99 protein-coding genes (1 of these 99 cut by a window edge) are annotated in these 115,343 nt (G+C 71.5%); 37 read left to right on the forward strand and 62 right to left on the reverse strand.

Annotated features, from left to right (window positions below; all coding sequences use genetic code 11):
• From RWH44_RS16080 to RWH44_RS01435, 19 genes are all read right to left on the reverse strand, one after another.
• A partial coding sequence (locus RWH44_RS16080; RefSeq protein WP_367575643.1) for a flagellar FlbD family protein occupies window positions 1-69 on the reverse strand: 69 nt, incomplete at its 3' end.
• 105 nt (window positions 70-174) lie between these two features.
• Window positions 175-1,338, reverse strand: coding sequence for a flagellar hook protein FlgE (locus RWH44_RS01350; RefSeq protein WP_316003184.1), 1,164 nt, complete (start codon window positions 1,336-1,338; stop codon window positions 175-177).
• Window positions 1,339-1,375: 37 nt separating this feature from the next.
• On the reverse strand, window positions 1,376-1,819 hold the full coding sequence (locus RWH44_RS01355; RefSeq protein ID WP_316003185.1) for a flagellar hook assembly protein FlgD: 444 nt from the start codon (window positions 1,817-1,819) through the stop codon (window positions 1,376-1,378).
• 10 nt (window positions 1,820-1,829) lie between these two features.
• On the reverse strand, window positions 1,830-3,755 hold the full coding sequence (locus RWH44_RS01360; RefSeq protein WP_316003186.1) for a hypothetical protein: 1,926 nt from the start codon (window positions 3,753-3,755) through the stop codon (window positions 1,830-1,832).
• Entirely contained in the window at window positions 3,752-4,138 is a 387-nt protein-coding gene (locus RWH44_RS01365) for a hypothetical protein (protein WP_298874683.1), read from the reverse strand. Before RWH44_RS01365 ends, RWH44_RS01360 begins: the two co-directional genes overlap by 4 nt.
• On the reverse strand, window positions 4,135-4,560 hold the full coding sequence (locus tag RWH44_RS01370) for a flagellar FliJ family protein (RefSeq protein ID WP_316003187.1): 426 nt from the start codon (window positions 4,558-4,560) through the stop codon (window positions 4,135-4,137). The genes RWH44_RS01365 and RWH44_RS01370 overlap by 4 nt, the downstream gene beginning before the upstream one ends.
• Window positions 4,557-5,882 carry a FliI/YscN family ATPase gene (locus RWH44_RS01375; protein WP_316003188.1) on the reverse strand — a complete coding sequence of 442 codons (1,326 nt, stop codon included), beginning with the start codon at window positions 5,880-5,882 and terminating at the stop codon, window positions 4,557-4,559. Before RWH44_RS01375 ends, RWH44_RS01370 begins: the two co-directional genes overlap by 4 nt.
• Window positions 5,879-6,511 (reverse strand): FliH/SctL family protein, encoded by a 633-nt coding sequence (locus RWH44_RS01380; protein ID WP_316003189.1) that lies wholly within the window; start codon window positions 6,509-6,511, stop codon window positions 5,879-5,881. The genes RWH44_RS01375 and RWH44_RS01380 overlap by 4 nt, the downstream gene beginning before the upstream one ends.
• Before the next feature lie 133 nt (window positions 6,512-6,644).
• Window positions 6,645-7,739 (reverse strand): flagellar motor switch protein FliG, encoded by a 1,095-nt coding sequence (gene fliG, locus RWH44_RS01385; protein ID WP_316003190.1) that lies wholly within the window; start codon window positions 7,737-7,739, stop codon window positions 6,645-6,647.
• Window positions 7,736-9,373 carry a flagellar basal-body MS-ring/collar protein FliF gene (gene fliF, locus RWH44_RS01390; protein WP_316003191.1) on the reverse strand — a complete coding sequence of 546 codons (1,638 nt, stop codon included), beginning with the start codon at window positions 9,371-9,373 and terminating at the stop codon, window positions 7,736-7,738. Before fliF ends, fliG begins: the two co-directional genes overlap by 4 nt.
• Window position 9,374: 1 nt before the next feature.
• A complete protein-coding gene (fliE, locus tag RWH44_RS01395) occupies window positions 9,375-9,701 on the reverse strand; it encodes a flagellar hook-basal body complex protein FliE (protein WP_298874667.1) in 327 nt (108 codons plus the stop codon).
• Window positions 9,701-10,093, reverse strand: coding sequence for a flagellar basal body rod protein FlgC (gene flgC, locus RWH44_RS01400; RefSeq protein ID WP_315993266.1), 393 nt, complete (start codon window positions 10,091-10,093; stop codon window positions 9,701-9,703). The genes fliE and flgC overlap by 1 nt, the downstream gene beginning before the upstream one ends.
• Window positions 10,090-10,437, reverse strand: a complete 348-nt coding sequence (locus RWH44_RS01405; protein WP_298874663.1) for a flagellar basal body rod protein FlgB — start codon at window positions 10,435-10,437, stop codon at window positions 10,090-10,092. Before RWH44_RS01405 ends, flgC begins: the two co-directional genes overlap by 4 nt.
• Window positions 10,438-10,541: 104 nt before the next feature.
• Window positions 10,542-10,817: a hypothetical protein gene (locus RWH44_RS01410; RefSeq protein ID WP_316003192.1), complete on the reverse strand. Its 276-nt coding sequence runs from the start codon at window positions 10,815-10,817 to the stop codon at window positions 10,542-10,544.
• A 7-nt stretch (window positions 10,818-10,824) separates the two neighbouring features.
• Window positions 10,825-11,208 carry a flagellar export chaperone FliS gene (gene fliS, locus RWH44_RS01415; RefSeq protein WP_298874657.1) on the reverse strand — a complete coding sequence of 128 codons (384 nt, stop codon included), beginning with the start codon at window positions 11,206-11,208 and terminating at the stop codon, window positions 10,825-10,827.
• 34 nt (window positions 11,209-11,242) lie between these two features.
• On the reverse strand, window positions 11,243-12,604 hold the full coding sequence (gene fliD / locus RWH44_RS01420; protein WP_316003193.1) for a flagellar filament capping protein FliD: 1,362 nt from the start codon (window positions 12,602-12,604) through the stop codon (window positions 11,243-11,245).
• A 102-nt stretch (window positions 12,605-12,706) separates the two neighbouring features.
• Window positions 12,707-13,531: a flagellin N-terminal helical domain-containing protein gene (locus RWH44_RS01425; protein WP_298874651.1), complete on the reverse strand. Its 825-nt coding sequence runs from the start codon at window positions 13,529-13,531 to the stop codon at window positions 12,707-12,709.
• A 151-nt stretch (window positions 13,532-13,682) separates the two neighbouring features.
• On the reverse strand, window positions 13,683-14,507 hold the full coding sequence (locus tag RWH44_RS01430) for a sigma-70 family RNA polymerase sigma factor (RefSeq protein ID WP_316003194.1): 825 nt from the start codon (window positions 14,505-14,507) through the stop codon (window positions 13,683-13,685).
• A gap of 138 nt (window positions 14,508-14,645) precedes the next feature.
• Window positions 14,646-15,386 (reverse strand): hypothetical protein, encoded by a 741-nt coding sequence (locus tag RWH44_RS01435; protein WP_316003195.1) that lies wholly within the window; start codon window positions 15,384-15,386, stop codon window positions 14,646-14,648.
• Window positions 15,387-15,492: 106 nt separating this feature from the next.
• Between RWH44_RS01435 and RWH44_RS01440 the strand changes: the two genes are divergently transcribed.
• Window positions 15,493-16,986: an MFS transporter gene (locus tag RWH44_RS01440; RefSeq protein WP_316003196.1), complete on the forward strand. Its 1,494-nt coding sequence runs from the start codon at window positions 15,493-15,495 to the stop codon at window positions 16,984-16,986.
• Between the two features lie 48 nt (window positions 16,987-17,034).
• Here RWH44_RS01440 and RWH44_RS01445 read toward each other — a convergent pair whose 3' ends face one another.
• The gene (locus RWH44_RS01445; RefSeq protein ID WP_316003197.1) at window positions 17,035-17,805 is read right to left on the reverse strand and encodes an SDR family oxidoreductase; all 771 of its coding nucleotides are present in this window, start codon (window positions 17,803-17,805) and stop codon (window positions 17,035-17,037) included.
• A 157-nt stretch (window positions 17,806-17,962) separates the two neighbouring features.
• On the opposite strand from RWH44_RS01445, the gene RWH44_RS01450 reads away from it, so the two are divergent.
• On the forward strand, window positions 17,963-19,285 hold the full coding sequence (locus RWH44_RS01450) for a bifunctional o-acetylhomoserine/o-acetylserine sulfhydrylase (RefSeq protein WP_298874635.1): 1,323 nt from the start codon (window positions 17,963-17,965) through the stop codon (window positions 19,283-19,285).
• Window positions 19,286-19,422: 137 nt separating this feature from the next.
• Here RWH44_RS01450 and RWH44_RS01455 read toward each other — a convergent pair whose 3' ends face one another.
• Window positions 19,423-20,121 (reverse strand): SDR family NAD(P)-dependent oxidoreductase, encoded by a 699-nt coding sequence (locus RWH44_RS01455; RefSeq protein ID WP_298874632.1) that lies wholly within the window; start codon window positions 20,119-20,121, stop codon window positions 19,423-19,425.
• A gap of 116 nt (window positions 20,122-20,237) precedes the next feature.
• Here RWH44_RS01455 and metX point away from each other — a divergent pair, with 116 nt between their 5' ends.
• A complete protein-coding gene (gene metX, locus RWH44_RS01460; protein ID WP_316003198.1) occupies window positions 20,238-21,443 on the forward strand; it encodes a homoserine O-acetyltransferase MetX in 1,206 nt (401 codons plus the stop codon).
• A 160-nt stretch (window positions 21,444-21,603) separates the two neighbouring features.
• On the opposite strand, the gene RWH44_RS01465 is transcribed toward metX, so the two are convergent.
• Entirely contained in the window at window positions 21,604-22,851 is a 1,248-nt protein-coding gene (locus tag RWH44_RS01465; protein ID WP_298875750.1) for an MFS transporter, read from the reverse strand.
• A 240-nt stretch (window positions 22,852-23,091) separates the two neighbouring features.
• Here RWH44_RS01465 and RWH44_RS01470 point away from each other — a divergent pair, with 240 nt between their 5' ends.
• Complete coding sequence (locus RWH44_RS01470; RefSeq protein WP_316003199.1) at window positions 23,092-23,484, forward strand: hypothetical protein; 393 nt, start codon at window positions 23,092-23,094, stop codon at window positions 23,482-23,484.
• Between the two features lie 7 nt (window positions 23,485-23,491).
• Here the strand turns inward: RWH44_RS01470 and RWH44_RS01475 are convergent, their stop codons facing one another.
• The 3 genes from RWH44_RS01475 to RWH44_RS01485 all read right to left on the reverse strand — a co-directional run bounded on the left by RWH44_RS01475 (window position 23,492) and on the right by RWH44_RS01485 (window position 26,133).
• The gene (locus RWH44_RS01475) at window positions 23,492-23,827 is read right to left on the reverse strand and encodes a thiamine-binding protein (protein ID WP_316003200.1); all 336 of its coding nucleotides are present in this window, start codon (window positions 23,825-23,827) and stop codon (window positions 23,492-23,494) included.
• 74 nt (window positions 23,828-23,901) lie between these two features.
• Complete coding sequence (locus RWH44_RS01480; RefSeq protein WP_316003201.1) at window positions 23,902-25,209, reverse strand: glycosyltransferase family 87 protein; 1,308 nt, start codon at window positions 25,207-25,209, stop codon at window positions 23,902-23,904.
• Window positions 25,210-25,284: 75 nt separating this feature from the next.
• Window positions 25,285-26,133 carry an ADP-dependent NAD(P)H-hydrate dehydratase gene (locus RWH44_RS01485; protein ID WP_316003202.1) on the reverse strand — a complete coding sequence of 283 codons (849 nt, stop codon included), beginning with the start codon at window positions 26,131-26,133 and terminating at the stop codon, window positions 25,285-25,287.
• A gap of 29 nt (window positions 26,134-26,162) precedes the next feature.
• On the opposite strand from RWH44_RS01485, the gene RWH44_RS01490 reads away from it, so the two are divergent.
• A complete protein-coding gene (locus RWH44_RS01490) occupies window positions 26,163-27,221 on the forward strand; it encodes an NADH:flavin oxidoreductase/NADH oxidase (protein ID WP_316003203.1) in 1,059 nt (352 codons plus the stop codon).
• 189 nt (window positions 27,222-27,410) lie between these two features.
• Here the strand turns inward: RWH44_RS01490 and RWH44_RS01495 are convergent, their stop codons facing one another.
• Together RWH44_RS01495 and RWH44_RS01500 are read right to left on the reverse strand one after the other, a co-directional pair.
• On the reverse strand, window positions 27,411-28,466 hold the full coding sequence (locus RWH44_RS01495; RefSeq protein WP_298874613.1) for a hemolysin family protein: 1,056 nt from the start codon (window positions 28,464-28,466) through the stop codon (window positions 27,411-27,413).
• Window positions 28,466-29,806 carry a hemolysin family protein gene (locus RWH44_RS01500; RefSeq protein ID WP_298874611.1) on the reverse strand — a complete coding sequence of 447 codons (1,341 nt, stop codon included), beginning with the start codon at window positions 29,804-29,806 and terminating at the stop codon, window positions 28,466-28,468. Before RWH44_RS01500 ends, RWH44_RS01495 begins: the two co-directional genes overlap by 1 nt.
• A 155-nt stretch (window positions 29,807-29,961) precedes the next feature.
• Between RWH44_RS01500 and RWH44_RS01505 the strand changes: the two genes are divergently transcribed.
• On the forward strand, window positions 29,962-30,996 hold the full coding sequence (locus tag RWH44_RS01505; RefSeq protein ID WP_316003204.1) for a glycoside hydrolase family 76 protein: 1,035 nt from the start codon (window positions 29,962-29,964) through the stop codon (window positions 30,994-30,996).
• Here the strand turns inward: RWH44_RS01505 and guaB1 are convergent.
• The gene (guaB1, locus tag RWH44_RS01510) at window positions 30,986-32,446 is read right to left on the reverse strand and encodes a GMP reductase (protein ID WP_316003205.1); all 1,461 of its coding nucleotides are present in this window, start codon (window positions 32,444-32,446) and stop codon (window positions 30,986-30,988) included. The two genes, RWH44_RS01505 and guaB1, sit on opposite strands and share 11 nt — an antisense overlap.
• 163 nt (window positions 32,447-32,609) lie before the next feature.
• On the opposite strand from guaB1, the gene RWH44_RS01515 reads away from it, so the two are divergent.
• Window positions 32,610-36,299 (forward strand): multifunctional oxoglutarate decarboxylase/oxoglutarate dehydrogenase thiamine pyrophosphate-binding subunit/dihydrolipoyllysine-residue succinyltransferase subunit, encoded by a 3,690-nt coding sequence (locus tag RWH44_RS01515; RefSeq protein ID WP_298874603.1) that lies wholly within the window; start codon window positions 32,610-32,612, stop codon window positions 36,297-36,299.
• Between the two features lie 99 nt (window positions 36,300-36,398).
• Here RWH44_RS01515 and RWH44_RS01520 read toward each other — a convergent pair whose 3' ends face one another.
• From RWH44_RS01520 to RWH44_RS01540, 5 genes are read right to left on the reverse strand one after another with little or no spacing between them, the layout of a single operon-like run.
• On the reverse strand, window positions 36,399-37,700 hold the full coding sequence (locus RWH44_RS01520) for an alpha/beta hydrolase (RefSeq protein ID WP_316003206.1): 1,302 nt from the start codon (window positions 37,698-37,700) through the stop codon (window positions 36,399-36,401).
• A complete protein-coding gene (locus tag RWH44_RS01525) occupies window positions 37,697-40,207 on the reverse strand; it encodes a bifunctional lysylphosphatidylglycerol flippase/synthetase MprF (protein WP_316003207.1) in 2,511 nt (836 codons plus the stop codon). Before RWH44_RS01525 ends, RWH44_RS01520 begins: the two co-directional genes overlap by 4 nt.
• 36 nt (window positions 40,208-40,243) lie before the next feature.
• Window positions 40,244-41,548, reverse strand: coding sequence for a GNAT family N-acetyltransferase (locus RWH44_RS01530; RefSeq protein WP_316003208.1), 1,305 nt, complete (start codon window positions 41,546-41,548; stop codon window positions 40,244-40,246).
• 53 nt (window positions 41,549-41,601) lie between these two features.
• Entirely contained in the window at window positions 41,602-41,844 is a 243-nt protein-coding gene (locus tag RWH44_RS01535; protein ID WP_136586975.1) for a zf-HC2 domain-containing protein, read from the reverse strand.
• Window positions 41,841-42,446, reverse strand: a complete 606-nt coding sequence (locus RWH44_RS01540) for a sigma-70 family RNA polymerase sigma factor (RefSeq protein WP_298875749.1) — start codon at window positions 42,444-42,446, stop codon at window positions 41,841-41,843. Before RWH44_RS01540 ends, RWH44_RS01535 begins: the two co-directional genes overlap by 4 nt.
• A gap of 112 nt (window positions 42,447-42,558) precedes the next feature.
• Here RWH44_RS01540 and aroA point away from each other — a divergent pair, with 112 nt between their 5' ends.
• From aroA to bcp, 3 genes are read left to right on the forward strand one after another with little or no spacing between them, the layout of a single operon-like run.
• A complete protein-coding gene (aroA, locus tag RWH44_RS01545; protein WP_316003209.1) occupies window positions 42,559-43,905 on the forward strand; it encodes a 3-phosphoshikimate 1-carboxyvinyltransferase in 1,347 nt (448 codons plus the stop codon).
• 3 nt (window positions 43,906-43,908) lie between these two features.
• Window positions 43,909-44,970, forward strand: coding sequence for a ribosome small subunit-dependent GTPase A (rsgA, locus tag RWH44_RS01550; RefSeq protein WP_316003210.1), 1,062 nt, complete (start codon window positions 43,909-43,911; stop codon window positions 44,968-44,970).
• Window positions 44,967-45,440 (forward strand): thioredoxin-dependent thiol peroxidase, encoded by a 474-nt coding sequence (gene bcp, locus RWH44_RS01555; RefSeq protein ID WP_298874584.1) that lies wholly within the window; start codon window positions 44,967-44,969, stop codon window positions 45,438-45,440. The genes rsgA and bcp overlap by 4 nt, the downstream gene beginning before the upstream one ends.
• Window positions 45,441-45,493: 53 nt before the next feature.
• On the opposite strand, the gene RWH44_RS01560 is transcribed toward bcp, so the two are convergent.
• Window positions 45,494-45,874 carry a histidine kinase gene (locus RWH44_RS01560; protein WP_316003211.1) on the reverse strand — a complete coding sequence of 127 codons (381 nt, stop codon included), beginning with the start codon at window positions 45,872-45,874 and terminating at the stop codon, window positions 45,494-45,496.
• Window positions 45,875-46,084: 210 nt separating this feature from the next.
• Between RWH44_RS01560 and RWH44_RS01565 the strand changes: the two genes are divergently transcribed.
• A complete protein-coding gene (locus RWH44_RS01565) occupies window positions 46,085-46,333 on the forward strand; it encodes a WhiB family transcriptional regulator (RefSeq protein ID WP_013583608.1) in 249 nt (82 codons plus the stop codon).
• A gap of 186 nt (window positions 46,334-46,519) precedes the next feature.
• Here the strand turns inward: RWH44_RS01565 and RWH44_RS01570 are convergent, their stop codons facing one another.
• Window positions 46,520-48,016: a sensor histidine kinase gene (locus RWH44_RS01570; protein ID WP_316003212.1), complete on the reverse strand. Its 1,497-nt coding sequence runs from the start codon at window positions 48,014-48,016 to the stop codon at window positions 46,520-46,522.
• 225 nt (window positions 48,017-48,241) lie between these two features.
• Between RWH44_RS01570 and RWH44_RS01575 the strand changes: the two genes are divergently transcribed.
• Together RWH44_RS01575 and RWH44_RS01580 are read left to right on the forward strand one after the other, a co-directional pair.
• On the forward strand, window positions 48,242-48,523 hold the full coding sequence (locus RWH44_RS01575) for a DNA-binding protein (RefSeq protein ID WP_298874577.1): 282 nt from the start codon (window positions 48,242-48,244) through the stop codon (window positions 48,521-48,523).
• 137 nt (window positions 48,524-48,660) lie between these two features.
• Window positions 48,661-49,095 carry an Rv3235 family protein gene (locus RWH44_RS01580; protein ID WP_316003213.1) on the forward strand — a complete coding sequence of 145 codons (435 nt, stop codon included), beginning with the start codon at window positions 48,661-48,663 and terminating at the stop codon, window positions 49,093-49,095.
• 101 nt (window positions 49,096-49,196) lie between these two features.
• Here RWH44_RS01580 and RWH44_RS01585 read toward each other — a convergent pair whose 3' ends face one another.
• Together RWH44_RS01585 and secA are read right to left on the reverse strand one after the other, a co-directional pair.
• Window positions 49,197-50,423, reverse strand: coding sequence for a pyridoxal phosphate-dependent aminotransferase (locus tag RWH44_RS01585; RefSeq protein ID WP_316003214.1), 1,227 nt, complete (start codon window positions 50,421-50,423; stop codon window positions 49,197-49,199).
• 234 nt (window positions 50,424-50,657) lie between these two features.
• On the reverse strand, window positions 50,658-53,456 hold the full coding sequence (secA, locus tag RWH44_RS01590; RefSeq protein WP_298874569.1) for a preprotein translocase subunit SecA: 2,799 nt from the start codon (window positions 53,454-53,456) through the stop codon (window positions 50,658-50,660).
• 184 nt (window positions 53,457-53,640) lie between these two features.
• On the opposite strand from secA, the gene RWH44_RS01595 reads away from it, so the two are divergent.
• A complete protein-coding gene (locus RWH44_RS01595) occupies window positions 53,641-54,954 on the forward strand; it encodes a coiled-coil domain-containing protein (protein WP_316003215.1) in 1,314 nt (437 codons plus the stop codon).
• A gap of 62 nt (window positions 54,955-55,016) precedes the next feature.
• On the opposite strand, the gene hpf is transcribed toward RWH44_RS01595, so the two are convergent.
• From hpf to mtrA, 5 genes are all read right to left on the reverse strand, one after another.
• Window positions 55,017-55,676 (reverse strand): ribosome hibernation-promoting factor, HPF/YfiA family, encoded by a 660-nt coding sequence (hpf, locus tag RWH44_RS01600; protein WP_298874564.1) that lies wholly within the window; start codon window positions 55,674-55,676, stop codon window positions 55,017-55,019.
• Between the two features lie 93 nt (window positions 55,677-55,769).
• The gene (locus RWH44_RS01605) at window positions 55,770-56,435 is read right to left on the reverse strand and encodes a ComF family protein (protein WP_316003216.1); all 666 of its coding nucleotides are present in this window, start codon (window positions 56,433-56,435) and stop codon (window positions 55,770-55,772) included.
• A gap of 87 nt (window positions 56,436-56,522) precedes the next feature.
• Window positions 56,523-58,181: an LpqB family beta-propeller domain-containing protein gene (locus tag RWH44_RS01610; RefSeq protein WP_298874560.1), complete on the reverse strand. Its 1,659-nt coding sequence runs from the start codon at window positions 58,179-58,181 to the stop codon at window positions 56,523-56,525.
• Window positions 58,178-59,863, reverse strand: coding sequence for an MtrAB system histidine kinase MtrB (mtrB, locus tag RWH44_RS01615; protein WP_316003217.1), 1,686 nt, complete (start codon window positions 59,861-59,863; stop codon window positions 58,178-58,180). Before mtrB ends, RWH44_RS01610 begins: the two co-directional genes overlap by 4 nt.
• A 7-nt stretch (window positions 59,864-59,870) precedes the next feature.
• Window positions 59,871-60,551 carry an MtrAB system response regulator MtrA gene (gene mtrA / locus RWH44_RS01620; protein WP_298874556.1) on the reverse strand — a complete coding sequence of 227 codons (681 nt, stop codon included), beginning with the start codon at window positions 60,549-60,551 and terminating at the stop codon, window positions 59,871-59,873.
• A 163-nt stretch (window positions 60,552-60,714) separates the two neighbouring features.
• On the opposite strand from mtrA, the gene RWH44_RS01625 reads away from it, so the two are divergent.
• The 8 genes from RWH44_RS01625 to RWH44_RS01660 all read left to right on the forward strand — a co-directional run bounded on the left by RWH44_RS01625 (window position 60,715) and on the right by RWH44_RS01660 (window position 71,098).
• Window positions 60,715-62,070, forward strand: coding sequence for a glycerophosphoryl diester phosphodiesterase membrane domain-containing protein (locus RWH44_RS01625; RefSeq protein ID WP_316003218.1), 1,356 nt, complete (start codon window positions 60,715-60,717; stop codon window positions 62,068-62,070).
• Window positions 62,067-62,723, forward strand: a complete 657-nt coding sequence (locus tag RWH44_RS01630; RefSeq protein WP_316003219.1) for a DUF4129 domain-containing protein — start codon at window positions 62,067-62,069, stop codon at window positions 62,721-62,723. Before RWH44_RS01625 ends, RWH44_RS01630 begins: the two co-directional genes overlap by 4 nt.
• Entirely contained in the window at window positions 62,720-63,886 is a 1,167-nt protein-coding gene (locus RWH44_RS01635; RefSeq protein WP_316003220.1) for a DUF4350 domain-containing protein, read from the forward strand. Before RWH44_RS01630 ends, RWH44_RS01635 begins: the two co-directional genes overlap by 4 nt.
• 158 nt (window positions 63,887-64,044) lie before the next feature.
• On the forward strand, window positions 64,045-64,974 hold the full coding sequence (locus RWH44_RS01640; protein WP_316003617.1) for an AAA family ATPase: 930 nt from the start codon (window positions 64,045-64,047) through the stop codon (window positions 64,972-64,974).
• On the forward strand, window positions 64,974-66,275 hold the full coding sequence (locus RWH44_RS01645; RefSeq protein ID WP_316003221.1) for a DUF58 domain-containing protein: 1,302 nt from the start codon (window positions 64,974-64,976) through the stop codon (window positions 66,273-66,275). The genes RWH44_RS01640 and RWH44_RS01645 overlap by 1 nt, the downstream gene beginning before the upstream one ends.
• 124 nt (window positions 66,276-66,399) lie before the next feature.
• Window positions 66,400-67,422, forward strand: coding sequence for a 3-oxoacyl-ACP synthase III (locus RWH44_RS01650; RefSeq protein WP_298874550.1), 1,023 nt, complete (start codon window positions 66,400-66,402; stop codon window positions 67,420-67,422).
• A gap of 11 nt (window positions 67,423-67,433) precedes the next feature.
• Window positions 67,434-70,142: an alpha/beta fold hydrolase gene (locus RWH44_RS01655; RefSeq protein WP_316003222.1), complete on the forward strand. Its 2,709-nt coding sequence runs from the start codon at window positions 67,434-67,436 to the stop codon at window positions 70,140-70,142.
• Window positions 70,139-71,098, forward strand: a complete 960-nt coding sequence (locus RWH44_RS01660; RefSeq protein WP_316003223.1) for an NAD-dependent epimerase/dehydratase family protein — start codon at window positions 70,139-70,141, stop codon at window positions 71,096-71,098. The genes RWH44_RS01655 and RWH44_RS01660 overlap by 4 nt, the downstream gene beginning before the upstream one ends.
• A gap of 593 nt (window positions 71,099-71,691) precedes the next feature.
• Here the strand turns inward: RWH44_RS01660 and katG are convergent.
• From katG to RWH44_RS01675, 3 genes are all read right to left on the reverse strand, one after another.
• Window positions 71,692-73,944 carry a catalase/peroxidase HPI gene (katG, locus tag RWH44_RS01665; protein ID WP_316003224.1) on the reverse strand — a complete coding sequence of 751 codons (2,253 nt, stop codon included), beginning with the start codon at window positions 73,942-73,944 and terminating at the stop codon, window positions 71,692-71,694.
• Window positions 73,941-74,402 carry a Fur family transcriptional regulator gene (locus RWH44_RS01670; protein WP_316003225.1) on the reverse strand — a complete coding sequence of 154 codons (462 nt, stop codon included), beginning with the start codon at window positions 74,400-74,402 and terminating at the stop codon, window positions 73,941-73,943. Before RWH44_RS01670 ends, katG begins: the two co-directional genes overlap by 4 nt.
• Window positions 74,403-74,523: 121 nt before the next feature.
• Window positions 74,524-75,519, reverse strand: a complete 996-nt coding sequence (locus RWH44_RS01675) for a stage II sporulation protein M (RefSeq protein WP_316003226.1) — start codon at window positions 75,517-75,519, stop codon at window positions 74,524-74,526.
• A gap of 16 nt (window positions 75,520-75,535) precedes the next feature.
• Here RWH44_RS01675 and RWH44_RS01680 point away from each other — a divergent pair, with 16 nt between their 5' ends.
• Window positions 75,536-76,366 carry an RDD family protein gene (locus tag RWH44_RS01680; RefSeq protein WP_316003227.1) on the forward strand — a complete coding sequence of 277 codons (831 nt, stop codon included), beginning with the start codon at window positions 75,536-75,538 and terminating at the stop codon, window positions 76,364-76,366.
• Between the two features lie 339 nt (window positions 76,367-76,705).
• Here RWH44_RS01680 and RWH44_RS01685 read toward each other — a convergent pair whose 3' ends face one another.
• Window positions 76,706-76,912 carry a DUF3499 family protein gene (locus RWH44_RS01685; RefSeq protein WP_136587001.1) on the reverse strand — a complete coding sequence of 69 codons (207 nt, stop codon included), beginning with the start codon at window positions 76,910-76,912 and terminating at the stop codon, window positions 76,706-76,708.
• A 160-nt stretch (window positions 76,913-77,072) separates the two neighbouring features.
• Between RWH44_RS01685 and RWH44_RS01690 the strand changes: the two genes are divergently transcribed.
• Entirely contained in the window at window positions 77,073-77,504 is a 432-nt protein-coding gene (locus RWH44_RS01690) for a hypothetical protein (RefSeq protein WP_437127264.1), read from the forward strand.
• A gap of 31 nt (window positions 77,505-77,535) precedes the next feature.
• On the opposite strand, the gene RWH44_RS01695 is transcribed toward RWH44_RS01690, so the two are convergent.
• The 4 genes from RWH44_RS01695 to manA form a co-directional block, all read right to left on the reverse strand.
• The gene (locus tag RWH44_RS01695) at window positions 77,536-78,927 is read right to left on the reverse strand and encodes a DUF5719 family protein (RefSeq protein WP_316003228.1); all 1,392 of its coding nucleotides are present in this window, start codon (window positions 78,925-78,927) and stop codon (window positions 77,536-77,538) included.
• Window positions 78,924-81,767: a glycosyltransferase gene (locus RWH44_RS01700; RefSeq protein WP_316003229.1), complete on the reverse strand. Its 2,844-nt coding sequence runs from the start codon at window positions 81,765-81,767 to the stop codon at window positions 78,924-78,926. Before RWH44_RS01700 ends, RWH44_RS01695 begins: the two co-directional genes overlap by 4 nt.
• Before the next feature lie 103 nt (window positions 81,768-81,870).
• Window positions 81,871-82,194, reverse strand: coding sequence for a WhiB family transcriptional regulator (locus tag RWH44_RS01705; RefSeq protein ID WP_055958404.1), 324 nt, complete (start codon window positions 82,192-82,194; stop codon window positions 81,871-81,873).
• Window positions 82,195-82,337: 143 nt separating this feature from the next.
• Window positions 82,338-83,501 (reverse strand): mannose-6-phosphate isomerase, class I, encoded by a 1,164-nt coding sequence (gene manA / locus RWH44_RS01710; protein WP_316003230.1) that lies wholly within the window; start codon window positions 83,499-83,501, stop codon window positions 82,338-82,340.
• Between the two features lie 61 nt (window positions 83,502-83,562).
• Here manA and RWH44_RS01715 point away from each other — a divergent pair, with 61 nt between their 5' ends.
• The 4 genes from RWH44_RS01715 to RWH44_RS01730 are packed head-to-tail and all read left to right on the forward strand — an operon-like array spanning window position 83,563 to window position 89,266.
• The gene (locus RWH44_RS01715; RefSeq protein WP_316003231.1) at window positions 83,563-84,963 is read left to right on the forward strand and encodes an O-antigen ligase family protein; all 1,401 of its coding nucleotides are present in this window, start codon (window positions 83,563-83,565) and stop codon (window positions 84,961-84,963) included.
• Complete coding sequence (locus tag RWH44_RS01720) at window positions 84,960-86,333, forward strand: O-antigen ligase family protein (protein ID WP_316003232.1); 1,374 nt, start codon at window positions 84,960-84,962, stop codon at window positions 86,331-86,333. Before RWH44_RS01715 ends, RWH44_RS01720 begins: the two co-directional genes overlap by 4 nt.
• Before the next feature lie 51 nt (window positions 86,334-86,384).
• Entirely contained in the window at window positions 86,385-88,298 is a 1,914-nt protein-coding gene (locus RWH44_RS01725; protein WP_316003233.1) for a glycosyltransferase, read from the forward strand.
• Complete coding sequence (locus RWH44_RS01730) at window positions 88,295-89,266, forward strand: glycosyltransferase family 2 protein (RefSeq protein WP_316003618.1); 972 nt, start codon at window positions 88,295-88,297, stop codon at window positions 89,264-89,266. The genes RWH44_RS01725 and RWH44_RS01730 overlap by 4 nt, the downstream gene beginning before the upstream one ends.
• A 9-nt stretch (window positions 89,267-89,275) precedes the next feature.
• Here RWH44_RS01730 and RWH44_RS01735 read toward each other — a convergent pair whose 3' ends face one another.
• The 4 genes from RWH44_RS01735 to glf are packed head-to-tail and all read right to left on the reverse strand — an operon-like array spanning window position 89,276 to window position 94,016.
• Window positions 89,276-90,016 carry an ABC transporter ATP-binding protein gene (locus RWH44_RS01735; protein ID WP_316003234.1) on the reverse strand — a complete coding sequence of 247 codons (741 nt, stop codon included), beginning with the start codon at window positions 90,014-90,016 and terminating at the stop codon, window positions 89,276-89,278.
• Window positions 90,016-90,807, reverse strand: a complete 792-nt coding sequence (locus RWH44_RS01740) for an ABC transporter permease (RefSeq protein ID WP_298874514.1) — start codon at window positions 90,805-90,807, stop codon at window positions 90,016-90,018. The genes RWH44_RS01735 and RWH44_RS01740 overlap by 1 nt, the downstream gene beginning before the upstream one ends.
• Before the next feature lie 22 nt (window positions 90,808-90,829).
• Entirely contained in the window at window positions 90,830-92,872 is a 2,043-nt protein-coding gene (locus RWH44_RS01745) for an acyltransferase family protein (RefSeq protein ID WP_316003235.1), read from the reverse strand.
• Between the two features lie 7 nt (window positions 92,873-92,879).
• On the reverse strand, window positions 92,880-94,016 hold the full coding sequence (glf, locus tag RWH44_RS01750) for a UDP-galactopyranose mutase (protein WP_316003619.1): 1,137 nt from the start codon (window positions 94,014-94,016) through the stop codon (window positions 92,880-92,882).
• 148 nt (window positions 94,017-94,164) lie between these two features.
• On the opposite strand from glf, the gene RWH44_RS01755 reads away from it, so the two are divergent.
• The 9 genes from RWH44_RS01755 to RWH44_RS01795 all read left to right on the forward strand — a co-directional run bounded on the left by RWH44_RS01755 (window position 94,165) and on the right by RWH44_RS01795 (window position 105,621).
• Window positions 94,165-96,090: a DUF6541 family protein gene (locus tag RWH44_RS01755; protein WP_316003236.1), complete on the forward strand. Its 1,926-nt coding sequence runs from the start codon at window positions 94,165-94,167 to the stop codon at window positions 96,088-96,090.
• Window position 96,091: 1 nt separating this feature from the next.
• On the forward strand, window positions 96,092-97,288 hold the full coding sequence (locus tag RWH44_RS01760; protein WP_316003237.1) for a glycosyltransferase family 4 protein: 1,197 nt from the start codon (window positions 96,092-96,094) through the stop codon (window positions 97,286-97,288).
• Window positions 97,285-98,481, forward strand: coding sequence for a glycosyltransferase family 2 protein (locus RWH44_RS01765; RefSeq protein WP_316003238.1), 1,197 nt, complete (start codon window positions 97,285-97,287; stop codon window positions 98,479-98,481). Before RWH44_RS01760 ends, RWH44_RS01765 begins: the two co-directional genes overlap by 4 nt.
• Before the next feature lie 5 nt (window positions 98,482-98,486).
• On the forward strand, window positions 98,487-99,620 hold the full coding sequence (locus RWH44_RS01770) for a glycosyltransferase family 4 protein (protein WP_316003239.1): 1,134 nt from the start codon (window positions 98,487-98,489) through the stop codon (window positions 99,618-99,620).
• Complete coding sequence (locus RWH44_RS01775) at window positions 99,613-100,851, forward strand: polysaccharide biosynthesis protein (RefSeq protein ID WP_316003240.1); 1,239 nt, start codon at window positions 99,613-99,615, stop codon at window positions 100,849-100,851. Before RWH44_RS01770 ends, RWH44_RS01775 begins: the two co-directional genes overlap by 8 nt.
• Before the next feature lie 31 nt (window positions 100,852-100,882).
• Entirely contained in the window at window positions 100,883-101,857 is a 975-nt protein-coding gene (locus RWH44_RS01780) for a glycosyltransferase family 2 protein (protein WP_316003241.1), read from the forward strand.
• A gap of 52 nt (window positions 101,858-101,909) precedes the next feature.
• Window positions 101,910-104,114, forward strand: coding sequence for a glycosyltransferase family protein (locus RWH44_RS01785; protein ID WP_316003242.1), 2,205 nt, complete (start codon window positions 101,910-101,912; stop codon window positions 104,112-104,114).
• A gap of 111 nt (window positions 104,115-104,225) precedes the next feature.
• Window positions 104,226-104,666 (forward strand): GtrA family protein, encoded by a 441-nt coding sequence (locus RWH44_RS01790; RefSeq protein ID WP_316003243.1) that lies wholly within the window; start codon window positions 104,226-104,228, stop codon window positions 104,664-104,666.
• The gene (locus RWH44_RS01795; RefSeq protein WP_316003244.1) at window positions 104,659-105,621 is read left to right on the forward strand and encodes a glycosyltransferase family 2 protein; all 963 of its coding nucleotides are present in this window, start codon (window positions 104,659-104,661) and stop codon (window positions 105,619-105,621) included. Before RWH44_RS01790 ends, RWH44_RS01795 begins: the two co-directional genes overlap by 8 nt.
• 62 nt (window positions 105,622-105,683) lie before the next feature.
• Here the strand turns inward: RWH44_RS01795 and RWH44_RS01800 are convergent, their stop codons facing one another.
• The 8 genes from RWH44_RS01800 to rfbA form a co-directional block, all read right to left on the reverse strand.
• On the reverse strand, window positions 105,684-106,703 hold the full coding sequence (locus RWH44_RS01800) for a Gfo/Idh/MocA family oxidoreductase (RefSeq protein WP_437127265.1): 1,020 nt from the start codon (window positions 106,701-106,703) through the stop codon (window positions 105,684-105,686).
• A complete protein-coding gene (locus tag RWH44_RS01805) occupies window positions 106,697-107,794 on the reverse strand; it encodes a DegT/DnrJ/EryC1/StrS family aminotransferase (protein WP_316003246.1) in 1,098 nt (365 codons plus the stop codon). The genes RWH44_RS01800 and RWH44_RS01805 overlap by 7 nt, the downstream gene beginning before the upstream one ends.
• Window positions 107,787-108,410, reverse strand: a complete 624-nt coding sequence (locus tag RWH44_RS01810) for an acyltransferase (RefSeq protein ID WP_316003247.1) — start codon at window positions 108,408-108,410, stop codon at window positions 107,787-107,789. Before RWH44_RS01810 ends, RWH44_RS01805 begins: the two co-directional genes overlap by 8 nt.
• A gap of 57 nt (window positions 108,411-108,467) precedes the next feature.
• Window positions 108,468-109,676 carry an ABC transporter ATP-binding protein gene (locus tag RWH44_RS01815; RefSeq protein ID WP_316003248.1) on the reverse strand — a complete coding sequence of 403 codons (1,209 nt, stop codon included), beginning with the start codon at window positions 109,674-109,676 and terminating at the stop codon, window positions 108,468-108,470.
• The gene (locus RWH44_RS01820; protein WP_316003249.1) at window positions 109,676-110,593 is read right to left on the reverse strand and encodes an ABC transporter permease; all 918 of its coding nucleotides are present in this window, start codon (window positions 110,591-110,593) and stop codon (window positions 109,676-109,678) included. Before RWH44_RS01820 ends, RWH44_RS01815 begins: the two co-directional genes overlap by 1 nt.
• Window positions 110,594-110,615: 22 nt before the next feature.
• Window positions 110,616-112,544, reverse strand: coding sequence for a rhamnan synthesis F family protein (locus tag RWH44_RS01825; protein WP_316003250.1), 1,929 nt, complete (start codon window positions 112,542-112,544; stop codon window positions 110,616-110,618).
• Complete coding sequence (locus tag RWH44_RS01830; protein ID WP_316003251.1) at window positions 112,541-114,463, reverse strand: rhamnan synthesis F family protein; 1,923 nt, start codon at window positions 114,461-114,463, stop codon at window positions 112,541-112,543. The genes RWH44_RS01825 and RWH44_RS01830 overlap by 4 nt, the downstream gene beginning before the upstream one ends.
• 88 nt (window positions 114,464-114,551) lie before the next feature.
• Window positions 114,552-115,343, reverse strand: the 3' portion of a protein-coding gene (gene rfbA, locus RWH44_RS01835) for a glucose-1-phosphate thymidylyltransferase RfbA (RefSeq protein ID WP_316003252.1). It continues 93 nt past the right edge of the window; 792 of the gene's 885 nt are visible here — the last part of the coding sequence; the start codon falls outside the window, past its right edge; its stop codon occupies window positions 114,552-114,554.

Raw genomic sequence — 115,343 nt, forward strand, 5'->3', positions numbered from 1 at the left:
GTGCACGCGCTCGATGAGATCGGGGTTCACCGCGAACCGTGTGTGGTCGAGGCGGGTGAGCGTGATCATCGGGGACGGTCTCGGCTTTCGCTGCGGAAGGGGACGGGGCGGACTATCGCGACGCGGCCCGCCCGGGGTAACTCGGGCGGGCCGCGTCGGTCGCGATCGCGACGGTCATCGCTTGAGGTTGGTCAGCTCCTGCAGCACTTCGTCGCTCGTGGTGATGACGCGTGCGCTCGCCTGGAAACCGCGCTGCGCGACGATGAGGTTGGTGAACTCCTGCGACAGGTCGACGTTGCTCATCTCGAGGGCGCCCGACAGCAGGGAGCCGACTCCGGCCTGCCCGGCCTCGCCGATCTGCGCCTGGCCGCTGTTGACGCTCGCGCGGTAGGTCGTGCCGCCGGCCTTCTCGAGCCCCTCGGCGTTGGCGAAGGTCGCCATGGCGATCTTCGCGAGGGTCTCGGTGCGCCCGTTGCTGAAGGTGCCCACGATCGAGCCGTCGGCCGTGATGGCGTACGACTTCAGGGTGCCGGCGGCGGCGCCGTTCTGACCGGTGAGGGCGACGGTGCTCATGTCGGCGAAGCCCGTCACCGCGCTGAGGTCCACGGCGATCCCGCCGGCGGTGAGCGTGAGGCCGGCGGTCTGGCGTCCGTCGGTGAAGGCGAGGGCACCGGTGGCCCCGCTGACGGGCTCGGCGACGTCCCAGCCGGCCGCCGTGCGCGTGAACGTCAGGCTCAGCGAGGTCTTCGTGCCCTGGGCGTCGTAGACCGCGATGTCGCGCACGAGCTGGGTGCCGACCGCGGCGGTGGAGGGGAGGTTGCCCGTCGCGGTCGAGGTCGTGGTCGCGCGGGCGGCCGAGACCAGGTCCTGCGGGATCGAGATGGTGCCGGGCGCCTGGCCGGTGTCGACCGCGCCGTTCTGCGCCGACCAGCCCTGCACGAGCGCACCGTCGGCGGTGACCATCTTGCCCTGACCGTCGAACGAGAAGCCGCCCGCGCGAGTGTAGAGCGTCTCGCCGCCCGCGCGCACCGCGAAGAACCCGTCGCCCTGGATCATGAGGTCGCCGCCGCGGCCGGTCGTCTGCGCCGCGCCCTGGGCGAAGTTGGTGCGGATGCCGCCGACCTGCACGCCGAGGCCCACCTGCGCGGGGTTCTGCCCCCCGGTCGCGGCGTCCGGGATGCCGGCTTCGCCGACGACCTGCGAGAGCGAGTCCTCGAAGAGGACCGAGGAGCCCTTGAAGCCCGCGGTGTTGACGTTGGCGATGTTGTTGCCGGTGGTGTCGAGCATCGTCTGGTGCGAGCGGAGTCCGGAGATCCCGGAGAAGAGCGAACGGAGCATGAGGGTCTCTTTCGTGTGGGTGGTCGAGCGGTGGAGGTCAGGCGGAGGCAGGGGTGACGGAGGTGATGGCGTCGAGGGCGACCGTGACGTCGCCGATCGTCACCCGCGGGATGGATCCCTCGAACGACACCTTCGAGACGATCCCCGAGGCGGGGGCGCCGGCGGCGTCGAGATAACCGGCCCGCTGACCGATGAGGGCGGTGGCCGCCTGACGCATGTTCAGGGCGAACGCCTCGGAGCTGTTGCGGCTCATCGCGGTGAGCTGCTCCATCATGGCCAGCTGCGTCGTCTGCGAGATCATCTGGTTGGTGTCCATCGGGGTGGACGGATCCTGGTTCGTCAGCTGCGTGACCAGCAGCTTCATGAACACCTCGCTGTCGAGCTCCTTCTTGGGGGCGGCGGCGGTGGTCGAAGCGGCGGTCGCGGAGGTGGTCGCGGTCGCAAACGGGGTCGCTGTCGCGGCGACGGCGTCGATGGTCATGGGGGTCCTCTCAGGCGAAGATGTCGAGCCCGCCGCCGAGGTCGGCGCGGGGGACGTCGAGCGACGCGGCCGCGCCGATCAGGGGGATTCGGAGGGCGGAGTCGGGGCTCGCGTACGAAGCGGCGCGGTCGCGCCGATCGGGGTGGGCATCGGCGGACGCACCGCCCGACCCGCCGGACGCACCGCGGTCGGAGGCCCCGCCGTCGCTCGCCCCCACCGCGAGGTGCGCGTGCGGCGCGATCGCGGCGAGGTCGCGGCGCAGGTCGGAGACCATCGTGCGCAGGATCTCGCGCGCCGCCTCGGTCGCTCCCGAGAGCTCGACGCGCACGTCTCCACCCGCGCCGATGCGCGCGCGGACCGTGACCGGGCCGAGGGCATCGGGCCGGACGGTGAGGACGAGCTCGTGCACCCCCGCGGGACGCTGGGCGAGATGCACGATCGCGGGCGCGATCTGCGCGGCGACCACGCGCGGGGTCGCAGCCTCGGCCGGTGCCGGTGGGGTGGTGGCGGGGGGTGCGGCGGCAGGGGCGACCGTCGATACGGCCGTGGCGCCCGCGGCCTCGACGACACCGACGGCCGGCGGGCGCGGTGCCGGGGCGGCGGAGCGCGGAGGGGTCGGTGCGGTCTCGAGGGAGACGGTCGGTGCGGGAACGGGGGTGGCCGTCTCCGCGAGGACTCCCGCGGCAGCGGGTACCGACGGGGCCGGAGGTGCGGCCAACGGAGCACCGCCGACGGAAGCGCCGTCGACGCGCGCGCCGGCGCCTGCGGAGGGGCTCCGTGGGGCCGCGGCATCCACCCCGGCATCGGGGCTTCCGGTGAGCGTCGCCTCGGCCGGCATGATGCGCAGGACGGGGCGGGGTCGCTCCCCTTCCGTCGACGCATCGTCGCGCAGCGCGCCCTCGATGCGGCCCGGCATCGTCGAGAGGACCGGCGGCACCGAGGCGTCCGCGGCCGACGCGGGACGGGCCGGCGTCGTTCCGCCCCGCGCGGGGACGGACCCGCCCGGGGCCACCCCGCCGGGTGTCGTCGCGGGGGGAGTTCCCCCGCCCGCCGTCGCCTCGACGGGGGCGGTCGCGGCCGGTTCCGTTTCGGACGGTGAGGTCTCGGCGCGCGGGGTCCCGGCGGGCACGGCGTCCGCGGACACCAGCGCGGACGATTCCGTCTCGGCGGGTGAGGTTTCGGCGGGTGAGGTTCGGGGTGACGTCTCGGCGCGCGGAGTCGCCGCGGGCACGGCCTCCCCGGGCACCAGCGCGGAAGGCTCAGTCTCGGCGGGTGAGGCCTCGGCGGGTGAGGCCTCGGCGAGTGAGGTCGCGGCGGGTGAGGTCCCGACGGGCGAGGTCTCGGCGCGCGCGATCCCGGCGGGCACGGCCTCCCCGGGCATCATCGCGGAGGGGAGCGCCCCGGCGGACACCGCTTCCGCAACCGGCATGACCCAGACCGCCGGCATGGTCCGCAGCACCGGACGCCCGTTCGCGCGTCCTGCCGCGCCCGCGTCGCCCGACGCCCGCCCGCCGTCGGCAGCCGGAGCCCCCGCGGAGGCGGATGCCGGACCCGGGACGGATGCCGCCACTCCCCCCTCGGATGCCGGTTCCCCCGACGCCACCGTCGTCCGGACGCCGCCGGGCGTCTCCCCCGACGCCGGTGCTCCGGCATCCGTCGAGGGCGACCGCACCACCCCGGACGAGCCCGTCCACGCGGGTGCTCCGCCATCCGTCGAGGGCACCCGCGCCACCGCGAACACGCCCTCGGACGCCGTCGTTCCGGCATCCATCGATGACCCCGGCGCGAGCCCGTCGGCGAGCACGCCGACCGCACGGCTGAGCGCCTCGTCGAAAGCAGCCCCGCCCGCGGTTCCGCAGCCCGCGTCGATCGACGCCGCCGCTCCCCCGGTCGGGGCGGGCGCCGACGCGGAAGTCGCCGCGACGAAGAGCGTCACGTGCTGCGTCCGGTCAGTGCCGAGAGGGCGCCGAGACCGCCGGTTCCGGCCGTGCCCGCGGTGAACAGCGTCTGCAGCGCCGACGCGAGCTCCCCCTGACCCGCGGCGCGAGGAGCGGCGGTACTCGTCGCGGCCGGCGTCGTCGGCGTCGCCAGCTCCCGCGCGGCCGTCGCGGCCTCCTCGAGGAGGTCGGCGAACCGCGTCGCCGCGCTCGACGATGTCGTGGACGTCGCCGTGACCGCCCCGGCGTTGCCGACAGCGGACGTCGTCGCGGCGGAGGTGCTCTGCGCCGGGGTGGTCTTCGCGGCGGCCGCCGAGGGATGCAGCGACGAGATCTGCCCCGTGATCGCCTCGATGCGGCCCAGGACGGCGTCGACGCTCACGCGGCACTCCCCTCGCCGCGGCCGGCGCGCGTGGTCGCGATCTCGTCGAGAGCGTCCTGCTCGGTACGCGCCTCGGTCTCGAGCTCCCGAGCCCGGTGCGTGCCCTCGAGCCGCTCGAGTCCCTTGAGCTCGCGGCGGGCCTCGACGTGCGCGGCCTCCGCGGTCGCCGCTTCGTCCCGCCGCAGGCGCGCGAGCGTCTGCAGGTCGGCCAGTGACGCCTGCCCGGCCGCGCGCGCAGCGGCCATGGCCCGCAATGTCGCGGGGTCGTCGATCTGCGTCGAAACGGCGCTCAGGCTCGACACCGCGTGCTGGGCGGCGGCTTCGGCCGCCCGCGCTTCGGTCCGCGCGCGGGCCGCGTCCTCCGCCGCGACGCGCTCCTGGACGCCGCGCACGCGCAGCAGGCCGGCCAAGGGAAACGTCATGCGTTCAAGCCTCCGAAGGTCTCGGTGAGGGCGGTCAGCTGCCGCCAGGATTCATCGGTCGTCGAGTGCTCGTCGATCGACTGCGTCAGGAACGCGTCGATCGCGCGCTGGTGCACCAGAGCGGCATCCACCAGGGGATTCGCCCCCCGCGTGTACGCCCCGATGTCGATCAGGTCGTTCGCCTGCCGTCGCGCCGCGAGGACGCTGCGCAGGGTCACCGCCCGCTGCCGCTGGTCGGGCGTGGTCACCTTGCCCACCACGCGCGAGACCGAACCGAGCACGTCGACCGCGGGGAAGTGCCCGCGCACCGCGAGGCCGCGATCCAGCACCACGTGACCGTCCAGGATGCCGCGGGCGGCGTCCGCGATCGGTTCGTTGTGGTCGTCTCCGTCGACGAGCACCGTGTACAGCCCCGTGATGGATCCGGCGGGGCCCGTCCCGGCGCGCTCGAGCAGGGCCGCGAGCACCGAGAACGTCGAGGGCGGATAGCCCCGCGTCGCCGGAGGCTCCCCCGCCGACAGACCGATCTCGCGCTGGGCCATCGCCACGCGCGTGAGCGAGTCCATCATCAGCACCACCTCGCGACCGTCGTCGCGGAACGCCTCGGCGATGCGCGTGGCCAGGAACGCCGACCGCAGGCGGGCCATCGCCGGCTGATCCGAGGTGGCCACGACCACGACCGAGCGGGCGAGGCCCTCGGGTCCGAGGTCGTCCTCGAGGAACTCGCGCACCTCGCGACCGCGCTCTCCCACGAGCGCGATGACGGTGACGTCGGCGGTCGATCCGCGCGCGATCATCGACAGCAGCGAGGACTTCCCCACGCCCGAGCCCGCGAACAGGCCGAGACGCTGTCCCACCCCGACCGGTGTCATGGTGTCGAGCACGCGCACGCCGAGGCCGAGCTGGGAGTCGATGCGCCGACGTCCGAGCACGCTGGGGGCGTCGTTGCCGAGCGCGACCCGCTGCGCCGCGACGAGCGGGCCCCGATCGTCGATGGGTCGTCCGAGACCGTCGAGCACCCGCCCGAGCAGCGCCGATCCGGTGGGCACGAGTGCGGCCGCGCCGACGTGGTGCACCGCCGATCCCGCCGTGATGCCGGTGAGCGGCGCCAGGGGCATGCAGTGCGAGGTCGCCCCCTCCACGGCGACGACCTCCGCTTCCACGCGTCGACCGCTCGCCGTGGCGATGCGCACGCGATCGCCGACGGCGGCCCGGATGCCGAGCACCTCGACCCCGAGCCCCACCACCGCCGTGACCGTGCCGGCGCGCTCCGGTCGCGCGGCGGTCAGCACGCGGCGCCACGACGCGGTGGCCGTGCTCATGCGGACGCACCCCCGTCATCGATGCGCAGCGCCTCGCGGGCGCGGGCGAACGCCGACGAGAGGCGGGTGTCGACGCGGGCGTCCGCGAGCTCCACGACGGCGCCGCCCGCATCGACGTCCGTCGAGACGACGATCTCCGCCTCCGTCATGACCGACGCCCCGCCGTCGCGCAGAGTCTGCGCGTCGCGCTCGGCGAGGTGCACGCGCACCCACGTCGAGACGGGGGCCTCCGCCACGGCGCGTCGCACGGCGTGAGCGGCCGAGCGCGCGGCATCCGAGAGCTCCACGTCGAGGATCGCCTCGGCGAGATCGATCGCCAACTCCTCCACCCGCTCCGCGTCGGCGGCCACGAGGCCCGCGACACGCGCGTGCAGGTCGGAACGCACCGCGTCCACCGCGGCGAGCGCCGTGCGCAGCGCCTCGCGCGCGTCGGCGTCGTGCTGCGCGGTGCGCGCGGCGAGTTCGGCGCGGGCGTGCGCGAGCTCCTGCTCGGCGCGTCGGCGCCCCTCGGAGAACCCGTCGGCGTACCCGCGCACGCGCGCCTTCTCGGTGATGGCGCGGGCATCCGGCGCCGGCGCACTCCCGCCGAGGCGCGGCGGCACCAGCGGTGTGAAGGCTGCATCGGTCACGGCGGTCACCCTGCGGGTTGTGGCGGAGCCGATCCGTGGCCACGTCGTCGAGCGATCCCTGCTCGCCCGCGACTATCGCGACGCACACGGGCCTCGGTAACCGGCGTCGGCGCGCCGACGATCGTCGACGGTGTCACTCGATCAGCTCGTCGTCGTCTTCGCGCGAGATCGTGATCTCCTCGGCGGCCTCGAGCTCGCGGATGATGCGCACCACCTCGGCGCGCGCCTCGTCGACCTGCCGCATGCGCACCGGTCCGAGAGCCGACGCCTCCTCGGCGAGATTCTCGCGATTGCGTTCGGTCATGTTGCGCCGGATGACCTCGCCGACCTGCTCGTCGGCGCCCTTCAACGCCAGGGCGAGCACGCGCAGGTCGATGCCGCGGAGCACGCGCTGGGCGTCGCGGTCCTCGAGCCGGGCGATGTCGGCGAAGGTCACCATGCGACTGCGCACCTCCTCGGCGAGGTCGTGGTCGCGGTCCTCGAGGCTGGCCAGCAGGGCCTTCTCGAGCACGGTGTCGGAGCGGTTGATGATGTCGACGAGGGGTTGGACGCCCCCGGTCGCCTCGTGGGCCTCGCGCATGCCGAAGATGCCGGTGCGTGCGCGCAGCGACTCGGCGACGACCGCGATCGCCTCCTGCGATGCCGCCCCCAGGGTCGCGATCGCCTGGGCGACGTCGGTGCGCAGCGGGTCCTGCAGCGCCGCCAGCACCGCGGCGGCGCGGTCGGCGCGCAGGTTCGCCAGCACGACGGCGACCGTGGTGGGCATCTCCCCGTCGAGGATCGTCGCGAGCTGGGTCGGGTCGGCGCTGTTCAGGAACTCGAACGACACGACGCCCTGCGACATGACCCGCCCGACCATGCCGACGGCCTTCTCCCGGCCGAACGCGGTCTCGAGCAGCCCGGTGGCGAACTCCTGGCCTCCGCGGCTGACGGCGGACCCGCCGGAAGCGATGCGACGGAAGTCGGCGAGGGCGGCGGCGATGGCGGCGGTGTCGATGCCGCCCACCTGCGCCAGCTCGGCAGCGAGGAGTTCCGCGCGGGCCTCGCCGAGGTGCCGCAGCACCTCGGCACTGACCTCGCGGTCCATGTTGAGCATGACGATCGCGGCCTTGCGCACCCCCGACATCGCCGGGACGACGGGAGCCGTCGGCATGACCTCGGTCGCCGCCGTGGGACTGACCGCGGGCCCGTCGGCGTCCGCGGACGAACGCGTCTGCAGCAGGCTCATGCCATCGCCTCGTCCATCATGCTCGCCAGCGCCTTGGCGGCGTTCTGCGGGTCGCTCTTGGCGAGCTGCTCGACGTCCCGCCGTCGCTGCTCCACGAGCACCTGCGTGGCCTCGGGCTCCTCCTCGATGTCGAGCAGGGTCGGGAGCACCTTCGTGGGCGGGGTGGCCGCGGGCAGGGCGATCGGTTCGGCGAGACCCTTCAGGCTCTTGAGCTTCTGCTCCTCGGTCTCGGTGATCGTCGAGAAGTACTCGATGGGTCCTTCGTCGGTGTAGAGCGTGCGCCGCTTCATCTTGCGCCGCACCAGCAGGGCGACGACGAGGATGATCGCCGCGAGCACGATCGAGCCGCCGATGATCGCCGCGCGCAGCAGGTCGGCCTGCATCTGCGCGGCCTTCTCCGCCTCGGCCGCGTCGAGGGCCGCCTGCGCCGCCGCCGCACCGGTCTGGCTGAACTCCACCATCTCGACCGTGACGGTGTCTCCGCGCTGGGCGTCGATCCCCGCCGCGGTGGACACCAGCGCCTGCACCTGCTCCGCGGTCACGCCGTTCACCGCGCCCCGGTCCAGGGCGACGCTGATGGTCTGGCGGGTGACCTCGCCGGCGGGCGTCGTGGTCTTCTCGGTGCTCTTGTTGACGGCGTTGCTGCGCGTGGACTCCTCGGCCTGGTAGTTGCCGCCGCCCGCCGCGTTCGGGACCGCGATGTTGTCGGGACCGAGGACGCCTGTCCCCGTCCCCTGGCCGCCCGTGTAGGTCTCGGTCTTGGTCTGCTCGTTCGACATCACGCCGCCCTCCGGGGCGGTGTAGGTCTCGTCCATCCGCTCCGAGGTCGAGTTCGCGACGTCCGCGGCGACGCTGACGGTGGCGTTGCCGGGACCGACGATGGTCTCGAGCATCCTCGTCACCGTCGAGGCGACCTTGGCCTCGTACTCGGTCGCCTGCGTGTTCGCCGAGCCGGTGAGTCCGGTCCCCACGGCGGCGAGCACTTTGCCCGACTGGTCGGTGACCGCGACGTCCTCGGGCGTCATCCCCGGGATCGAGGCGCTCGTGAGGTGCACGATCGCCGCCACCTGATCCTCGGTCAGCGATCCCCCGCCCTGCGTCTTGACGAACACCGAGGCCGTGGGATGCCGTTCCTCGGCGACGAACACGCTCTGCTCGGGGATCGCGAGCTGCACGGATGCCGCCGTGACCCCCGACATCGCACCGATCGTGCGGGCGAGTTCCCCCTCGATGGCGCGCTTGTAGGTGACGGACTGCTGGAACTCGCTCGCCGTCACCCCCATCTTGTCGAGCAGGGTGTAGCCGCCGCTGGTGTCGCTGGGCAGCCCGGCGGCCGCCGCGGTGAGCCGCTGCGGGTAGACCTGCGCGTCGGGGACGAGGATCGTGGCCCCGCCCTCGGTGAGCTCGTAGGGCACGCCCGCCGACTTGAGCTGCTCGACCACGGCCGAGGCGTCGGTGGCGCTCAATCCCGTGAACAGCGGACTCATCTGCGGCTTCGACAGCCAGCTGCCCAGCGCGATGACGCCCATCACCAGCAGGGCCGCGCCGATGACGGCGATGGTGCGCTGCGCGACCGTGAAGCCGCCCGCGATCTGCTTCGCGCGGCCGATGGTCGTCGCAAGGAACGGGGGCATGTCAGGCCTGCATCCTCATGATGTCGTTGAAGGCGGCGACGCCGCGGTCGCGTACCGCCACCATCAGGTCGAGGGTCACTCCCGCGCGCGACGAGGCCAGCGTGGCCTTGTGGATGTCGTCGAGGTCGCCCGTGACCGCCTGGACGGCGAGTTCGTTCGAGGTGGACTGCAGCTGCTGGAGGTTCTCGACCGCCGCCGTCAGCGAGGCCGCGAACGGCTGCGCCCCCGCGGTGGCGTCCACCCCCGACGGCGCCGGGGTCGTCTCGAAGCTGAGGGGTGCGAGCGGACTCACGCCCCACGCGGCGACGGGCTCGATCGGGGTGCTCATCACGACCGACCGATCTGCAGCGCGGACTCGTACGTCGTCTTCGCGCGGTCGACCACGGCGGCGTTGGCCTGGTATCCACGCTGCGCGAGAATCAGCATGCTCATCTGGTCGCCGAGGTCGACGTTGGGGTACTGCACGTAGCCGTCCTCGTTCGCGTACGGGTGGTCGGGCTCGTAGACCAGGCGCCCCTCGGCCGTCGACTCCTGCACGCCCGTGACGTAGACGCCCGGGCTCCGGGTGCCCTCGGCGACGGTGACGTACTTCTCGCGGAACATGTCCTGCCCCGCCGGGGTGGCGGTGTTGACGTTGGCGATGTTGTCGCTGAGCGCGTCCATCCACTTGCGGTGCGCGGTCAGTCCGGTACCGGCGATGCCGATGGTGTCGAAGGTCATGCCGACGCCTGCCCGATCGCCTTGGTGAGGGAGGCCGCCTGACCGCTCAGCGCCTGGGCCGCGAACTGGTACCGCAGAACGGTGTCGATGTTCGACAGCGTCTCGGTGTCGAGGTTGACGTTGTTGCCGTTGCGCCGGGTGGGCTCGAGCGAGCGCTCGACCGTCGGGGAGACCGCACCCGCTCCGCTCTCGACGGCGCTGCGCAGGCGGTCTTCGAAGAGCACGCGCTTGGCCTGGTAGTCGGGGGTGTTGACGTTGGCGATGTTCTCCGCGATCGTGCGCTGGCGCAGAGCGAGGCCGTCCAGCGCGCTGGACAGGGCGGTAGAGGTGACGGAATCGAGCACGCGGCACTCCGGTCGAAGGAACGAGCCGATCCGTGGCTGTCTGGTCGAGCGATCCGTGCTCTGCCGCGACTATCGCGACGCGGCGGCGTCGGCGTAACCGGCGGTCACCCTTCGACGTCGAGATAGACCGGCGCGTCGGGGTGGACCGAGGGGATCCGCCGAATCGCGGCGAGTTCGCGGGCGACGTTCTCTCGCGCGGCCATCAGGCCGCTGATGCTCGCGCGCTGGCGCTCCAGCACGAGACGGGCGCGGTCGACGACCTCGGGCGGCGGCGGCCCGGGCGGCTCCTCGACAGGACCGTCAGCGGGGTCGTCGGGAGCGTCGAGCGATCGTTCGAAGGCGTCGAGAAGCCGGTTCCACGCCGCGAGATTCGTCGTCACGGGGGCGTCAGACGGGCGAGACGGCGTCGGCCGCCGCGTGCCACGCGTCGCGGAGCGGTGCGATGAGATCGCGGCACTCGCGCGTGGCATCCGCGTCGTGCGCGACGTTGGCGACGATGAGGCGGCCGGTGATGTACGTGTAGAGCGCCCGCAGCCCGTCCGAGCCGTCCCACGTGTCGTCGAGCGATCCGCTCAGCTCGGCGATGATGGCCTGCGCGTGCGTGAGATAGGTGCCGGCGGATGCCGTGTCTCCCCCGGCCTGCGCCGCGGCGGCCCGCTCGACGTCGACCAGCAGCCGGTCGTAGAGCATGGTCACCAGTCGCTCCGGGGTCGCGGCGTTCACCTGCTGCTCCAGGTACTCCTGCTTGGCGCGTTCGAGGGCGGTGGGCATGAGGCGTTCTCCTTCTCGGGGGCGGATGCGAGGACTACTTCGACGACGGCGTCAACGCCGACAGCTGCGAGGTGAGCCAGTCCGACCGCGACTGCAGGCCCGACAGGCGCACCTCCATGGCGGCGTAGGTGCGCTCGAGGGTCGCCCGCCGCATGTCCAGGCGCAGGTCCATCCGCTCGACCTGCTTCTCCAGGGTCTTGACCTCGCCCTGCTGGCCCGTGATGCGCTGCGTCACGAGGCCGTTGTACTTGTCGGAGTACTGCGTCGTCGTGGCCTGCACGCGGGCCGAGACCGCGGCGAAGACCGACTGCACCGCCTCCGGATCGTCGGCCATGGCCGCCGCGAACCGGTCGGCGTCGAACGAGAGCACGCCGGCCTTGTCGACGGTGATGCCGATGGTCGAGGGCGAGACCCCGTCGACCGGGCTCTGCACGGCCGAGGCGAGCGCCGCGCGCAGCGAGCGCACCGTGCTGTCGCCGGTGAACACCCCGAGCGTCGTCGTCTTGCCGGGCGCGGCGACCGTCGCCTTCGAGCCGTTGTCGATGCGGGTCAGCAGCGTCGCGATCTCCTTCACGAAGGCCGAGGCGGCATCCGACTGCGCCTTCGCATCCGGGGTCACGGTCACGGTGACGGGATCGGCCGAGACCGCCCCCACCGTGATGTCGATGCCCTCGCCGACGTCGGTGAAGGTGTTCGACGCACTCGTCACCACCTGCTCGGCGGCGGTCCCGGCGAACAGTCGGATGACGGCATCCGTCCCCTGCGCGAGCACGGCGGCGCCCGGCGCGGTGGCGACGTCGACCGACGTGGATGCCGCGACCTCGGCCGCGGTGCCACGGTGCAGCGAGAACGCCCCCTCCGCGCCGGTCCGGGTCGAGGTGATCTGGATGCGCGAGAGCGCCGCCCCTTGCGCGTCGCGCCCGCCGGGCACGACCGTCGCGGTCACCCCGGCCTTCGCGGCGTTGATCGCCGCGGCGAGCTCGGCGGCCGATCCGCTTCCCGTGACCTCGGTGACGCTGCCGTCCGCGGCGACCAGCGAGAAGGTGCCGCCGAACGCCGTCGCATCTCCGGCGGCGGTGACCACCGCGTGCGCCCGCGCGAGGGTGTCGACGACGATGTCGGTCGAGAACGCCCGCGCCGTCTCGCCCGCGACGACGGTGACCGCCTCCGACGAGCTCGACGCGGTGTAGCGGGCGAGGGAGGTGGAGGATGCCGCGGCCTTCGCCTTGTCGGTCAGGGCCTGCAGCGCGGTGTTCAGGGACTGGAGGTTGGAGATGACGCTGTTGCGATCGGTGATCCGATTCGTCACGAGGGTCTTGGGGATCGCCGCGACGTTGATGAGGGCGTCGATGACGTCCTTGGTCTTGATGCCCGAGGCGAGGCCGTCGATCTGCATGGTCCTGCGTCTCCCTTCTCTCCGAATCGTGGGGGGTCATGCGAAGACGCCCGGGCGGGAGACCTCCCCCGCCCGGGCGCCCGAGGGCAGCAGTGCTGCGACTCAGCGCAGGAGCTGGAGAACGCCCTGGCCCGACTGGTTCGCCTGCGCGAGCATGGCGGTACCGGCCTGCTGCAGGATGTTCGAGGCGGTGTACTTGACCATCTCGGACGCCATGTCGGTGTCGACGATGCGGCTCTTGGCGGCGGAGAGGTTCTCGGCCGAGACCTGCAGCGAGTTGATGGTCGACTCGAAGCGGTTCTGCACGGCACCGTAGCCCGAGCGAGCGGTCGAGACGTTCACGATCTCGGTGTCGATGGCGGCGATCGAGGTCAGCGCGTTGGCCGCGGTGTCGACGTCGAGGGCCTTGATCGATGCACCGAGGCCCGAGAAGTCGGTCAGGGCGACCGCGATCTGGTCCTCGGCGGCCGTGGAGCCGGCGCCGACCTGGAACGTCAGGGTGTCGCCGCCCGAGAGCAGCTTGATGCCGTTGAAGTTCGTGCTGGCCGCGACACGGGTGAGCTCGTCGCCCAGCGTGTCGATCTCCGTCTTGATCGAGGTGCGCGAGTCGGCGTTGTTCGAGTCGTTGCCCGCCTGCACCGCGAGGTCGCGGACGCGCTGCAGGATCGAATGCACCTCGGTCAGGGCGCCTTCCGCGGTCTGGATGACCGAGATGCCGTCCTGGGCGTTGCGCGCGGCGACGTTGAGGCCGTTGACCTGCGCGCGCAGGCCCTCGGAGATGGCGAGACCGGCGGCGTCGTCCGCGGCCCGGTTGATGCGCAGACCGCTCGAGAGCTTCTCGAGCGACTTCGAGACGTCGGCCTGGTTGGCCGACAGGTTGCGGTACGCGTTGAGGGCACCGACGTTGGTTGCGATCTGAAGACCCATGTTGTTCCTCCGTGGATGGGATTACCGTGCGGGGGCCGTCCGTGGCCCTCCATCCCCCACCTTCGCGACGGGTCGGTCCCGCCGTAACCGGCGCCGCGGTTTTTTCCGCGCGCGAGGCGAGCCCGTCCGGATCCGCGCGGTCGCTTCCGCTTCAGGCGGGGACGGCGAGGGAGGTGGCGGCGACGGGACCGAACACACCGTCGAAGAACGCGGCCTTGACCTTGGTCGAACGGTCGGGTTCGGTGCCGTTCTCCCAGGCGTCGAGCGCCTCGCGCATGAGGGTCAGCCCGATGCGGCGCAGCTTCGAGACGTAGGCATGGCTGACGTCGAGGTCGTGGGCGACGTCTTTGACCATGCGCTCCTCGAGGTACACGCCGCGGATCACCTGGCGCATCTGATCGGGAAGGGCCGCCACGATGCGCTCCAGCATGTCCCGGGTCTCCGCCTGCTCGACCGCGTGCTCGGGCAGGATCACGCTGTCGGTGAGGTCGACCGCCTGCCGTCCGTCGTCGCCGTCGAACCGCGCCTCGAAGCTCGTCGCCGTGCGCACCATCTCGTCGAGCAGCTGCATGCGGGTGACGGTCTCGGCATCCAGTCCCGATTCGGCGGCCACCTCCGCGAGGGTGGCGGGTCGTCCCGTGCGCACGCGCACGAGTTCGGTCGCCACGCGGACCCGCCCGATCTTGTCGCGGCTGCGCTCCCCCGCGGGGTCGGCGGCGCGCATCTCGCTGAGGATGGCCCACGTGATCTTCGTCCGCGCGTAGGCCCCGAAGGGCACTCCCCGCGCGGGGTCGTATTCGAGGGATGCCACGGCCAGGCCGAGGTAGGCCGCGGACAGCAGGTCGTCGAGGTCGACGTGCAGCGCGGTCCGGGCCTTCTCGACGGCCAGGTACTTCGCGAGGGGGAGGTTCTCCCGTGCGAGTCGTTCGGCCGAGGCGGGCACGTCGGAAACGGCGGGAAGGACGGTGCTCGACATCACGACTCCTGCTGTTTTTGCTTGTTTATGAGCAGAAACTAACACAGAAAGATGCCCCGGACGCATCGCGGTCTCGAAAGCCCCGACGTCGCATCCCGAGGCCCCGCGAGCACCCCGTCCCCGGCGCGGCGGGATCCGTCAGGGCCGACCCACCACGCGCAGCTCGACCGCGGCCGTCGTCGCCCCCACGAGGGGCATCGACGTCGCGGTGGGGTTCCAGATCACGATCGGCGTACCCGGCGTGACGGCGACCTGGTCTTCTTCGAGCCCGAACCGCGCGCGCAGACCGTGCCGATGCAGCAGCACCGCGAACCGCTCCCACTCGATCCAGCGCCACGGCCGCGCCGCGCTCACGTGCACACCCGCCTGCTGCCACGGCCGCGCGGGATGCGAGAAACCGCGCAGACCATCCCGTCGCGCGCTCGATGCACTGCCCGACAGCAGATCGAGACCGAGCGCCGCGCAGCCGCGTCGCAGGTCCTCGTCGAGCCGCACGAGCTCGGTGCGGGTGCGCAGGCGTGCGATCGAGGCCAGGGTCAGGACGATCGGATGATGGCCCAGCGTCCGCACGCGCGCCCACGCCACGCCGCGATGGGCGATGAACCCCCGAGCCGCCAGCCACCGGTCGAAGAACGGATCGGCGAGCGCGGCGTCGAAGGCGCGACCGGGCGCGCCGCTCTCGGCCGCGAGACGGTCGGCCACGAGGCGAGCGCGCAGATAGGGGGAGGGCGAGGTCGCGTCGGCGATATGCTGCATCGCGTCGCGCGGATCGAGGGCGTTGAGCCGCGCGAATCGCTCGAGCATCTCGGCGGTGCTCATTCCGGCCCGCAGGCCCGCCTCACCGTTGCGGATCGAGGGTCGTCGCGCGTCGAACGTCACGAAGCCTCCCTCGAATCTGCACGTTTACGAGTGAAAATAGCACGCCGATGAGGGCAGTGCGCACCGCCGACCAATGCGCTCGCGGGCCCGGTGCTACTCTCGCGCCATGTCGCGCGTCTCCGGCGCGGTCGCGAGGGTGCGTTCGTCCGCCCTCGGCGTGACCGCGGGCCTCATCGGGTGGTTCGTACTGGTCGAGCTGGCCAGCGGCATCCTGCAGGGGTTCTACGTGCCCCTGCTCCCCGACATCGTCGTGCACCTGGGCATCCGCGACGCCGACGTCAACTGGTTCGAGGCCGCGCAATTGCTGCTCTCGGCGCTCGTGCTGCCCGTGCTCGCCAAGCTCGGCGACATGTTCGGGCACAAGCGCATCCTGCTGTTCTCCGCGCTCGCGACGGCCGCCGCGAGCTGGTGGCTCGTGTTCGCCGACTCCTTCGGCACGTTCCTGGCCGCGTGGGCGCTGCAGGGCTTCTACGTCGTGTGGCTGCCGCTCGAGATCGCCCTCATCTTCGATCGCGGCCGACGCGGCGCCCACGGCGTGTCACGGACGCGGCGCGCGGCCGGCCTCCTCGTGGTGGGGCTCCAGGTCGGCGCGATCCTCGGCGCTCTCGCGGCCGGGCGCCTGTTCGCCGCCACCGGGGGCGACCTGCGCCTCTCGCTCGCGATCCCCGCGATCGTGGTCACCCTGATCTGCGTCGTCATCTGGCTCGGCGTGCCCGAGTCCGAGCGAACCGGCGGACAGCGCCGGCTCGACGTGGGTGGTTTCGCGATCCTCGCCGGAGCGCTCCTGTGCGTCACGGGCGCCCTGTCGTTCGTGCGACTGCCGGAAGGGCCGGGACCCGTCGTCATCGTGGGGCTCCTGGTGGCCGGAGCGGTGCTGGGCACGGTGTTCGTGCGCTTCGAGCTGCGCCGGAGCGACCCCGCGATCGACATCCGCGTGCTGCGCCGCCCCGAGATGTGGCCGGTGCAGGCCACCGCGTTCCTCGTCGGCATCAGCCTGCTGGGCGCGCAGGGTCCGCTGGCCACCTATGCCGGAACCGATCCGTCGCTCGGGTACGGGCTCGGGCTGGATGCCACCGACCGCTCCAACGTGATCGGGGTGTACCTCGTCTCGCTCATCGTGGGTGCGATCCTCTTCGCCGCCACCTCTCGCCGCGCGAGCCCGCGGGTGGTGCTGATCGGGGCGGCGGCCCTCGTCGGCATCGGGTACGCCCTCTTCCTCCCACTTCACACCACGCTGTGGCAGGTGCTGCTGTGCCTCGGGATCGCGGGCCTCGGCTCGGGCGCCCTGGTCGCGGCCATGCCCGCCGCCGCGGCCGCCGCCGCCCCGCGCGGCCAGACGGGCGTGGCATCCGCCCTCACCAACACCACGAAGACGGTGGGCGGAACGATGTCGTCGGCCGTCTTCGGCGTGGTGCTCGCGGGCGGGGCGGGAGCGGCGATCGGCACGGCCGCCCCGTTCGCCGGTTATGTCACGGTCTGGGTCATCTGCAGCGCGGGCGGTTTCCTCGCCGCGATCCTGCTGTTCTTCGTGCCGAAGGTGGCGTTCGCCGACGGCGACGCCGAGGCGCGGGCGACCGCCGCGCGCGGCGACGTCGTCTGACGGAGCGCCCGCCCGCACCGACTCGGCCGGCACCGCCGGGACTCGACCTCAGCGGGTCGTGAGCGGACCGCGCGCGAGCAGGTGCTGCGCCGACTGCGCGACCGGGCGCACCGTCACCAGATCGAGGTTGACGTGCCCCGGGGCGTCGAGGGCGTAGGCGATCACGTCGGCCACGTCGTCGGCGACCAGCGGCGCCTCGACGCCCTCGTACAGCTTGTCGGCGGCATCCTGATCTCCGCCCAGACGGTTCAGCGTGAACTCCTCGGTGCGCACCATGCCCGGGGCGATCTCGATCACGCGCAGCGGTTCGCCGTTCAGCTCCTGCCGCAGGGCGTGCACCAGCATCGCCTCGCCGGCCTTGGCCGCGTTGTACCCGCCGCCGCCGGGATACGCCGTCTGCGCGGCGGTGGACGTGACGAACAGCAGGTCGGCGTGCCCCTCCGCATCGGCCGCGCGCCGCAGGGCGGGAAGGAGGGATGCCACCAGCCGCTGTCCCGACAGGACGTTGGCCTCGAACATCCAGCGCCAGTCCCCGGCGTCGCCGTCTTCGACGCGGTCGCTGCCCCGCGCCCCTCCGGCCACGTGCACGAGCGCATCGACGCCGCCGGTCTCGTCGAGCCACGCGGCGAGCGCCGCGACCGCGTCGGGGTCGGTCACATCGGCGGCGTGCGCGACCACGCCCGTCTCGGCCTCGAGGGCCGCGAGGCGCTCGGCCCGGCGGGCGACGCCGACGACGTCCCACCCCCGCGCGCGGAGCAGTCGCGCCGTCGCCTCCCCGATCCCCGAACTGGCCCCGGTCACCACTGCACGTCGCGTCATGGCATCCACGCTACTGCTCCCCTCCGACACCGGCCGCGTCGGAGGGAGTCCCTGTGTGACGGCGAGTTTCCTCCGTGGTTGTCGGGGATTTCACCCGTGTCTACGCTCGCAGCAGGCCAGGGCGACCGCTCGGCCTCTCAGAATTTGAGGAGCAGCCATGTCGGCACCCGAGAACTGGCGTTTCGAGACCAAGCAGATCCACACGGGCGCTCAACCCGATCCGGTCACCAAGGCGCGCGCCACGCCGATCTACCAGACGACCTCGTACGTGTTCGACAACGCCGACCACGCCGCGAACCTGTTCGCGCTCGCCGAGTTCGGCAACATCTACACGCGCATCCAGAACCCCACGCAAGACGTCGTCGAGCAGCGCGTCGCCGGCCTCGAGGGCGGCACCGGCGCCCTCCTCGTCGCCAGCGGCCAGGCGGCCGAGACCTTCGCCGTGCTCAACATCGCCCAGGCCGGCGACCACATCGTGTCGTCGAGCTCGATCTACGGCGGCACGTACAACCTCTTCAAGTACACCCTCGCCAAGCTCGGCATCGAGACGACCTTCGTCGAGAACCAGGACGACCCCGAGGCGTGGCGCGCGGCGGTGCGCCCGAACACCAAGCTGTTCTTCGCCGAGACCATCGGCAACCCCAAGATCAACGTCCTCGACATCCGCTCCGTCGCCGACGTCGCTCACGAGGCGGGCGTGCCGCTCATCGTCGACAACACGATCGCCACCCCGTACCTGATCCGCCCCTTCGAGCACGGCGCCGACATCATCGTCCACTCGGCGACCAAGTTCCTCGGCGGTCACGGCACGACGATCGGCGGGGTCATCGTCGACGGCGGGACGTTCGCGTGGTCCGAGCACTCCGACCGCTTCCCGGGCCTGACCACCCCCGACCCCTCGTACCACGGCGCCGTGTACACGCAGGCGGTGGGCGACGGTCTCGCGTACATCATCAAGGCCCGCGTGCAGCTGCTGCGCGACCTCGGCGCCTCGATCGCCCCGCAGAGCGCCTGGCAGCTCATCCAGGGCATCGAGACCCTGTCGCTGCGCATCGAGCGCCACGTCCAGAACGCGCAGGAGATCGCGGAGTGGCTCGAGTCGCACCCCGACGTCGCGACCGTGAACTACTCGGGCCTTCCCACCTCGCCCTGGTACGCCGCCGCCAACAACTACGCCCCCAAGGGCGTCGGCGCGGTGCTGTCGTTCGAGCTCAAGGGCGGCGTCGAGGCGGGCCGCGAGTTCGTCAACGCGCTGTCGCTGTTCAGCCACCTCGCCAACATCGGCGACGTGCGCTCCCTCGTCATCCACCCGGCATCCACCACCCACTCGCAGCTCACGCCCGAGCAGCAGCTGACCGCCGGGGTCACCCCCGGGCTGGTGCGCCTGTCGGTGGGTCTGGAGAACATCGACGACCTCAAGGCCGACCTCGACCAGGCCCTCGCCGCGGCGCGTCGCCTGTCGGAGGCCGCGCGCGCCTGACCCGTGCCCGCACGGAAGCGCCCCGCCCCGGTTCCCTCGGGGCGGGGCGCTTCCTCGTCCCTCCCGCGTGAGTCGCCAGTTTTCGTCGCTTTCGGCTACCGGAAAGCGAAAAAACTCGGCGACTCGCGCCGCGGCGGTCAGATCTTCTGCCGCGGACGCAGACTGCCGAGGCCGCCGTCGACGCCGAGGACCTGCCCCGTCATCCACGCGTTCTCCGGGGCGAGCAGGAACTCCACCGCGCGCGCCACGTCGTCGGGCTCGCCGAGCCGGCCGAGAGGGTGCATCGCCTCCGACACCTTGCGCGACATGTCGCTCGAGGTGAGCTTCTCGGTCAGCCGCGTCTGCACGAGCCCCGGGGCGACCGCGTTCACGCGCAGCCCGTGTGCGGCGTAGCTCGCGGCGGCCGACAGGGTCAGCCCGATCACGCCGGCCTTGGCCGCCGCGATCCCGTCGTGGTTCGGCAGGCCCGCCAGCGCCGCCGCCGACGACACCAGCACCACCGCTCCCCCGTCGCGCATGTGAGCGCCGGCCGCCCGCACCGCGGCGAACGCGGTCGTGAGCGAGGCCGCGATGAGCTCGTCGTACTGCGCGCGCGAGGTCAGGTGCGCGGGCTTGAGCAGCATCGACCCCGCGAAGACCGCGATGCCGTCGAGCTCCCCCGCCTCCGCGACGACCTTGTCGACCGCGTCGAAGTCGGTGGCGTCGAGAGTGAAATCGGGGTCGATGCGCGAGGAGTCCCGCGCGGTGGTCACGACGTGGTGTCCCGCGTCGCTCAGTCGTGTCGCCGTCGCCTGGCCGATGTCGCTCGAGGCCGCGATGAGAAGGAAGTTCGCCATGCCGGGATCATGACCATCCCACCCGGGCGCAGACGGGGGCTGGACAATCGGCATCCGAGTCCTCCGGCGTCGTAACAGACCGCGTCCGCCCGCGGACACCGGAGAGAATGGATGCCATGGACTGGCAGATCTCCGAAGACACCGTGCCCTCGGCACCGGTGACGGAGGCCGACGCGCGGTCTCTGCTCGGTCGCCCCCCGGCGACCGGCGCGTGGCGCGACGGAGATCCGGTCGGCGATCGACGATTCGTCTCGTTCGGCCCCTTCACGACCGAGAACGGCGAATCGCTCCCGCACGTGCGTCTCGCCTACGAGACGTGGGGCGAGCTGTCACCCGAGCGCGACAACGCCGTCCTGATCCTGCACGCCCTCACCGGCGACAGCCACGTCCGCGGCGCCGCGGGCCCCGGCCACGCCACGGCGGGCTGGTGGAGCGATCTCGTGGGCCCGGGAGCCGCGATCGACACCGACCGGTGGTTCGTCGTCGCCCCCAACATGCTGGGCGGATGCCAGGGCTCGACGGGTCCGGCCAGCATCGCGCCCGACGGGTACGAGTGGGCCTCGCGCTTCCCGTACCTCACCATCCGCGACCAGGTCGCCGCTCAGGCGGCCCTCGCCGATGCGCTCGGCATCGACCGTTGGTTCGCCGTCGTGGGCGGGTCGATGGGCGGCATGCACGCCCTGGAATGGGCGGTGGGGCACCCCGACCGCGTCGCGCGCGCGGCGATCCTGTCGGCCCCGCCGATCACGACGGCCGACCAGATCGCCCTGAACTCCGTGCAGCTGGACGCCGTCCGCGTCGACCCCCGCTTCGCCGGTGGCGAGTACTACGACGCCGGCGACGGCGACGGCCCCCATCGCGGCCTCGCCCTCGCGCGGCGGATGGCGCTGCTGAACTACCGCAGCCCCACCGAGCTCAACCAGCGCTTCCAGCGATCGTGGCAGTCGGGGGTCAGCCCGCTCGGGCGCGGCGGACGCTTCGCGGTGGAGTCGTACCTCGACTTCCACGGCAACAAGTTCACCCGCCGCTTCGACGCGAACAGCTACCTGACCCTCGTCGAGGCCATGAACTCGCACGACGTCGGACGCGATCGCGACGGGGTCGAAGACGCCCTCGGTCGCGTCACCGCCACGACCCTCGTCCTGGGCATCGACAGCGACCGCCTGTTCCCCATCGACGGGCAGCACCGCATCGCGCGGGGCGTGGCGAACACCCTCGACGGCGACCGGTCGATCGTGCTCGCCAGCGACTTCGGGCACGACGGCTTCCTCATCGAGACCGCCGCCGTCGCCACGCACCTGCGCCGCCTCCTCGCGACCTGACGATCCCGGATGCCGGTCGGCCCGGCATCCGTTTCCGCCGGCACCCGCCCCTGCACGTGACCGTCCCGGACACGGCGTTCCCGGCCGGGCCGTCGGCGGCGTGTCCGGGACGCTCGATCGCCGATCGGGCAGACGCGCACGCCGGCCCCGCCGTGGGCGCTCAGCGCTGCGTCGGGATCGATCCCGTGATCGCGGTCTGCGCGGCCTCGGCCGCCGGCATCCGGTGCGCGGGATGGCGGCCGGAGCGGTCTTCGACCCGGTACGACACGAACGCCACCGCGAGCCCGCCCAGGGCCAGTACCGCACCGACCCACGCCGGGGCGACCAACCCGAGTCCCGCGGCGATCGCGAGCCCGCCGAGGAATGCGCCGAGGCTGTTGCCGATGTTCAGCGCGGAGTGGTTGAGGGCTGCGGCGATGGACTGGTTGTCTTCGGCGACGTCCATGAGGCGGGTCTGGATCGACGGACTCAGGGCCGATCCGCAGAAGGCGACGAGGAAGGCGAAGAAGACGAGGCTCACGATCCACGTCGCCGTCAGCGCCAGACCGACGGATGCCGCGCCCAGGGCGATCAGCCCCACGTACAGCCAGAAGCGCAGGTCTTTGTCGGCCAGCGCGCCGCCGACGATGTTGCCGACCGTCATCCCCACGCCCACGAGGACCAGCACGAGCGAGACCGCCCACTCGGGCTGACCCGCGACGTCGGTGATCATGGGCGCGATGTAGCTGTACATCGCGAAGAAGCCGCCGAAGCCGACCGCCCCGATACCGAGCGCGAACCAGACCTGACCGATCCGGAACACGCGCAGCTCGTCGCGCAGGCGCCTCCCCGGGGAGCCCGGATGCGACGGCACGAACAGGGCGATGCAGACCGCCGCCAGGGCGAAGATCGCGGTCACCACGGCGAACGCCGCGCGCCAGCCGACCTGCTGCCCGAGCAGCGTGCCCAGCGGCACGCCCACGACGTTGGCGATCGTCAGGCCGGTCAGCACGAACGCGACGCCCTTGGCGCGATTGCCCGGTCCGAGCGCGTCGGCGGCCACGAGGGCGCCGATCCCGAAGTAGGCGCCGTGGGGCAGTCCCGCGAGGAACCGGGATGCCGCGACGAGCTCGAACGTCGGGGCGATCACGGTCAGCAGCGTGAAGAACGCCAGCGCCACCGCCAGCACGATCATCACGCGGTGGCGCGGGAAGCGCGCGACCGACCCCGCGATGGTGGGCGCGCCCACGACGACCCCGAGGGCGTAGAGCGAGATGAGCCACCCGGCCTGAGCGATCGCGTCGTCGGGAGACGCCGCCCAGGCGCCGGGCAGGAGTTCGCGCGCGATGTTGGGCAGCAGGCCCATCACGACGAACTCGGTCATGCCGATGCCGAAACTGCCGATGGCGAGGGAAAGGAGCGCCCGCATCGCCGCACCTCTCGAGGGAGTCGAAGAGGTCACCCGTCGATGTTAGCCGCGTTCAGACGTCCGGTCGAATCGTTTCGAGGCGACGACGGCACGGGCCTTCGCGCGTTTCGCTCCCGGGCTCACCTCCTCCCCAGATGGCCGATCGGCCGATCTCTCCCCCTTCCCGATGACCGCCGGATTTCACCCGCTCACCCCGTGGCACTCTCGAACCCTCCCCCGCACAATGAAGGGATGCCGGAGATGACCGAACCCCAGGTCTGGGTCCTGATCGGGACCTTCGCCGCCGCCGTCTTGGGCGGCATGACCTTCAGCACGAACCTCATCATGGGCTCGCTCACGAAGGTGATCACCGCGAACACCGACCGCCTCGAGGCGCGCATCGATTCCCTGCGCGCCGAGTCGATGGCCGAGAGTCGCGTCACCCGCATGGAGCTGCACAGCGTCGAAGCCGGACTCAACGCCAAGATCGACAGCGTCGAAGCCGGACTCAACGCCAAGATCGACAGCGTCGAGGCGGGGCTGAAGGCGACCATCGACAGCGTCGAGAGCCGCCTGCGCGGCGACCTCGCGCGCATCGACGCCGACGTCGCCGCCATCACCAAGCGCGTCTGGACCGACCCACCCGCGACCTGACGCGATCTCAGTCCGCGCGGCCCTCGCGACGCTCCAGCGCCTCCTCGAGCCGCTCGACTTTGCCGTCGATCTCGCCCGTGTGCCCGGGGCGGATGTCGGCTTTCAGCATCAGGGAGACGCGCGATCCGTAGGGCATCACGGCATCCGTCGCCGCCTTGACGACGGCGAAGACCTCGTCCCACTCCCCCTCGACCTCGGTGAACATCGAGGTCGTGCGGTGCGGCAGACCGGACGCGCGCACGACGGCGACCGCGGCCGCCACGGCGTCGTGCACCGAGGCGTCGGGGTTCTCGGCGGCGGCGGTGCCGACGCCGGAGGGGGCGACGGAGAAAGCGATGAGCATGCGTCGAGACTACGGGGCGGCCCAGTGTGGCGGAACCGGCGGAGCACGGCCCGCGCTCCCCCGTCACCCGCCGGTCAGCGGCCCGAGGGCACCCGCGGGGGAAGGGGGCGGCGTCCCGTCACGATCTCCCGCAGGCCCGCGGGCGGTCGCACGCGCCCCACCGGGACCCGGACGACGCGCACGATCGCCCACACCAGCAGGACCAGCGCGAGGAGGTTGCGCACCTCGAGCACCACCACGGGGAAGGGATTCGGATGGGTCGCCATGAGGCCGTCGTAGAGCAGCGGATACATCCACTGCGTCAGACCCGAGATCACGAGGGTGAGGGCCGCGAAGCCGAACCAACGGCGACGGTCGAGCAGGAGCCCCAGCACCACCGGCGCGAACAGCCAGACGTAGTACTGCGGCGAGCCGACCTTGTTCAGGGCGATGAAGGCCGTGACCAATGCCAACGACAGCGGCGGGAAGAGCGAGAGGAAGGTCGCCCCGTGGCGCAGCTTCCACACGCCGACGGCCGCGACCGCCACCATGGTCAGGAGCATGATCGGGGTCATCGCGGCGATAACCGCGTCGGCCCCCGGTCCGGTCACCTGGAAGGTGAGCACGTCGCCGTCGTAGTACACCTCGCTCCCGGGAACGTAGAACGCCGCGAGGAACATGTAGAGCCCGCCGACGGGCGCCTCCATCTGGATGCCCCGCGAGGTCTGATCCCCTACGAACCCGAAGACGAAGGGCGCTCCGCCGAGCGCGACCACCGGGATGATGGTCGCCAGCGACACGGCGACGGCACCCCAGACGAGGGCCAGACGACGGCGCACCACCACGAGCCCCGCAGCGAGGATGGCCGCCGGCCACACCTTCATCCACACCGACACCGACAGCAGGACGGATGCCAGGAACGGGCGACGCAGCATCCAGATCCCGCCGAGGATGGCGAAGGGCACGGTGATGCCGTCGATGCGGTAGATACCGACCGGGCCGATGAGCAGGATCGCCGCCAGCCAGAACCAGGCGGCCAGCACGCGACCGCGCGAGCGGCCCGCGCCGACGAGGACCACGAAGGCGATGAGGTTGAAGAGGGCGACGGTGATCGCCCAGGCCGGGGTGTAGCCGACCGCCCAGGCGAAGAGCCACGCGAAGGTCATCGGCAGGAAAGCGAGCTGCGGGTAGATCCACTTCTCGGTGATCCCGGGCCACTGCCACGTGTCGCTGCGCGTGCACGAGGTCACGTCGATGCCGCCGAACAGCGCGCAGCGCGACCACGGCTCGTACACCAGGTACACGTCGCCCATGGGTTCGTTGGGCTGCTGGTAGCCCAGGACCCCCACCACGACGTGCACGGCGACGAACGCGATCAACAGGGGAACGACACGCCTCAGCACCCCCCGATCCTAAGCGGGTCACCCCGCGCGCCTCGGACGCGCTCCCCCGACCCCGCGTCGCCGGCGGGACAACCGTTATGCGATCGAGTCCCGCATCAGCTCCGCCACGACCCGCGGCAGAGCCTCGGCGACGTCGAGTGCGGTGATCGGACCGCCCTCGCCACCGGCCGCGAGGGACGCGACGACGCCGGCGCGCCCGTGCACCCACGCGGCGGTCGCCGCGCACGCGGCGAGGTCGTCGACGCCGGTGCGTCCGGCCGCCACGGCGGACGCGGTGAGGGCGCCCAGGACACCGCCCAGCACGTCGCCGGTGCCCGCGGTCGCGAGCCAGGGCGTCCCCGCCGCTACGCGGCGGACCCATCCGCCCGCCGCCGCCACCACGGTGACGGCGCCCTTCGACAGCACCACCCCGCCGAACGCGTCCGCGGTCTCCCGGGCGACGCGCTCGCGGTCGTCGGTCGAGGCCTGCGGCAGCCCCAGCGCCTGGCGCAGCCGGTCGAGTTCGCGCGCGTGCGGTGTCACGATGACCGGGGCGGACGCCCCCGGAACGAGATCGAGGGCGCCCGCGTCGACGACGACCGGGAGCTCTCCCCGCAGGATGCTGCGCAGCGCCGCGGTCTCGGCGGCGTCGCGCTCCGCGGCATCCGTCCCCGATCCGATCACCCACGCCTGCACGCGACCGTCGGCGGTCACGGTCTCGGCGCGACGCTGGAGCACGAGGTCCTGCGCGCGCTGCGGGCCGAGGTAGCGCACCATCCCGGTGCCCGTGCGCCAGGCGGCCTCGACACCCAGCACCGCTGCGCCGGGGTAGCGCGCCGACCCCGTGCGCACGCCCACGACCCCGCGGGAATACTTGTCGTCGTCCGCCGTTGGCCTCCGCAGTACGCGGGCGGCATCGCGTCCGCCCCAGTCCTTCGCCGTCATGGCGTCACCCTAGAACGCAAAGGTCCCCCATGAGCGCCCTCTTCACTCCCCTGTCCATTCGCGGTATCGAGCTGCGCAACCGCCTCTGGGTGTCGCCGATGTGCCAATACAGCGCGGTCGAGGGCGTCCCCAACGACTGGCACCACGTGCACCTCGCGCAGTTCGCCGCGGGAGGGGCGGGCCTGGTGATCGCCGAGGCCACCGCCGTCTCACCCGAGGGCCGGATCTCTCCCCAGGATGCCGGCCTCTGGACCGATGCGCAGGCCGAGGCGTGGCGGCCCGTCGTCGCGGCCATCCGTGCCCGCGGAGCCGTCGCCGGCGTGCAGCTCGGTCACGCCGGCCGCAAGGCGTCGACCTCGGCGCCGCTCTCCGGCGCGCGCGGCTCCGTCGCCGTCGCCGACGGCGGATGGCGCACCGTCGCTCCCTCGGCCATCGCCTACGCCGACTTCGCCGAGCCCGCCGCGCTCGACGCCGACGGGATCGAGAAGGTCGTCACCGACTTCGCGGATGCCGCCCGCCGGGCCGTCGACGCCGGATTCCAGGTGCTCGAGCTGCACGCGGCCCACGGCTACCTGCTGCACCAGTTCCTCTCCCCCCTGACCAACCACCGCGACGACGCCTACGGGGGTTCGTTCGAGAACCGCACGCGCCTGCTCGTACGCGTGACCGAGGCCGTGCGCGCCGCCGCGCCCGAGGCCGCCGTGTTCGTGCGCTTCTCCGCGACCGACGCCGCCGAGGGCGGATGGAGCGTCGACGACACGGTCGCCGCGTCCCGACTCGTCGCCGAAGCCGGTGCCGACCTCATCGATGTGTCCAGCGGCGGGCTCGTCCCCCAGCAGCGCATCGTGCCCGGACCCGGCTACCAGGTCGAGTACGCCGCGACCGTTCGCCGCGAGACGGGGCTGCTCGTCAGCGCCGTCGGCATGATCGACGACCCGGCGCTCGCCGAGAACGTGATCGCCGACGGGCGCGCCGACGCCGTGATGTCGGCTCGGGAGTGGCTGCGCGACCCGCACTACGCCCTGCGCGCCGCCGCCGCCCTCGGCGCGGACTCCCCCGCCCCCGCGCAGTACCTGCGCGCGTACTGAGGCCCGCTCCCGCCGTTGCCCGCATCGACGCCGAGATCGCACGATCCTGCCGCGATCACGGGAGAGGCGCGGCGCGGCGCGTGACCTCGAGCGGTTCGTGCGGCCTCGAGCGCCGTCGCCCGCGGAACGCAGAACAGCGGATGCCACGCGGCCGAGGGCCCGTGGCATCCGCTGTCCCGGAAGGAAGCGTCAGACGAAGCGACGACGCTCGGTGGCGTCCTGCACCTCGCCGACGAGTTCTTCGATGACGTCCTCGAGGAAGAGGATCGCCCGTACGTCGCCGGCCTCGTCGCGCACCTGCGCGAGATGGCGCCCGGAGCGGCGCATGAGCGCCAGGGCGTCCTCGAGGTCGGTGGTCTCCAGCACCGACACCATGTGGTGGATGCGCTTGCCCGGGATCGGCCGTGCCATGTCGGCATCCGACCCCTCCGCTGCGCGCAGCACGTCTTTCAGGTGCACGTAGCCGGTGGGAAGACCGGCCGCGTCGACGATGACGTATCGCGAGTATCCGTGCTGGGCGACGGCGCGCTCGATCTCGGCCGGGGTCGTCGTCTCGGGCAGGGTCACCAGATCGGCCATCGGCACCGCGATGTCGGCGGCCTTCTTTTCGGTGAACTCGACCACCGCCGTCACCGTTCCGGCGGCGTCGTCGAGAACCCCCTCACGACGCGACTGCGTCACGATCGTCGCGACCTCGTCGAGGGTGTAGGTCGAGGCGGCCTCGTCCTTGGGCTCCACGCGGAACAGCCGCAGCACGTGGTTGGCCGTCCAGTTCAGCGCCACGATGATCGGATGAAACGCCTTCGACACCGCCACCAGCGGCGGGGCGAGCATCAGCACGGCGCGATCGGGCAGCGAGAAAGCCAGGTTCTTCGGGACCATCTCGCCGAACACGACGTGCAGGTACGACACCAGCAGGAGCGCGACGACGAAGCCGATCACCCCGACCGCGGCCTCGGGCAGGCCCGTGAGCCCCAGCGGACCCTCGAGCAGGTGGTGGATCGCCGGTTCCGACACGTTCAGGATCAGCAGCGAGCAGATCGTGATGCCGAGCTGGCAGGTCGCCAGCATCATCGTCGCGTGCTCCATCGCGTACAGCGCGGTCTTGGCCGCGCGCGACCCGCGATCGGCGTGCGGCTCGATCTGCGAGCGTCGTGCCGAGATGACGGCGAACTCCGCGCCGACGAAGAAGGCATTGGCCGCCAGCAGCACGACCAGCCAGGCGATTCCGGCCCAGTCGCTCATCACTGGTCACCCCCCTTCGCCGCGCGGACGAGGTCGTTCACGCCCTGCTCCTCGGGGGTGGGGGTGAACTGCACGCGGTCCACGCGACGTCCGTCCATGCGCTGCACGGCCAGGACGCCGTCGTCGAGGGCGACGGTGTCGCCGACCGCGGGGATGCGCTCGAGAGCCGCCATGATGAACCCGCCCACGGTGTCGTAGACCTCCCCCTCCGGGACGCGGACGCCCGCGCGATCGAGCACCTCGTCGGGGCGCAGGTCGCCGGGGAAGGTGACCGAGGCGGCCGAGCGCACGACGCCGGCGCGCGAGCGGTCGTGCTCGTCGAGCACCTCGCCCACGATCTCCTCCACGAGGTCTTCGAGGGTCACGACCCCGGCCGTCCCGCCGTACTCGTCGACGACGATCGCCATCTGGTAGCCGCGCGAGCGCAGCTCCGACACGAGCGTGTCGAGGTGCACGGTCTCGGGCACCCGCAGGGGCTCGGTGGCGAGAGCGGCCACCGGCACGTCGGCGCGGCGGTCGCGCGGCACGCCGATCGCCGCCTTGAGGTGCACGACGCCGAGGATGTCGTCCATCGACTCGCCGTAAACCGGGAAGCGGCTGTGTCCCGTGCGTCGCGCGAGCTGCACGACGTCGTCGGCGGGATCGCCCGCGGCGAGCGCGTGCACGCTCGGCCGCGGCGTCATCACGTCGGCGGCGCTGAGGCGCGCGAAGGTGAGGCTGCGATCGAGCAGCGAGGCGGTGTCCTTCTCGAGCATCCCGGCGCTGGCGGAACGCTTCACGAGGCTCGACAGCTCCTCGGCCGAACGCGCTCCCGACAGCTCCTCCTTGGGCTCGACGCCCATCGCGCGCAGCACGCCGTTCGCGCTGCCGTTGAGCACGAGGATGGCCGGCTTGAACACCGCGGTGAAGGCGACCTGGAACGGGATGACGAGCTTCGCCGTCTGCCGCGGGATCGCCAGGGCGAAGTTCTTCGGGACGAGCTCGCCCAGGATCATCGAGAGGACGGTCGCGAAGCCCACGCCGATGACGGCGGCGAGGCCGACGACGAGCGCTTCGGGCAGGCCCCACGCCTGGAAGGCCGGTCGGAGCAGGTTCGAGATCGCCGGTTCCATCGTGTAACCGGTGAGCAGCGTCGTCAGGGTGATGCCCAGCTGGGCACTCGAGAGGTGCGTCGAGGTGATGCGCAGGGCGTCGATCGTGAGCGACAGACGGGTCTCCCCGGCTGCGCGACGGGCCTCGAGGTCGGCGCGGTCGAGATTGACGAGGGCGAACTCGCTCGCGACGAAAAGTCCGGTTCCCACGGTGAGCACGAGCCCCACGGCCAGCATGACGTAATCCATCAGGCATCACCCCCGCTCGGGCATGCGGCGGGAGAGGGTCGTCGGGGCCTGGGTCTACAACTGGGAGGGTCGTCCATCGTGCCGTCGATTCTATGGCAGCACGGGGCGGGCGGTACCCGTCTGCGCGAGCGGCCGACCTGGGGAGGATGGGAGCCATGGATGCCACCTCCCCGGCGCAGACGCGCGCCATGGCGGCCGAGTCCGCCGTCGTCCGCCGCTATGTCCACCGCCACGGTCCGGTCGCCTGGGCGCACGCCGCGACGCCGGGGGCTCCCGGTGCCCGCACGTGGCATTACTGGTGGCACGCGCACCTCCTGCACGTCCTGCGCGACGCGCAGGAGCACCGCCCCGACCCGCGCCGCGCTCGACTGCTGCGGGGACTGCACCGCGGCATCACCCTGCGGACGCTCGGGCGCTGGACGACGCCCTTCCACGACGACGTGGCGTGGATGACCCTGGCCCTGCAGCGGTACGACCTGCACGACCGCCGCCTCGAGCGCCTGACCCGGCGGCTCGACGACGCGGTCGATCCCGCTGTCGGGGCCCTGCCCTGGGCCGTGGACAGCACGCTCTACAACGCCCCCGCGAACGGTCCCGCGGCGATCGCGCTGGCGTGGTCCGCGCACCGCGGCGCGGCGGTCGATCTCGACGCCTGGGTCGCGGCGACCCTCGACGACCCCGCGACGGGACTGGTGCGCGACGGCATCGAGCACGGCGTCGTCCGTCCCGAGCTGTGGACCTACAACCAGGGCGTGGCGATCGGATCCGCGCTCGCCCTGGCCGAGGGGGCGCCCGACGCCGACGCCCGGGAGGCGCACGAAGCCCGGGCGGCGCGCCTCGTCGAGGCCGTGCAGCGGTGGTGCGCGGCGGACGACGGCCTGTTCCCCGCGGCCGGCGGAGGCGACGGGGGCCTGTTCGCCGGCATCCTGGCCCGCTATCTGGCCGAGGCCGCGGTGTGGTTCGCGGACGATGCGGCCGGCGAGACGCATCGCCCCGTGGCCTCCGTCGCGCGCGAGCTGGTGCAGCGCAACGCGGATGCCCTGTGGGCGAATCGCCGCGAGGGGTTCTTCCCCACCGACCCCCGCCGCACCGCTCGCGCGAAGGGCGACGACCTCGATCTGTCGGTCCAGGTCGGCGCGTGGATCACGCTCGAGGCCGCGGTCGACCTCGAGCCGGCGTTCACCAGCTGACCGGGAGCGCCTTGCCCTCTTCGTATCCGGCTGCCGACTGCAGGCCCACCCGGGCGCGCTCGTGGAACTCGGCGACCGTGGCCGCGCCCGCGTAGGTGAACGAGGAGCGCACACCCGAGGTGATCATGTCGAGCAGGTCCTCCAGCCCCGGCCGCTGCGGGTCGAGGTAGATGCGCGACGACGAGATGCCCTCGGCGAAGAGCTCCTTCCGCGCCCGCTCGAACGGGTCGAGCCGACCGAAGCGTCCCTGGACCGCCTTCGTGGATGCCATGCCCCACGATTCCTTGTAGAGCAGGCCCGCGTCGTCGGTGCGGAGCAGTCCCGGGGCCTCGATCGTGCCGGCGAACCACGAGCCGATCATGACCGACGCGGCTCCCGCGGCCAGCGCGAGAGCGACGTCGCGGGGGTAGCGCACGCCACCGTCGGCCCACACGTGCGCGCCCGCGCTGCGGGCCGCCTCCGCGGTCTCGAGCACGGCGGAGAACTGGGGGCGACCGACCGCGGTCATCATGCGGGTCGTGCACATCGCCCCGGGTCCGACCCCGACCTTGAGGATGGTGGCACCCGCGTCGGTCAGGTCGCGGACGCCCTCGGCGGTCACGACGTTGCCGGCGGCGATCGGGATGCCGAGTTCCAGCGCCGCGACCTCGCGCAGCGCGCGCAGCATCTGCGCCTGGTGGCCGTGGGCGGTGTCGACCACGAGGACGTCGACGCCGGCGGCGGCCAGTGCCCGCGCCTTCCCGGCCACGTCGCCGTTGACCCCGACGGCGGCCGCGACGATCAGGCGGCCGTCCGCGTCGACCGCCGGTCGGTAGACCGAATCGCGGAGGGCGCTGCGCCCCGACAGCGTGCCGACGACCCGGTCGCCGTCCACGACGGGCACGATGTCGGCGCCGGCCTCCTCGATCAGGGCGAAGACCTCGCGCGGGTCGCCGATGCGCTCGACCTCGATGACGGGGGCGTCGCTGCGGGCGATGTCGCCGAGGGTGGCATCCGGGAGCGCGGTCGCCAGACGTCGAGCAGGGACGATCCCCCGGAAGGCGGCGACGTCGACGCTGCCGTCCTCGCGCGCGTCGGCGACGACGATGCCCCGACCGGCGACCGGGGGCAGCACGAGACGCGCATCGGCGACGGTCGCGGTCGGCGGCAGCACCAGAGGCGCGTCCCAGGCGACCGGCTGCGACTTGACCCAGGAGACCGCCTCGATTAGCTGCGGCAGAGCGAGGTCCTGCGGGAGGACGCCGAGACCGCCGCGACGCGCCAGGGTCGCCGCGAGGCGCGTCCCCGTCACCGAGTTCATGTTGGCCGACACCAGCGGGATCGTCGCCCCGCTGCCGTCGCCGGGGGCGAGGTCGACGTCGAGGCGACTGCGCACCTCCGAATGGCGGGGGACGAGGAACACGTCCGAGTACGTCAGGTCGACATCGGGCTGCGCGCCGGAGAACTCCATGGCATCCACTCCATCACACGATCCGAAAGTAAAGGCCTCACCCGGGCCGTGGTCGTCCGTCGAACCTCGGCTAGGCTGGAAGACGCGTTGGACGCTCGGCGTCTTCGACGGCGACGTCGGCGCATCCACAGGAATCTTCATCGAGGAAAGCAGGCGATCGACTGTGTCGAGCCAGGTGACGGGCGTCGGTACTTCGAGCGAGGGCGAGTTCGGCGCGAACGAGTGGCTCGTAGACGAACTCTACGAACAGTTCAAAGTCGACAAGCACTCCGTAGACAAGGCCTGGTGGCCGATCCTGGAGGCGTACCACCCGGTCGTCGACGGATCCTCGGCCGCCGCTCCCCCGCCCGCCGCACCGCCCGCGGCGACGGCATCCGAGCCCAAGCCGGTGACGGCCCCCATCCCGGTGGTGGGCCAGGCGCCCGTCGCCCGCACCACGGCCAAGCCGGCGGCGCCGCAGCCCATCCCGGCGCAGGCGCCGAACGCCGTCCCCTCGGCGGGCTCCGAGAGCACCGAAGAAGACCGCGTGACGGTCCTGAAGGGGATGCCGAAGGCCCTGGCATCCAACATGGACGACTCGCTCACGGTCCCCACCGCGACGAGCGTGCGCACCATCCCCGCGAAGCTGATGATCGACAACCGCATCGTCATCAACAACCACATGTCGCGCACGCGCGGCGGCAAGGTCAGCTTCACGCACCTCATCGGCTGGGCGCTCATCCAGGCGCTCAAGGAGTTCCCGAGCCAGAACGTCTACTACGCCGAGATCGACGGCAAGCCCTCGGTCGTGGCCCCCGCGCACGTCAACCTCGGCATCGCCATCGACATGCCCAAGCCCGACGGGTCGCGCGCTCTCCTGGTCCCGAGCATCAAGCGCGCCGACACCCTGACGTTCGGCGAGTTCCTCGCCTCCTATGAAGACCTGGTGCGTCGCGCCCGCGGCAACAAGCTCACCCCGGCCGACTTCCAGGGCACCACGGTCTCGCTGACGAACCCCGGCGGCATCGGCACGGTCCACTCCGTCCCGCGTCTCATGCGCGGACAGGGCGCGATCATCGGCGCCGGAGCCCTCGACTACCCCGCGGAGTTCCAGGGCGCGAGCGAGAAGACGCTCAACGAGCTGGCGATCGGCAAGACGATCACCCTCACCAGCACCTATGACCACCGTGTCATCCAGGGTGCGGGCTCGGGCGAGTTCCTCAAGAAGGTGCACGAGCTGCTGATCGGCCAGCGCGGCTTCTACGACGACATCTTCGCCGCCCTGCGCATCCCCTACGCGCCCATCCACTGGGCCGCCGACATCAGCGTCGACCTCTCCGAGCGCATCGACAAGAGCGCCCGCGTGCAGGAGCTCATTAACTCCTACCGCGTGCGCGGCCACCTGATGGCCGACATCGACCCGCTCGAGTACGTCCAGCGCACCCACCCCGACCTCGAGATCGAGTCGCACGGGCTCACCTTCTGGGACCTCGATCGCGAGTTCGTCACCGGCGGTCTCGGCAACAAGCGCGTCGCGAAGCTGCGCGACATCCTCGGCGTGCTGCGCGACTCGTACTGCCGCACCATGGGCGTGGAGTACATGCACATCCAGGACCCGGCGCAGCGCCGCTGGTTCCAGAGCAACCTCGAGGTCAAGTACACCAAGCCCGGCCACGACGAGCAGCTGCGCATCCTGTCGAAGCTCAACCAGGCCGAGGCCTTCGAGACCTTCCTGCAGACCAAGTACGTCGGCCAGAAGCGCTTCAGCCTCGAGGGCGGCGAGTCGCTCATCCCGCTGCTCGACCAGATCCTCCAGGGTGCCGCATCGGCCGGTCTCGACGGCGCCGCCATCGGCATGGCCCACCGCGGTCGTCTGAACGTGCTCACCAATATCGCGGGCAAGACCTACGGTCACGTGTTCCGCGAGTTCGAGGGCGCCGTCGCCGTGGGCAGCAAGCGCGGCTCGGGAGACGTGAAGTACCACCTCGGCACCGAGGGCACGTTCGTCGGAGACGCCGGCGACGAGCTCCCCGTGTACCTGGCCGCCAACCCCTCGCACCTCGAGACCGTCGACGGCGTGCTCGAGGGCATCGTCCGCGCCAAGCAGGACCGCAAGCCCATCGGCACGTTCTCGTGGCTGCCGATCCTCGTGCACGGCGACGCCGCGTTCGCGGGTCAGGGCGTCGTGGTCGAGACGCTGCAGATGTCGCAGCTGCGCGGGTACCGCACGGGCGGCACGATCCACGTGGTGGTCAACAACCAGGTCGGCTTCACCACCACGCCCACCGATGCCCGCACCTCCGTGTACGCCACCGACGTCGCCAAGACCATCCAGGCTCCGATCCTGCACGTCAACGGCGACGACCCCGAGGCCGTCGTGCGCGCCGCGGAACTCGCGTTCCTGTACCGCGAGGAGTTCCACCGCGACATCGTCATCGACCTCGTCTGCTACCGCCGTCGTGGCCACAACGAGGGCGACGACCCCTCGATGACCCAGCCGCTGATGACCAACCTCATCGAGGCGAAGCGGTCGGTGCGCCGTCTGTACACCGAGTCGCTCGTCGGCCGCGGCGACATCACCGAAGACGAGTACGAGCAGGCGAAGCAGGACTTCCAGAGCCGCCTCGAGGTCGCCTTCGCCGACACGCACGAAGCCGAGACCGGGACCAACCCGGTCGTCACCACCGACGCCGCCGACGAGCCGGCGGTCGGCGCTCCCGAGACCACCGGCGTCTCGCGCGAGGTCGTGCAGCACATCGGCGACGCGTTCGTGAACAAGCCCGACGGCTTCACGGTGCACACCAAGCTCCAGCAGCTGCTCGACAAGCGTCTCGACATGAGCCGCAACGGCAACATCGACTGGGCCTTTGGCGAGCTGCTCGCCTTCGGCTCGGTCCTGATGGAGGGCACCCCCGTGCGCCTCGCCGGCCAGGACTCGCGCCGCGGCACGTTCGTCCAGCGCCACTCGGTGCTGCACGACCGCGACAACGGTCAGGAATGGCTGCCGCTGGCCAACCTGAGCGAGAACCAGGGTCGTTTCTGGGTCTACGACTCGCTGCTGAGCGAGTACGCCGCGATGGCGTTCGAATACGGCTACTCGGTCGAGCGCTCGGACGCGCTCGTGCTGTGGGAGGCGCAGTTCGGCGACTTCGCCAACGGCGCCCAGTCGGTTATCGACGAGTTCATCTCCTCGGCCGACCAGAAGTGGGCGCAGCAGTCGAGCGTCGTGCTGCTCCTCCCCCACGGCTACGAGGGACAGGGCCCCGATCACTCGTCGGCTCGCATCGAGCGGTACCTGCAGATGTGCGCGCAGGACAACATGATCGTCGCGCGCCCCTCGACCCCGGCGTCGTACTTCCACCTGCTGCGTCGACAGGCGTACCAGCGTCCGCGCCGCCCGCTCGTCGTGTTCACGCCCAAGGCGATGCTGCGTCTGCGCGGAGCGACCAGCCCGGTCGAGGACTTCCTCGAGGGACGCTTCGAGCCCGTGCTCGACGACGACCGCGGCATCGACCGCGCCGCCGTGAAGCGCGTGCTCCTGCACGCCGGCAAGATCCACTGGGATCTGCGCGCCGAGCTCGACAAGAACCCCAACCCCGAGATCGCCCTCGTGCGTCTCGAGCAGTACTACCCGGCGCCGATCGAGGAGCTGACGCGTGTGATCGCGCAGTACCCGGATGCCGAGTTGGTCTGGGTGCAGGACGAGCCCGAGAACCAGGGCGCGTGGCCCTTCATCGCCCTCGAGGTGGCCGACCAGCTCGACCGTCCCGTGCGTCGCATCTCGCGCGCTGCTGCCGCCTCCACGGCGACCGGGTCGCCCAAGGTGCACGCCAACGAGCACGCGGCGATCATGAAGGACGCGCTCGCGCGCTGACATCCCCGCCGAGAAGGGGCCCGATCGACCAGAGTCGATCGGGCCCCTTCCGCGTCTCGCCCCCGATGCCGCACCGGCTCCACGAGGGCCGCACGGCCGTCAGGATCCCGGTGCCGCGAGCCCCAGAGTCGGTGCCATGGCCGGGATGGCGTAGGCCAGACTGCCGTCGAGCGCTTCGCCGGTGTGTCCGGCCCCCTCGACGATGTGCGTCAGCACCGTGAACCCGGCGGCCTTCGCCGCGTCGGCGTTCGCCTGCTGACCGGGGCCGTAGGTGGTGTCGGCGCTGCCCCACGTGAACACGGCGAGGTGGCCCGTGTAGGTGCCGGCGGGCGCCGCCGCCATAATCACCGAGGGCTTGTTCGCCTGGAAGGCGGCGGCGTCGCCGCCGTAGACGTCCGCAACGGTCTGCGCGACGTGCTCCGACCCCGGGAACTCGTTGCCCATGACGTCGAGCAGGTGTCCCCAGGTGTCGGGGTGTTTCGTGCCGTAGAGCGCCGCACACGACCCGCCGTTGGAGAACCCGCCGATCGTCCAGTAGCGATGGTCCGTGACGATGTTCAGATTCTGCTCGGCCCACTTCGGCACGAGCTCGTTGATGTAGGTCGACACCGCGCCGAACTTCGCCGAGTCCACGCAGGCGGGGTCGTCGTCGGGCGCGGTCAGCTGATCGACGACGATCGCGATGGGCGCGAGCCCCTTGTTCGCCGCGGCGAAGGAGTCGAGCGCCTTCGCGAGAGCGGTGGGGTCGGGCGAACCGGGTTGGCCCATCATGAACACGAGCAACGGGAGCGCAGGAGGGTTCGCGACCTGCGCGGCGGGCGGGAGGTACAGCGAGGCGTCCCGCGCGGCGTATTGTCCGGTCGGTATCTTGCTGCTGCCCGTCAGCGCGCTCACGGAGCCTTTCGCCGGCATCCCGGCGGGCGGCTCCCACGTCTGATACAGCGTCGCCGGATCGCTGGCGGTGTCGCCGCGCTGCGGCAGGGATGCCGGATCGAGGGCCTGCACGCCCAGGATCGCGGCGAGGTTGTGCGTGACGCCGTAGGAGGCGTTGACGCCCAGGGCGCCGGCGAGAAGCGCGGCGATGACCGTGACCGCTCCGATGACCCGGCGGGGCCACGGGCGGCGGAAAATGCCGACGACGCCGACGGCGGCGGCCGCCGCAGCTCCCGTCGCCCACCAGATCGCCCCCGACGGCAGCGGTCCTTGGAAGGCGCCCATCGCCTCGAGGATCTTCCCGACGACGAACATGACCACCGCCGCGGCGGCCGCGATGACGCCGGTCAGCACGAGACGGCGCGGAGGCCACAGCAGTACGGCCACGACGCCGAGTCCCGCGATCACCGCAGCGACGGGGAGCAGCGGTGAGTCGATCAGCTCGAACGACAGGATGAATCTGTTCATCGACGCCCCTCCCACGCGGTCCTCGCCAGAGCGACCATCTCACGGCGAGAGGCGTCCGGCAGGTATGCGCGGCCGACGGCCGCGCCGATCGCGGGAAGCTGCAGGGGGTCGCGGTACGCGAGGGCCAGCGGACGGTAGCGCGGACGGAACTTGCCCTTGAACCGGAACAGGGAGGCGAACCCGTAGGCCGGCTCGAGCACCTCGGCGAGCCAGCGCAGCAGGGATCGCAGCGGCGCGGGGTCGCCGTCCACGGGTTCGTCGGGATCGTCGGCGAGAGGGGCGCCGGACAGGCTCAGCACCACGGCACCCTCCGCCTGCAGTTCCAGGGCCGCCTTGGCGATGAGGAACTCCATCATGCCGTTGGGGCCATCGGTGCGCCGACGCATGAAGTCGAGGGTCCACCCGGTGATCTCACCGTCGGTCCAGCTCGGCATCCAGCTGGTGACCGCCTCGATGCGGTCGTCGGGCCCGACGGCGAGGAGCAGACGGACGTCGCGGTCGCGCAACTCGTCGAGGGAGCCGAGCGTGAAGCCCATCTCGGGCAGGGCGCGGTCGGCGACCCACTCCTCGTCGATCGCCACGACCTGCGACGCCTGCGCGACGGTGAGCTCGTGCCACCGCGACCAGACGGCGGTGTAGCCCTCGCGCTCGGCGCGGGTGAGCGGCTGGCGCACCTTCTGCCACGTCTTCCCCGCGAAGGTGAGGCCGGGCAGATCCATCACGGTCTCGACCCCGACGGGCACGTGCCGCCATCCCAGCTCCACCAGGTCGTCCAGCGTCTCGGAGTGCACGCTGTAGAACGCGGGCGTCCACCCGTGCTCGACGCAGTAGTCGGAGAAGCCCCTCACCGCCTCCGGGCGCCGCCCCGCCGGGGCGAGCGGGTCCGCGACGGCGAGGGCGACGTCTCCGGCGAGGCGGTAGGCCACGGCGCACTCCGCGTCGTCGGAATACCAGTGCCGGTTGCCCTCCCACGTGCCGAGGAACCCCAGCGTGTCGCTCCCGCGGCGCAGCAGGTCGCGGTAGCGCGCCCCGTCACCGGCATCCGGTCGCCGGACACGGCGATAGAGCCACAGGATCGCGCCCACCACGATCGCCCAGAACAGCACGCCGATCCACTGATAGGCGAACAGAGCCGGACCGTGGTGCGGGAAGGCCGTCCCGCCACCGGGGTTGGTGAAGGCCGGAGGGAAGAAGCGGCGCAGCGTGAGCCCGAGCAGGTCGAGCACCGACAGCTCCCGGTCGAAACTGCGTCGTCCGACGGCCTCGACGACGAAGAGGGTCGTCGCGCACGCGAGGAACGCGAGCCCGATCACCGCGGCGACCGTGCGCGCCGCGGCCCGCGTCGCCCTCACGGTGAAGCGGGCCCGCGCCACCACGAGAGCTGCGGCGAGCGCGAGCGGGATGACGATGGATGCCAGAGCCCACAGCACGTACTCCGCCCCGCTGCCGTCGACCCAGGGATCGATGCGCAGTCGGCCGTCGAGCAGCGACACGATCGGCAGGAGCGCGGAGGAGACGAGCACGAACAGCGCGACGATCCACGCCGAGCGGCGTCCTTGGCGCAGACCCCACGCCGAGACCAGCAGCAGCACGAGCGGGGTGATCGCGAGCAGAGCGGGCCCGGCCCCGCGGGTCATGAGCAGTGCGACCTGCTCGTCGCACACCGACTGCGCCACCGAGCCGCACCGGCTCAACAGCTCGTCGTCGTACTGCGTGTACGCGTCGACGACGAGCGACAGCGGACCGCGTCCCCCGCCGCTGACGAGGGCGACGATCGGGCCGCTGCCGACCACGGCGACGAGCAGGGCGAGCAGCGTGCGCGTCTCGCGCGTGGAGCTGCGGTGCCACGAACGGCGCTCGCGACCACGCGCGAGGACCGACCCCACGGCGAGGCCGATGACCGCGGCGGTCAGGCGGTACCAGGAGTCGGCGTCGCCGGCGTACAGGGCGAAGAGGGCGAGCAGGGCGAAGCCGACCAGCCGCAGACGACGACGCCACAGCGTCGGTGCGAGAGCGGATGCCGCCATCACGACTCCCGCGATGGGCGTCGTCGGATCGAGCACCGGGACCTCCGCGGCCACCACGGGGCGCAGGTCGGTCAACGTCCAGGCCGCCGCGTGCAGTCCGATGCCCACCGTCAGTCCGGCGATGCCCAGCACCACGAGCAGCACGCCCGTGCGCCGGGAGCCGAGGAGGCGTTCCGCGTACGCGAGCACGGTGAGGGCCAGCAACAGCGACGACACCGCATCCACCGTGGAATCCGGGATCGCCAGAGCGGTCAGCAGGGTCCACCACCGCCCACTCGCGAACGTGGCGAGCGGTCCGGCGCCCCACGCGGAGGCATCCTCACCCCACAAGGAGCCCGTCGCCGCCGCCGACGCGACGATGAGCACGCTCACGATGAGCGCGACGGGGTTCTCGCGTGCGTAGCGGCGCACGATCGCGCGCACCGCGTCGAGCCGGGTCGACGCGCGCTCGACCGGCGGGGAGGGAGGGGCTTCGGACATCGGCGGAATCGTACGGCGCGATTCTATGAACGACCGTCAGTACCAGATGTCCAGCAGCGGGGTCGCTGCCGGAGCGAACGCCGCGTCGAGCGCGGCGAGCGTGCGGGCGTCGCCGCGGACGAGACCGGCGGACGCCAGCTCGGTGGCCCGGACCCCGCCCAGCAGCAGCGAGCCCAGGGCTCCGACGGTGAGGTCGACGTCGACCGCGGAGTCCGCGGACGCCGCGTCGACGGCGGCCTCCCCCGCGTCGTCGATGCGCACGGCCCAGGTGCCCTCGGCGAATCCGAGCGGGTCGTCGACCCGCACGATCAGCTCGAGCGGCGCCGCATACGCCCGCGACGTCAAGGCGCCAGCCACGTCGAGCACGCGCAACCAGTGGTGGTCGGTGAGCGTGGCGGTCACCGCCCGGCGGTCGGCCACCATCCACTGCACCGGCGGAACGGGAGCCTGCAGCCACGCCTTGACCCGGCCGACGAGATCGTGCTCGATCGCGAACCGCCACAGCGCGGCGTACGCGTCGTCGCCGTCGGCGAAGAGCGCCCGCACGGACAGGTCGTGGGCGGAGTAGTCGTCGGTCTCGTCGAGGGTGTACACCAGGATGCCGCGCTCCGCGCCGTCGACGTCGCGATAGACCACGGCCCGGACCTTCTCGGCCTCCTTGTCGCCGGGTGCCACCCCGGCCACCCCCCGCCAGCGGCCGTCCCATCCGGGCACGGAACCCGGGCGCCGGACGCGGACGCGCTCGTGGATCGCGTGCAGGCGCTCCGCGATGCCGTCGCGCGGGATGAAATCGAGCCGCCCGGGAGCCGTGGGCCCCGTCCACCGGGCGCGGCGTGCGTCGACGACGACGTCGGAGGCCCAGGCCGCGGGCGAGAAGCCCCACCGGCCGTAGATCGTCGCCTCGGTGACGGTCAGTCCGGCGAGCGCGAATCCGGCCGCGGCCGCTGTGCGCAGCTCGCCGCCGATCATCGCGCGGGCGATCCCCCGGCGCCGATGGGTGGGGGCCACCGTCACCGCGCTGATCGACCACAGGTCGGTCGTGCGTCCGGGCGAGGTGGTCAGCGTCGACGCCCACGAGTCGATCGTGCCGACGGGGACCTCGGGCTCGCTGCCGGCACGGTCGAACACCCCGGTCAGCCGGCGCGTGCGCAGCGTCTTCCTGGAGTTCGCCGCCTCGTCGTCGGTCGACTCCCCGCCGAGGAATCCTCGGGCGACCGCGCGCTGGAAGGGGCGGAACCCGTCGCCGTCGGCGTCGACCCGGGCGTACTCGAGACCGACGGCCGCCACCTCGGCGGCGGAGGTCTGGTCGAGGGGCAGCGTCAGGGTGTCGATGGATGCCATGACTCCAGCCTAGGGACCCCCTCCGACACGCGTCGGGTGGTTGCGGGCGGCGGTCAGTGGGTCGACTGGATCGCGCGCAGTCGCGAGAGCACCTGGTCGCGGAGCTCTTCGGGAGCCGTCTCCTTGCACGCCCGCGCCACCACCTCGGTCAGCGTCCGGGCGACGTGCGCCTCGTCCTGGCATCCGGGGCAGTTCTCCAGGTGCTCGCGGATGTCCTTCGCCTCGGTCTTGCAGACCTCGTTGCGCAGGTACTCCTCGAGGTCACGTCGCGCCTTGTCGCAGCCGCAGTCGCTCATTTCGTCTCTCCCGTCGCGGCCTGGATGCCGCGCTCCTTGGCGTAGTCCGACAGCAGGTCACGCAGAAGGCGTCGTCCGCGGTGCAGACGGCTCATGACCGTGCCGATCGGGGTTTTCATGATGTCGGCGATCTCCTGGTAGGCGAAGCCCTCGACGTCGGCGAGGTACACCGCCATCCGGAAATCCTCGGGGATCGACTGCAACGCGTCTTTGACGACGGATGCCGGCATGTGATCGATCGCCTCGGCCTCGGCCGAGCGGGCACTGCTGGCCGTGGTCGACTCGGCGCCGCCGAGCTGCCAGTCCTCCAGGTCGTCGATCGCGCTCTGGTAGGGCTCGCGCTGCTTCTTGCGATACGTGTTGATGTACGTGTTCGTCAGGATGCGGTAGAGCCACGCTTTGAGGTTGGTGCCCTGCGTGAAGCTGGCCCACGAGCCGAATGCCTTCACGAAGGTCTCCTGCACGAGGTCGGCAGCGTCCGCCGGGTTGCGCGTCATGCGCATGGCCGCGGCGTACAGCTGATCCATGAAGGGCAGGGCCTGCTCCTCGAACTGTGCGCGGGGCTCCACCTCGAGCGGGCCGGCGTCTGCGGTGTCGTTCATCGCGCGCCAGTCTACGTCGCGCGCCCCGACAGCCACCGGGGTGGTCGTTGCGGTGCGGTCGCGCTCCAGAAGTGCGGTCACGTGTCGTCCCCTTTCAGTAAGGTTGGAACCGATGACTCCCCTCGGGTATTCCCCTTCCGCCGCCACTCCCCGCGGTGCGTGGGACGCGCCCGTCGCCGACCGCCCCGTGGATGCCATGGTGACGGTGCCGGGCTCGAAGTCGTTGACCAACCGCGAACTCGTGCTCGCCGCGATCGCCGACGGTCCCGGCACGCTTCACGCCCCGCTGCATTCCGACGACTCCGCCCGCATGGTCGATGCGCTCCGCGCCCTGGGCGTGGCGATCGAGGAGATCGACACGGGCTCCCCCTTCGGTCCCGACCTGCTCGTCACCCCGCCCTCGAGCTTCCGGGGCGAGAGCGAGATCGACTGCGGCCAGGCCGGCACGGTCATGCGCTTCGTCGCCCCGCTCGCCGGCCTCGCCCGCGGCGACGTGCACGTCACGGCGCACGAGAGCGCCCTGCACCGCCCGATGGGGGCCATGATCCACGCGCTGCGGGCCGTCGGCGTCGACATCGACGACGGCGGGCACTGGGCCCTGCCGTTCTCGGTGCGCGGTCACGGTCACGTGCGCGGCGGCGAGGTCGAGATCGACGCCAGCCAGTCCAGCCAGTTCGTCTCGGGACTCCTCCTCGCGGCGCCGCGCTTCGACGTGGGCCTGCACCTGCGTCACGTGGGATCGCGCCTGCCGAGCATCCCCCACATCGACATGACCGTCGAATCCCTCGCCCATCGCGCGGTGCACGTCGAGCGTCCCGCCCCGGGAGAGTGGATCGTGCCGGCCGGCCCCGTGCGCGCCAAAGACGTCCACATCGAACCCGACCTCTCCAACGCGTCGCCCTTCCTCGCGGCGGCCATGGTCACGGGCGGATCGGTCACGATGTCGGGCTGGCCCCTGCACAGCACGCAGCCGGGCGCCCTCCTGGTCGACATCCTCGCCGAGATGGGGGCGCGCGTCAGTCGACGCGGCGGTGCCCTGACCGTGGCGGCCGGTGACGACGGCATCCTGGGGGTCGAGCTCGACCTCTCGGCCGCGGGAGAGCTCGCGCCCACCCTCTTCGGACTGGCGGCGTTCGCCGACGGCCCGACCACCCTGCACGGCATCGGGCACATCCGCGGGCACGAGACCGACCGCATCGCCGCCCTCGTGGGCAACTTCCGCTCCCTCGGCGGCGAGGCCCACGAACTCGACGACGGCATCCGCATCGTCCCCCGTCCCCTGCGCGGCGGCGTGTGGCGGGCCCATCACGACCACCGCATGGCGACCACCGGGGCCCTCATCGGACTCCGGGTCCCGGGCGTGCAGATCGACGACATCGGCACGACGGCCAAGACGCTCCCCCAGTTCGCGGGCCTCTGGCACGCGATGCTCGGCACGGACGCGGACGTCCGGGGCTGACGCGTGAGCTGGCTCGACGGCGCCGACGACGACGAGGACCTCGAGTTCGACGAGTCGTCGATCCGGGTGCGCCCCAACCCCAAGGCGAACCGGCCGCGCACGAAGCGCCGGCCCGCGCACGCCGACGCGCAGATCGCCCGCGTGATGGGCGTCGACCGCGGCCGGTACACCGTGCTCGTCGACGAGGACGGCCCCGATGAGCGACGCGTGCTCGCGACGCGCGCCCGCGAGCTGCGCAAGCAGCCCATCGTCAACGGCGACCGCGCCCGCGTCGTGGGCGACCTGTCGGGAGACGAGGGGTCGCTCGGGCGCATCGTCGGCATCGAGGAGCGCACCTCCCTGCTGCGCCGCAGCGCGGACGACACCGACCAGGTCGAGCGCGTCATCGTCGCCAACGCCGACCAGATGCTCATCGTGGTCGCCGCCGCCGATCCCGAGCCGCGCGAACGCCTGGTCGACCGGTACCTCGTCGCGGCGCTGGACGCCGGCATCCGTCCCCTGCTCGTGGTGACCAAGACCGACCTGGCCGATCCGACGGCGTTCCTCGCCCACTTCGACGGGATCGACCTGCGCGTCTTCACGAGCGCGCAGGCGGACATGCCGCTCGACGCGATCGGCGAGGCGCTCGCCGGCCACGTGACGGTGTTCGTGGGGCACTCGGGCGTGGGCAAATCGACCCTCGTGAACGCCCTCACCGGCTCCGAGCGCGCCACCGGACACGTCAACACCGTCACCGGTCGCGGCCGCCACACGTCGTCGTCGACGGTGTCGCTGCGCTACCGCGGCCCCGCCGGGTCGGGATGGGTCATCGACACCCCCGGGGTCCGCTCGTTCGGGCTGGGACACGTCGACCCGGCTCACGTGCTCGGCGCGTTCACCGACCTCGCCGAGGTCGCCGAGGAATGCCCCCGCGGGTGCACCCACCTGCCCGACGCCCCCGACTGCGCGATCATCGAGGCGGTCGAGTCTGGGCGGCTGGGGCCGGGCGCCGCGGCGAGACTCGACTCCCTGCAGCGCCTGCTGACGACGTTCCAGAGCATCGAGCGCTCTAGGCTGGACGGGTGACGAACCTCGACAAGGGCGACACCGCGCCCGACTTCACCCTTCTCGACCAGGACGAGCACCCCGTCTCGCTGAGCGACTTCCGCGGACGCCGCGTGATCCTGTATTTCTACCCCGCCGCGCAGACGCCCGGCTGCACCACGCAGGCGTGCGACTTCCGCGACAGCCTCGCCTCGCTGCAGGGCGCCGGCTACACGGTGCTCGGCATCTCGCGCGACACCCCCGAGAAGCTGCGCGCCTTCCGCGACAGCGACGGACTCACCTTCCCGCTGCTGAGCGACCCCGACCACGCGATCCACGAGGCCTACGGCGCGTGGGGGGAGAAGCAGAACTACGGCAAGACGATCACGGGCGTGCTGCGCTCGACCTTCGTCGTCGACGACGACGGCAAGATCGCCGAGGCGCTCTACAACGTCAAGGCGACCGGGCACGTCGCGCGCCTGCGCAAGACGCTCGGTCTCGACGCCGCCTGAGCCCGACGACGAAGGCCCCGCCCCGCTCCCGCGGCCGGCGGGGCCTTCTCGCGTCAGTCGTCGTCGCGGCGCCGCGGGGCCGCGGCGCGCACGGCGAGCACGAGCAGCACGAGGCCGATGACGGCGGGCACGGCGATGAAGATCGCGGCGCCCGGTGCGGCCCACTCCCCCGTGATCGCCCCGATCGCCACCGACAGCACGAGCAGCTGGGTGACGATGCCGCCCGACCGACCGGCCGACACGTCTCGCGCGGTGGCCACCCCGAAGGCGGCGACGATCGCCGCGCCGATGACGGTGAGCACGATCAAGGCGATGGAGCTGACCACCGAATCGGTGTCACCGCCGATGAGGGCGACGGTCTGCCACCCGGCGAGTGCCAGGATGCCGACGGCCTCGAGGCCGAGAAGGGCGGCTGCGGCCAGGCGAATGGGCATCCGAAGCCTCCCCGACGGGCGCGGCTGCGCCGTTACGATCCGGAAACCTGCCGGTTACCTCTTGATCAGGCGGAATCGCTATGGGAGCATGGAACAAGCCGTGTGCTCCCACAGCGAAGTGGGGCGAGCTATCGCTCGCGTTCCCACCAGGGTACCGGACCCGAATCCCGGTGCCGAATCGTCGAAATTTCTGTTACAAGGAGCACCCCTATGGATTGGCGCGACAAAGCAGCCTGCCTGACCGTCGACCCCGAACTGTTCTTCCCCGTCGGCAACACCGGCCCCGCGGTCGACCAGATCGAGAAGGCCAAGTCGGTCTGCGCGCGCTGCACCGTCACCGAGGTCTGCCTGCAGTACGCCCTCGAGTCCGGCCAGGACTCGGGCGTCTGGGGCGGCCTGAGCGAAGACGAGCGTCGCGCGCTCAAGCGCCGCGCCGCTCGCGCCCGCCGCGCCTCCTGACGACAGTCTCCGCGAAGACGCCCGCCCCTCGGGGCGGGCGTCTTCGCGTTGAGGGGCGCCGGTCCGTTCGACCGCCCGCAGATCCGTCCTGCGCTCGCGAAACGGCATCCGGGATCTGCGAGCACGCACACCCCGCGAGATTCGCGACCATCCGCAGAGGGAGAACGGATGCCGGGTCGCGGCGCCTCAGGAGGCGGAGCCGCCGATGTAGCGCAAGGGGATCTCGATCGTGACCTCGGTCCCGCTGCCCATGAGAGTGTGCCAGTCGATGGTTCCGCCGAGTTCGCCCTGGATGAGCGTCCGCACGATCTGCGTCCCCAGGCCGCGGCCCACCTGACCCTCGGGCAGACCGACGCCGGTGTCGCGGACGCTGACCTCGAGCATCTCGCCCGTGCGCTCGGCGGCGATCTCGACGTCGCCCTCCTGACCGGCCAGCCCGTGCTCCACGGCGTTCGTCACGAGCTCGGTGAGCGCGAGCGCCAGCGGCGTCGCGAACTGGCTGGGCAGCGTGCCGAACTTCCCCGTGCTGCGCGTGCGCGCGCGGGTGTTGGGGGCGGCCGCCACCTCGGCGACGAGCTTGAGCACGCGCGCGAAGACGTCGTCGAAGTCGACGTTCTGAGCGAGGCCCTCCGACAGCGTGTCGTGCACGACGGCGATGGCCGAGACGCGTCGCATGGCCTGCGTGAGCGCGTCCCGCGCCTCGTCGGAGTGCGTGCGCCGCGCCTGGATGCGCAGGAGCGACGCGACCGTCTGCAGGTTGTTCTTCACCCGGTGGTGGATCTCGCGGATCGTCGCATCCTTGGTGATGAGCTCCTGCTCCTGGTGGCGGATCTCGGTGACGTCGCGGCTGAGCACGATCGCGCCGATCCGGTTCCCGCGATCGCGCAGCGGGATGGTGCGCAGCGACACCTGCACCCCGCGCGCCTCCATGTCGGCCCGCCACGGCGCGCGCCCGCTCACCACCACGGGGAGCGACTCGTCGACGTCCAGGCGCTTGGCCGGCAGGATGCGGGCGGTGACCTCGGCGAGCGACTCGCCCTCGAGCTCGTCGTCGAAGCCCATGCGGTTGAACGCCGACAGCGCGTTGGGGCTCGCGAAGGTCGTGATCCCGTCGACGTCGAGACGGATCAGGCCGTCCGAGGCCCGCGGCGCCCCCCGTCGCGGTGCGGTGGGGGCGGAGAGGTCGGGGAACTCCGCCGACGAGATCATGCCGAACAGGTCGTCGGCGCAGTCGTTGAACGTGATCTGCTGGCGCGAGGGCGTGCGCGTCTCGCCGAGGTTCGTGTGCCGGGTCAGCACGCCGACGGTCGTGACGGCGTTCCCCTCGCGCGACAGTTCGCGCACGATCGGCACCGCGCGCACGCGCGTGGGCGTCTCCTCGAACCAGTCAGGGGATGCCGAGTCGACGATGCGCCCGCTCTGGAACGCCTCGCGCACCTGGGTGCGCCACTGCGGACGCACGCGGTCGCCGACGATGTCGCGGTAGAACAGCGTCGCCGCTCCCCCGGGCCGTGTGTGGGCGACAGCGACGAAGGAATCGTCGGGGGTCGGGACCCAGATCACGATGTCGGCGAACGCCAGATCGGCGAGCAGCTGCCCGTCGCCGGCGAGGCGGTGCAGCCACTCGACGTCGGCCTCGCTGGAGCGGCCCTGGGCGTAGACGAGTTCACTGAGTGTCGACACCCCTCCACCCTAGGGGCCGCTCCCGGACCGACGCGCGCCAGACGGCCCGGCCCGACCGCACCGGGTGACACGTCTGGTGAATTTTGGGGACGCCGCCGGCACGGGGTGGGCGAAACACGCTCGCGGGAAACGCGGTACGGAGCCGACGCACACGCGCGCGGCCACCCCGTCGGTCGCGTCCGGGTGAACCTCATGCACCCCCGGAACGGGGGACATCATGAGCGGATGCCAGCTGATCCTTCACCCGAAGAGAGGTTCGTCGACCTCGAACACGTCGCCGCCGTCCTCGCGGTCGCGCCGGACGACGTCATCGCCCTCGTGCACGAGGGGCATCTGCGAGGAGCGGAGGTGGGCTCACCCGCCCGGTGGCGCATCGATCAAGACAGCGTCGACATATACGTCGACTCCCGGACCGAGGACACCCGCCGGGCGGCGCTCTGGCGACAGTCGCAGGCAGCGAGCTTCCCCGAGCTGTGGGGTCGCGGAGAGGTGCGTCACGGCGACTGACGGCGTCTCCTCCCCACCTCACCCGTCGCATCGGTCATCCACAGGTGCCGCATATGCGCCGCATCGGGATTCCGCGCTCCCCTACTGTCGGCCGCACGTCATCCGCACTCGCCGAATCCGCACGACGGAGGAGACCCATGTCATTCGCAGCCGAACCCGATCCGGGACGCCCCCGCTCATCGCGACCACGCGGTGAGGAGTTCTTCGCCCGGCAGAAGACCTCGACCGCGCAGCTGCCCCCGCCCGAGGTGTTCGTGCGCAACATCGTGCGCGGCATCCTGGAAGTCCTCGCCGGCGTACGAGAGGTCGAGCAGCTCGCCCGCTGGCTGTCGGAGGAGGTCTACCGCTCCCTCGTCACGCGCGCCAACCTCGCCGCCCGCGCCCGCAGCGCCCGGCGCGTGCCCGCTCGACGCGACGTCCACGAGATCCGCAGCGTGCACATCTCCTCCCCCGCCGACGGAGTCATCGAGGCGACCGTCACGGCATCCGCGCGCACGCGGACGCGCGCCATCGCGCTGCGTCTCGAGGGGATGGACGGCCGCTGGCGCGTGACGGCCCTGGGACTGCTCTGATCGAACTCGCCTCGCGCGGCATCCGTCACGGCCGGCGGCGCTCCGGCCCGCCGGAGGACGCCACACGCTCCGGCGCGCCGGTCAGCACTGCGCGTGCGGCGTCACGGCCGCCAGGACGCGAGGAAGTTGCCGAGCCGTTCGATCGCGTCGCTGATGACGCGGGCCTCGGGCAGCGTCACGATGCGCACGTGGTCGGTGGCCGGCCAGTTGAAACCCGACCCCTGCACGAGCAGCACGTGCTCGGCGAGGAGGAAATCGCGCACGAACTGGGCGTCGTCGGGGATCTCGTACACCTCGGGGTCGAAGCGCGGGAACGCGTAGAGAGCGCCGCGCGGCATGACGCACGACACCCCGGGAATGGCCTCGAGGCCCTGCCAGGCGGCATCCCTCTGCTCGTGCAGGCGACCGCTCGGGGCGATGAGCGCATCGATCGACTGCACGCCCGACAGCGCCGCCTGCACCGCGAACTGCGCGGGCACGTTCGGGCACAGACGTGTGGACGCCAGCAGATTGATGCCGTGCAGGAAGCCCTGCGCGTGCTCCTTGGGGCCGGTGATGGCGAGCCAGCCCGAACGGTAGCCCGCGACGCGGTAGGTCTTCGACAGGCCGTTGAAGGTCAGCACCAGCAGGTCGGGCGCGACCGTGGCCATGGGGATGTGCACGGCGTCGTCGAAGAGGATGCGGTCGTAGATCTCGTCGGCCAGCACGAGGAGGGAGTTCTCCCGAGCGATGTCGGCGATGCCGTCGAGGATCTCGCGCGAGTACACGGCGCCGGTCGGGTTGTTCGGGTTGATGACGACGATCGCCTTGGTGCGCGGGGTGACCTTCGACCGGATGTCGTCGAGGTCGGGCTGCCACTCGCGCTGCTCATCGCACAGGTAGTGCACGGGCGTGCCCCCGCCCAGGCTCGTCATCGCCGTCCACAGGGGGTAGTCGGGGGCGGGGATGAGCACTTCGTCGCCCTCGTCGAGCAGCGCCTGCATGGTCATGGTGATGAGCTCGGACACCCCGTTGCCGAGGAAGACGTGGTCGGGGTCGAGGTGCGGGAAGCCGGGCTCCTGCTCGTATCGCGACACCACGGCACGCCGAGCCGACAGGATGCCGCGGCTGTCGCTGTAGCCGTGCGCGTTCGGCACCGACGCGATCATGTCGCGCACGATCTGGTGCGGCGCCTCGAAACCGAAGATCGCCGGGTTGCCGGTGTTGAGCTTGAGGATCGCGTGCCCCTCGGCCTCGAGTCGATCGGCCTCGACGAGGGCCTCCCCGCGGATCTCGTAGAGGACGTCTTTCAGCTTGGACGACTGGTCGAGAGGGCGAAGCGGGCTCATCGGTTCAGGATATCCCCGGGCCGATCCGGCCAATCGACACCCGGTGGACCGCACCCTCCCACCCTCTGCGGCGCCGTCGTGCGGAGGACACCGTCGACACCCCGTCATCGGCAGGCCTCGGTCCGGCGCGTCGCGCCCGACCTCCGCCCGGCGGCACGGCACGGCACGAATCCGCGCGGAGACGACGGATGCCGTGCCCCCACGCGGGGACACGGCATCCGGTATCGGTTACTTCTACTTCTTCTTGGCGGCGCGACGGTCGGCGCGGTTGCCGGACGCGGCCTCGGCGGGGGCATCGGTGCGCTGGCCGAAGGCTCCGCGCGCGCCCGCCGGAGCGGCGTCGGCGGCGGGCGCCGACGGCTGCGCCTGGCGGAGACGGTTGGTCGCCGCCTGCTGCACCTGGCCGCGGTCGTTGCGCACCTCGACCTCGCCCGCGTCGTTGGCCGCGGAGTACTCCAGGCGCTGCGTCTCGACCGGGGTGGGAGTCAGGCCCTTGGCCTCGACCTGTGCCGCGGGCTCGCCCTCGACGCTGCGCACCTCGACCTCGAGGTTGTAGAGGAAGCCGACCGACTCCTCCTTGATCTGCCCCATCATCGACTGGAACATCTGGTAGCCCTCGCGCTGGTACTCGATGAGCGGGTCGCGCTGGGCCATGGCCCGCAGGCCGATGCCGTCTTTCAGGTAGTCCATCTCGTAGAGGTGCTCGCGCCAGCGACGGTCGAGCACTTGGAGCACCACGCGGCGCTCGAGCTCCCGCAGAGCCTGCTCGCCGAGGGCCTTCTCGCGGTTCTCGTACGCGATGCGCGCGTCGGAGATGATCTCGCGCTTCAGCCCCTCGGGGGTGATGCGCCCCTTGTTGCCGCCGGCCTCGGCCACGACCTCGTCGATCGTCACGCTCACCGGGTAGAGGGTCTTCAGCTCGGTCCACAGTGCGTCGAAGTCCCACGACTCGGTGTGACCCGATCCGGTGTGGTCGTCGATGACGGCGGTGATGGCGTCCTCGATGAAGTGCTGAACGCGGTCGGCGATGTCATCGCCCTGGAGCATGTGACGACGGTCGGCGTAGATGGCCTCGCGCTGGCGGTTGAGCACGTCGTCGTACTTGAGGACGTTCTTGCGCATCTCGGCGTTGCGCGCCTCGACCTGCGACTGCGCGCTCTTGATCGCGCGCGAGACCAGGCCCGACTCGATCGCGACGTCGTCGGGGAAGTTGGTGCGGGCGAGGATCGCCTCGGCCGCGCCCGACTGGAACAGGCGCATGAGGTCGTCGGTGAGCGACAGGTAGAACCGGCTCTCGCCGGGGTCGCCCTGACGGCCGGAGCGACCGCGCAGCTGGTTGTCGATGCGGCGGGACTCGTGCCGCTCGGTGCCGAGCACGTACAGACCGCCCGCCTCGGTGACCTTGGCCGCCTCTTCGGCGACGGTGTCGCGCACGGCGGTGTAGACGGAGTCCCACTCCGCCTCGTAGGCCTCGGGCGTCTCGACCGGGTCGAGGTTCTTCGCCTTCATCTCCTGCACGGCCAGGAACTCGGCGTTGCCGCCGAGCATGATGTCGGTGCCGCGACCGGCCATGTTGGTGGCCACGGTGACGGCGCCGAGGCGACCGGCGCGGGCGACGATCTCGGCCTCTCGGGCGTGGTTCTTGGCGTTGAGCACCTCGTGGCGCACGCCCTTCTTCGCCAGCAGGCGCGAGAGGTACTCGCTCTTCTCGACGCTCGTCGTGCCGACCAGGACCGGCTGGCCCTTCGCGTGGCGCTCGACGATGTCTTCGACGACCTGGGCGAACTTGGCCGTCTCGTTCTTGTAGACGAGGTCGGACTGGTCCTTGCGGATCATCGGCTTGTTCGTCGGGATCGGGACGACGCCCAGCTTGTAGGTCGACATGAACTCGGCCGCCTCGGTCTCGGCGGTACCGGTCATGCCGGAGAGCTTCTCGTACAGGCGGAAGTAGTTCTGCAGCGTGACGGTGGCGAGCGTCTGGTTCTCGGCCTTGACCGGCACGTTCTCCTTCGCCTCGATCGCCTGGTGGATGCCCTCGTTGTAGCGGCGGCCGACCAGGATGCGGCCGGTGTGCTCGTCGACGATCATGACCTCGTCGTTCATCACGACGTAGTCGGTGTCGCGCTTGAACAACGCGATCGCCTTGATCGAGTTGTTCAGGAACGAGATGAGCGGGGTGTTCGCCGACTCGTACAGGTTGTCGATGCCGAGGTAGTCCTCGACCTTCTCGATGCCGGGCTCGAGCACGCCGATGGTGCGCTTCTTCTCGTCGACCTCGTAGTCGACGCCGGCCTCGAGGGTGCGGGCGAGCTTGGCGAACTCGGCGAACCAGCGATTGGCCTCGCCGGATGCCGGCCCCGAGATGATCAGCGGCGTGCGCGCCTCGTCGATGAGGATCGAGTCGACCTCGTCGACGATGGCGAAGAAGTGACCGCGCTGCACGAGGTCTTCCTTGCGCCAGGCCATGTTGTCGCGCAGGTAGTCGAAGCCGAACTCGTTGTTCGTGCCGTAGCTGATGTCGGCCTCGTACTGCTCGCGGCGCACCTCGGGGGTCTGGCCCGCGACGACGGTGCCCGTGGTCATGCCGAGCGCGCGGTAGACGCGGCCCATGAGCTCGGACTGGTAGCTCGCGAGGAAGTCGTTGACCGTGATGACGTGAACGCCCTTGCCGGCGATGGCGTTGAGGTAGGCCGGCAGGGCCGCGGTGAGCGTCTTGCCCTCACCGGTCTTCATCTCGGCGATGTTGCCCAGGTGCAGGGCCGCGCCGCCCATGATCTGCACGTCGTAGGGACGCTGGCCGAGCGTGCGCTTGGCGGCCTCGCGGACGGCGGCGAACGCCTCGGGCATGAGCTGATCCAGCGTCTCGCCCGCGTCGTAGCGGGCGCGCAGCTCGATGGTCTCGTTGCGCAGTTCGTCGTCGGTGAGCTGCTCGTAGTCCTCTTCGAGGGCGCCGGTCGCCTTGACGACGCCCTGCAGGCGGCGCAGGATGCGGCCTTCGCCGGCGCGCAGCAGTTTCTCGAGCGGATTTGCCACGAAGAATCTCCATCTGTCGGGTGCGGCGCCCGCGCGGACGCCGGCCTGCGAACAGGCATACGACCCTCATGCTATCCGTGTTACCCGTTCGTGACCTGCGAGGAGGCCGCAATCCGAAAGTCTCTGTGCGCGCCCGTAGCGAACACACGGCGACGCCTCGGAAACCGCCGCTTAGGATCGATCCATGGCCGGTTTCTGGGGCAAAAGGAAGCGCGAAGAGCAGGACGCGGCGGATGCCGATCTCGCCCGTCGAGCGGAGCTCGCGATCGTCGCCGCCGACGAGCGGGTCCGCCTCACCTCCGACGAGCTCGACTTCGCCCGCGCCGAGCTCGGCGACAAGGCCACGGAAGACCTCGCGGCGGCTCTGGACTCGGTCCGCACGCACCTCGCCGAGGCGTTCCAGCTGCACCAGCTGAACCACGACGAGATCCCCGACACCAAGGAAGAGCTGCGCACGCGCAACGCGCGCATCATCCAGCTGTCGGAGTGGGCGGAGGATCTGCTCGAGGAGCGCACGCAGGTGCTCCAGCCCAAGATCGACGCCGTGCGCCGCGCACCGGAGATCCTCGCCCGCGTGCGCGCGGACCGCGACCGGCTCGCGGAGCGCGTGCCCAACGCCCGCGAGGTCGTCGAGCGGCTCTCGCGTCGCTACAGCGACTCCGCTCTCGCCCAGATCGGCGGCAATCCCGACGAGATCGAGCAGCTGCTCGACTTCGCCGTGCACACCGCGAGCGTGTCGGAGCGACGTCGAGAAGCCGGCCAGCGCGAGCAGGCCTCCGTCGCCCTCGAGGCGGCGACCGAGGCGGTGCGTCGCGCCGAATCGCTTCTGGACGCCGTCGACACGTTCGAGATCGAGGCGCTGCGCGCCGAGTCGACTCTCGCCGCCGTCGTCGACGACTCGCGCAACGACCTGATCGAGGCGCGGATGGGTCCCCAGACGCCCATCGTGACCAAGGCGATGGCCACCCTCCAGCAGGCCCTGTCCGCGCTGCCCGCGTCGGGCACGCGCAGCGATCCCTTCGCCGCGCTCTCGTCTCTGCGCCAGGCCAACTCCGACCTCGACCTCGCCCGCGAACGCGCCGCCCGCCCGGTGCCGTCGCAGGAGCAGGTGGAGCACGCGATCGATGACGCCGACCGTCAGCTGGCGGTCGCACGCGGTCTCATCACCGGACACCGCGGCTGGATCGGAGCCGACGCCCGCACCCGATTCGTCGAAGCCGAACGCCTGCGCGCCGGTCTCCCCCTCGGCCCCGTCGCCGAGGATCAGCGCGAGACGACCCTCGCCACCGCTCGTCGTGCCGGGTCGCTGGCATCCGAGGCCCTCCAGATCGCGCAGCGCGACATCGAGCAGTCCCGCCCCAACGACTGGGGCGGCGACGGTTACGGTCGCGGTGGCGGTTATGGCCGCGGCGGCGGCATGGGCGGCGGCAACATGGTCGGCGGCATGCTCGGCGGCCTCGTCATCGGTTCGCTGCTGGGCGACATCTTCGACGGCTGACATCTCGCCCGTCCACGACGAAGCCCCCGGCCGCTCGGCCGGGGGCTTCGTCGTTCACCGCGTCAGGAGGCGACGGGCACCGCCGGCGACGCCTGCGTCGTCAGCTCGATCACGCCGTAGTCCCATCCCTTGCGGCGGTAGACGACGCTGGGGTGGTCGGTGCGCGCGTCGATGAAGAGGAAGAAATCGTGCCCGACCAGCTCCATGCGGTCGACCGCGTCTTCGACCGTCATCCACTCGGCCTCGAACTCCTTCTGCCGGATGACGACGGGGCAGTAGTCCTCTTCTTCGGCCTCGGCCTGCACCGGGACGGACCCGGTGGCGACGGCGCGCAGCACGTCGACGGAGGCGGGTTCGACGTCGATCCCGGCGAGTTCTCCGGTGCCCTTCTCGAACTTCGCGCCGCGAGGGTGGTTGCGGGCGTCGACGCGCTTGTCCTTCGCGCGACGCACCTGTTCCGAGATCTTGTCGACCGCGAGGTCGAGAGCGGCGAACTTGTCGGCGTCCGTGGCCTCGGCACGCACCACAGGGCCCTTGCCGTCGAGGGTGAGCTCGACCGTGTCGTCTTCCATTCGACCGTTGCGATAGGAGCGATGCGTGACCTTGACCTCGAGCGTGTGGGCTCGGGGAGCCAGGTGCTCGATGCGGCTGACCTTCTCTTCGACCACCGAGCGGAATCGATCGGTGATTCCGACTCCCACGCCGACGATGTTGGTGTCCATCCGTGACCTCCTTGTTCCGGGTTCCGCCCGGTCTAAGGGCGGAACGTCCGTCGCCTTCAGTCATCCCTACGCTAGTGCCGCGGCCCCGCGCTGTCACGTGTCGATCACCTCTGATTCACCTCCGAGACCCCCGTGGCGCGGCGTGTGCGCCACCGTCACGGCGACGACCGTGGCAGCCCCCGCCTCGCGCAGCGCCCTCGCCCCCTCGAGCAGCGTGGCCCCCGTCGTCACGACGTCGTCGACCAGCACGACGGGGATCCCCGCGACAGGACCGGCGACGAAAGCTCCCCCGACGTTGCGGCGACGCGCGTCGCGATCGAGACCCCGCTGGTCGAGCGGGGTACGACGAAGGCGCAGGAGCCGTCGATCGCGGTACCCCGCACGACGCAGGATGAGCTCGACCGGGCGGTACCCCCGTCGCCTCAGAGCGGCCCGCGTCGACGGGACGGTGGTGATCAGCGCATCGGGCGGCGCACCGCGGAGGACTTCGCGCAGGGCCGGAGCGAGGGCGCGAGCGAGCGGTGTCCGCCCCTCCTCCTTCAGCGCGCGGACGACCCGGGCGGTCGGTCCCGCGAAGGGGAGCGCACTCGTCACGGTCAGGTCCGGTGCGAGCACGCGGCGCACCGGGCGCGGGACGAGGGCACGGCGGCATCCCTCGCACACCTCGGCGTCGAGGGCCCCGCATCCGGCGCAGGCGACGGGAAGCCAGAACGTGAGGGCGTCGCGCAGCGACGCGGTGACCAGAAATCGGACGTCCATGCCCCGAGCATGGGGCACCCCGCCGCCGGGCGGCTGCCCGACCTCGCCGCGGTGGAGGGGTCGCCGCCTGGGGAGGAGTGGCTCAGATCACGAGGTGGTGCCCTGCTGCGCCGCCAGCACGCGGATGCCGGAGGCCACGAGCGTCCACGAGCTGCCGCGACGACTGTAGAGACGACCCTGGTCGTCCAGGACGCGCACGCTCGTGCTCCCGGCGGCGAGGGTGCGCGCCCCATCCGGCGCGGTCGCCTCCGTGCCGCGCCCACCGACGTTGAGCTCGCGCAGGCGGTCCACTCCGTCGGCGCTGACCAGCACGCCCACCGTCGTGTCGTCGAGCCACGCCAGATCGAAGGCGCCCTGCTGGCTGAACGACAGCACGTGCGGCGGCCCGAGGTTCACCTCGGTGTTCTCGCGTTCGATGCCGGCCACCCAGACCTCGCGCACGCCCGAGACGGTGACGATCGCCGCGATCCGCGTGCCGTCACGCGACACCTGCATCGACACGATCTCGGAGGCGTCGGGCCAGGCGTTGCCGACCGCCCGGGGAACGCCCTCGGCGGTGATCGCTCGAACCTGCGTGGGGGCGTTGGCCGGCACGCTCCAGATCTCGCCCTGGCCGTCGATGGAGGGGGCGATGAGCCCCGCGCGGTCGTCGAGCAGGAACGTCCGGCCGTCGCTCAGGGCGCTCGCGACGGTCCCCTGCTGGGTGCGGACGGCGGCGAGACTCCGGTCGGCCTCGAGCTCGACGGCGGAGGGGTTGAGCGATTCCACGGCGTCGGAGAGACCGTCGATCGGTTCCACCGCGTCGCCGGCGAGCACGCCGAACGCCCCGATCGAGGTGAGCACGGCCGGCGACGGATCGACGCGCGTTACGCGCACCGACACCTCGGAGGCGGCGATGGGGGTCCCCTCCACGGTCATCTGCACCTCGTTGATGCCCGCGGTGGCGAGGCTGCGCACGAGCTGGGTCTGCATGCGGTCCAGCGTCGTGCGGTCGAGGCTGAGCGCGGCCCGCGGGAGCTGCACCTGCGCGATGCCGTCGGACGAGAGCGTCACCGAACGCCCGACCAACGAGAGCTCGTCGGGGAAGGCGCTGCGCACGGCGCCGGCGAGCCAGGCGCTGGGCTGCCCGTCGACGAGGGCGGTCGCGATCCGGCTCGCCACGAGCGGCCGGGGGAACCACCGCACGTCGGGGACGATGAAGCTGTACGACGGGTCGAAGTAGGCCACGGATGCCGACTGGTAGACGGTCGGGAACACCTCTTCGTAGAGCACGACGCCGTCGGGCGCGGAGGTGATGCGCCACTGGTCGTCGACGCGGGCGAGCGTGTAGCTCAGGGTCTCCGCCGAGCCGGCGGCCGTCGGAGAGTAGGCACCATCGGCGTCCACCGCGGCGATCGTCGTGAGGGCGACCGCGACCGAGGTTCCGTCGGCGCTGGGAGTGGCACGCCGATCGGCGAGGCGGTCGATCGTCACGCGCGATCGGGGATCCCACTGCGCACCGGGCGCGAGGAAGAGCTTCGCGGTGGCCCAGTCGTCGGCGGGACCGGAACCCGCGCGCAGGAACCCCTCGACGATCTCGGCGGGGGTCGCATCCTCCTGGGGTCCGTCGGGGACGAACGCGAACGCCTGGGTGTCGTCGACCTGGGGGCCGCGACCCGGATTGACGTAGCCGGAGGTCGGCAGCCCCGTGCACGCGGTGAGGGCCAGCACGAGCATCAGGCTCAGCAGCGAGAGAGCGCGTCTCATGTCGTCCTCCTGACGCCGGGGCGGGTGGAGATCGGCTGCGTCAGCCCGAGGGCCTCGAGCGCTCCGCCCTGCTCGTCGTCGGGCACGAGGGGCAGCGGTGAGCCCGTGACGGGCCGGCCGTCGCGCGGGAGCGTGAGGACGAAGTTGGATCCGCGGCCGGGCTCGGACCACACCGCGAGCGTCCCGCCGTGCAGACGCGCGTCGCCGAGGGCGATCGACAGGCCCAGGCCCGTCCCGCCGATGGTGCGCACGCGCGAGGGGTCCGCCCGCCAGAAGCGGTCGAAGACGCGCTCGACGTCCTCGCTCTTCATGCCGAGACCGAAGTCGCGCACGCCCAGGGCCACGAAATCCCGGTCGCTGTCGACCGAGACGACGATCGGACGACCCTCCCCGTGCTCGATGGCGTTGCCGAGGAGATTGCGCACGATGCGGCGCACCCGCCGGGCGTCCATGTCGACGGGCGTGTAGCCCCCGGGTGCGACCAGCCGCACGTCGGAGCCGTGGCCCTCGGCCAGCTGCTCCATCGACTCGATGACGTCCTCCGCGAGGTGCGCGAGGCTCGTCGCCTCCCGCTCGAGCTGCACGGACCCGGCGTCGTAGCGGCTGATCTCGAGGAGGTCGGTCAGCAGGACCTCGAAACGCTGCACCTGCGCGTGCAGCAGTTCGGCGGCGCGACCGGTCACCGGATCGAACTCCTCGCGCTGGTCGTTGATGATGTCGGCCGCGAGCTTGATGGTCGTCAACGGCGTGCGCAGTTCGTGAGAGACGTCGGACACGAACCGCTGCTGCACGAGCGACAGGTCGGCGAGTTCCTTGATCTGGGACTCGATGCTGTCGGCCATCGCGTTGAAGGAGCGGTTCAGGGTCGCCAGCTCATCCTCGCCTCGCACGGGGAGGCGCACCCCCAGGTCACCCGCGGCGAGCTTCGCGCTGGTCTCGGCGGCATCCGCGATGGGGGTGGTCACCGATCTCAGCACGAACCAGGCGATCGCACCGATGAGCACCACCAGCACCAGTCCGACGACCCACAGCAGCACCTGGACGAACGCGAGGGTCTGCGAGGCGCTCGTGAGGTCGTACCCCATGTACAACTCGTAGGAATCGACACCGTCTTCGGCGGGGAAGCGCAACTGATGCCCCACGAGGATGCCGGGTACCTCGCGGCCGTTGTCGGAGGGCAGGGCCACGGACTGCCACCACTGCAGGTCGGGGCTCGACTGCACCTGCGTGCGCAGGGCGTCGCTGACCAGGGTCGACTCGAACGCGGGCGAGATGAAGGGCTGGGGGGCCAGCGGCGACGGCGGGCCGATGCGGTAGAGCGCGATCAGATCGCTCGAGGACTGCTGCGACAGGCGGGTGGCGATGCCGTTCATCAACGTCTGGGCGGCGGCGGGGTCGGTCGAGTCGACCGCGGCGTCGAGGGTCGCCTGGGCTGCGGCCGTGGCGCGCTGCGCCTCGAGCAGCACCTGGTCCTTGCGGGCGGTGAAGAGCTCGTTCTGGATGACGAGCGCCATCGCGACGCAGGTGACGAGGATCGTTGCCGCGGTGAGCGTCACCGTGATCACGATCGTGCGGAATCGCAGGGAGCGCCGCCACAGCGTCGCGAGGCGGTCGCGGACCGATCGCCAGTCGCGCCAGCCGCCGACCCGCGGGGAGGAGACGGTGCGCACGGCGCCCGTCATGGGAGCCTCAGGCCACCGCGCCGGCGCGGTAGCCCACGCCGCGCACGGTGGTCACGATCCGCGGATTGTCGGGGTCGGCCTCGATCTTCGCGCGCAGTCGCTGCACGTGCACGTTCACCAGTCGCGTGTCGGCCTTGTAGTGGTAGCCCCACACCTGCTCCAGCAGCATCTCGCGGGAGAAGACCTGTTGCGGCTTCTCGGCGAGCGCGACGAGGAGCTCGAACTCGAGCGGGGTGAGGGCGATGGGCGCGTCGCCGCGACGCACCTCGTGGGCGGCGACGTCGACGACGAGGTCGCCGATGCGCAGGGTCTCGTCGGCCGGGTTCTGGGCGGGCCGCAGGCGCGTGCGGATGCGCGCGACCAGCTCCTTCGGGTTGAACGGCTTGACGATGTAGTCGTCGGCTCCCGACTCGAGTCCCTTGACCACGTCGGCCGTGTCGGTGCGGGCGGTGAGCATGATGATCGGGATGCCAGACTCCGCGCGCACGCGCGTGCAGATCTCGATGCCGTCGACGCCGGGGAGCATGAGGTCGAGGAGGATGAGGTCGGGCCGTTCCGAGCGCCACGCGTCGACGGCCTGGGCTCCGTCGGCGCAGAACACGGTGTCGAATCCCTCGGTGCGCAGCACGATGCCGATCATCTCGGCCAGTGCGGTGTCGTCGTCGACAACCAGGATCCGTGAAGTCATTCGGATGTACGTCTTCCGTCTCGAACCCGTTCGGGGGCGGGCATGACGCCCCGAGTGGGGGCATGTCCCATCGAGAGTAGTCGACCTGTCTGCAGGGCAGGCGTGCGTGTCGGAGGTCTATGACACGATGAGGGCACCGCCATGTGACGAGGAGGGGCCCCACATGACCGCGTACCCGGCTTGGACTCCGGCATCCCGCCCGGGGATCGTCCCGCTGCACCCCTACGGTTTCGGCACCATCCTGGGCCGGTCCTTCGTGGCGCTGCGACACAACCCCAAGGTGCTGCTGGGCTTCGCCCTCATCGTGCAGGCCGTCGCGTACATCGTGCTCACCGCCGCCGTCGGAGGGGTCGCCGTCGCGAGCTTCTCGCGTCTGGACACCGTGCCGATCGGCAGCGACGACTACGACGCGATCCTCGCGGGTTCCGCGGTGATCACGGGGGCGACGGCGCTCGTCCTCGGCCTCGCGACCGGGGCGCTCAGCGTGATCGTCCAGGGCGTCGTGGTGTCGGAGGTCGCTCACGCCGTCGTCGCCGAGAAGCCGAGCCTCAGGGCTGTGTGGGCGCGCGTCAAGCCGGTCGTCTGGCGTCTCATCGGCTACAGCGCGCTCTATCTGCTGGCCACCATCGTCGTGATCGGGGTGCTGGCGGGCATCGTCACGCTCCTGGTGATCAGCGTCCTCTGGCTCGGCATCGCCGTGGGCGTGCTGTTCGTGCTGGGCCTCATCGTCGTCTCGCTGTGGCTCACGCCCAAGCTCTTCCTCGTCCCCTCGGTGATCATCCTGGAGCGGGCTCCCATCTTCCGCGCGGTCGCGCGGTCGTGGCAGCTCACGCGCGGTCGCTTCTGGTCGACGCTCGGCGTCGTCGTCATCATCTCCGTCGCTTTCAGCATCGTCGCGCAGATCATCTCGGTGCCCTTCAGCCTGGTGGCGGGCATCGTCTCGGGCATCCTCGCGCCCACCGGAGAAGATGCGATCGGCGCCCTCATCGGCGTCATCGCCCTCCAGGTCGTGGGGCAGTTCGGCATCCTCCTGGTGCAGTGCATCGCGCTGGTGGTGCAGTCCACCTCGGCGGTGCTCGTGTACGTCGACGCGCGCATGCGCGTGGAGGCCCTCGACCACGATCTGAACACCTACGTCGAGCAGCGGGATGCCGGTGCTGCCGATCTCGCCGATCCCTACCTGATCGGCGTGGGGCGCGTCGTCGAGCGCCCGGCTCCGACGCCCACGGGCGCTCCCCCGGCCTTCGGCGGGTACGCCGCGCCGGCGAGCCCGCCCGGGTACGGGGCACCGCAGGCGTACGGTGCGGGAGCGCCGCAGGCGTACGGGGCACCGGCGTACGGGGCACCCGCGACGGCCCCTACCCCGTCGACGCCGGCGCCGACCGCGACGACCGGTGCCGACGCTGCGACCCCCGGAGCGTCGCCGGTCGACGTCGCCCCACCCCACTCTGAGCCCGGCACCGCGCCCTCACCCGCGCCGACCACCTGGGCGGCGCCGGGATCGAGCGAGAACGCGTGAGTCCCGCCGCGCTCATCGCCTCCGTCGCGCCCCTGCTGCCCGATCCGGATCAGGCGCAGGAATGGGCGGAGCGCGAGCTCGCCGATCCCTCCTATCAAGCGGCCGAGCCGAGCGTCATCGATCGCGCCGCGCAGGCCGTCGTCCGCTTCCTCGACGACCTGCTGCGCATCCCGAACACCGACGGGTGGGGACCGGCCGCGCTCATCGTTCTCGCGGCGCTCGTCGTCGCGGCGATCGTGGTCGGCATCCTGATCTGGGGGCGGCCTCGGCGGAGCGTGCGCGCGACACCGGCGGCTCGCGCCCTGTTCGACGACGACGACACCCGGTCGGCGGACGAGCTGCGGGCCGAAGCCGAAGCGGCCGCTCGACGCGGCGCCTGGGACGACGCCGTCATGCTGCGCTTCCGCGCCGTCGCGCGGGGGCTGTCGGAACGGGGCCTCGTCGACCCCCCGCCCGGCGCCACGGTGCGCGCGTTCGCGCGCGAGGCCGCCCGCGCCCTGCCCGCCCTCGCGGAGGGGCTCGAGACGGCCGCGACCACCTTCGACGACGTGCGCTACCTGCGGCGCCCGGGAACGGCCGAGCGCTACCGACTGGTCGTCGAGCTCGATGACGCCGCCGTGCGCACGCGTCCCTCTCCGGTGAGCGCGACGTGAGCGCGGTCACCACCGCGCGACCCCGAAGCCGCGGCCGCGCCGCCCTCGGGTGGGTGGGCCTCATCGTGGGGCTTCTGCTCGTGTCGCTCGTCGGCGGTCTGTTCGTCTACGGCGGATACACGCAGCGCGCTCTGCTCGACCCCGACTCCGCGGGACCCGACGGCACCCGCGCCGTGGTGCGCGTGCTCGAGCAGCAGGGCGTGCGCGTCATCGTCGCGCGCGACCGCGCGGCCGCCGAACGCGCGCTGGCCGGAGGGGAGGCGACCCTCGCGCTGCGCGACGCGCCGATGCTCTCCGACGACGCGCTGCGCGAGCTGTCGTCGCGCGCCCGGCACGTCGTGCTCGTCGAACCGCGCTCCCGTGCCCTCGACGTGCTCATGAACGGGTCGTCGCTCGGGGGCTTCGCCGACGACGCGGCGGTCGCCGACTGCACGCTGCCCGCGGCCGACAACGCCCGGACCGCGCGAGTCGGCGAGCTCCTGGTCGCCGGCGACGGCGTCACGGGCTGCTTCCCCCGGGACGGCGAGTTCGGGCTGCTGTCCCTCGACGCCGACGGCCGTTCGGTGACGGCGCTCGACGGCCTGTCGACGCTCACCAACTCGACGCTGCCGCGCGACGGGAACGCCGCCCTCGCCCTCGGGGTACTCGGTCAGACCGACACGCTCGTCTGGTACGTGCCCGCGCCCACGGATGCCGACCCCGGCAGCGCTCCCCCGACACTCAGCGACCTCACGCCGCCGTGGGTCACCCCGGCCATCGTGCTGCTTCTGCTGTCCGCTCTCACGGCCGCGATCTGGCGAGGTCGGCGCTTCGGGCCGCTGGTCACCGAGCGCCTCCCCGTGACGGTGCGCGCCACCGAGACCACGGAGGGCCGTGCCCGCCTATACGCCGCGGCCCGCGACGCCCCGCACGCCCTCGACGAGCTGCGACGAGCCAGCCGCGCGCGCCTCGTGCGCCTGCTGGGACTCGCGACGCGGACCTCGCCGCCCGACATCGCCGACGCCGTCGCCGACCGCCTGGGAACGGATCGCTCCCGCGTGCGCGGCATCCTCGTCGACGACCTGCCCCGCACCGACCGCGACCTCGTCGCCGCCGCCGACCGACTGCGCGACCTCGAAGAGAGCGTGCGCGTCGCCGTCCGAACCGAAGGGACACCCCGATGACCGAGAGCCCCGAGACCCCCGGCGCCGAGCCGGTCCCCGGCACCGCCCCGACCCCGCCGGCCGCCGACGACCGCGCGGCCGACGCGGGCGCCCCCGGCCACAGCGGCCTCCCGGGGCCGTCCGGCGCGGGCGACGACCACGCGGCCCTGCGCGAGGCCATGCACCGCGTGCGTCTCGAAGTCGGCAAGGCCGTCGTCGGGCAGGACGGCACCGTGACCGGCCTGCTCATCGCCCTCCTCTCCCGCGGACACGTGCTGCTCGAGGGCGTGCCGGGCGTCGCCAAGACGCTTCTCGTGCGCTCGTTCAGCCGCGCGCTCGGTCTCGACACGCATCGCGTGCAGTTCACGCCCGACCTGATGCCCGGAGACGTGACCGGCTCGCTCGTGTACGACGCCCGCGCGGGCGGATTCGAATTCCGCCCGGGTCCGGTGTTCACCCACGTGCTGCTCGCCGACGAGATCAACCGCACGCCCCCGAAGACGCAAGCCGCTCTGCTCGAGGCGATGGAGGAGCGGCAGGTGTCGAGCGACGGCGTGAGCCGAGCGCTCCCCGACCCCTTCCTTGTGGCCGCGACGCAGAACCCCATCGAGCACGAGGGCACCTACACGCTGCCCGAAGCGCAGCTCGACCGATTCCTGCTCAAGCTCGTGGTCGATCTGCCCGGCCGCGACGCCGAGGTCGACGTCCTCCGGCGCCACGCGCAGGGCTTCGACCCGCGTCGCCTCGACGACGCGGGGGTCACCCCGACGGTCACGGCCGCGGAGATCCTCGCCGCGCAGCGGGCCGCGGCATCCGTCGCCGTCGCCGACGACGTGCTGGGCTACGTCGTCGACCTCGCCCGGGCCACGCGGCAGAGCCCGTCGGTCCAGCTGGGCGTGAGCCCCCGCGCGACGACGGGCCTGCTCGCCGCCGCCAAGGCGTGGGCCTGGCTCGGGGGGTACCCGGCGATCACCCCCGACCACGTGCAGACGATGCTGGTCCCCGTGTGGCGCCATCGCATCCGTCTGCGTCCCGAGGCCGAGATCGAGGGCGTCTCGGTGGATGCCATCCTCACCTCCGTCCTGCACCAGACCCGCGTCCCGATCTGATGGTCGTCACCGGCCGCCTCGCCCTGCTCGTCGCCCTCGGCGTCGTGCCCCTCGTGCTGCTCAGCACCGCGGGGGTGCCGGCGTGGGTCGCGGCGGGCGGATGGGTGCTGCTGTGCGCCGCCCTCGCCGCCGTCGACGTGGCCCTCGCGGCGGATCCCCGGCGCGTGGAGATCACCCGCACGCTGCCGGAGCGCGCCCTCCGCGACGAGCCGGTGGCGGGCGAGCTGCGCGTGCGCAACCTCGGTACCCGGCTGTTGCGTGCCCGCGTGCGCGACGCGTGGCAGCCGACCGCCGGAGCGCCGACCGAGCGGGCGCGCCTCACCGTTCCCCCGGGCGAGCGGCGCAGCGCTCCGCTGCCGCTGCGCCCCCGCCGTCGCGGCGAGCTGCGCAGCGCGTTCGTCGTGGTGCGCGCGCTCGGACCCCTCGGTCTCGCGGGGCGGCAGGCCGTGATCGACGCTCCGGGGCGCATCCGGGTCCTCCCGCCGTTCACCTCGCGTCGGCATCTCCCCTCGCGCCTGGCCCGCTTGCGCGAGCTCGACGGCAACACCACGCTGCAGGTCAGAGGGCAGGGCACCGAGTTCGACAGCCTGCGCGAATACGTGCGCGGCGACGACGTGCGCTCGATCGACTGGCGTGCCACGGCCCGCGCCGGCACGACGATGCTGCGCACCTGGCGCCCCGAGCGCGACCGGCACGTCGTCATCGTCATCGACACCGGTCGCACCGCCGCCGCGCGCGTGGGCGACGGCGTGCGCCTGGACGCCGCGATGGAGGCGGCCCTCCTGCTGTCGGTTCTCGCGACGCGCGCGGGCGACCACGTGCACCTTCTGATGTTCGATCGCGTCCCCCGCGCCCGGGTGACCCGCGTCGACGGCGCGCAGCTGCTGCCCGCCCTCGTGGATGCCATGACCCCCGTCGACCCGCAACTGATCGACACCGACTGGGACGCCGTCTTCGCGCAGGTGCGCGGCCTGTCGGTGCGCCCGGCCCTCGTGGTGCTGCTGACCGCCGCCGACGACCCCGAGGCCGCCCGCGCCTTCCTCGCCTCTCTGCCCGCGGTCGCCGCGCGATCGCGTCTGCTGGTCGCGACGGCGACCGACGGCCCGGGAGAGGTGCCCACCCACCGCGATGCCGCCGATGTGTATGCCGCCGCCGCGATCGAGCGCGCGCGCCACGATGCCGACCGCGTGCGCGACGCCGTCGTGCGCGCGGGCGGCGACGCGGTGGCGGCGTCCGCCGACGACCTGCCGCCCCTCGTCGCCGACCGCTACCTCGCCCTCAAGGCGGCGGGGCGGCTGTAGCACACCCAGCCCGCATGCAGCCCGCGACATACGACGCGGCTTATCCTGGGGGGTACCCTTCCGGTCGTCAGCGTGTCCCTCCGCGCGCGGCCTCGCCGTCTACGCACAGGATGCGGGAGCTCTCTTGCCAGGTAACGCCACCACGCACTTCGACGATGTGGCCCTCGTGTCGGTGGCGAGCGTCCTGCCCAGCCGCGTCACGACGTCGGATGACATCGAGGAGCGTCTGGCTCCCGCGCTGAAGCGACTGAAGCTCAAGCCGGGTCTGCTGCGCCGCGTCGCGGGCGTCAACGAGCGCCGCAACTGGGCCGAGGGCGAGTCCTCCGACGAGGCCACGATCGCCGCCGGCAAGCAGGCCCTCGCCGAGGCCGGGGTCGACGCGAGCGAGATCGGGCTCATCATCAACACCTCGGTGACCCGCAAGCACCTCGAGCCCTCGGTCGCCGTGCGCCTCCACCACGGCCTCGGCCTCCCGAGCTCCGCCATCAACTTCGACGTCGCCAACGCGTGCCTCGGCTTCATCAACGGCATGAGCCTCGCGGCCGGCATGATCCAGTCGGGCCAGGTGAAGTACGCGCTCATCGTCAACGGCGAGGATGCCGACGAGATCCAGGTCAACACGATCAACCGGCTCGTGCGCGAGGATCTCGACCGCGACGCCTTCATGCAGGAGTTCGCCTCGCTCACCCTCGGCTCCGGTGCCGCCGCGGCCGTTCTCGGTCGCGCGAGCGACCACCCCGAGGGCCACCGCATCGTGGGCGGCGTCACGCGCGCCGCGACGCAGTTCTACGACCTGTGCGTCGGCAGCGTCGACGGCATGTTCACCGACGCCAAAGCGCTGCTCAAGGGCGGCCTCGACCTCGTCGTCTCCGCGTGGAAAGAGGCGAAGGGCGAGTTCGACTGGACGGGCATGGACCGTTACGTCACGCACCAAGTCTCGTCGGTGCACACCGGTGCGATCGTGCGCGCCGCGAAGCTCGACCGCGACCGCGTGCCGGTCACCTATCCCGAACTGGGCAATGTGGGCCCGGCATCCATCCCCATCACCCTGGCAGCCGAGCAGAAGACGCTGCGGCGAGGTGATCGCGTCCTGCTGATGGGAGTGGGCTCCGGCTTGAACACCGGCATGCTGGAGCTGGCCTGGTGAGCCATCCCCGCGTGACCGGCCCTCAGGCCACACTGCCTCCCGCGGGCCTGCCCGGGCTCGATCCGGCGCTCTCGCGCCTCGTGAGCGTCGACGGAGTCCTGGCCGACGCCGGCGAGAGTCGCCTATGGCACGTGCTCGACACCGGCGACGCCCTGCACGATCGGGGCATCGAGCCGACCGGCACGATCGTCGCGGTCCACGGCAACCCCACGTGGTCGTACCTGTGGCGCGCTCTCGTGAACGCCTCGCTGGCCCGAGCCGAAGCGGGGGCCGCCGCGTGGCGCGTCGTCGCGGTCGATCAGCTCGAGATGGGCTTCTCGGAACGCTCCCCCCTGCGGCGCACGCTCGGCCAGCGCATCGCCGACCTGGGCGCGCTCGTCGAGGCGCTCGGCGTCCGCGGGCCGATCGTGACCATCGGGCACGACTGGGGCGGGCCCGTCTCGCTCGGGTGGGCCGTCGAGAACCGCGACCGCCTCGCCGCCGTGATCGCCCTGAACACCGCCGTGCACCACCCCGAGGGGGCGAAGCTGCCGTTCGCGCTGCGCGTCGCGACGGCCCGGGGCATGCTCGCCGCCGGCACCACCGGCACGACGGCGTTCCTCGACACGACTCTGGCCCTCGCCGACCTCGACCCGGCCGTCCGTGCCGCGTTCCGCGCGCCGTACGCCACCCTCGCCCGCCGTCGCGGCATCGGCGGGTTCGTCGCCGACATCCCGGCGACCCCCGATCACGAGAGCACCCCCGCGCTGCACCGCATGTCGGCGGGCCTGCGCGAGCTCTCCGTGCCGGCCCTGCTGCTGCGCGGACCGAAAGATCCGGTCTTCGGCGAGGACCACCTCGACGACCTGATCGATCGGATGCCGCACGCCGACGTCCACCGCTTCGAGGGGGCCGGCCACCTGATCGCCGAGGAGCGGCCGTACGCCGAGGTCGTGCTCGACTGGCTCGACGAGAACGTCGTGGATGCCGGCGCCCCGGCGCCCGGCACGCGCCGGGCAGCGACCGCGCAGCGCCGTGCCGCCGCCACGGCCGCGGCCGAGGGCCCGGCACCGGAGCGAACCGGGGCTCCCGGCACCGAGTCGGACGGGACCGCCGCCGACGGGCGCCTGTGGGACGCCCTCGACGCCCGCCGCGACGACGAAGACACCGCCGTGATCGACATGACCACCTCGCGAGAGGGCGAACCCCTGCGCGTGAGCTGGCGGCAGCTCGCGACGCGGGTCGACGAGATCGCCGCGGGGCTCGATGCCTTCGGGGTGCGCGCCGGCGACCGCGTCTCACTGCTCGTGCCGCCGGGGCCGACGCTCACCGCCGCCCTGTACGCGTGCCTGCGCATCGGCGCCGTGGTCGTCGTGGCCGACCGGGGTCTCGGCATCCGGGGTCTGTCGCGGGCCGTGCGCGGAGCCGTCCCGGACGTCGTGATCGGCGAGGTCGCGGGGCTCGCGGCCGCGCGCGCCCTCGGCTGGCCCGGTCGGCGGATCTCCGCCGCCGCGCTGCCGGCCACCGCCTCCCGCGCGCTCGGGGTGGAGGCGAGCCTGTCCGACCTCGCGCGCGCCGGTCGTGGTCGCGCGCTGCCCGAGCCGCCCGCCGCCGAGGCCGAGGCCGCGGTGCTGTTCACCTCGGGCTCGACGGGGCCGGCGAAGGGCGTCGTGTACACGCACGCTCAGCTCACTGCGCTGCGCGACACCCTCGCCGCGCACTTCGGTGTGACCGCCGACTCCGGTCTCGTGACCGGCTTCGCCCCCTTCGCGCTCTTGGGGCCCGCCCTCGGCACGCGCTCGGCGACCCCCGACATGGACGTCTCGGCACCGCGCACCCTGACCGCCGCCGCGGTCGCCGCGGCCGTCCGCGCCTCCGATGCGCGCATCGTGTTCCTCTCCCCCGCCGCGGTCGCGAACGTCGTGGCCACGGCCGGAGCGCTGTCCGACGCCGATCGAGCCGCTCTCGCGCGCGTCGAGACGTTCCTCTCCACCGGTGCTCCGGTGGGCGTCGAGCTGCTCCGTCGCGCGCAGCGGCTCATGCCGAACGCCGTCGCCCACACCCCGTACGGCATGACCGAGTGCCTGCTCGTCGCCGACGTCACCCTCCCCGAGATCGAGCGGGCCGCGGGCGACCGCGGGGTGTGCGTGGGGCGGCCGCTCGGCACCGGGCAGGTGCGCGTCTCGGCGATCGACGCCGACGGCCGGGCCACGGGCGAGCCGACGACGGATGCCGGAGTGACCGGCGAGATCGTCATCTCGGCCCCGCACCTCAAGCGCGGGTACTTCCGCCTGCACCTCACCGACCGCGAGGCGCGTCGGGGACTCCCCGAACGCTGGCACCGCACGGGCGACGTCGGCCATCTCGACACCGACGGCCTCCTGTGGGTCGAGGGGCGACTCCCCCACGTCATCACCACCGCCGAGGGTCCCGTGACCCCGGTCGGCATCGAGCAGGACGTCGAGACCGTCGACGCGGTCTCCCGTGCCGCCGCGGTCGGCGTGGGCCCGGTCGGCGGCCAGGTCGTGGTCGCGGTCGTCGAGGCCGGCGCGCGGCGTCCGGGGCTGGCATCCCCCGCCCTCACCGACGCGGTGCGGGCGGCCACCGCGCAAAGGCTCGCGGCCGTGCTCGTCGTCCCGTCGCTGCCGACCGACATCCGCCACAACTCCAAGATCGATCGCACGCGCGTGGCCGCGTGGGCCGACCGCGTGCTCGCGGGCGAGAAGCCGGGCGCGCCGTGAAGGTGCTCGCCACCGGCTCCTCGGGTTTCCTGGGGCGCGCCGTCGTGCGAGCCCTCCAGGACGCCGGCCACGCGGTGCGCACCCTCCAGCGCCGCCCGTCGGGCGTGGCCGGCGCGGAGGATCGCCTCGGTTCGGTGACGGATGCCGATGCCGTGGCATCCGCGCTCCAGGGCGTCGACGGGGTCGTGCACCTCGCCGCGAAGGTGTCGCTCGCGGGAGACCCGGCGCAGTTCCGCGCGGTCAACGTCGAGGGGACGCGTACGCTCCTCGACGCCGCCGCCGCGGCGGGGGTCACGCGGATCGTGCACGTGTCATCGCCCTCGGTCGCGCACGCCGGTCACGCACTCGCGGGCGTGGGGGCGGAGCCGGCGGATCCGGATGCCGCGCACGGCGAATACGCCCGCACCAAGGCCGAGGCCGAGCTCCTCGCGCTCTCGCGCGCCGACTCCTCGACGGCGCTCGTCGCCATCCGTCCGCACCTCGTGTGGGGTCCGGGCGACACGCAGCTCATCGCGCGCGTCGTCGCCCGCGCGCGCCGGGGGACGCTGCCGCTCCTGGACGGCGGGACCGCGCTCATCGACTCGACCTACGTCGACAACGCGGCATCCGGCATCGTCGCCGCCCTCGACCGCGTCGAGGCCGTCAGCGGGCGCGCGTACGTGCTGACCAACGGAGAGCCGCGGCCGGTGGGAGACCTGCTCGCGGGGATCTGTCTCGCCTCGGGCGTGACGCCCCCGCGGTTCAGCGTCCCGGCGGGGCTCGCGAAGGTCGCCGGCTCGCTGATCGAGCGGGTGTGGGCCGTGCGCCCCGGGCACGACGAACCGCCCATGACGCGCTTCCTCGCCGAGCAGCTCTCGACCGCCCACTGGTTCGACCAGACCGCGATCCGCCGGGATCTGCGCTGGACCCCCGCGGTGTCGATCGACGAGGGCCTGCGCCGCCTCTCGCGCGCCTGAGTCCGCGGCATCCACCCGCCCGCCGCGGTCGGTCGCGGCGGCGGCGCAGCGTCCCCGTTTGCGTTACCGGCAGCGCGTATCCCGCCCTCCGGCGGCGCATCTCCCTTTTCTGGCGTGCGTGTCCCACTTCGGCCGGTGCATGTCCCACTTCCGGCGATGCATGTCCCACTTGGGCTGGCGCATGTCCCACTTCTGGCGGTGCATGTCCCACAAACGGCCGCTCAACGACCCTCCCACCGGCCATAAGTGGGACACACCCACCCCGACCACCAGCCAGCAGCCACCGCCAGCGGCACCGCGCACCGCGCACCGGCCCGACAGCGCACGTCCCACCTCCGGCAGCGTGTGTCCCACCTCCCGCAGCGCACGTCCCGCCTCCCGCAGCGCATGTCCCACTTATGGCGGTGCATGTCCCGAAAATGGTCGCTCAACGACTCTCTCACCGGCCATAAGTGGGACACCCCCCGGCCCGGCAGCACCAGCCCCCAGCACCAGCCCCGGCACCAGCCCCAACACCGCACGACGGAAGGCCCGCCCCCGCGAGGGGACGGGCCTTTCGGATGCCGCGGGTACCGAGCCGCAGCGGGCCGAGCTCAGACCAGGTCGAACCGGTCGAGCTCGGTGACCTTGCGCCAGGCGGCGACGAAGTCACGGACGAACTTCTCCTTCGCGTCATCCGAGGCGTACACCTCTGCGAGCGCGCGCAGTTCCGAGTTCGACGAGAACACCAGGTCGACGCGTGTGCCGATCCCGATGCGCTCCCCCGACCCGTCGCGAGTGCCCTCGAAGGCGTGCTTGCCGCTGTCGAGCGGCTTCCACGTCGTGCCGAGGTCGAGGAGGTTCGCGAAGACGTCGTTCGTCAGGGCACCGGGGGTGTCGGTGAACACGCCCCAGTCGCTGCCGTCCCAGTTCGCACCGATCGCGCGGAGGCCGCCCACCAGCACGGTCATCTCGGGCGCGGTGAGGGTCAGCAGGTTGGCCTTGTCGAGCAGCAGGAACTCCGCGGGCAGCCGCGCCTCGCGCGAGGCGTAGTTGCGGAAGCCGTCGGCGATCGGCTCGAGCCAGCGGAACGACTCGATCTCGGTCTGCTCCTGCGAGGCGTCGGTGCGGCCGGGGGTGAAGGGCACCTCGACCTCGACGCCACCGGCGAGCGCGGCCTGCTCGACACCGGCGTTGCCGGCGAGCACGAGCAGATCGGCGATCGAGACCTTCTTCTCGCCCTGCGCGTCGAAAGCGGCCTTGACGCCCTCGAGCACCTCGAGCACGGATGCCAGCTGCTCGGGGTTGTTGACCGTCCAGCTCTTCTGCGGCTCGAGGCGGATGCGCGCGCCGTTCACGCCGCCGCGCTTGTCGCTCCCGCGGAAGGTGGATGCCGCGGCCCACGTCGTGGTGACGAGCTGCTGCACCGTGAGGCCGCTGTCGAGGATCTGCTGCTTGAGCGCCGCGGCATCGGCCGCGTCGATCAGCGGGTGGTCGACCGCGGGCACCGGGTCCTGCCAGACCAGCACTTCGGCGGGGACCTCGAAGCCGAGGTAGCGCTCGCGCGGGCCCATGTCGCGGTGGGTCAGCTTGAACCAGGCGCGCGCGAAGGCGTCCTGGAACGCGGCGGGGTCTTCGGCGAAACGCCGCGAGATCTTCTCGTAAGCGGGGTCGACACGCAGCGCCAGGTCGCTCGTGAGCATGCGGGGCTCGCGCCGGCCGTCGGAGTGCGCCTCGGGAACCATGTCGGCTCCCCCGCCGTTCTTCGGACGCCACTGGTGGGCGCCCGCGGGGCTCTGGAAGAGCTCCCACTCGTAGGCGAAGAGGATGTGGAAGAACTCGTTGTCCCAGCGGGTGGGGTGGTAGGTCCAGGTGACCTCGAGACCGCTGGTGATGGTGTCGTCGCCCTTGCCGGTGCCGTGGCTGTTCTTCCAGCCCAGGCCCTGGTCGTTGATGTCGGCGGCCTCGGGGTTCACGCCCACGTGCGAATCGCTCGCTGCACCGTGGGTCTTGCCGAAGGTGTGCCCGCCGGCGATGAGGGCGACGGTCTCCTCGTCGTTCATGGCCATGCGGCCGAACGTCTCGCGGATGTCGTTAGCGGACAGCTGCGGGTCGGGGTTGCCGTTGGGGCCCTCGGGGTTGACGTAGATCAGACCCATCTGGACGGCTGCGAGCGGCCGCTCGAGCTCGCGGTTGCCGGTGTACCGCTCGTCGCCGAGCCACGTGGTCTCGGGACCCCAGTACACGTCGTCGTCGGGCTCCCACACGTCGGTGCGGCCGCCGGCGAAGCCGAAGGTCGGGAAGCCCATGTCCTCCAGCGCGACGTTGCCGGCGAGGATCATGAGGTCGGCCCACGAGATGGACTGGCCGTACTTCTTCTTCACGGGCCAGAGCAGCCGGCGCGCCTTGTCGAGGTTGACGTTGTCGGGCCAGCTGTTCAGCGGCGCGAAGCGCTGCATGCCCGAGCCCGAACCGCCGCGACCGTCGGTCACGCGGTACGTGCCGGCGCTGTGCCACGCCATGCGGATCATGAGGGGGCCGTAGTGACCGAAGTCGGCGGGCCACCAGTCCTGCGAGGTCGTCATGACGGCCTGCAGGTCCTTCTTCACGGCATCCAGGTCGAGGGCCTCGAACGCGGCGCGGTAGTCGAAGCCCTCGTCGAGCGGGTCGCGCAGGGCGTTGTTCTTCGCGAGGATCTTCACGTTCAGGGACTCGGGCCACCACACGCGGTTGGCCGACCCTTGGGTCGGGTGCGGCAGGGCGCCGGCGGGCTCGCTGTCGGCGGGGGCCTCTCCCACCGGCAGTCGGTTGTCGTCGGGGGCGGCGCCGTCGTGGAAGACGGGGCATCCGTTCAGAGTGTCGCTCATCGGGATCCTCTCGGTTTTTCGGCTTCGGACTTCGCTCGACAATCGGAGCACACGCCCCAGAACGTCACTTCAGCGGTTTCTATGAGGAAGCCGCTCCCCTCCGGCACGTGCAGGCACGGCGCCGCGCCGACGACGCAGTCCACGTCGTCGATGCGTCCGCATCCGGTGCACACCACGTGGTGGTGGTTGTCGCCGACGCGCAGTTCGAACGTGCCGGAGTGACCGGCGGGTTCGATGCGTCGCGCGAGACCCGCATCGGCGAAGTCGCCGAGGGCGTTGTACACCGATTGCTTGCTCGTGCCGGCGAGGGTGCCGCTGACACGCGCGAAGACGTCGTCGGCGGTGGCGTGCGGCCGGGCGCGCAGGGCCTCGAGCACGGCGACGCGCGTCGCCGTGACCCGCAGACCCGCTCCGCGGATGAGGGCATCCGCGGGGGCGTCCGGCTGACTGTCGAGCATGCGTCGAGCCTACCTAGTTTTGATTGAATCAAAAATGACACGCCGGGGAACGTGCGAAGACGAACCGACGACGACGACGTCATCACCGCGCGACGGCCGCCGCAGCGGCATCCGGGTGCCGTCAGCCGGCCGTGAGGGTGGGGGTGCCCGCCTCGTACTCGGTGAGGTCGCCCGTCTCGCCCGCGCGCGCGGCGCGGCGACCAACCCACAGCATGTAGAAGAGGAAGACCCCGAGCGCTGCGGCTCCGATGGCGATCTTGACCTGCCAGGGCCAGTCGCGCGGGGTCACGAACCCCTCCACGACCCCCGAGAGCGCCAGAGCGAAGACGAGCCCCACCGCGACCGTCGCCAACGAGCGACCCGCGGCCGCGAGGGCAGCCGCCCGCGTCCGACGGCCCGGGGCGACCCATGCCCAGAAGATCTGCAGCCCCGCCGCCCCCGCGACGAAGATGGCCGTCAGCTCGAGCAGTCCATGCGGGAGGATGAACTGGAAGAACACGTCGGCGCGGTCGAAGGCGATCATGATCGCGGCGGATTGCCCCACGCCGACCGCGTTCTGCATGATGACCATCACCGGCCAGAAGCCGGTCACCCCGAAGAGCACGCACTGCGCGGCGATCCAGGCGTTGTTGGTCCAGACGGTCCCGGCGAAGATCGCGTTGGGGTTCTCGCGGTAGTAGCTCACGAACTGCTCGTCGGCGTAGTTCTGCAGGTCGCTCCGCGCTCCGAGAGCGGCCACGGCGGCAGGGTCGCCCGAGATCCACAGGGCGACCATCGTCGACACGACGAGGAAGAAGACCGTCACGGCGAGCGTCATCCATCGCACGCGATAGAGCGCGGCCGGAAGCTGCAGCAGGAAGAACCGCGGGAATTGCTTGAGCACGTTCTCCCGCACGCCGGTCAGACGCAGGCGCGTGCGGGCCAGCAGGATCGAGACGTAGTCGCCCTGCGGGGTGCGACCGGCCGAGGTCTTGATGTCGGCCAGATCGGCGGATGCCGCGCGGTAGCGGGTGACCAGCTCGTCGACCTCCTCGCCGCGCAGGCGCCGCCTCCGGCCGAGTTCGTCGAGCCGCTCCCACTCGCGGCGGCGCGCGGCCGTGAGGGCGTCGAGGTCCATGTGGTCAACTGTACGCATGGCATCGTCCCCGGTCCCCTCCCCCGCGGTCGCGCTCGTGCACACCACCGCCGACGAGACCCTGACCGGAGAGGCCGTCGCCCTCGATGTCCAGCCGATCGGTTTCTTCCTGCGGGCGGTGGGCGCCCTCATCGACGTCGTGATCGGGGCGGTGCTGCTCGCGGGCGGCGCTCTCCTGCTCGCGACCCTCGCCGCGCAGGGCTCGCTCCCGGAAGCAGCCGTGGGCATCGGCGTCATCACGCTGCTCGTGCTGGTGATGGTGGCCGTGCCCACGACGGTCGAGACGCTGTCACGGGGACGCAGCCTCGGTCGCCTCGCGGTCGGCGCGCGGATCGTGCGCACCGACGGCGGCGCCTCGGGCTTCCGCCACGCCCTCATCCGCGCCCTGACCGGCGTGCTCGAGATCTGGTTCACGTTCGGCGCGATCGCCGCGATCGTCGGCATGTTCACGCCTCGCGCCCAGCGCCTGGGCGACCTCCTCGCCGGAACCGCCAGCGAGCGCACGCGGACGCCTCGCCTTCCCGCCGAGGCCCCCGGGATCCCCCGCGGCCTCGAGTCGTGGGCCGAGGTCGCCGACGTCTCCCGCCTTCCCGACCGTCTGGCCGCCCGCATGTCGCAATTCGTCCGCGGCGCCGACGCGCTCACCCCCGCCGCGCGCGAGCGCGTCGCGATCTCCCTCGCCGAGAGCGTGCGCCCCTTCGTCTCGCCCGTTCCCCCGGTGGATGCCGAGAGCCTGGTGCGCGCGGTGTCGGCGGTGCGGCGCGACCGCGAGTATCGTGCCCTCCTCCTCGAGAACGAGCGCGCCGCGGCCCTCACCGAGCGCAGCTGACGACGGGCCGCGAGGCCGGGCGCCGCCCAGAAGGTTCGGGGCGACATCCGACCATTGGGGCGCAAAATTCACGCCCCAACGCACGAAACGCGCCCCAAACCCGCGGAACCCACGCCGCCACCCGCGCCCGTCACCCCTCTGCGCCGACCCGAACACGGCTGACGCCGGGCCGCGAGGCCGGGCGCCGCCCAGAAGGTTCGGGGCGCCATCCGACCATTGGGGCGCACCATTCACGCCCCAACGCACGAAACGCGCCCCAAACCCGCGGAACCCACGCCGCCACCCGCGCCCCTCACACGCCGAGCCGACCCCGGGACCGCGCGAGGCTAACGCCGCGACTCAGGCGCGCAGGGTCTCGTGCCGGACGACGACCCAGCCCTTCGGCACCGACAGGCGATCGGCGTGGATCGCGCACAGGTCGTGCGCGTGAGGGTCGCCCGCCGGCCCCAGGGGGCCCAGGGCCGCCATCTGGTCGCCGTAGTCGTAGGTGAGGGTGCTCATCGCCTCGCGGGCGCACCCGACCTTCGAGCAGAGTCTGTCGCGCATCGCGGTCAGCCTACCCAGCACCTCCGACACGGCGACGACGCCGCGCCGCGCCGCCGTCGACCCCGGATGCCGGGTGCCCCGCGGGCCCGTTCCGATCGGCGGCCCGATGCCCGCTGCGACGCCCGGTGCGACCCGCCGGCGAACGTAGGATGGGCGGATGATGCGTCGTCGATCCCGCGAAGCGCGGCCGGTCGTCCGCCCCTCCCGTCACGGGCGACACGGCCGGGAGAACCGCAGCCCGGTCGTGCGACCTCCCCTGCCCCCGATCGACACCCGCGTCGAGCGTTTCGACATCGCCGTCAGCACGGCGGCCGAGTTCCTGCGCTCCGCGTGGCCCGAGCTGCGCGAGGTCTCGTTCGAGATCGGCATCATGCCCCCGGCGGCGGGCGACGGCATCCCGCGATGGACGGTGCTGCGCGACGAGAAGCGCATCATCCTGTACCGCGTGCCCATCGAGCGCCTCGGCCACCCGCATCACGACGACGACCTGCACCGCCGCATGATGATCGAGGGCGCCGTGTTCCGCGCGGCCGCGGAGTTCCTCGACCGCGACCCGTGGGACCTCGGGCCCGAGCGGTTCCGTTTCCTCTGATCCGTCCGGATGCCGCCGACCCGGCGCGGGTCTACGGCAGCACGGTCACCGCGGAGGCCGCGGCATCCGCGGGCCACAGCGGGTATGACGCGAGCGCGCCGTCGCCCGAGTACGACACCGCGGCCCGCACCGGCGCGTCGGTGTCGAGTCGGTAGACCCCGGCGCCGACGGGCAGCGCGACGCTCGCGCCGGCCCCGACCGCGGTCGTCAGCGGGTCGCCGCCGTCGACAGGCGTGAGGCTGACGGTCGCATCGCTCGTGTCGCCCGCGATCACCACAGCGGCCCCGACGCCCGAGGCCACGGCGATCGTGCCGGACGACGAGAACACGGGGGCGGCGGCGTACCAGGCGAAGTCCGCGCCCTCGCCGAAGCCCGTGGTCGACCAGGCGCCGCCGACGACGGGGGCGGCGGCCGTCACCTCGACCGTGTAGGCCCCGGCCGCCACGCCCGAGAGATCGAGCGAGGTCGGAAGCCCCGCCGTCAGCGGGACCGATCGGGCTCCCGGGGCCGCGGTCGCGGCATCCAGGGGGGTCATGGTCACGGTCGCGGTGGTGTCGGCTCCGGGCGCGAGCAGGCGCAGCACGGTTCCCGCCTGGCCCTCCCCCGTGGTCAGCACCTGAACGCCGGGGATGACGAGGCGCGTGTCGGCCTGGGCGAGAGGCGCGACCTGGTCGCTGCCGCCGGGGAGCAGCACGCGCGTCAGGCTCGCCTGCATCGACGCGTGCACGGGGGCTCCGGATGCCACGACCCGCACGACCGGGCTCTCCTCGCCCAGCAGCAGGCCGGCGAGGGGCACGACGCGGCGTTCACCCGGCGGCACGACGAGATTGCTGCCCCCGGGAGGTGTCGAGACGCCCTGCGCGCCGTACACCGACAGTTGCACCGTCGCCGGCACGGTTCCCGGGTTGGCGAGGACGACGAGGTCGTTGGACCCGGTGGTGGAGGCGCCGCCCACCAGCCACGATTCCGCGAGCGGGGCGCGGCAGGCCGAGGCGGCGAAGCCGGCGAGGTCGTCCGACACCGCGGTGGCGGAACCGGCCGCGGCGAGCGGGGTCTGCACGCCGTCCTGGGGGGCCGCACGCAGCGCGTCAGCGGAGCCGTCGTCGGCGCCCGTCGCCCCGGTCAGCGACGAGGTCTCTGCGGAGGCCGAGGCGGGACCGCTCACCACCTGCTGCGCGGCGGCGGCGCTCAGGCTGTTCGCCGCGTCGGCGCTGCGGCCGAGGGCGAGCAGCGGGCCGTCGCACGCGAGGACGGTGTCGGAGGGCGCGGGGGTGGCCTGCACTTTGACGGGCTCGGCGGCGTATTCGGGCCAGGGCGCGGCGATTCCCGCGACCGTCCCGACGACGGCCGCTGTGGCCACGGCCGCCCCCGCCACGACGCGGGCGCTCGTGGCGGCGAAGCGGACGAGACGTCGATCGCTCATCGTGATCCTCCCGAGATCGGGCCGACGGTCCGCGGCGTCCGCCGAGCCACCCGGCGGGACGCGGCGGTGGGCACGGCGAGCAGGAGGGCGATGAGCACCACGCCCAGAGACGCGAAGGTCACCAGCCGCTGCAGGCCCCTCTGATGGTCGTCGATCGGCGCGCGGGGGACGATGGTGGTGTTCACGCGCCAGAGGTCGCCGCGCGAGGTGGCCCCCACCGGGTCGAGCAGATCGCGCTGGTCGAGCGAGGTTGCCGCGCCCAGGCGCGCGCCGCGGATCACGTCGTCCTCGCCCGCGGGCGCCGACGCCAGGAGCACGAAGCCGATCCCGCGATCGGCGAGACGCGAGACGACGTCATCGGCGGAGGGGGTCACGAGGTCGGCGGCCAATGTCGCGAGCTCCTCGTCGGCGGGCGATGCCGCGGTCCGCGTGGCCTGCACGGTGCTCTGACCCGAGAGCGTGGAACTGTCGCCCCAGACGACGTCGACGCGCATGCCGTCGGCGCGGGGGTCGAGCACGATGGTGCCGATGTCGGTGGAACCGCGCCCCTCGGCGGCGACGAAGGCGGGCAGCGTCGACACGGGACCGTTGGTCAGCACCGAGCGACCGCTCTCGACGGAGGCCGTCTGCGCGGTCAGCGCCGGGGCCACGGCGACGAGCAGAGCCGCCAGCGCGGCCAGGGCGCCGAGGGGGCGCAGGATGCGCACCCGCTCGACGACGCCGGCGTCGAGCGCGACGACGGAGGCGCCGACCAGGCCGATCCACGCCAGGCTCAGGCCCGATCCGGCCCACAGGGGCACCGCGATCGCGTCGCGGAACGACACGGCGACGCCCACGGCGGCGAACGCCGTGGCGAGCCCCGCGACCGCGATGACGATGAGAGCGGATGCCGTCACCCACCGGGGCGTGAGCACGGCCAGCAGCGCGAGCACGGCGAGCGGCGCGACCAGCAGACCGACCCACCACACGGGCCCGTCGAACACGCTCGCCCATCCGCCGGGGTCCGAGGTGGGGAAGCCCGCCGCCAGGAGCGCCCGACCCAGCGGATCGGCCGTCGCCTCCGCCCCGGCGTACGGCACACCCGGATCGGCGAGCAGCGCCCACGGCGTTCCGCGACGCACCTGCGTCCACACCAGGGGCGCGAAGATCACCGCCGACGGCACGAGCAGCCACACCACGCGGGCCACCCCTCGGCCCGCGACCAGCGCCACCACGATGAGCGCCGCCGACCACAGCACGACCACGGCGGGCGCGAGGGACGGGGCGCACGCGAGCACGGCCACCAGCAGAAGGGATGCCGCCCCGGCCGGCGCCCATGACCGATGGGCCACGCTCGCGGCGAAGAAGAGCCACGGCAGCAGGAGGTGCAGCAGCACGGCCGCGGGGCGGCCCTCCACGAGGGCGGCGAGGAAGGTCGGGGCGAGCGCCCACGCGAGAGCGGCGAAGATGCGCAGCAGCGACGATTCCGTCACCCGCGCCGCGGCGAACCAGCCCCCGAGCACGGCCAGCGGGAGCGCGAGCACCCACAGCACGACGAACGCCCGCGAGGGGTCGCCGGGCGAGAGGGTGCCCAGGAGAACGACCAGCGCGGAGAACGGGTCGGCCGGCCCCACGGCATCCAGTCCGAGGGGTCGGGCGCCCCAGGCCGCGTCCTGCCAGAGCTGGGCGATGTCGGCCCGGAGCGGCAGGAGCGCTCCCCCGCCCAGGACGGGCCACGCGAGCAACGGAGCGAAAAGCGCCGCCGACACGGCGAGCGCGCCGAGGACGGCCCACGCGCCGCCACCGACGAAGAACCGCAGCTCCGATCGCACGGGAGCATCGGGGTCGGTCCCGTCGGCGTCGAGACGCAATCGCATCTGCGACCGCGAGATGCGCAGCGGCGCGATACGCGACCATCCCACCCGGCGCACCGTGCGGATGCGGCGACGGGCGCGTGCGACGGCGGCGGGCCGGAAGAGCACGAGGAGCGTCGCCCCCCATTCCGGCAGCACCCGGTAGGGCATCTTCGTCACGAGGTGCATGACGGTGCGCCAGAGGGCGAGCGGCAGGAACGACAGCCAGTGCAGCAGCACGGTCGCCGACGGCGCGTACGCCAGCCGCCGGTGCAGTTGCGCGGTGCGGGTGGCGAAGGCGCGCCGGCGGGCCCGCCGACGACCTCGCGCCATCGCGGCCACGCCGTCGCCCGCGACGGCGACGCGCGCGGCCGGGACCAGGGAGACGAGATCGCCCGCGAGACGCGCGCGCACGCCGAGGTCGAGCCCCTCGTCGGCGCCGCCCAGGGCGGGGTCGAGGCCACCGAGCGCGGTCCACGCCTCGCGACGCACGAGCATGCCACGCACGTCCGCGCCGAGCACGTCGGCGTCGCCGTCGTGCTGGCCCTGGTCGAGTTCCCCCTTGGCGAGCTCGACCGTGCCGCCGTAGCGGTTCATGCTCACGCCCAGAGAGACGATCTCGTCGCGGTCGTCCCACGACACGAGCTTCGGCGCCGCGATCACGAGCGACGACGACAGCTCCAGGGCACCCGCGAGGCGGACCAGCGCGTCGGGGTCGGGCGCGGTGTCCTGCGCGAGCAGCCACACGGCGTCACCGGTCAGACGCGGGGTGGCCAGGGCCGTGGCGACGGCGAACGGCGTCCCGGCGGGGGCCGTGATGACTCCCTCGGCTCCCGAGGAGGCGGCGAGCTGCGTCAGGGCGGGGTCGGCGCCGCACAGCACGATGGTCAGCGCATCGACCGGACGGGTCTGGGCCGCGAGGGCTGCGAGCGTGCGCTGCAGATGGTTCGCGGCGGGGGTGCGTCCTTCGGGACGCACGACGAGGATGGCGTGTACACGGGCGGGCATGACCGGATCAGCCTAAGTCGGCTCTTGCGCGATCACGGACGCCGCGCCGTCGGGACGCCGATCGCTCACCCTCGGGTCACCCGAGGAGAGACGGACGCGCGGATCAGGCGCGACGCTTGAGCTTGCGGCGTTCGCGCTCGCTGAGACCGCCCCAGATTCCGAAGCGCTCGTCGTTCTGGAGGGCGTACTCGAGGCACTCGCTCTTGACATCGCACGAGGTGCAGATGCGCTTCGCGTCGCGAGTCGATCCGCCCTTCTCCGGGAAGAAGGCCTCGGGATCGGTCTGCGAGCAGAGGGCATCGGTCTGCCAGGCGAGGGTGTTCTCCTCGGTGGTGTCGATGTCTCGGCGGACGCCGGGTACTCCCAGGTCGACCGGGTCCACGAACCAGTTGTCCGGGACACCGGACCGGTACTGCGACGTCGCCATATCGTCCTCCGCCTCGTTCACGCCCCCATGACGCGGTTCCGCGCAGACATAATTACACCCGTGTGATTCGGATTGGTCAAGTCGCGGATCGTAAACCCTCAAGGCCGAGGTGAACCTTCACGCCCGCACACGGCGTGTCGCGATCAGTCCCCCGGCATCGCGACGAAGACCTCGCCGCGACCGTCGCTCGACAGCGGCGACTCCTCGGGCGTCACGAGAGCGGCCTCTCCGGGCCTCAGGGTCACGCACGCGCCGGAGGCCCCGGTGATCGTCGCCTCTCCAGCGACGCCGAGTGCGATCGCGACCCCGCGCAGATCGAGCGACCCCGAGGCCTGCGCGGCCAGGTGCCCGAGGCTGAAGTCGGCGATCCCGGGCGCGAACACCTCGGCGCCCTCGCCCGCCGCGGTCGGCCGCAGGAACGGCGGCTCGGCGGGCCGGAAGTCCACGAGCGCCAGCAGCTCGTCCACGTCGATGTGCTTGGGGGTGAGGCCCCCGCGCAGGACGTTGTCGCTCGCCGCCATGATCTCGACGCCGAGGCCGGCGACGTAGGCGTGCAGCACGCCGGCCGGCACGAAGATCGCCTCCCCGCGGCGCAGCTCCACGAGGTTCATCAACAGCGCCACCACGATGCCGGGGTCGGCCGGATACGCCGTGTGCAGCGAGCGCGTCAGCGCCAGCTCGGCGGCGAACTCCCCCGGATCGGCGGATGCCGCGGCATCCACGATCTCCCCGATCGCGGCCGCGTCGGCCTCGCCGAGGAGCCAGCCGATGCTCGCGCGGAGGGCGTCGGCGGGGTCGTCCGCCGACAGGTGGGTGCGCAGCGTCCGCACGGCCGGCGCGTCGCCGAGTCCGGCGACGAGGGCGCGCGTGCGCTCGATGTCGCGGAGACCCGCGAGCGCGGTGAAGGTCTCGCTGAGCGCCACGATGACCTCGGGCTTGTGGTTGTCGTCCTTGTAGTTGCGCTCGCCCGCGTCGCGCGGGACCCCGGCGGACTCCTCGCGGGCGTAGCCGTCGACGGCCTGCTCCTTCGAGGGGTGCACCTGGATCGACAGCGGGGCACCGGCCGCCAGGAGCTTCAACAGGTAGGGCAGCTTCGCGGGAACGCCCTGCTCGGCGGAGACCGCCGGGAGCCACGCGTCGAGCGTGCGCTCGGAGCCGTCGTGCACCCGGGCCGGCGAGCCCGGGTGGTCGCCGAACCACACCTCGGCCTCGGGAGCGCCGGTGGGCTCACGCCCCTCGAGGTCGGCGATGAGGGTGGGGCTCCCCCAGGCGTAGTCGCGGGGCGTGTTCGAGATCGGGATCAGCACGGCGTCAGCCTAGTGGCCCGACCCGGCGGTCCCGGGTGCCGCCCGGTACCCTGAGAGCACCATGGCGATGCACACGAACCACCCGGTGTCGGCGCTGCCGACCGCGCCCCCGCGCGAGACGACCGGGCATCTTCTGCTGCGGGCCTGGTGCGTGGCCGTCCTCGTGCTCGCACTGGGCGGTGTGGGGCTGGTCAACGCGGTCGGGCCCGTCGTGACCGCCGCCGTGGTGATCGCCTCCGCCGTCGTCTCCGCCGTCGTCTGGCTCGTGACCCGCCCGCCACTGGCCGTGCGCCGCCTGCCCTGGCTGGCGTTCGGGTATCTCGCTTGGGCGACGGCGTCGCTGACGTGGAGCGCGTGGCCCGCGGCATCCGTGCTCACCTGGCTCCTGCTCGTCATCACGACCTTCCAGGGACTGTTCGTGGGAGCCGTGCTCACCTGGCGCGATGTCGTGCGGGCCGTGGCGTCGGCGGCCAAGTGGATCGTCGGGCTCTCGCTCGTCTTCGAGCTCGTCGTCTCGGTGTTCGTGCGGGGCCCGGTGCTCCCCGGCTTCGTGATCCCCGACGAGCGGATGGATCCCATCGTCTACTGGTCGCGCGACAACCTCTTCGACGGCGGTCGCATCCAGGGGGTGTTCGGCAACGCCAACCTGCTCGCCGCGGTCATGCTCGTGGCGATCATCGTGTTCTCCATCCGCCTCGCCGCGGGCGCTCCACGACGGGTGCTGCTGGTCGTGTGGATCGCCCTCGCCGCCTTCCTGTTCGTGCGAGCCGGATCGGCGACCGCGTTCATCTCCGCCGCGTTCGTCGCTCTCGTGCTCGGCACCGTGCTCGTGATGCGCACGGCGCGGCGTCCCGGCGAGCGCACCCGCTGGTACCTCCTGTACGCGGTGATCGGTCTCGGCGGGGCGGCGACGCTGTGGTTCGGCCGCAGCGCCCTGTTCGGCCTGTTGGGGCGCGACGCCGATCTGACCGGCCGCGAGGGGATCTGGGCCGACGTGATCGCCCGCGCCGACCAGCACCCCGTCATCGGGTGGGGGTTCTCGACGCCCTGGATCGCGACGGAGCCGCTGATCGACGGCTGGATCGTCGACCACGGTCAGACGGTGGTGCAGGCGCACAGCATGTGGCTCGACGCCTACCTGCAGCTCGGTGCGATCGGCGTGGCCCTGCTCGCCCTCGTGTACCTGGCCTACCTGTGGCGCTCGTGGTTCTTCGCCGTCGACCGCCCGCGGTGGGACCTCCGCGACGACCGTCCGCACTCCCCTCTCACACTCCTGCCCACGCTGATCGGCGCCCTCCTCGTCGTGCAGGGGCTGACCGAGTCGGGCCCGCTGCTGCTGTGGGGCTGGATGTTCGTCGTCCTGTTCGGCTCGAAGATCAAGCAGACGCCGCTCGTCGGTGTCGGCCCCAGCGAGCAGAGCATGTCGATCGAGCGCGGCGAGCTGCAGAGACCGACCCCGTGACCGCGGGGCCCGACGCGCTCCGCCCCCGCCTGCTCTCGCTGCTCTCCTCGGCGGCGCTCGCCCGCGCGTTCACCCTGACCGTCTTCGCCACGGTCTTCGGCGGGTTCGCCGTCACCGCCGTCGCGGGCGCGGTCACCCTGGCGACCATCCTCGCCGGACTCTGCGTCCTCGGCGCGGCGATCCTGTTCGCGCGACGCGACGAGATCGAGCTGGTGCGCCTGGCCCCCACGACCCTCGTGCTGCTGGTGGCGTGGGCCGCTGCCAGCGTCTTCTGGAGCTCGGCGCCCGCCGCCGCCCTCACCGGGTGGGGGCAGCTGGCGGGAATCGCCCTGCTGGCCGTCGTGATCGGCCACGTGCGCGACGCGCTGCAGACGGTGCGCGCCCTCGGCGACGTCCTGCGCTGGCTGCTCGGCATCTCGCTCGGCCTCGAGGTGCTCAGCGGCATCCTCCTCGATCTGCCCATCCCCTTCCTCGGCATCCAGGGGGCGATCGCCGATCTGGGTCCCATCCAGGGCCTGTTCGGCACGCGCAACGCCCTGGGCTTCGTCACCGTCATCGCGCTGATCACCTTCCTCGTGGAGTTCCGCACCCAGTCGGTCGGGGTCGGCGTCGCGATCGGATCCGTCGTGCTCGGCGGCGTGCTGGCCGCACTCAGCGGGTCGCCGACGGTCGTCCTGGTCGCCCTGGCCACCGCCGTCGCCGCCCTCGCCCTCTGGGGCGTGCGGCGGGTGCCGGCCGAGCGACGACGCGGGGTGCAGGTCGGCCTCGGCGTCGCGGTGGCGGTCGCGGTGGCCGGTGCCTACGCCGCTCGGACTGCGTTGGTCGCCGTCCTCGGCGCGGAGGACGACCTCGAGACGCGCACCCGGGTGTGGACGCACGTGATCGACATCGCCGACATCCGCCCCGTGCAGGGATTCGGGTGGTTCGGGGCGTGGGACCCCGACGCCGTCCCCTTCGCCCTCGTCAACCTCGCGGACGGCACGCGGCACGCCTCGGCCCTGAACGCCTATCTCGACGTGCTGCTTCAGCTCGGCTGGGTGGGCCTGCTGCTTTTCTTGGCCCTGGGCGGTCTCGGGCTCGCGCGCGGGTGGCTCGTGGCGGGCGAGCGGCGATCCGTGGTGCACGCCTGGGCCCCGCTCACCCTGATCGCCCTGCTCGCGGTGTCGCTGTTCGAAAGCTTCACCCTCACCGGACCGGGGTGGCTGCTGCTGGCCCTGTGCGCCGTGCGGGCGGGTCAGTCGCGGTCGTGGCGCGAGCGCCTCGAACAGCGGATGACGCAGATCGGCCGCCCCGCGACCGACCGTTCCGACCTCGACGGCAGGGGCGGGCACGCTCCTGATGCTCAGGGCGACGCCGGGCACGGCGGGTAGACTGCGGGCGGCCCCGCCGAGGCCCCCTCGCCTGAGACGAAAGACCTCTTCGTGACGTACACCCTGCAGAACGCCGTGCTCCCGCTCGACCGCGATCCCGACCTTCTCCCCCTGTACGTCGACCCCGAGACGTGGTCGACGATCGACGAGGAGCCGGTGCGGGTCACCAACGTCGCACAGCTGAGCAACATCCTCGACCGCACGCGCGCGCGCATCGTCGCGGGTCGTCGCGTGTCGTTCGGCACCTACTTCAACGCCTTCCCGGCGTCGTACTGGCAGCACTGGACCGCCGTCCGCCAGGTGCGCCTCACGGTGCGCACCGAGGGAGACGCCACGATCCTCGTCTACCGTTCGAACGGCGGCGGCACGAGGCAGCGTCTCGACACCCGCGAGGTGCGCGGCGAGACGAACGAGTCCTCGTTCGACCTCGTGCTCGACCAGTACAGCGACGGCGGGTGGATCTGGTTCGACGTGGCCGCCGACCGCGCCGACGCCGTGTTCCTGGGCGCCGAGTGGACCACCGAGCAGGAACCGGTCCGCGCGGGCAAGGCGAGCATCGGCATCACCACGTACAACAAGCCCGATTACTGCGTCGAGACGCTCACCGCCCTCGCCGACGCCCCCGACGCTCTCGACGTCATCGACCGGGTCTTCCTCATCGACCAGGGCACCGACCTCGTCGCCGACCAGGACGGCTTCCCCGCGGTCGCCGGTCGCCTGGGCGAGACCCTGCAGGTGGTGCGTCAGCCCAACCTCGGCGGCTCGGGCGGCTTCGCGCGCGCGATGGTCGAGACCCTCGCTCGAGAGGGCAGCGACTTCGTGCAGCTCCTCGACGACGACGTCCGCATCGAGCCCGAATCCATCCGCCGCTCCGTCGTGTTCGGCCGCTACGCCTCCGTGCCCACCATCGTCGGCGCTCACATGTTCGACCTGCTCGACCGTCCCAAGCTGCACGCGTGGGCCGAGGTCGTCGACGACGCCCCCTTCATGTGGCGCGCCCTGTTCCAGGAGCGCCTCCCCCACGACTTCAGCGTCGCCAACCTGCGTCAGTCCCCCCTGCTGCACATGCGCCTCGACGCCGACTACAACGGCTGGTGGATGTGCCTCATCCCCACCAGCATCCTGCGGGAGATCGGCCTGTCGCTGCCCGCGTTCATCAAATGGGACGACGCCGAGTTCTGCGTCCGGGCACGGGATGCCGGCTACCCCACCGTCTCGGTCCCGGGCGTGGCGCTCTGGCACGTGTCATGGCTCGGCAAAGACGACTCGATCGACTGGCAGGCCTACTTCCACGCCCGCAACCGCATCGTCTCGGCGCTGCTGCACTCGCGCTCCCCGCAGGGCGGCACGCTCATCCGCCACAGTCGACGCGTCGACCTCAAGCACCTCATGATGATGCAGTACTACCCCGTCGAGCTGCGCCACCGCGCGCTGCGCGACATCCTCTCCGGCCCCGAGCACATGCGGGCCAACCTCGCCACGGCGATGCCCGCGGCTCGCGCCGTCGCGAAGAAGCACCCCGAGACGGTCGTCCACAAGGACTCCGGCGTCCCGCTGCGCTCGCGGCGCGGTCGCCAGGTGTTCAAGCGCTTGAAGAACCACCAGTTCGACAGCCCGACCGGCATCGCCCTGCGCACCTTCACCGTGCGCACGCTCCTCTCGCACTGGTTCCACACCCCGCGCCCCGAGAACGTCGAGCAGCCCGAAGTCGAGTTCGGTAAGGGGGATGCCAACTGGTGGCGCGTCCCGCTGTACGACAGCGCCCTCGTGAGCGCTGCCGACGGATCGGGCAAGAACATCTACACCCGCGACCGCGCGATGTTCCGCCGCATGCTCGTCGACAGCTGGCGGCTGCACCGTCGCCTGCAGCGCGAGTGGCCCTCCCTCTCGCGCCGCTACCGTCGCGCCCTGCCCGATCTCGTCTCCGAGTCCCAGTGGCGCGCGACCTTCGAGGAGCGTTCCTGACCGTGGCACCCTTCGACCCGAAGACGGCGACCATCGTCGTCGTCACCTACAACCGCACGCACCTGCTCACCCGGCTGCTCGAGAGCATCGAGCAGATGGACCCGGCGCCCGGCCACCTCGTGGTGGTCGACAACGCCTCCACCGACGACACCACCGCCGTCGTCGAGTCCTTCCGCGACCGCCTGCCCACGACGCTGGTCTACCGCCGCCTCGACACGAACACCGGGGGCTCCGGCGGGTTCAGCGAGGGCATGCGCGTCGCGTACGAGCTCGGATCCGAGTGGATCTGGCTCATGGACGACGACGTCGAGGTCGTCTCCGACGGCCTGGCGCGCATGGGTCACTGGGCCCCGCGGTTCCGCAGCATCCAGGGTCGTCGCTACGACGCCGACGGCAGCGAGTTCTACTGGCAGTACCGCGTCGCCGAGTCCATGGCGATCCCCATCCCCTTCGCCCCGGCGGGCTTCGACTCCTCGGGCTACAAGCCGATGAACTCGGGATGCTTCGAGGGCATGTTCATCCACCGCGACATCGTCGCGAAGATCGGCCTGCCCGATCCCCGCTTCTTCATCTACTGGGACGACCAGCTCTACGGCTGGCTCGCGTCCCGGCAGACGCCGTCGGTGATCGTGAACGAGTTCGTGCTGCGCCGCACGCGCGAGATCAAGCAGTGGGACATGGGCATTCGGCACATGAACGCCTCCAGCGACGCCTATCGGTACTACATCATGCGCAACCGCGCGTACCTGGCGAAGTACTACCGTGCGCTCGGGGTCTACCGCCCGCTGCCCTTCACCGCCGGCACCGCGCTCACCTTCGTCAAGGAGCTCATCCGTCTCGTCGTCGTCGAGCGCAAGCTCCGCGGAACGAGCCACCTCTTCCGAGGGCTGCGCGACGGCCGCGCCATCGCACGCGACGCCTCGTGGAAGCCGATGCCCCCGCTGGAGCGGGTGCAGCCCACCGCCTGAGGCCACGGCTCAGCGGGTGGCGTAGTCCGCGTTGTAGCGCTCGAGGACGTCGGCGATCGGGGCGTCCAGCTTCAGGGCGCCCCCGTCGAGGTAGAGACCGCGCGTGCAGAAGCGACGCAGGTCCTTCTCGTTGTGACTGACGAAGAAGAGCGTGCGCCCCGCGGCGAGGAGTTCGTCGATGCGGCGGTAGCACTTCTCGCGGAACGCACGGTCGCCGACCGCGAGCACCTCGTCGACGAGGAGGATCGGCTCGTCCAGCTGCGACACGACCGAGAACGCCAGGCGCACCTTCATGCCGTTGGACAGGTGCTTGTAGGGCGTGTCGACGAAGTCGCCGATCTCGGCGAACGCGATCATGTCGTCGAACCGGCGCGCGACCTCGGCGCGCGGCATCCCGTGCAGGCCCGCCGTGAGGCGGACGTTCTCGCGCACCGTCAGGTCGCCGACGAAGCCGCCCGTGATCTCGATGAGCGGGGCCACGCCGCCGTCGACCTCGACCCCGCCCTCGTCCGGCAGAAGCACGCCCGCGACGAGCTTGAGCAGCGTCGATTTGCCCTGGCCGTTGCGACCGACCACCCCGATGGATTCGCCCGGCTGCACGCGGAACGACACGTCGCGCAGGGCCCAGAACTCGTCGGGACGCGAACGACGCGCGGAGCCTGCGAACAGATCCTTCAGGCTCCGGCTGCCACGACGGTTGCGGCGGAAGCGCACGCCGAGCCCCTCGACCTCGATGGCGGGTCGCGTCATCACAGCTCCTTCAGCACGGGACGCTCGAGCCGCGGGAACACGACCAGACCGATGGCCAGGATGCCGAGACTCACCGCCGCGCCCACGACGACGGTCAGGGTGTCCCACTGGTCGGGGAAGAACCCCACGCGATACAGGGTGAAGATGCCGGCCAGCGGATTGAACGCGGCGATGTCGGCGAACACCCCGGGGAGGTTGCCGACGCCGTAGATGATGGGCGAGGCGTAGAACAGCGCGCGCAGGACGAGGCGCGTGGTGCGCTCGAGGTCGCCGAACATCACGCACAGGGGGGCGACGATCAGACCGAGTCCGACCAGCAGGGTCGTCTGCAGCAGCACGGCGAGGGGGAAGGCGAGCAACGCCCACGACACCTGGGCTCCGCCGAAGACGGCGAACAGGGCCAGCACCGGCAGGGAGAACAAGAACTCGATGCCCTTGCTCAGCACGATCCGATTCACCCAGATCCACCGGGGGATCGAGGTCGAGCGCACCAGGCGGGCGTCCTTCTTGAACGCTTTCGTGAAATCGGTGACCGCGGAGTTGAACCACACCCACGGCAGCAGGGCCGTGATGAGGAAGACGATGTAGGGATCCTCCCCCACCGATCGGTGGAAGACCTGGGTGAAGACGAACCAGTAGATGCCGGTCATCACCAGCGGGTCCAGCACCGACCACAGGTAGCCCAGGGCACTGGTCGAGTAGCGCACGCGAAGGTCGCGCGCCGACAGCAGCCACAGGGAGTGGAGCGAGCGCCGCACCGATCCGGGGGCGCCGACGGCGGCGGAGGTCACCACGGAATCCTACGCGGGCCCGTCATCCGAGCCTGGATGGAAGCTGCTCGGCCAGGGAGGGGGCGAGGGTGCGGGCGTAGGTGCGGGTCAGGTGGTTGTCGTCGCGATACACGGCCACGTTGCCGATCACGCCGACGCACAGGTCGTCGGGGCAGATCCAGGGCGTGAGGTCGAGCAGGTCGACGCCGGGACGCTCGAGCACGAGGGCGGGGTTCTCGTCGGCCAGCGAGGCCGCACGCGGGGTGGCGCAGTCGAGCGCATCGTCGGCGGCGATGACGCAGCCGTACATGTCGAACGCGAACCGCGGGTTGTCGCGCACCGCCAGGACCGGGATGCCGGCATCGCCCATGCGATCCACGAACAGCTCGATGCCGGGGCGCAGGACTTCGTCGTCCTCCCCCGCGTCGGAGCGCGTGACCACCGTCATGACGGCGTCGGGCACGACCCGCTCGACGAGCTCGATCGCCTCCTCGCGCCACGCGTCGCAACGCTCGTCCATGCCGGGTTCGGTGAGTCCCATCGAGCAGCCGCCCTTGATGAGACTCACGACGCCCCACCCGTTCTCCTCCGCCACGGGGAGCAGCGCCCCGGTGATCTGCTGCGCGTGCGAGTCGCCGATGACCGCGATCGTGAAACCGGCCCGGGCGGTCCGCGCGGTCTCGAAGCACGTGCCGAAGAGGGTCTCGGTGTCGACGCTCCATCGCCCCGCGCACGGGTTCTCCAGCTGGGTCCACTCGTCGTCGAGGAGCGTCGGCACGGGCAGCAGTTCGGCATCGGCCGGGATCTCGGCGAGCGACGGATCGCGCAGCACCCCCGCACCGGGGTTGTTCCGCACGGCCTGCGCCTCGATCGCACGATCCTTCACCCACGTCGACACCTGCCAGGCGCCGAGGGGAAGGGCGACCACGCTCACGGCGACGGCGACCACCGCGAGCGGCACCAGGGGCGAGCTGTCCGTGCGCCGCCACGCTCGCACCGGTCGATCCACCGCCCACGTCACGGCGCGCGCGAGCAGGAGCGACAGAGCGATGATCGCGGCACCGCCGACGAGACCGACCTCGACCCGGTCGTTGACGACTTGGAACGTCACGAGGATCGGCCAATGCACGAGATACAGCGCGTAGGCGTCGCGCCCCACCGCCTGCAGCGGGCGGGAGGACAACACCCGCGCCGGTCCCCGTCCCCCGTCGTCGCCGGAACCCGACACGACGATCGCCGCGGCGCACAGGACCGGCCACAGCGCGAGGAACCCCGGGAAGCCGCCGCGTACGTCGAGGACGGCGCCCAGGACGAGCAGGCCGCCGAGGCCGACCCATCCGACAACCGCCCGGGCGACGGCGTTCACGCGCACGTGGGGAAGGGCGACGACCAGGAGCGACCCCGCCGCGAACTCCCACAGCCGGGCCCCCGTGTCGAAGTACGCCATCTCCTGCGCCGCCGCGGTGCGCACGACCGAGTGGAGGAACGACATCGCGAAGACGACGCCGAAAACCGCGGCCACGACCCGATCCGGCGAGAGCCCGCGCCGACGCACGATGAGCTGGCAGAGCGCCAGCAGCCCGACCCACAGCACGAATGCCTGTCCCTGGACCGACATCGACCAGAAATGCTGCAGAGGACTCGGGATCTCGGTGCGGGCGTAGTAGTCCACGGCATCCGCCGCGAGCGCCCAGTTCTGCAGGTACGCGAGCGACGCCCAGGTCTGATCCCAGATCGCGCGCCAGGCGGTGGGCGGGTACGCGAGCCAGGCGAGGGCCAGGACGCCTGTGAGCGTCACCGCCGCGGCCGGGAGCAGTCGGCGGAAGATGCCGACCAGATGGCGGACCGGTCGGACGGGGGTCGGCCCCGCCATCCGCCGCACGAAGCCGCGCGTGAGGAAGAACGCCGACAGCATCAGGAAGACGTCGACCCCGCCCGAGACGCGTCCGAACCACACGTGATACGTGACGACGAGGAGGATGGCGACGGCGCGGAGGCCGTCGAGGTCGGACCGATACGCCCATCGCCCCTCGTCCGCCCGCCCGTCGATCGACGGGCGGGTCTGCGGGCGCAGCGTCAGACGCACGAAGCGGTCACGCGAGCTGGTTGTTCCACATCGACAGCGCCGAGCCGATCGCCATGTGCATGTCGAGGTACTGGTACGTGCCGAGACGGCCGCCGAAGTGCACATCGCGCTCGCCCTTGGCGAGTTCGCGGTAGGCCAGCAGGCCCGTGCGGTCGTCGGCCGTGTTGACGGGGTAATACGGCTCGTCGGCGCGCGTGGCGAAGCGCGAGTACTCGCGCACGACGACCGTCTTGTCGGTCGGGTAGCGGTCGGCGCGCTCGGGGTGGAAGTGCTTGAACTCGTGGATGCGCGTGTACGGCACGTCGGCGTCGGCGTAGTTCATCACGCTGGTGCCCTGGAAGTCGCCGATCGGCAGCACTTCCTGCTCGAAATCGAGCGTGCGCCACGACAGCTCGCCCTCGGCGTAGTCGAAGTAGCGATCGACCGGTCCGGTGTAGACGACGGGGACCTGCCCGACGGTGTCCTTCTTGTTGAGCGGCTGCGACTCGTCGAAGTAGTCGGTCGACAATTTCACCTCGATGTTCGGGTGATCGGCCATGCGCTCCAGCCACGCGGTGTATCCGTCGACCGGGAGACCCTCCCACGTGTCGTTGAAGTAGCGGTTGTCGTAGGTGTAGCGAACGGGAAGGCGCGAGATGACCTCCGCGGGCAGGTCCTTCGGGTCGGTCTGCCACTGCTTGGCGGTGTAGTCGCGGATGAACGCCTCGTACAGCGGGCGCCCGATGAGGGCGATGCCCTTCTCCTCGAGGTTCGCGGCATCCTTCGCGTCGAATTCGCCGGCGAGCTCCTGCACGAGCGCCTTCGCCTGGTCGGGCGTGTACGCGGCCTGGAAGAACTGGTTGATGGTGCCGAGGTTGATCGGCAGCGGGAACACCACGCCCTTGTGCGTCGTGTAGACGCGGTGGACGTAGGAGGTGAAGTCGGTGAAGCGGTTGACGTACTCCCACACCGTCGGGTTCGAGGTGTGGAACAGGTGCGCGCCGTACTGGTGCACCTCGATGCCCGTCTCGGGCTCGTTCGCGGAGTAGGCGTTGCCGCCGATGTGGTGGCGACGATCGATGACCGTCACCTTGCGGCCCGCGGCGGCCGCGCGCTCGGCGATGGTCAGACCGAAGAAGCCGGAGCCGACGATGAGGAGATCCATGAAGAGGTGCGTCTTTCGTGTCGCGGACACGCGGAGAGCGATCCCGCGCCCCTTCAGTCTAAAGGGGCACCCCGCCGGGGCCTTCAGGGGCGGGTCAGCGACCGTCCGTTAGCATGGCTGACTGTCGTCCAGCGAGAAATGGGAGTGCATGAGCGATTCCTGGTGGGTGATCGTGATGCCGCTGATCATCTCGGTCGTCGCTCTCGTCGTCCCCGGAATCGCCGTTCTCGCAGCCGGATGGGGCGTGCGGCGTCTGCGCATCCTGACCCTGGCACCGGTCGTCTCGATCGCGATCCTCGCCGTCGCCGCGATCGCCGCGCCTCTCGCGGGACTGGCGTGGTCGATCCTCCCCGTCGCGATCGTCACTGTCGTCGCCGCCGCGGCCGCCTTCGGGCTGCGCCGCTGGGTCGGTCGCGAGACGGAGGCGCCGACCTCCGGCCGGACGGCGCTGTGGGGCAGCCTGTCGCTGATCGGCGCGGGCGTCGTCATCGCCCTCCAACTCGCCTGGGTCTTCGGCGGTCCCGCGCACATCTCGCAGACCTTCGACGCGATCGTCCATCTGAACACGGTGGCGTTCGCCGTCGACACGGGCGACGCGTCGGCCTTCCACATCGGTCTCACCTCCGACATCGGGTTCTATCCCAACGGCTGGCACACGGTGGCCGCGCTCGCCGCCCAGGTGACGGGCGCGTCCGTGCCGGTCGCCGTCAACGCCGCCAACATCGCGCTCGCGGCGGTCGCCTGGCCGATGTCGGTGGTGGCGCTCAGCACCGTGCTGCTGTCCGAGCGCACGGCCGTCGTCGTCAGCGCCGCAGCCCTGTCGACCGGGTTCGGCGCATTCCCGCTGCTGCTGATGTTCTTCGGCGTCCTCTACCCGAACGCCATGGGCTACGCGGTGCTCCCGGGCGGCGTCGCCGTGGTGGTGCACCTCCTGCGAGCGACCGGGTCGGCCGCACGGGTGCGCGCCGCCGTGCTGTTGCTCGTGGCGGCCGCGGGCGTGGGCCTGGCCCATCCGAACGCGTTCCTGTCGATGGCGGCCCTGGGCGCGGGCATCGCCGTCGTCGAGCTGGTCGGCCGTGCGGTGCGGCATCCTTCCCGCCGTCGGTGGATGTCGACCACGGCGATCCTGCTGGCGCTGTTCGTCGTGCTCGGCGTGCTGTGGCGGGTCATGCGCACCAACGCCGAGATGTCGATCTGGGCGCCGTGGCAGACCACGGCCCGCGCGGTCGGAGAGGCACTGCTCCTCTCGCCCGGCGGCTACACGATCACCCTCACGGTCTCGGTGATGATCGCGGTGGGCGTCTTCGCCATCGTGCGCCGACCGCGCCTCCTCGTCGTCGCGGCGCCGATGGCCGTCGCGACGGTGCTCTTCGTCGTGGCTTCGGGCACCGCGGGCGGCAATGCGCTCCGCGAGTTCCTGACGAACCCCTGGTACAACGACTCCTACCGCCTCGCGGCGCTCCTGCCGGCCGCCGGCATCCCGGTCGCCGTCCTCGGTGCGGTCACGATCGCCGACGCCGTCGCTCGCGTCCTCGCGCGCGCCCGCGCCGGACGCGTGCTGCGTGTGGCGGTCGCCGGGGTCGGTGTTCTCGCGGTGTTCTCCGTCGGGGTCAGCCCGAACATCCTCCGCACGGCGGCCGACGCGCGCGGCGCGTACGCGCTCGATGCCACCTCACCGCTGCTCACGAGCAACGAGGAGGCGCTGCTGGAGCGTCTGCCCGAGACCACCCCCGCCGACGCGGTGATCGCCGGCAGCCCCTGGACCGGGGCGTCCCTGGCGTACGCGATCGGCGACCGCGAGGTGCTCCGCAAGCACGTCTTCGGCGCGATCGGGACCGACGAGGAGTACCTCGACAACCGCCTGAGCGCCATCGACTCCGACCCGCGCGTGTGCGAGGTCGTCGACCGCCTGGGCGTCGATTACGTGCTCGACTTCGGCGCGCAGAACGTCTGGAACAACCCCGGCGTCGGCCTCGAGCGCCAGGGGCTGTACAACCTCTCACCGTCGGAGCATCTCGTGCTGGTCGACTCCGAGGGGCCGTCGGCGCGCCTGTTCAAGATCGAGGGGTGCTGACGTGTCGCGCGAGAGCACCGTCGCCGTCGCCTACGACTGCCTCTTCCCCTATTCCACCGGAGGGGGCGAGCGGCAGTACCGCGCGCAAGCCGTCGAGCTCGGTCTGAAGGGTCTCGAGGTCGACTACCTCACCGCGACACAGTGGGACGGTCCCGTGCCGGTCGAGGACGGGTTCCGCATCGTCCCCGTCACCGGGCGACTCTCGCTCTATTCGGATGACGGGGTGCGACGCATCCCCGCGGCTCTCCGCTACGCCGCGTCGCTGTTCGCCGCTCTCGTCCGCCGTCGTCGCCGCTACGACGCGGTCATCGTCAGCGCTCTGCCGATCTTCAACGTCTTCGCCGCCCGACTCGCGCTCGTGGGCTCCGGCACGAAGCTCGTCGTCGACTATCTCGAGGTCTGGCATCGTCGGCAGTGGGTCGAGTACTCCGGCGCGGTGACCGGCACGATCGCGTGGATCCTGCAACGCGCCGCCATCGCGATCACGCCGCTCGCGACGTGCCACTCCCAGCTCTCGGCCACCCGCCTGCGCCGGGAGGGCCTGCGCACAGCCCCCCTGGTCAGTCCCGGACTCATCGACGGAGCCGTCGAGGTACCGCAGCCGGGTCCGGCAGCCGCCCCGCCGTACGTGCTCTACGTCGGTCGCCACATCCCCGACAAGCGCGTCGAGGTCCTGCCCGCCGCCGTGGCCGCGGCCCGCGAGAGCATCCCCGACCTGCGGCTTGTCGTGTTGGGCACCGGCCCGAGTACGGATGCCGTGCGCGCCGAAGTCCGCCGCGTGGGCGGCGAGGCCTGGACGCGCTTCCCCGGCTTCGTCTCGGATGCCGAACTGAACGACCTGCTCCATGGCGCAGCCTGCCTGGCGAACCCCTCGCGCCGCGAGGGCTACGGACTCGTCGTCGTCGAGGCCAACGCCCACGGCGTTCCCGTCGTGCTCGTCGCCGACGAGGGCAACGCCTCCACCGAACTCATCGACGACGGCGTCAACGGCGTCGTCTCCCCGACCACCTCGCCCGCCGACCTCGCCCGGGCCATCCGGGTCGCCGTCGACGGCGGCGACGACCTGCGCCGCTCTTCGCGCGCCTGGTACGACGCCGCCGTCGGCACCCGCACCATCCGCCGCACCGTGGAAGGGATCCTGTCGGCACTGCCGCTGCCGACTCCCTCCTCGGTGAAGACGAAAGAAGACAGCCCGTGACCACTCCCGCTTCCACGGACGTCGAACTGACGATCCTCATGCCCTGCCTCAACGAGGCCGAGACCCTCGAGGTCTGCATCCGCAAGGCGCAGGGCTTCCTGCAGCGCAGCGGAATCCGCGGTGAGGTCCTCATCTCCGACAACGGCAGCACCGACGGCTCCCAGGCGATCGCCGAGGGACTCGGCGCCCGGGTGTCGCACGCCCCGCGCCGAGGCTACGGCGCGGCCCTCATCAACGGCATCGAGCAGGCGCGCGGAACCTACGTCATCATGGCTGACGCCGACGACAGCTACGACTTCGAGAACCTCGAGCCGTTCGTGGACCGTCTGCGCGCCGGAGCCGACCTCGTCATGGGCAACCGTTTCCGCGGCGGCATCGCCCCGGGCGCCATGCCCCCGCTGCACAAGTACCTCGGCAACCCTGTCCTGTCGTTCATCGGCGAATTGTTCTTCCGTCCCGGCATCCGCGACTTCCACTGCGGCCTGCGCGGCTTCAACCGGGCGCGCATCCGTCAGCTCGACCTGCAGACCACGGGCATGGAGTTCGCCTCCGAGATGGTCGTCCGCGCCTCCCTCAAGCGCTACCGCATCGAAGAGGTCCCGACGACCCTGAAGAAGGACGGGCGGTCGCGTCCGCCGCACCTGCGCAGCTGGCACGACGGGTGGCGCCACCTGCGCTTCCTGCTCCTGTTCGCCCCGCGGTGGCTGTTCGTCTACCCGGGCCTGGTGGCGTTCTTCCTCGGCGCGATCGCGGTGGGGGTCCTCGCCTTCGGCGGGATCAACGTCGGCGGCGTCGGGTTCGATGTGACCACGATGGTCTACGCGAGCGCCCTGTGCGTGATCGGATTCCAATCGCTGCTGTTCTTCTGGCTGACCAAGCTCTATGCCACCCAGGAGGGGTTCCTGCCGACCAGTGAGCGCTATCGCCGCATCGTGGCGAAGTGGTCGGCCGAACGCGGACTTCTGATCGGTGTGGGCCTGTTCCTGCTCGGCATCGTCATCGGCATCGTCCAGGTCGTCCTGTGGGGCAATCTCGACTTCGGCCAGCAGAACGCCGCTCAAGCGGTGCGCATCGCGGTTCCGAGCGCGCTGCTGATCATCCTCGGATTCCAGACCGCGATGATGAGCTTCTTCTCGGGCGTGCTCACGACGCCCCGGCGCGAGCAGCGCCCCGAAGCCGTCATCGAGAGCTGATCGCCGTGCGGATCCTCGTCGATCTGCTGGGCTACACCGGCGGTCGCGGCGGCACCGAGACGTACGTGCGCGAGCTCCTGCCGCGCCTCGCCGAAGAGATGCCGGACGCCGACTTCGTGGCCCTCACGGGGGCGTCCGGCGCCGCCGGCGTGAGGAAGTTCTTCCCGGGTGAGGTGCGCGTCGTCGAGTGGGTGGGCGACGGCCGGGCGTCGTGGGCGGCGGGTGAGATCGTCGCGGTCGAGCGAACGGCGAAGGCGATGGATGCCGACCTGGTGTGGAGCCCCGCGAACTTCGGCCCTCTGAGCGAAGGTGTCGTCCCCCGCGTGGTCTCGGTGCACGACGTCATCTATCACGAGGTGCCCGGGGAGGGCCTCGAACGCCTCGCGCGTGCGGTGACCGCGTGGCTCATGACCCGCACGGCGCGGACGGCGCGGGCGGTCGTCACCGTCTCCGCCACCGCGGCGAGCGCGATCCACGAGCATCTCGGCGTCCCGCGCGAGCGCATCACGGTCGTGCACAACGGCGGGTCCGACATCCGCGGGGTCGATGATCCCTGGCGCCTGCTCGCCCCGCTCGGCATCCTTCCCGGCAGGCCGGTGCTCCTGTCGACGGGCAATCGGATGCCGCACAAGAACTTCGCGGGTCTTCTCGCCGCCGTGGCTCGGATCCCCGCCGATCAGCGGCCCCTCACGGTCATCGGGGGAGGCGGAGCCGACGATCCACTGCGCCAGACGGTCGAGCGGCTCGGTCTCGCGGCCGACGTCGTCCTCCCGGGATGGGTGAGCGACGACCAGCTGCGCGCGCTCTACCAGGTCGCCGACGTCTACGCCTGCCCGTCCCTCACCGAGGGGTTCGGTCTGCCGGTCGTCGACGCCCTCGGCGCGGGAGTACCGGTCGTGGCCCACGACACCGCGGTGCTGCGCGAGGTCGGCGGCGAGTGGGCGCGCTACGCCGACGCGACCGACCCCGCCGTGTTCGCCCGGGCGATCCTCGCCGTCATGTCCCTCGACGGTGGCGCGCGTACGGCGCTGCGCGCGGGCGGGCGGGAGTGGGCGGGTCGCTTCAGCTGGTCGGCTGCGGCCATCGCCCTCTCGGTCGTGCTGCGTCGCACCGCCGCGCGGAGGAACAGCCGTGGCTGAACCGGCGTCCCTGCGGTCGCGCCTGTTCGGCTTCACGCTCATCCCCGCGGTCGCGGCGGTGTCGCCCCTCGTGGTCCTGCCGGCCGTCTCCCGCGCGGCTCCCGACGGCTGGTCCAGCGCGATCGCGGGCGAGTCGATCGGCACGTTCGCCGCCATCGCCGTGGCCTACGGCTGGACGACGGTGGGACCGGCCCTCGTGTCGATCGCGGCCGACGACGTCCGCCGCGGTCGCCTGTACCGCGACGCGCTCGTCGTGCGGCTGGCGACCTCGATCGTCGCCCTCCCCGCCCTCGTCGTGGTCTGCGCCCTCGTCGCCAGTCCCGGGTACAGCCTGCTCGCCGCCCTCATGGGACTGCAGGGCGCCATGATCGCCCTGTCGTTCACGTGGTTCTCGGTGGGCGTGGGCGACCCGCGCTCGATCCTCTTTTACGACGCGATCCCGCGACTCGTGGTCGCCGTGGGATCCATGCTCGCCATCGTCAACGGCGCGCCCGTCGAGGTCTATCCCCTCGCCGGCATCGCCGTGACGGTCGTCGGGACGACGCTCTTCTCGCTGCGCCTGCTCCGCCGCTACCCGTCGGCGTGGCCGCCTGCCCGCGAGATCCCGGGACTCTTCCGGGTCGGGGCGCCGGTCGCCCTGAACGACGCCGCCCTGGGGGCGTACTCCGCGGTACCCACGCCCCTCGTGAACGTGCTGTCGGCGGGGACGGCCGCCTCCGGATTCGCCTCGGCCGACAAGATGGCCAAGCTCGGCCAGTTCCTTCCGCTCACCCTCGCCAACGCCCTGCAGTCATGGTCCGTCGAGGTCACGGGTCCCGCGCGACGGTCGCGGCTGCGTCTGGCGCTGCTGATGCACGGCGGCTTCGGCGTCCTCGGCATGCTCGTGCTCGGCTTCGCCGGTCCCCCCGTCAGCGCCCTCATGTTCGGCGAACCGGCGGCGGCGCCGTTCGCGGTCTGCCTCGCCCTCGGTGTCGCCTTCGCCCTGTTCTCGCTCCGCACGTCGATGACGCGTCATGTCCTGTTCCCGGCGGGCGAGCAGCACGCGGTGATGCGCGCCACCGTGACGGCGACCGTCATCGGCATCCCTCTCATGATCGGTGCGGGGCTGCTTCTGGGCCCGGTCGGCGTCGCGGCGGGACTGGCCGTCACCGAGGCGATCTCCACGCTCATCCTGATCGGGCGCACGCGCCGCCACGTCGACCTCGTCGCCGCCGAAGCACCCACCCCGTGATCGCACCGACCGCACGAAGGACAGGTCTCGCATGACCGGCTCACCCGACATCGACATCGTCATCCCCGTGTACGGGGGGTGGGACTTCGTGCGCACCTGCCTGCAGGCGGCCACCCAGCAGAGCGTCGCCGCTCGGGTGATCGTGGTCGACGACCGCTCGCCCGACGATACGGCCGACCGCGTCGCAGCGGAATTCCCCGACGTCACCCTCATCCGCAACGAACGCAACCTCGGTTTCGCGCGCGCCTGCAACGCCGGTCTCGCCGCGGGCACGGCGCGTCTGGTGATGCTGGTGAACAGCGACGTCGTCCTCGAACCGGATGCCGTGGAGCGGGTGCTCACGGCGATGCCCGACGAGGCATCGCGTCGGGTCGGCAGCGGAGCGACCCTGCTCCTCGCCCCCGACGGCACCGTCGACTCCTACGGCATCGTCGCCGACGTCACCGGCGCCGGTTTCGTGCGGTTCCACGGGGCCGCTCTGCCGGCCGCCGACCCCGTCGACCCTCCCGTCCTCGGGCCCTACGGAGCCGTCGCCGTCTACGTCCGAGCCGCCCTGGACGAGGTGGGCCTGTTCGACACCAACATCTTCATGTACGGCGAAGAGCTCGACCTCGCGTTCCGCCTGCGTGCGGCGACGTGGACGTGCGTCGCGATCGAAGGGCCCCTCGGCACGCACCTCGGCGGGGCCAGCGCCGGCCGGGAGTCGGCTCGCCAACGCCGCCTCTCGGGCTTCGCGCGCGGATACCTCCTGCGCAAGTACGGCGTGCTGCGCTCGCGCTGGGCGCTGCGGGCCCTCGCCGTCGAGATCGTGGTCAGCGGCGCGCGACTCGTCCTGCGGCGCGATGTCCTGTCGCTCCGCGGTCGATGGGAGGGCTGGCGCCGCGGCGCCGACGCGCCCCGCACCGCACTCCCCCTCGATGCCGTCGACGACAGCATCGATCTGCGACAGTCCATGCGCATGCGCGGCGACCGCTACTGGGCGGAGCGTCCTGCCGCGTCCCGCTGACGGCATCCGGATGCCGTCGAGACGGGCTCGACGCCCTGCCTATAGTCGAAGAGTGCTGACCGCCCTCCGCTCGCGCGTGCGCGCCGCGCGCGATCTCCGTCTCCTACGCCCGCTCGTCGCCCGCGCCGACCGGCTGTGGTGGGCGCGCGTCATCCGTCGCGCGGGCATCGTCGACCTCGATTACGTGCGCGCTCAGGTGGGACGCCCCCTGAGCGAGGCGGCCGCCGTCCGCCGCTACGTGAACGGGGGCTTCCGCGAGGGGCTGCGCCTGTCGCCCCTCTTCGTCGACACGGCGGTCGGCGACCATCTGCCCGAAGCATGGCGCGTCCCGGCCCTCTACGCCTACCTGGTGGCCGATCCGCGCGGGCTCCAGGTGAGCCCGCTCTGGGATGCGGTGGCCTACGGCGAGCGCCACCCGGACGCCTGGGACACTCCCGGCGGCCCCCTCGGCCACGCCTGGCGCCATCGTGGGACGCACTCGATCCCCCTCGGTCCGCGATCGGAACCCGCGGCGGCATCCTGGCCCGACGTATCGCGGGTGATCGTCGAGGCCGCGCGTCGCGCTCGCGTGGGAGGAGAGGTGAGCCCGGCACCGGGGAACGAGCCCCTCGGTCGCGAATTGATCCTCGCGATCGGCCCCGAGGAGTGGGACTTCGACGAATCGTTCGCCGAGGCGGTCGCCTTCTCGGACGCGCCCGGCCAGGGCGTCGCGATCGCCGTGCTCGACGACCGCGCCGAGGACTGGACGCTGGCGTCGATGCTGGCGGCAGGACGCCCCCGCGTCCGCGTCAGTCGCCGTCGTCACGACGACGCGACGCTCGCGCTCGACGAACTCCTCACCTCCTCGCGCGCCGAAGTCGTCGTCGTACGCGGTCCCAATCAGACCCTCACCGCCGCCGACGCCATGCGTCTGGCGGAGCGGGTCGAGGAGCGTCCCGTCGGCACGTTGCTCGCCCCCGTGTGGAGGGACGGCGACGGCACGATCGCCGCGGTGGGAGCGACCGCCGACGGACGCTTCCTCGCCGGCCACCCCATCGAGGATCTCGATTCCCTCGCTCCCGTGACCGACCTCGAGGTCCCCGCCCTGGCCGGGAGCACGTTCGCCGCCCGCCGCGCGGACGTCAGCGTCGCCCTCCAGGGTCCCGACGCCGCTGCCCGCCTGGACGGCCGTGCGATCGTCGCTCTGGACGTCGAGACTCGCACGCGCTCGCGTGCCGCGTCGGCAGACCTGCCCGCTGAGCTGCCCGCCGGCGATGCCCTGCTGCTCCGCGCCGGCTGGGAGCGTCACGACGACGGCCCGCTCCCCCGTGTGCGGCGCCCGCAGCGCCTCATCGAGCTGCCCGACGGCGAGCGGGTGCCCGCCCTGCGATGGGCACTGCGGACGGCTGCTCCCGTGGGTCCCCGCGCGGAGGGGTGGGGCGACACCCATTTCGCGCGCGCCCTGGCCGACGCCCTCCGGCGTCTCGGGCAAGAGGTGGTCATCGACTCCTACCCCGCCCGCACCCGCCCCACACGTCATCTCGACGACGTGACCGTGGCCCTGCGCGGCCCCGAACCGCTCGAGGCCTCCCCCACCGGCATCTCCCTGCTGTGGGTCATCAGCCATCCCGACCAGATCGGTCCCCGCGACGTGGCGGGATTCCACGAGGTCTTCGCCGCCTCCGCGCCGTGGGCTCAGGCGACCGGCCGCGAACTCGGCGTGTCCATCACCGCTCTGCTGCAGTGCACCGATGCCACGCGCTTCCACCCCGCAGGACGCCCGCGGGGCTCCGACATCCTCTTCGTCGGAACAGCGCGCGGCATCCTCCGCCCATCCGTCGTCGAGCCCATCCGAGCGGGCATCCCCGTCACCGTGATCGGCCCGGACTGGCGCGGATGGATCCCCGCCGAGCGCATCGCCGCCACGGGAGTGCGCAACGACGAGCTCCCCGCGCTCTACGAGAGCGCCGGCGTGGTGCTGAACGATCACTGGCCCGCGATGCAGGAGCGGGGGTTCATCGGCAACCGCCTCTTCGACGTCGTCGCCGCGGGTGGTCGCGCCATCAGCGATCAGGTCGAGGGGATCGAGGAGCTCTTCGGCGGCGCCGTACGTATCTGGGAGAACGTTCCCGAACTGATCGGGCTGCTCTCCGGCGATCTGGAGCGCGTCTTCCCCTCTTCCGCGGACTTGGATGCCGTCTCGGCACGCATCCGCATCGAGCACTCCTTCGATGCCCGTGCGCGGACCCTGCTCGACGCGGCGTTACGGCACCGCTGACGCGTCCGGCAGGCCCGTGCGCGCCGTTATCGGTGGACGGCAGGGGCGGAGGGGGCCGACACGACGGCGCTCCGTCTCGGCCGACGTACCGAGGCTGGCAGAATGGAACTCATGCCTTCGGAGACTCCACCGCTACGTGGCGGGGGGCTCTCCAAGCTGTGGTCCTCAAGCCTCGTGCGTTATCTGGTCATGGGCGGACTGTCCTTCGCCTTCGACTTCGGTCTGCTGTGGCTGCTGTACGACGTCGCGGGCGTGCCGCTCACGGTTGCGACGCCCACCGCGTTCCTTGCGAGTTTCGTCGTGACGTACACGTTGCAGCGCCTCTTCGCGTTCCGCGCGACCGACTCCATCGCGCCGAGCGTCGTTCGCTACGCCCTCCTCGTCGCAGCCAACACGGCCCTCACCACCGGCATCGTCGCTCTTGCCGACTCCGCGGGCTGGTCCTGGGTCATCGGCAAGATCGTCGCCGTCGCGGTGACCACCGTGGGCAACTATTTCGCGTACCGCTACTGGGTCTTCGCCCGTCCGAAAGGTTCTCCCCCGCATGTATAAAGGCGCCATCGTGGCCGCGGTCGTCCCCGCGTACAAAGAAGAGAAGATGATCGCCCGCGTCATCGAGACCATGCCCGATTTCGTCGACCACATCGTCATCGTCGACGACTGCAGCCCCGACGACACCAGCGGCGCCGTCAGACGGACGGGCGACGCGCGCGTGACGCTGATCCGCCACGAGGTCAACCAGGGGGTCGGCGGCGCGATCATCACCGGTCACCGCACAGCACTGGAACTCGGCAGCGACGTCAACGTCATCATGGCGGGCGATGCGCAGATGGACCCGGCCTATCTCCCGGCGCTCCTGGACCGGGTTGTCGAGGACGGATACGGCTTCGCGAAAGCGAACCGCTTCTACTCCCCTGAATCCTTCACCGGAATGCCCGGCTACCGCGTCTTCGGGAACATCGCGCTCTCGTTCATCACCAAGCTGTCATCCGGCTACTGGAACCTCTTCGACCCGCAGAACGGCTACACCGCCATCCGTTCTGAGGCACTGCGACGGGTTCCGCTGGACCGCGTGGCCAAGCGCTACAGCTTCGAGAACGACCTTCTGATCCACCTCAACATCCTGCAAGTGTCGGCCGTCGACGTCCCGATCCCCGCCGTATACGGCGAAGAGGTCTCCAGCATCAGATTGAGCAAGGTCATCCCGGAGCTCATGCACCGACTAACCGTGGGATTCTGGCACCGCATCTGGTACCGGTATGTGCTGTGGTCGTTCTCGCCGATCGCACTGCTGTTGTTCCTCGGGCTCCTGTTCCTGGGGTTCGGTCTCATCGTGACGATCTGGCTGTTCTTCCAGATCCTCGGGTCGGTGATCGCCACGGCCGCAACCGTCATGCTCGCGGCGCTCCCCTTGATGTTGGGTACGCAGTTGCTCATCAGCGCCTTGCAGCTCGACATCCAGGCGACACCGTCGACGCCGGAGCACACGCCCTTCTCGATGCGCTGAGGTTCTCGGCAAGAAGAGAATGCCCCGATGCGCCGAGCGCACCGGGGCATTCTTCTGTCGGATCAGAGGGATGCCGCGACCGGCTCCGTGGGACGCACCAGGCGCCCCTCGTCGGAGGCCGACTCGAGCGACGCCTCGACGACACGCAGCACGTGCACGGCCTCGCGCATGGTCGACAGAGCGGTGCTCGCGCCGTTGACCGTGTCGCGGAACGCCTCGAGTTCTGCACGCAGCGGCTCGCGCTTGGGGAAGGCGAAGCGCGTGACATCCCCCTCCGAAACCCCACGGAACGTGGAGACCGACTCCCACTCGAGCGCAGCCGTGCCGTTGCGGTGAAGGGTCAGGTCGGCCGTCGCGGTATCGGCGATGAATGTCCCTCGTTCGCCGGTGACGACCGTGACGCGCTCCTTCATCGGGCTCAGCCAGTTGATGAGGTGGTTGACGACGGCGCCGTCGGTGAGCCGTCCAGAGATCGCGATCATATCTTCGAAGGAGCGGCCACTCTGGAAAGCGGTTTGCGCGGACACGGCCGCGTACCCCGCCTGGGCGACCCACGCGGTCAGGTCGATGTCATGCGTCGCCAGGTCCTTGGCGACCCCGACGTCGCCGATGCGTGCCGGGAACGTGCTCTGCCGCCGCGTCGCGATCTGGAAGACATCCCCGATCTCGCCCTCGGCGAGACGCGCGCGAAGCTGTTGGAGCGCCGGGTTGAAGCGCTCGACGTGACCGACGGCACCGACGAGGCCGCGCGACTCGAAGAGATCCGCCAGTGCCTGCCCCTCCTCGGAGCTGTCGGCGATGGGCTTTTCCACGAGCACGTGAACGTCGGCCGCAGCCAGCGATGCGGCCGCTGCCGCGTGGAACCGGGTGGGAACCGCGACGACGGCGATATCGAGACCGGCGGACGCCAGCGCGTCGACGTCGGGGAGAACGGTCAGCCCGCCCGCGACACCGTGGGGGTCACCGGCCGGGTCGGCGACCGCGACGAGCTCGATGCCGTCGATCTCGCGCAGGAGCCGTGCGTGATGGCGGCCCATCATGCCCAAGCCGAGAAGCCCCGCGCGAAGGACGGCGTTCACGATCCGGCTCCCGCCACGGCCGCGACGGCCGCGACGATGCGTCCGAGATCATCATCGCTCAACGAAGGATGCACCGGCAGCGAGACGACCTCACTCGCGGCGTTTTCCGTCTGCGGAAGGTCAAGCCCCGGGGCGAAGTGCGTCAGCGAAGGAAGGCGGTGGTTCGGGATCGGGTAGTACACGCCACTGCCGACCTGGTGCTCCTCGCGGAGCGCACGGACGAAGCCGTCGCGGTCGTCCCGCACGCGGATGGTGTACTGGTGGTACACGTGGTGCACCCCGGGGGCGACGACGGGGATCTCGACCCCGGTGAGATGGGTGTCGAGGAACGCCGCGTTCTCGCGACGCTTCTGCGTCCAGGCGTCGACCTTGGTCAGCTGCACGCGACCGATCGCGGCGTGCAGATCGGTCATGCGCGCGTTGAAGCCGACGATCTCGTTCTCGTACTGCCGCTCCATCCCCTGATTGCGCAACAGGCGCAGCGCGCGGGCGATCTCAGCCGACCCCGCTGTGACCATTCCGCCTTCGCCGCTGGTCATGTTCTTCGTCGGGTAGAGCGAGAACATCGTGAAGGAACCGAAGGTGCCGACGGGGCGGTCGGCGATCTTCGCCCCGTGCGCCTGCGCGGCGTCTTCGAAGAGCGCGATTCCGTGACGCTCCGCCAGTTCACCGAGCCCGACCATGTCAGCGGGATGTCCGTAGAGGTGGACCGGCATGATCGCGCGCGTACGCGGGGTGATGGCGGCTTCGACACTCGCGACGTCGAGGGTGAAGGTGACGGGGTCGATGTCGGCGAACACGGGGGTCGCGCCCGTCAGCGCCACGGAGTTGCCCGTTGCCGCGAAAGTGAACGAGGGGACGATGACCTCGTCGCCGGGCCCGATCCCGCAGGCCAGCAGACCGAGGTGCAGGCCCGAGGTTCCCGAATTGACGGCCACGGTCTCGCGCCCATCGACGAAGTGGTCGGCGAACTCCCGCTCGAAGGCGGCGACTTCCGGGCCCTGGGCGATCATGCCGCTGCGGAGAACGCGGTCGACCGCCGCGCGCTCGTCGTCTCCGATGAGGGGTTTTGCTGCGGGGATGAGATCAGGCACGTGTTTCCTCCTTGAGTGCGCCGTCGAGCTCGACGAAGCGTGCGCCGGTGCGCGGGCAAGTCCACACCCCGTCGCGCTGCGCCAACGGCACGCCGGCAGGGCCGACCCAGCCGATGCGCTTCGCCGGCACCCCGGCGACGAGCGCGAAGTCGGGGACGTCTTTCGTGACGACCGCTCCGGCGGCGACGGTGGCCCAACGGCCGACGACGACCGGGGCCACGCAGGTCGCGTGCGCCCCGATGGATGCTCCCTCGCGAACGGTCACTCCGACCGGTGTCCAATCGGTCGCCGATTTGGGCGATCCGTCGGGGTTCACCGCGCGTGGATGGGTGTCGTTCGTGAACACGACCGCGGGGCCGACGAAGACGCCCCGCTCCAGCCGTGCCGGCTCGTAGACCAACGCGTGGTTCTGGATCTTGCAGTTGTCGCCCACCTGGACGCCCGACCCGATGTACACGCCGCGCCCGATGACGCAACCGGTGCCGACGACGGCTCCCTCCCGTACCTGGGCCAGGTGCCAGACGGAGGTGCCGTCACCGATGACGGCACCCGTCACATCAGCGGATGGATCGATGCGGGGGGACGTCTGCGTGGACGGATCAGTGGTGTGGTGCACGGCGGACCAGTTTATCGGGACGGGGTGACACCATCGGGGCGCCACCCGGAGGGTGAATCAGACCGAGGACGATCCGACGAAAGCGACGCTCGCCGCCACCGTGCCCACGGTCACGTCGTCTTGCGTCTTGACGGTGAAGAGCGCTCCCTGCGCCAGCCCGTGGCTGCTCGGCTCGCTCACGCCGGCGGCGTTCGCGTTGACGTAGTACTGACCAGCGCCGAGATTGACCGACGCCACGCGCAGATCGACGGTGACGGGACCCTCGATGGGATCCAGACGGTGTTCCAGCATCTCGGTGTTCGAGGCGAGCACCATGTGACCGAGGGGCGTATCGATGCTGAAGCCGAGTTCCCATCGCTCGATCGGCTTCATGGAATCCACGTGGACGCGGATCGTCAGGGGATCGCCCTCGTTGACCACCTTCGTGGGGGAACCGTCGTCGTCGAGGAGTTCGACGCGCTTCACCTGGATCGGGTGCACCGTCTGCTCGGGCGGAGCCTCACCCACTCGGCGACCTTCGAGCACGTCGCGGAGGGCTCCGATGGCGGCGCGGGTCTCGCCGTCGAAGACGACGGCTCCGTCCTTCAGGACGATGCCCCGGTCGCAGAGCTCCGCGACCTGTTGCGCGGAGTGCGTCACGAGGATGATGGTGCGCCCCTGGGCACGGAACTCCGCGATGCGGTCCATGCACTTGCGCTGGAAGGTCTCGTCGCCGACCGCGAGCACCTCGTCGACGAGCAGCACGTCGGGGTCTGTGTGGATGGCGACGGCGAACGCCAAGCGCACGTACATACCGGAGGAGTAGAACTTCACGGCCGTGTCGATGAAGTCGCCGATTCCACTGAACTCGACGATGTTGTCGAACTCGCGGTCGATCTCCTCACGCGTCATGCCGAGGATCGAGGCGTTGAGGTAGACGTTCTCTCGCCCGCTCAGGTCGGGGTGGAAGCCGGCGCCGAGCTCGAGCAGCGCAGCCATCCGTCCCCGCGTCTCCACGAGTCCGGAGGAGGGCGACAGGATGCCGCCGATGAGCTTGAGCAGCGTGCTCTTGCCCGATCCGTTGGCACCGAGCAGGCCCACGGTGGTTCCGGCCTGGATGCTCAGCGAGACGTCGTCGACCGCGATGAAATCGCGACGGTGGGTCTTGCCGAGCCGGCCCAAGTGGACGACGCGGTCCTTCAGGCTGTTGTCCTTGCGCACCCGGAAGTGCTTCGAGACGGAGGACAGGCGCACGATGTCCGGCGCGACGGTGGCGTTGTTCGGCATCACAGCTCCTGTGCGAAATTGCCCTGCATGCGGGTGAAGACGCGGTGCGAGATCACGAGCAGAACAAGGCCGACGAGACCGGCGATGAGCATGCGCAGCCCGAGATTGGCGGGGTAATCCTCAATGGTGCCCGCACCCCAGAAAGCGCGATGGAAGCCGAGGACGGCGATGGTGAGGGGGTTGGCCGCGTAGACCTCGAGCACCCACTCCGGCAGCTGAAAGCGGGTGATCACGTCCTGCACCATGCGCCAGGAATAGACGATCGGCGCGCCCCACATGGCCAGCATCAGCACGACCTCGGTGAGGTACTGGATGTCACGCAGGTAGACGTTCAGGGCCGACAGCAGGAGCCCGATTGCCAGACCGTAGACGGTGATCAAGATCACCGACGGGAAGAACCACAGCATCTCCGCCGGCTCGGGGAGCGCGCGGAACAGCAGCGCCGCTACGACCAGGACGCCCAGCTGCACGAGGAACATGAATCCTGCGCCGCCGATGCTCGCGAGCGGGAAGATCTCGCGCGGCAGGTAGATCTTCTTGACCAGGCCACCGTTCTGCAGGATCGACCCGGTCGCACCGAAGACCATGTCATTGAAGAAGACGTAGAGGGTCAGTCCCGAGAACAGATAGACCGCGAAGTTGTCGATCCCCTCCGCCGCCCGAAGGAATTGACCGAGCACGATGAAGTACATCAAGAACTGGATCAGGGGCCGGATCACGGTCCACAGGAATCCCAAGAAGCTGTCGCGGTAGCGCGCCTGAAGATCGCGGCGGACGAGCAGGTTGAGCAGGTCGCGGCGAGCGAGGATCTCCCCCACCTTGCCCAGCCGACCGGTGGTACGTCGGCCTTTCGCATCGACGACCGCATACGGCGCGTCGGCGATGCGAGCGAACCTCGCCTCGGTCTCCGTGCTCATCGCTGTCCTTCCCGCTGTCGTGTCATCGGTTCTTCCATCGTCTTCCCACTCCGTCGGCGATCCGGTGGATCCACCGGCCCGGCCGGCGCATGGGATCCATCAACCGCCGCAGCCGGTGCACCGTTCCCATGTGGTTCAGGCGCATGTACATCCGGAGGAAATCCTTTCCGGAACCCCGTCCGACGAAACCCAGCGCGCGCAGCCGGTCGATCTTCTCGAAGGCGTATCCCGGCGTGGTCGCCGACATCTCGTCGAGCTTGTAATCCAGGGCCGTGAAGCTGACCGCCGCGTAATCGGGTGCGACGACCGTCCGGGTGTGGAAACCCGCTTCACCTGCCGCGTAGGACGGCATGCGCTCAAGAATATGCGCGAGGCCACCGTCCTGGTACGCCTCCGCGCCGCCGAAGTCGGAATAGCGCCAAGACTGCTCGACAAGAATGCGGAGAGCAGCGGGACGCGCGAAGAACATCGACCCGTACGGCGCCAGCGGCGACACGTCGTCCAGGGGGACGCGGATGCCGAGCTCGTCGGCGAGACGCTCGAAGCCGGGCTTGTTGGCCCACCACGCGCGCCCGAGCGTCGGATAGCCGATGTGGATCATGGGCGGGTAGGCGAGGCCGAGACCGGGCTCGCGCTGGAACAACGCGACCACTCGCGACGTGTGCGCATCGTCGTGGAGGAGGTTCAGGAACTGCTGTTCGCGGAAGTGCGTGCCGACGTTGTAGCCGTCCTGGGGCGTCTTCTTGCTGTGGAGCTTGACCACCAGGTCGTATCGCCCGGATATCAGCACGTCGCGACATCCGATGAGGAAAGCGCTCTGATCGCGACCGTCGTTCGACTCCACGATCCGGACGTCGACGGAGCCGCGCTCTCCGGGGAGCGCGGCGATACGCGCCCGGATGCGGTCGGCGCGCTCGGCATCGGGAGTGGTGACCACGAGGTCGTAGGGCATCGGGAGCGTGTCGGCCCGCTCGATCATCTCAACGGTCATCTCGTCGTAGAAGATGTGCGCGATCACGACGACCCGCATCGGGCGGGAGGGATCGTAAGGCGGGTGGTCCGCGCCGATGACATCCATGAGACCCGCGTCGGCGTTCAGCACCTTGGGCGGGACATTGCGCGCAAGATTCGACAGCGCCATCTCGACCGGGTAGCCACCCTCGGCGGCGGCATCCAGGGCCCACCTCCCGATGACCGCGTAGCGGTCGAGGAACGGCGGCCAGTGGAAGAACGGACGACGCTTGAGCACGGGGCACCCATCGTCGATCAGCGCCCGGGGGGCGAAGAGCGAAGCATTGACACAGCCGTAGTCGTCGGATGCGAACGCGACGTCGGCGACGTACCCGGCGTCGCGGAACGCCGCGGTGAACACGATCTCGTGCTGCACCACCGCATCGGTGTAGGAGTCCAGAGCGGGCATCTCGCGCCAGTAGCGCTCCCAGCGATCGGACGTGAACATCTCTCGGCGGACCGCGAGCCAGTACGACTGCAGGTGGTACGGCAGTGTGCCCTTGCCGGTGATCGGGTTGTTCTCCTCCGGAGCGTGGTCTGTCATGCCCCAGAAGTGCACGGCACGCGCATTCATCCGCTCGAAGACGGGGCCGAAAGGACGCACCGGACCGAACCACGTGTCGTTGGTGAGCACGATCTCGTCGTACTGCGTCAGCTCGTCACGCAGATGCCGCAGGGCGTGGCGCTGCGCACCGATGTCGAATCCGCTGTTCTCGCGCACGACGAGCTCGTCCACGACGGGCTCCAATCGCGCCCGGCCGACGGCGGTGAGGCGGCCGTTCACCACCGCGATGATGCGCGCGCTGTGCAGACGAAGACCCTCGAGCGCGTGCACGACGTAATCGTCGACATCTCCGCGTCGGTCGTAGATCGTGTACACGATCAGCCGGCGGCCCCCGTCGGGGAACGACACGGGGGGTGGGACTCGCAGTTCGCTCACGCGCGGCCCCCTCTCGCCAGTCGGCGACCTGCCGCGGCACCGGCCCGCGCCGTGCGCAGGACCGCGCGAGCGCCTCGCCCGAACGGACGCATGACCGGGTCGAGGCGCTCGACGACGCCGTTGTGGTTCGTCTTCATGTACATGCGGAAGAAGGCGACAGCACCGGCGGTGCCCATCCAGCCCGCGCGATGCAGGAACTGGATCTGCTCGACCGGGTAACCGGGCAGGTTCACCGCCATCTGGTCGATCTTGTACTCCACGGCCAGGTGCGTCAGACTCGCGTGCTCAGGGTCGAGCACCGTGCGCACGTGATAGCCGTCCTCGCCCGCGGCCGCGGAGATCAACCGCTCCAGCAGACGCTGCAGGTCGGGGACGCGTTCACGGGAGCGATCGCGGAAATCGTGGTAGTCGAATCGCTCGTCGAGCAGGGGCCGCAGCGCTGCCGGTCGCCCTGCCCACATTCCCCCCAGAGGGGAGAGCGGGGTCACGCCGTCCAGCGGGACACGGATGCCGAGGCGCTCGGCCATGTCGTGGCCCATCCCTCGATACCAGGACCAGCCCTCCCCGGTCGTGGCGTATCCCGTCTCGATGACGGGAGGGATGACGACTCCCAGACCCGGCTCGCGCACGAAGAGCGCGAGCAAGTTCGTGATGTAGGCCCGGCTCCCGAGGAGGTTGTCCCGCGTGTACCGACGGAAGTACTCAGCGATGGTGCGCCCACGTCGCACGGGGAGCCGATCGTGCAGCTTGACGAAGACGTCGTAGCCGCCGTTCAGCAGCTCATCACGGCATCCGATGAGGAACGCGCTCATATCGCGTCCCTGGTCGGACGGGACGACCCGCACACGGGCGTCGTGAACGCTGACGCCCTCGGCGCTCAGCAGTTCTTCCACGGCAGGGACCAGCGCCGCATCGGACGTCGTCACGATGACGTCGACGGGCGTGGGGAACCACGAGAGTCGCTCGATGAGAGGAGCGCAGGCGGCGACTCCGGTAGCGTGCAACACCACCAGCACCTTCAGCGCGGAAGGGTCTTCGGATGCCGTGACCACCGTGCGGGGCAGGACCTCGAGCATCGCGAGATTCGTGTTGATGACCTTCGCAGGAACGGTGCGCGCGAGATTGTCGAGGATGAGCGCTGCGGGATAGCCGTAGCCCTCGACCCTCTCGATGAGCGTCCGGCCGATGACCGCGTGGCGGTCGAGGAACACCGGCCAGTGGAAGAACGGCCGGCGCTTGACCAGCGGGCACCCGTCGTCGAGAAGGAGCGTCGGGTTGAACAGCGCCGGATGGTCGGTGGGGTAATCGTCCGAGGCGAACGCGACCGCCGAGGTGAAGCCGGCCTGGACAAAGGTCTCGGTGAAGATCGTCTCGTGCTTGAGCACCGCGTCGAAGTACGACGGCATCTCGGGCAGTTCGCGCCAGTACCGCGCCCAGCGCTCCGACGTCAGCATCTCGCGCCGCACAGCGATCCAGAACGACTGCAGGTGATAGGGCAGCACGCCCTCGCCCGTAAAGGGGTTCGGCTCCTCGCGGGCGTGGTCCGTCATCCCCCAGAAGTCGACGTCGAGGGCGTCCATCCGGTGGAAGATGGGCCCGTAGGGACGCACCGGACCGAACCAGGTGTCGTTCGTGAGCACGACCTCGTCGTAGTCGCGCAGGTCCGGTCCGACATGATCGAGCGCGTCTTTGTGCGCCCAGATGTCGAATCCCACGTTCTTGCGCACGAGGATCTCGTCCGCCACCGGCTCCAGTCGCCGTCGCCCCTCCGGCGTCAGCGGACCGTTGACGACGACGAGGATGCGCGTCGCGTGATCGCGCAGACCCTCGAGAGCGTGAACCACGTAGCGATCGACGCCACCGCGTCGGTCGTATACGACGTAGACGACGAGCCGACGCCCATCCGCGGGGAAGACCACCAGACGCACACCTTTCGGTCCCTAAGCCGCATCCATCGGTACTTCGGATGCGGCAGGGACCTCGACCGCACTCAGACCACCCGAGAGCTTAGATCGGCCCGCGGTCGCTTCCCTGTGCAAGGGCCTTGAGGAGGTACGCGCCATAGCCGCTTTTGACCAGCGGTTCGGCGCGCTCACGGAGCTCCTCGTCGGACAGGAAGCCCATGCGCCACGCGACCTCCTCGGGGCAGCCGATCGACAGACCCTGGCGCTTCTCGACCGTCCGGATGAACTCGGTGGCCTCGCTGAGAGAATCGAACGTCCCGGTGTCGAGCCATGCCGTTCCGCGCGGGAGCAGCTCGACGCGCAGACGTCCCTGCTCGAGATAGGTGCGGTTGACGTCGGTGATCTCGAGTTCGCCGCGCGGCGAGGGGGTGAGGTTTCGGGCGATCTCGATCACGTCGTTGTCGTAGAAGTAGAGACCCGGCACGGCGTAATCGCTCTTGGGGACGGCGGGCTTCTCTTCGAGCGAGACCACACGGCCGTCGGCGTCGAACTCCACGACGCCGTATGCGGTCGGGTCGGCGACCCGGTATCCGAAGACGACGCCGCCGTCGAGCTCGGTGTACTGGCGCAGGCGGGTACCCATGCCCTGCCCGTAGAAGATGTTGTCGCCGAGCACCAACGCAACCGACTCCGAGCCGATGTGCTCCTCCCCGAGGAGGAAGGCCTGGGCGAGACCGTCAGGCGAGGGCTGCACCTTGTACGTGAGGGAGATACCGAAGCGCGACCCGTCGCCGAGCAGCCGTTGAAACTGCTCGGAGTCCTGGGGCGTCGTGATGATGAGGATGTCGCGGATCCCGGCCAGGATCAGCGTCGACAGCGGGTAGTAGATCATCGG

The organism is Microbacterium phycohabitans (assembly GCF_032464935.1).
In the GTDB taxonomy this organism is placed as follows: Bacteria; Actinomycetota; Actinomycetes; order Actinomycetales; family Microbacteriaceae; genus Microbacterium; species Microbacterium phycohabitans.

Bases quoted from the DNA above. Each gene is read 5' to 3' on its own strand.
- RWH44_RS01350 (WP_316003184.1), bottom strand. From the start codon at position 1,338: ATGCTCCGTTCGCTCTTCTCCGGGATCTCCGGACTCCGCTCGCACCAG.
- RWH44_RS01355 (WP_316003185.1), bottom strand. From the start codon at position 1,819: ATGACCATCGACGCCGTCGCCGCGACAGCGACCCCGTTTGCGACCGCG.
- RWH44_RS01370 (WP_316003187.1), bottom strand. From the start codon at position 4,560: ATGACGTTTCCCTTGGCCGGCCTGCTGCGCGTGCGCGGCGTCCAGGAG.
- RWH44_RS01375 (WP_316003188.1), bottom strand. From the start codon at position 5,882: ATGAGCACGGCCACCGCGTCGTGGCGCCGCGTGCTGACCGCCGCGCGA.
- fliG (WP_316003190.1), bottom strand. From the start codon at position 7,739: ATGAGCCTGCTGCAGACGCGTTCGTCCGCGGACGCCGACGGGCCCGCG.
- fliF (WP_316003191.1), bottom strand. From the start codon at position 9,373: ATGCCCCCGTTCCTTGCGACGACCATCGGCCGCGCGAAGCAGATCGCG.
- fliE (WP_298874667.1), bottom strand. From the start codon at position 9,701: ATGAGCACCCCGATCGAGCCCGTCGCCGCGTGGGGCGTGAGTCCGCTC.
- flgC (WP_315993266.1), bottom strand. From the start codon at position 10,093: ATGACCTTCGACACCATCGGCATCGCCGGTACCGGACTGACCGCGCAC.
- fliS (WP_298874657.1), bottom strand. From the start codon at position 11,208: ATGCCCACCGCCCTCGAACGCGCCAAGCAGGAGTACCTGGAGCAGCAG.
- fliD (WP_316003193.1), bottom strand. From the start codon at position 12,604: ATGCAGATCGACGGCCTCGCCTCGGGCATCAAGACCAAGGACGTCATC.
- RWH44_RS01425 (WP_298874651.1), bottom strand. From the start codon at position 13,531: ATGGGTCTTCAGATCGCAACCAACGTCGGTGCCCTCAACGCGTACCGC.
- RWH44_RS01430 (WP_316003194.1), bottom strand. From the start codon at position 14,507: ATGTCGAGCACCGTCCTTCCCGCCGTTTCCGACGTGCCCGCCTCGGCC.
- RWH44_RS01440 (WP_316003196.1), top strand. From the start codon at position 15,493: ATGTCGCGCGTCTCCGGCGCGGTCGCGAGGGTGCGTTCGTCCGCCCTC.
- RWH44_RS01445 (WP_316003197.1), bottom strand. From the start codon at position 17,805: ATGACGCGACGTGCAGTGGTGACCGGGGCCAGTTCGGGGATCGGGGAG.
- RWH44_RS01450 (WP_298874635.1), top strand. From the start codon at position 17,963: ATGTCGGCACCCGAGAACTGGCGTTTCGAGACCAAGCAGATCCACACG.
- RWH44_RS01455 (WP_298874632.1), bottom strand. From the start codon at position 20,121: ATGGCGAACTTCCTTCTCATCGCGGCCTCGAGCGACATCGGCCAGGCG.
- metX (WP_316003198.1), top strand. From the start codon at position 20,238: ATGGACTGGCAGATCTCCGAAGACACCGTGCCCTCGGCACCGGTGACG.
- RWH44_RS01465 (WP_298875750.1), bottom strand. From the start codon at position 22,851: ATGCGGGCGCTCCTTTCCCTCGCCATCGGCAGTTTCGGCATCGGCATG.
- RWH44_RS01470 (WP_316003199.1), top strand. From the start codon at position 23,092: ATGACCGAACCCCAGGTCTGGGTCCTGATCGGGACCTTCGCCGCCGCC.
- RWH44_RS01475 (WP_316003200.1), bottom strand. From the start codon at position 23,827: ATGCTCATCGCTTTCTCCGTCGCCCCCTCCGGCGTCGGCACCGCCGCC.
- RWH44_RS01485 (WP_316003202.1), bottom strand. From the start codon at position 26,133: ATGACGGCGAAGGACTGGGGCGGACGCGATGCCGCCCGCGTACTGCGG.
- RWH44_RS01490 (WP_316003203.1), top strand. From the start codon at position 26,163: ATGAGCGCCCTCTTCACTCCCCTGTCCATTCGCGGTATCGAGCTGCGC.
- RWH44_RS01495 (WP_298874613.1), bottom strand. From the start codon at position 28,466: ATGAGCGACTGGGCCGGAATCGCCTGGCTGGTCGTGCTGCTGGCGGCC.
- RWH44_RS01500 (WP_298874611.1), bottom strand. From the start codon at position 29,806: ATGGATTACGTCATGCTGGCCGTGGGGCTCGTGCTCACCGTGGGAACC.
- RWH44_RS01505 (WP_316003204.1), top strand. From the start codon at position 29,962: ATGGATGCCACCTCCCCGGCGCAGACGCGCGCCATGGCGGCCGAGTCC.
- guaB1 (WP_316003205.1), bottom strand. From the start codon at position 32,446: ATGGAGTTCTCCGGCGCGCAGCCCGATGTCGACCTGACGTACTCGGAC.
- RWH44_RS01520 (WP_316003206.1), bottom strand. From the start codon at position 37,700: ATGAACAGATTCATCCTGTCGTTCGAGCTGATCGACTCACCGCTGCTC.
- RWH44_RS01525 (WP_316003207.1), bottom strand. From the start codon at position 40,207: ATGTCCGAAGCCCCTCCCTCCCCGCCGGTCGAGCGCGCGTCGACCCGG.
- RWH44_RS01530 (WP_316003208.1), bottom strand. From the start codon at position 41,548: ATGGCATCCATCGACACCCTGACGCTGCCCCTCGACCAGACCTCCGCC.
- RWH44_RS01535 (WP_136586975.1), bottom strand. From the start codon at position 41,844: ATGAGCGACTGCGGCTGCGACAAGGCGCGACGTGACCTCGAGGAGTAC.
- RWH44_RS01540 (WP_298875749.1), bottom strand. From the start codon at position 42,446: ATGAACGACACCGCAGACGCCGGCCCGCTCGAGGTGGAGCCCCGCGCA.
- aroA (WP_316003209.1), top strand. From the start codon at position 42,559: ATGACTCCCCTCGGGTATTCCCCTTCCGCCGCCACTCCCCGCGGTGCG.
- RWH44_RS01560 (WP_316003211.1), bottom strand. From the start codon at position 45,874: ATGCCCATTCGCCTGGCCGCAGCCGCCCTTCTCGGCCTCGAGGCCGTC.
- RWH44_RS01565 (WP_013583608.1), top strand. From the start codon at position 46,085: ATGGATTGGCGCGACAAAGCAGCCTGCCTGACCGTCGACCCCGAACTG.
- RWH44_RS01575 (WP_298874577.1), top strand. From the start codon at position 48,242: ATGCCAGCTGATCCTTCACCCGAAGAGAGGTTCGTCGACCTCGAACAC.
- RWH44_RS01580 (WP_316003213.1), top strand. From the start codon at position 48,661: ATGTCATTCGCAGCCGAACCCGATCCGGGACGCCCCCGCTCATCGCGA.
- RWH44_RS01585 (WP_316003214.1), bottom strand. From the start codon at position 50,423: ATGAGCCCGCTTCGCCCTCTCGACCAGTCGTCCAAGCTGAAAGACGTC.
- RWH44_RS01595 (WP_316003215.1), top strand. From the start codon at position 53,641: ATGGCCGGTTTCTGGGGCAAAAGGAAGCGCGAAGAGCAGGACGCGGCG.
- hpf (WP_298874564.1), bottom strand. From the start codon at position 55,676: ATGGACACCAACATCGTCGGCGTGGGAGTCGGAATCACCGATCGATTC.
- RWH44_RS01605 (WP_316003216.1), bottom strand. From the start codon at position 56,435: ATGGACGTCCGATTTCTGGTCACCGCGTCGCTGCGCGACGCCCTCACG.
- RWH44_RS01610 (WP_298874560.1), bottom strand. From the start codon at position 58,181: ATGAGACGCGCTCTCTCGCTGCTGAGCCTGATGCTCGTGCTGGCCCTC.
- mtrB (WP_316003217.1), bottom strand. From the start codon at position 59,863: ATGACGGGCGCCGTGCGCACCGTCTCCTCCCCGCGGGTCGGCGGCTGG.
- mtrA (WP_298874556.1), bottom strand. From the start codon at position 60,551: ATGACTTCACGGATCCTGGTTGTCGACGACGACACCGCACTGGCCGAG.
- RWH44_RS01625 (WP_316003218.1), top strand. From the start codon at position 60,715: ATGACCGCGTACCCGGCTTGGACTCCGGCATCCCGCCCGGGGATCGTC.
- RWH44_RS01640 (WP_316003617.1), top strand. From the start codon at position 64,045: ATGCACCGCGTGCGTCTCGAAGTCGGCAAGGCCGTCGTCGGGCAGGAC.
- RWH44_RS01645 (WP_316003221.1), top strand. From the start codon at position 64,974: ATGGTCGTCACCGGCCGCCTCGCCCTGCTCGTCGCCCTCGGCGTCGTG.
- katG (WP_316003224.1), bottom strand. From the start codon at position 73,944: ATGAGCGACACTCTGAACGGATGCCCCGTCTTCCACGACGGCGCCGCC.
- RWH44_RS01670 (WP_316003225.1), bottom strand. From the start codon at position 74,402: ATGCTCGACAGTCAGCCGGACGCCCCCGCGGATGCCCTCATCCGCGGA.
- RWH44_RS01675 (WP_316003226.1), bottom strand. From the start codon at position 75,519: ATGGACCTCGACGCCCTCACGGCCGCGCGCCGCCGCGAGTGGGAGCGG.
- RWH44_RS01680 (WP_316003227.1), top strand. From the start codon at position 75,536: ATGGCATCGTCCCCGGTCCCCTCCCCCGCGGTCGCGCTCGTGCACACC.
- RWH44_RS01685 (WP_136587001.1), bottom strand. From the start codon at position 76,912: ATGCGCGACAGACTCTGCTCGAAGGTCGGGTGCGCCCGCGAGGCGATG.
- RWH44_RS01690 (WP_437127264.1), top strand. From the start codon at position 77,073: ATGCGTCGTCGATCCCGCGAAGCGCGGCCGGTCGTCCGCCCCTCCCGT.
- RWH44_RS01695 (WP_316003228.1), bottom strand. From the start codon at position 78,927: ATGAGCGATCGACGTCTCGTCCGCTTCGCCGCCACGAGCGCCCGCGTC.
- RWH44_RS01700 (WP_316003229.1), bottom strand. From the start codon at position 81,767: ATGCCCGCCCGTGTACACGCCATCCTCGTCGTGCGTCCCGAAGGACGC.
- RWH44_RS01705 (WP_055958404.1), bottom strand. From the start codon at position 82,194: ATGGCGACGTCGCAGTACCGGTCCGGTGTCCCGGACAACTGGTTCGTG.
- RWH44_RS01715 (WP_316003231.1), top strand. From the start codon at position 83,563: ATGGCGATGCACACGAACCACCCGGTGTCGGCGCTGCCGACCGCGCCC.
- RWH44_RS01735 (WP_316003234.1), bottom strand. From the start codon at position 90,016: ATGACGCGACCCGCCATCGAGGTCGAGGGGCTCGGCGTGCGCTTCCGC.
- glf (WP_316003619.1), bottom strand. From the start codon at position 94,016: ATGGATCTCCTCATCGTCGGCTCCGGCTTCTTCGGTCTGACCATCGCC.
- RWH44_RS01755 (WP_316003236.1), top strand. From the start codon at position 94,165: ATGAGCGATTCCTGGTGGGTGATCGTGATGCCGCTGATCATCTCGGTC.
- RWH44_RS01780 (WP_316003241.1), top strand. From the start codon at position 100,883: ATGACCGGCTCACCCGACATCGACATCGTCATCCCCGTGTACGGGGGG.
- RWH44_RS01790 (WP_316003243.1), top strand. From the start codon at position 104,226: ATGCCTTCGGAGACTCCACCGCTACGTGGCGGGGGGCTCTCCAAGCTG.
- RWH44_RS01795 (WP_316003244.1), top strand. From the start codon at position 104,659: ATGTATAAAGGCGCCATCGTGGCCGCGGTCGTCCCCGCGTACAAAGAA.
- RWH44_RS01815 (WP_316003248.1), bottom strand. From the start codon at position 109,676: ATGCCGAACAACGCCACCGTCGCGCCGGACATCGTGCGCCTGTCCTCC.
- RWH44_RS01820 (WP_316003249.1), bottom strand. From the start codon at position 110,593: ATGAGCACGGAGACCGAGGCGAGGTTCGCTCGCATCGCCGACGCGCCG.